The 112,647-nt window shown below is 63.4% G+C and carries 101 protein-coding genes and 9 tRNA genes (1 of these 110 cut by a window edge); 98 read left to right on the top strand and 12 right to left on the bottom strand.

What is annotated here, in order from left to right:
- Positions 1–229 precede the first annotated feature (229 nt).
- Complete coding sequence (locus QBK88_RS12830; protein ID WP_277962302.1) at positions 230–1,621, top strand: MFS transporter; 1,392 nt, start codon at positions 230–232, stop codon at positions 1,619–1,621.
- Between the two features lie 60 nt (positions 1,622–1,681).
- Here the strand turns inward: QBK88_RS12830 and QBK88_RS12825 are convergent, their stop codons facing one another.
- The 4 genes from QBK88_RS12825 to flgA form a co-directional block, all read right to left on the bottom strand.
- A complete protein-coding gene (locus QBK88_RS12825) occupies positions 1,682–2,428 on the bottom strand; it encodes a flagellar brake protein (RefSeq protein WP_277962301.1) in 747 nt (248 codons plus the stop codon).
- Positions 2,429–2,509: 81 nt separating this feature from the next.
- On the bottom strand, positions 2,510–2,977 hold the full coding sequence (locus QBK88_RS12820; protein ID WP_277962300.1) for a flagellar protein FlgN: 468 nt from the start codon (positions 2,975–2,977) through the stop codon (positions 2,510–2,512).
- Positions 2,978–3,028: 51 nt separating this feature from the next.
- Positions 3,029–3,355 carry a flagellar biosynthesis anti-sigma factor FlgM gene (gene flgM / locus QBK88_RS12815; RefSeq protein WP_268144591.1) on the bottom strand — a complete coding sequence of 109 codons (327 nt, stop codon included), beginning with the start codon at positions 3,353–3,355 and terminating at the stop codon, positions 3,029–3,031.
- Between the two features lie 149 nt (positions 3,356–3,504).
- Entirely contained in the window at positions 3,505–4,257 is a 753-nt protein-coding gene (gene flgA / locus QBK88_RS12810) for a flagellar basal body P-ring formation chaperone FlgA (protein ID WP_268144589.1), read from the bottom strand.
- A 75-nt stretch (positions 4,258–4,332) separates the two neighbouring features.
- On the opposite strand from flgA, the gene QBK88_RS12805 reads away from it, so the two are divergent.
- The 14 genes from QBK88_RS12805 to QBK88_RS12740 all read left to right on the top strand — a co-directional run bounded on the left by QBK88_RS12805 (position 4,333) and on the right by QBK88_RS12740 (position 21,729).
- Positions 4,333–5,262: a chemotaxis protein CheV gene (locus QBK88_RS12805; protein ID WP_268144588.1), complete on the top strand. Its 930-nt coding sequence runs from the start codon at positions 4,333–4,335 to the stop codon at positions 5,260–5,262.
- A gap of 53 nt (positions 5,263–5,315) precedes the next feature.
- On the top strand, positions 5,316–6,143 hold the full coding sequence (cheR, locus tag QBK88_RS12800) for a protein-glutamate O-methyltransferase CheR (protein ID WP_268144587.1): 828 nt from the start codon (positions 5,316–5,318) through the stop codon (positions 6,141–6,143).
- 252 nt (positions 6,144–6,395) lie between these two features.
- Positions 6,396–6,803, top strand: coding sequence for a flagellar basal body rod protein FlgB (gene flgB / locus QBK88_RS12795; protein WP_268144586.1), 408 nt, complete (start codon positions 6,396–6,398; stop codon positions 6,801–6,803).
- 3 nt (positions 6,804–6,806) lie between these two features.
- The gene (gene flgC / locus QBK88_RS12790; protein WP_268144585.1) at positions 6,807–7,253 is read left to right on the top strand and encodes a flagellar basal body rod protein FlgC; all 447 of its coding nucleotides are present in this window, start codon (positions 6,807–6,809) and stop codon (positions 7,251–7,253) included.
- A 15-nt stretch (positions 7,254–7,268) separates the two neighbouring features.
- Positions 7,269–7,970, top strand: coding sequence for a flagellar hook assembly protein FlgD (locus QBK88_RS12785; protein ID WP_268144583.1), 702 nt, complete (start codon positions 7,269–7,271; stop codon positions 7,968–7,970).
- 27 nt (positions 7,971–7,997) lie between these two features.
- On the top strand, positions 7,998–9,341 hold the full coding sequence (gene flgE / locus QBK88_RS12780) for a flagellar hook protein FlgE (RefSeq protein WP_277962299.1): 1,344 nt from the start codon (positions 7,998–8,000) through the stop codon (positions 9,339–9,341).
- 330 nt (positions 9,342–9,671) lie between these two features.
- A complete protein-coding gene (locus QBK88_RS12775) occupies positions 9,672–10,412 on the top strand; it encodes a flagellar basal body rod protein FlgF (protein WP_268144581.1) in 741 nt (246 codons plus the stop codon).
- Positions 10,413–10,460: 48 nt separating this feature from the next.
- A complete protein-coding gene (flgG, locus tag QBK88_RS12770; protein WP_268144580.1) occupies positions 10,461–11,246 on the top strand; it encodes a flagellar basal-body rod protein FlgG in 786 nt (261 codons plus the stop codon).
- A gap of 49 nt (positions 11,247–11,295) precedes the next feature.
- On the top strand, positions 11,296–11,991 hold the full coding sequence (gene flgH, locus QBK88_RS12765; protein WP_158154697.1) for a flagellar basal body L-ring protein FlgH: 696 nt from the start codon (positions 11,296–11,298) through the stop codon (positions 11,989–11,991).
- A 12-nt stretch (positions 11,992–12,003) separates the two neighbouring features.
- The gene (locus QBK88_RS12760) at positions 12,004–13,125 is read left to right on the top strand and encodes a flagellar basal body P-ring protein FlgI (protein WP_268144577.1); all 1,122 of its coding nucleotides are present in this window, start codon (positions 12,004–12,006) and stop codon (positions 13,123–13,125) included.
- Positions 13,126–13,136: 11 nt separating this feature from the next.
- Positions 13,137–14,411, top strand: a complete 1,275-nt coding sequence (gene flgJ / locus QBK88_RS12755) for a flagellar assembly peptidoglycan hydrolase FlgJ (protein WP_268144575.1) — start codon at positions 13,137–13,139, stop codon at positions 14,409–14,411.
- A gap of 10 nt (positions 14,412–14,421) precedes the next feature.
- Positions 14,422–16,467 carry a flagellar hook-associated protein FlgK gene (flgK, locus tag QBK88_RS12750; RefSeq protein ID WP_277962298.1) on the top strand — a complete coding sequence of 682 codons (2,046 nt, stop codon included), beginning with the start codon at positions 14,422–14,424 and terminating at the stop codon, positions 16,465–16,467.
- A gap of 13 nt (positions 16,468–16,480) precedes the next feature.
- Positions 16,481–18,040, top strand: coding sequence for a flagellar hook-associated protein 3 (locus tag QBK88_RS12745; protein ID WP_277962297.1), 1,560 nt, complete (start codon positions 16,481–16,483; stop codon positions 18,038–18,040).
- 116 nt (positions 18,041–18,156) lie between these two features.
- The gene (locus tag QBK88_RS12740; RefSeq protein ID WP_277962296.1) at positions 18,157–21,729 is read left to right on the top strand and encodes a glycosyltransferase; all 3,573 of its coding nucleotides are present in this window, start codon (positions 18,157–18,159) and stop codon (positions 21,727–21,729) included.
- Between the two features lie 353 nt (positions 21,730–22,082).
- On the opposite strand, the gene QBK88_RS12735 is transcribed toward QBK88_RS12740, so the two are convergent.
- From QBK88_RS12735 to vioA, 5 genes are read right to left on the bottom strand one after another with little or no spacing between them, the layout of a single operon-like run.
- Positions 22,083–25,109, bottom strand: coding sequence for a glycosyltransferase (locus QBK88_RS12735; protein WP_277962295.1), 3,027 nt, complete (start codon positions 25,107–25,109; stop codon positions 22,083–22,085).
- Positions 25,110–25,142: 33 nt separating this feature from the next.
- The gene (locus QBK88_RS12730) at positions 25,143–26,390 is read right to left on the bottom strand and encodes a CDP-glycerol glycerophosphotransferase family protein (protein WP_277962294.1); all 1,248 of its coding nucleotides are present in this window, start codon (positions 26,388–26,390) and stop codon (positions 25,143–25,145) included.
- Positions 26,391–26,423: 33 nt separating this feature from the next.
- Positions 26,424–26,888, bottom strand: a complete 465-nt coding sequence (locus tag QBK88_RS12725) for an adenylyltransferase/cytidyltransferase family protein (protein ID WP_277962293.1) — start codon at positions 26,886–26,888, stop codon at positions 26,424–26,426.
- 10 nt (positions 26,889–26,898) lie between these two features.
- The gene (locus QBK88_RS12720) at positions 26,899–28,182 is read right to left on the bottom strand and encodes an ATP-grasp domain-containing protein (RefSeq protein WP_268144561.1); all 1,284 of its coding nucleotides are present in this window, start codon (positions 28,180–28,182) and stop codon (positions 26,899–26,901) included.
- A complete protein-coding gene (gene vioA, locus QBK88_RS12715; protein ID WP_277962292.1) occupies positions 28,179–29,309 on the bottom strand; it encodes a dTDP-4-amino-4,6-dideoxy-D-glucose aminotransferase VioA in 1,131 nt (376 codons plus the stop codon). The genes QBK88_RS12720 and vioA overlap by 4 nt, the downstream gene beginning before the upstream one ends.
- Positions 29,310–29,633: 324 nt before the next feature.
- Between vioA and pseB the strand changes: the two genes are divergently transcribed.
- The 60 genes from pseB to QBK88_RS12415 all read left to right on the top strand — a co-directional run bounded on the left by pseB (position 29,634) and on the right by QBK88_RS12415 (position 83,061).
- Positions 29,634–30,635 (top strand): UDP-N-acetylglucosamine 4,6-dehydratase (inverting), encoded by a 1,002-nt coding sequence (pseB, locus tag QBK88_RS12710; protein ID WP_277962291.1) that lies wholly within the window; start codon positions 29,634–29,636, stop codon positions 30,633–30,635.
- Positions 30,632–31,792, top strand: a complete 1,161-nt coding sequence (gene pseC, locus QBK88_RS12705) for a UDP-4-amino-4,6-dideoxy-N-acetyl-beta-L-altrosamine transaminase (protein WP_277962290.1) — start codon at positions 30,632–30,634, stop codon at positions 31,790–31,792. Before pseB ends, pseC begins: the two co-directional genes overlap by 4 nt.
- Positions 31,789–32,490 carry a pseudaminic acid cytidylyltransferase gene (gene pseF / locus QBK88_RS12700; RefSeq protein ID WP_277962289.1) on the top strand — a complete coding sequence of 234 codons (702 nt, stop codon included), beginning with the start codon at positions 31,789–31,791 and terminating at the stop codon, positions 32,488–32,490. The genes pseC and pseF overlap by 4 nt, the downstream gene beginning before the upstream one ends.
- On the top strand, positions 32,487–33,533 hold the full coding sequence (gene pseG, locus QBK88_RS12695) for a UDP-2,4-diacetamido-2,4,6-trideoxy-beta-L-altropyranose hydrolase (RefSeq protein WP_277962288.1): 1,047 nt from the start codon (positions 32,487–32,489) through the stop codon (positions 33,531–33,533). The genes pseF and pseG overlap by 4 nt, the downstream gene beginning before the upstream one ends.
- Before the next feature lie 5 nt (positions 33,534–33,538).
- Entirely contained in the window at positions 33,539–34,591 is a 1,053-nt protein-coding gene (gene pseI, locus QBK88_RS12690; protein ID WP_277962287.1) for a pseudaminic acid synthase, read from the top strand.
- A gap of 238 nt (positions 34,592–34,829) precedes the next feature.
- Positions 34,830–35,753: a ketoacyl-ACP synthase III gene (locus QBK88_RS12685; protein WP_277962286.1), complete on the top strand. Its 924-nt coding sequence runs from the start codon at positions 34,830–34,832 to the stop codon at positions 35,751–35,753.
- Between the two features lie 69 nt (positions 35,754–35,822).
- A complete protein-coding gene (locus tag QBK88_RS12680) occupies positions 35,823–37,019 on the top strand; it encodes a glycosyltransferase family protein (protein ID WP_277962285.1) in 1,197 nt (398 codons plus the stop codon).
- A gap of 61 nt (positions 37,020–37,080) precedes the next feature.
- Entirely contained in the window at positions 37,081–38,373 is a 1,293-nt protein-coding gene (locus tag QBK88_RS12675) for a 6-hydroxymethylpterin diphosphokinase MptE-like protein (RefSeq protein WP_277962284.1), read from the top strand.
- Positions 38,370–38,636 (top strand): hypothetical protein, encoded by a 267-nt coding sequence (locus QBK88_RS12670; protein ID WP_277962283.1) that lies wholly within the window; start codon positions 38,370–38,372, stop codon positions 38,634–38,636. The genes QBK88_RS12675 and QBK88_RS12670 overlap by 4 nt, the downstream gene beginning before the upstream one ends.
- A 360-nt stretch (positions 38,637–38,996) precedes the next feature.
- Entirely contained in the window at positions 38,997–39,845 is an 849-nt protein-coding gene (locus QBK88_RS12665) for a flagellin domain-containing protein (RefSeq protein ID WP_268144534.1), read from the top strand.
- A gap of 74 nt (positions 39,846–39,919) precedes the next feature.
- Positions 39,920–40,291 (top strand): flagellar protein FlaG, encoded by a 372-nt coding sequence (locus tag QBK88_RS12660; RefSeq protein ID WP_268144533.1) that lies wholly within the window; start codon positions 39,920–39,922, stop codon positions 40,289–40,291.
- Between the two features lie 94 nt (positions 40,292–40,385).
- Positions 40,386–41,828 (top strand): flagellar filament capping protein FliD, encoded by a 1,443-nt coding sequence (gene fliD / locus QBK88_RS12655; protein ID WP_277962282.1) that lies wholly within the window; start codon positions 40,386–40,388, stop codon positions 41,826–41,828.
- A gap of 159 nt (positions 41,829–41,987) precedes the next feature.
- Positions 41,988–42,383 (top strand): flagellar export chaperone FliS, encoded by a 396-nt coding sequence (fliS, locus tag QBK88_RS12650; protein WP_277962281.1) that lies wholly within the window; start codon positions 41,988–41,990, stop codon positions 42,381–42,383.
- Between the two features lie 23 nt (positions 42,384–42,406).
- Entirely contained in the window at positions 42,407–42,700 is a 294-nt protein-coding gene (gene fliT, locus QBK88_RS12645; protein WP_268144528.1) for a flagellar protein FliT, read from the top strand.
- A gap of 167 nt (positions 42,701–42,867) precedes the next feature.
- Complete coding sequence (locus QBK88_RS12640; RefSeq protein WP_268144526.1) at positions 42,868–44,343, top strand: sigma-54 dependent transcriptional regulator; 1,476 nt, start codon at positions 42,868–42,870, stop codon at positions 44,341–44,343.
- A gap of 233 nt (positions 44,344–44,576) precedes the next feature.
- Positions 44,577–45,785, top strand: coding sequence for a sensor histidine kinase (locus QBK88_RS12635; RefSeq protein ID WP_445764928.1), 1,209 nt, complete (start codon positions 44,577–44,579; stop codon positions 45,783–45,785).
- Between the two features lie 5 nt (positions 45,786–45,790).
- Positions 45,791–47,200: a sigma-54-dependent transcriptional regulator gene (locus tag QBK88_RS12630; protein ID WP_277962280.1), complete on the top strand. Its 1,410-nt coding sequence runs from the start codon at positions 45,791–45,793 to the stop codon at positions 47,198–47,200.
- Positions 47,201–47,382: 182 nt separating this feature from the next.
- Positions 47,383–47,712: a flagellar hook-basal body complex protein FliE gene (gene fliE, locus QBK88_RS12625; protein ID WP_268144520.1), complete on the top strand. Its 330-nt coding sequence runs from the start codon at positions 47,383–47,385 to the stop codon at positions 47,710–47,712.
- A 15-nt stretch (positions 47,713–47,727) separates the two neighbouring features.
- The gene (gene fliF / locus QBK88_RS12620; protein WP_277962279.1) at positions 47,728–49,518 is read left to right on the top strand and encodes a flagellar basal-body MS-ring/collar protein FliF; all 1,791 of its coding nucleotides are present in this window, start codon (positions 47,728–47,730) and stop codon (positions 49,516–49,518) included.
- Positions 49,511–50,530, top strand: coding sequence for a flagellar motor switch protein FliG (gene fliG / locus QBK88_RS12615; protein WP_158154679.1), 1,020 nt, complete (start codon positions 49,511–49,513; stop codon positions 50,528–50,530). Before fliF ends, fliG begins: the two co-directional genes overlap by 8 nt.
- A gap of 112 nt (positions 50,531–50,642) precedes the next feature.
- Positions 50,643–51,407, top strand: coding sequence for a flagellar assembly protein FliH (fliH, locus tag QBK88_RS12610; RefSeq protein ID WP_277962278.1), 765 nt, complete (start codon positions 50,643–50,645; stop codon positions 51,405–51,407).
- Complete coding sequence (fliI, locus tag QBK88_RS12605) at positions 51,397–52,755, top strand: flagellar protein export ATPase FliI (protein WP_277962277.1); 1,359 nt, start codon at positions 51,397–51,399, stop codon at positions 52,753–52,755. The genes fliH and fliI overlap by 11 nt, the downstream gene beginning before the upstream one ends.
- Before the next feature lie 6 nt (positions 52,756–52,761).
- Positions 52,762–53,211: a flagellar export protein FliJ gene (gene fliJ, locus QBK88_RS12600; RefSeq protein ID WP_277962276.1), complete on the top strand. Its 450-nt coding sequence runs from the start codon at positions 52,762–52,764 to the stop codon at positions 53,209–53,211.
- A gap of 88 nt (positions 53,212–53,299) precedes the next feature.
- Positions 53,300–53,605, top strand: a complete 306-nt coding sequence (locus QBK88_RS12595) for an STAS domain-containing protein (protein ID WP_277962275.1) — start codon at positions 53,300–53,302, stop codon at positions 53,603–53,605.
- 2 nt (positions 53,606–53,607) lie between these two features.
- The gene (locus tag QBK88_RS12590) at positions 53,608–55,314 is read left to right on the top strand and encodes a fused response regulator/phosphatase (RefSeq protein ID WP_277962274.1); all 1,707 of its coding nucleotides are present in this window, start codon (positions 53,608–53,610) and stop codon (positions 55,312–55,314) included.
- A 26-nt stretch (positions 55,315–55,340) separates the two neighbouring features.
- Entirely contained in the window at positions 55,341–55,685 is a 345-nt protein-coding gene (locus QBK88_RS12585) for an Hpt domain-containing protein (protein ID WP_268144506.1), read from the top strand.
- 186 nt (positions 55,686–55,871) lie between these two features.
- Positions 55,872–57,341: a flagellar hook-length control protein FliK gene (locus QBK88_RS12580; RefSeq protein ID WP_277962273.1), complete on the top strand. Its 1,470-nt coding sequence runs from the start codon at positions 55,872–55,874 to the stop codon at positions 57,339–57,341.
- A gap of 127 nt (positions 57,342–57,468) precedes the next feature.
- Positions 57,469–57,966, top strand: a complete 498-nt coding sequence (gene fliL / locus QBK88_RS12575) for a flagellar basal body-associated protein FliL (protein ID WP_268144502.1) — start codon at positions 57,469–57,471, stop codon at positions 57,964–57,966.
- Positions 57,967–57,975: 9 nt separating this feature from the next.
- Entirely contained in the window at positions 57,976–58,944 is a 969-nt protein-coding gene (gene fliM, locus QBK88_RS12570; RefSeq protein WP_268144500.1) for a flagellar motor switch protein FliM, read from the top strand.
- 53 nt (positions 58,945–58,997) lie between these two features.
- Positions 58,998–59,465 carry a flagellar motor switch protein FliN gene (gene fliN, locus QBK88_RS12565; protein WP_268144498.1) on the top strand — a complete coding sequence of 156 codons (468 nt, stop codon included), beginning with the start codon at positions 58,998–59,000 and terminating at the stop codon, positions 59,463–59,465.
- A gap of 1 nt (position 59,466) precedes the next feature.
- Entirely contained in the window at positions 59,467–59,931 is a 465-nt protein-coding gene (gene fliO / locus QBK88_RS12560) for a flagellar biosynthetic protein FliO (protein ID WP_268144496.1), read from the top strand.
- A complete protein-coding gene (fliP, locus tag QBK88_RS12555) occupies positions 59,931–60,683 on the top strand; it encodes a flagellar type III secretion system pore protein FliP (RefSeq protein ID WP_158154667.1) in 753 nt (250 codons plus the stop codon). Before fliO ends, fliP begins: the two co-directional genes overlap by 1 nt.
- Before the next feature lie 20 nt (positions 60,684–60,703).
- On the top strand, positions 60,704–60,973 hold the full coding sequence (fliQ, locus tag QBK88_RS12550) for a flagellar biosynthesis protein FliQ (protein ID WP_008374857.1): 270 nt from the start codon (positions 60,704–60,706) through the stop codon (positions 60,971–60,973).
- Positions 60,970–61,755, top strand: coding sequence for a flagellar biosynthetic protein FliR (gene fliR, locus QBK88_RS12545; RefSeq protein WP_268144491.1), 786 nt, complete (start codon positions 60,970–60,972; stop codon positions 61,753–61,755). Before fliQ ends, fliR begins: the two co-directional genes overlap by 4 nt.
- A 1-nt stretch (position 61,756) precedes the next feature.
- Positions 61,757–62,893 (top strand): flagellar biosynthesis protein FlhB, encoded by a 1,137-nt coding sequence (flhB, locus tag QBK88_RS12540; RefSeq protein ID WP_277962272.1) that lies wholly within the window; start codon positions 61,757–61,759, stop codon positions 62,891–62,893.
- A gap of 155 nt (positions 62,894–63,048) precedes the next feature.
- Complete coding sequence (gene flhA / locus QBK88_RS12535; protein ID WP_268144485.1) at positions 63,049–65,178, top strand: flagellar biosynthesis protein FlhA; 2,130 nt, start codon at positions 63,049–63,051, stop codon at positions 65,176–65,178.
- Between the two features lie 11 nt (positions 65,179–65,189).
- Complete coding sequence (gene flhF, locus QBK88_RS12530) at positions 65,190–66,506, top strand: flagellar biosynthesis protein FlhF (protein WP_268144483.1); 1,317 nt, start codon at positions 65,190–65,192, stop codon at positions 66,504–66,506.
- A gap of 123 nt (positions 66,507–66,629) precedes the next feature.
- Positions 66,630–67,463 (top strand): flagellar synthesis regulator FleN, encoded by an 834-nt coding sequence (gene fleN, locus QBK88_RS12525; protein ID WP_008374846.1) that lies wholly within the window; start codon positions 66,630–66,632, stop codon positions 67,461–67,463.
- Positions 67,457–68,209 (top strand): RNA polymerase sigma factor FliA, encoded by a 753-nt coding sequence (gene fliA / locus QBK88_RS12520; protein ID WP_277962304.1) that lies wholly within the window; start codon positions 67,457–67,459, stop codon positions 68,207–68,209. Before fleN ends, fliA begins: the two co-directional genes overlap by 7 nt.
- Positions 68,210–68,429: 220 nt before the next feature.
- Positions 68,430–68,801, top strand: a complete 372-nt coding sequence (locus QBK88_RS12515; protein WP_176570124.1) for a chemotaxis response regulator CheY — start codon at positions 68,430–68,432, stop codon at positions 68,799–68,801.
- A gap of 22 nt (positions 68,802–68,823) precedes the next feature.
- On the top strand, positions 68,824–69,612 hold the full coding sequence (locus QBK88_RS12510) for a protein phosphatase CheZ (protein ID WP_268144480.1): 789 nt from the start codon (positions 68,824–68,826) through the stop codon (positions 69,610–69,612).
- A gap of 12 nt (positions 69,613–69,624) precedes the next feature.
- Positions 69,625–71,850 (top strand): chemotaxis protein CheA, encoded by a 2,226-nt coding sequence (locus QBK88_RS12505; protein ID WP_277962271.1) that lies wholly within the window; start codon positions 69,625–69,627, stop codon positions 71,848–71,850.
- A gap of 49 nt (positions 71,851–71,899) precedes the next feature.
- Positions 71,900–73,066 carry a protein-glutamate methylesterase/protein-glutamine glutaminase gene (locus tag QBK88_RS12500; protein ID WP_277962270.1) on the top strand — a complete coding sequence of 389 codons (1,167 nt, stop codon included), beginning with the start codon at positions 71,900–71,902 and terminating at the stop codon, positions 73,064–73,066.
- A complete protein-coding gene (locus QBK88_RS12495; protein ID WP_268144477.1) occupies positions 73,066–73,806 on the top strand; it encodes a flagellar motor protein in 741 nt (246 codons plus the stop codon). The genes QBK88_RS12500 and QBK88_RS12495 overlap by 1 nt, the downstream gene beginning before the upstream one ends.
- 11 nt (positions 73,807–73,817) lie before the next feature.
- Positions 73,818–74,705: a flagellar motor protein MotD gene (gene motD / locus QBK88_RS12490; RefSeq protein ID WP_268144476.1), complete on the top strand. Its 888-nt coding sequence runs from the start codon at positions 73,818–73,820 to the stop codon at positions 74,703–74,705.
- Positions 74,706–74,758: 53 nt separating this feature from the next.
- Positions 74,759–75,547 carry a ParA family protein gene (locus QBK88_RS12485; RefSeq protein ID WP_268144475.1) on the top strand — a complete coding sequence of 263 codons (789 nt, stop codon included), beginning with the start codon at positions 74,759–74,761 and terminating at the stop codon, positions 75,545–75,547.
- Positions 75,547–76,377 (top strand): CheW domain-containing protein, encoded by an 831-nt coding sequence (locus QBK88_RS12480; RefSeq protein WP_277962269.1) that lies wholly within the window; start codon positions 75,547–75,549, stop codon positions 76,375–76,377. Before QBK88_RS12485 ends, QBK88_RS12480 begins: the two co-directional genes overlap by 1 nt.
- 70 nt (positions 76,378–76,447) lie before the next feature.
- On the top strand, positions 76,448–76,927 hold the full coding sequence (locus QBK88_RS12475) for a chemotaxis protein CheW (protein WP_027981645.1): 480 nt from the start codon (positions 76,448–76,450) through the stop codon (positions 76,925–76,927).
- Between the two features lies 1 nt (position 76,928).
- Positions 76,929–77,324, top strand: coding sequence for a DUF2802 domain-containing protein (locus tag QBK88_RS12470; RefSeq protein ID WP_158157226.1), 396 nt, complete (start codon positions 76,929–76,931; stop codon positions 77,322–77,324).
- Positions 77,325–77,543: 219 nt separating this feature from the next.
- A complete protein-coding gene (gene gltX / locus QBK88_RS12465; protein ID WP_268144471.1) occupies positions 77,544–79,022 on the top strand; it encodes a glutamate--tRNA ligase in 1,479 nt (492 codons plus the stop codon).
- Between the two features lie 179 nt (positions 79,023–79,201).
- Positions 79,202–79,277, top strand: a tRNA-Ala gene (locus QBK88_RS12460).
- 71 nt (positions 79,278–79,348) lie between these two features.
- A tRNA-Glu gene (locus QBK88_RS12455) sits at positions 79,349–79,424 on the top strand.
- A 53-nt stretch (positions 79,425–79,477) separates the two neighbouring features.
- Positions 79,478–79,553: transfer RNA gene (locus QBK88_RS12450), tRNA-Ala, on the top strand.
- A 43-nt stretch (positions 79,554–79,596) separates the two neighbouring features.
- A tRNA-Glu gene (locus QBK88_RS12445) sits at positions 79,597–79,672 on the top strand.
- Between the two features lie 108 nt (positions 79,673–79,780).
- Positions 79,781–79,856, top strand: a tRNA-Ala gene (locus QBK88_RS12440).
- Between the two features lie 43 nt (positions 79,857–79,899).
- A tRNA-Glu gene (locus QBK88_RS12435) sits at positions 79,900–79,975 on the top strand.
- Positions 79,976–80,159: 184 nt separating this feature from the next.
- Positions 80,160–80,699 (top strand): TetR/AcrR family transcriptional regulator, encoded by a 540-nt coding sequence (locus QBK88_RS12430; protein ID WP_277962268.1) that lies wholly within the window; start codon positions 80,160–80,162, stop codon positions 80,697–80,699.
- Between the two features lie 16 nt (positions 80,700–80,715).
- On the top strand, positions 80,716–81,543 hold the full coding sequence (locus tag QBK88_RS12425) for an alpha/beta fold hydrolase (protein WP_277962267.1): 828 nt from the start codon (positions 80,716–80,718) through the stop codon (positions 81,541–81,543).
- Between the two features lie 48 nt (positions 81,544–81,591).
- A complete protein-coding gene (locus QBK88_RS12420; RefSeq protein WP_268144466.1) occupies positions 81,592–82,029 on the top strand; it encodes an acyl-CoA thioesterase in 438 nt (145 codons plus the stop codon).
- 72 nt (positions 82,030–82,101) lie between these two features.
- Positions 82,102–83,061, top strand: coding sequence for a tRNA dihydrouridine synthase (locus QBK88_RS12415; RefSeq protein ID WP_277962266.1), 960 nt, complete (start codon positions 82,102–82,104; stop codon positions 83,059–83,061).
- A 28-nt stretch (positions 83,062–83,089) separates the two neighbouring features.
- Here QBK88_RS12415 and QBK88_RS12410 read toward each other — a convergent pair whose 3' ends face one another.
- Both QBK88_RS12410 and QBK88_RS12405 read right to left on the bottom strand, forming a co-directional pair.
- On the bottom strand, positions 83,090–86,374 hold the full coding sequence (locus QBK88_RS12410; protein ID WP_277962265.1) for a PAS domain S-box protein: 3,285 nt from the start codon (positions 86,372–86,374) through the stop codon (positions 83,090–83,092).
- Positions 86,375–86,430: 56 nt separating this feature from the next.
- Positions 86,431–87,315: a LysR family transcriptional regulator gene (locus tag QBK88_RS12405; protein ID WP_277962264.1), complete on the bottom strand. Its 885-nt coding sequence runs from the start codon at positions 87,313–87,315 to the stop codon at positions 86,431–86,433.
- A 131-nt stretch (positions 87,316–87,446) separates the two neighbouring features.
- Between QBK88_RS12405 and leuC the strand changes: the two genes are divergently transcribed.
- The 18 genes from leuC to QBK88_RS12315 all read left to right on the top strand — a co-directional run bounded on the left by leuC (position 87,447) and on the right by QBK88_RS12315 (position 105,748).
- Entirely contained in the window at positions 87,447–88,880 is a 1,434-nt protein-coding gene (leuC, locus tag QBK88_RS12400; RefSeq protein WP_176570128.1) for a 3-isopropylmalate dehydratase large subunit, read from the top strand.
- A complete protein-coding gene (gene leuD / locus QBK88_RS12395; RefSeq protein ID WP_277962263.1) occupies positions 88,877–89,518 on the top strand; it encodes a 3-isopropylmalate dehydratase small subunit in 642 nt (213 codons plus the stop codon). Before leuC ends, leuD begins: the two co-directional genes overlap by 4 nt.
- A gap of 104 nt (positions 89,519–89,622) precedes the next feature.
- A complete protein-coding gene (leuB, locus tag QBK88_RS12390) occupies positions 89,623–90,705 on the top strand; it encodes a 3-isopropylmalate dehydrogenase (RefSeq protein WP_277962262.1) in 1,083 nt (360 codons plus the stop codon).
- Positions 90,706–90,762: 57 nt separating this feature from the next.
- Complete coding sequence (gene asd, locus QBK88_RS12385) at positions 90,763–91,875, top strand: aspartate-semialdehyde dehydrogenase (protein WP_158154325.1); 1,113 nt, start codon at positions 90,763–90,765, stop codon at positions 91,873–91,875.
- A 159-nt stretch (positions 91,876–92,034) separates the two neighbouring features.
- Positions 92,035–93,036 (top strand): aspartate-semialdehyde dehydrogenase, encoded by a 1,002-nt coding sequence (locus QBK88_RS12380; protein ID WP_277962261.1) that lies wholly within the window; start codon positions 92,035–92,037, stop codon positions 93,034–93,036.
- A gap of 196 nt (positions 93,037–93,232) precedes the next feature.
- The gene (locus QBK88_RS12375; RefSeq protein ID WP_277962260.1) at positions 93,233–96,013 is read left to right on the top strand and encodes a FimV/HubP family polar landmark protein; all 2,781 of its coding nucleotides are present in this window, start codon (positions 93,233–93,235) and stop codon (positions 96,011–96,013) included.
- A 132-nt stretch (positions 96,014–96,145) separates the two neighbouring features.
- Entirely contained in the window at positions 96,146–96,970 is an 825-nt protein-coding gene (gene truA / locus QBK88_RS12370; RefSeq protein WP_277962303.1) for a tRNA pseudouridine(38-40) synthase TruA, read from the top strand.
- A 61-nt stretch (positions 96,971–97,031) separates the two neighbouring features.
- Positions 97,032–97,655: a phosphoribosylanthranilate isomerase gene (locus QBK88_RS12365; RefSeq protein WP_277962259.1), complete on the top strand. Its 624-nt coding sequence runs from the start codon at positions 97,032–97,034 to the stop codon at positions 97,653–97,655.
- Positions 97,656–97,898: 243 nt separating this feature from the next.
- Positions 97,899–98,819, top strand: a complete 921-nt coding sequence (gene accD, locus QBK88_RS12360; RefSeq protein ID WP_268144448.1) for an acetyl-CoA carboxylase, carboxyltransferase subunit beta — start codon at positions 97,899–97,901, stop codon at positions 98,817–98,819.
- Positions 98,816–100,123 (top strand): bifunctional tetrahydrofolate synthase/dihydrofolate synthase, encoded by a 1,308-nt coding sequence (gene folC, locus QBK88_RS12355; RefSeq protein WP_277962258.1) that lies wholly within the window; start codon positions 98,816–98,818, stop codon positions 100,121–100,123. Before accD ends, folC begins: the two co-directional genes overlap by 4 nt.
- Positions 100,107–100,778: an SPOR domain-containing protein gene (locus QBK88_RS12350; protein WP_277962257.1), complete on the top strand. Its 672-nt coding sequence runs from the start codon at positions 100,107–100,109 to the stop codon at positions 100,776–100,778. Before folC ends, QBK88_RS12350 begins: the two co-directional genes overlap by 17 nt.
- A gap of 99 nt (positions 100,779–100,877) precedes the next feature.
- A complete protein-coding gene (locus tag QBK88_RS12345; protein ID WP_158159141.1) occupies positions 100,878–101,438 on the top strand; it encodes a CvpA family protein in 561 nt (186 codons plus the stop codon).
- 42 nt (positions 101,439–101,480) lie between these two features.
- Positions 101,481–102,986 (top strand): amidophosphoribosyltransferase, encoded by a 1,506-nt coding sequence (gene purF / locus QBK88_RS12340; RefSeq protein WP_277962256.1) that lies wholly within the window; start codon positions 101,481–101,483, stop codon positions 102,984–102,986.
- A 204-nt stretch (positions 102,987–103,190) separates the two neighbouring features.
- A complete protein-coding gene (locus tag QBK88_RS12335; protein WP_268144441.1) occupies positions 103,191–104,405 on the top strand; it encodes an O-succinylhomoserine sulfhydrylase in 1,215 nt (404 codons plus the stop codon).
- A complete protein-coding gene (locus tag QBK88_RS12330) occupies positions 104,402–105,178 on the top strand; it encodes an SDR family oxidoreductase (protein WP_277962255.1) in 777 nt (258 codons plus the stop codon). The genes QBK88_RS12335 and QBK88_RS12330 overlap by 4 nt, the downstream gene beginning before the upstream one ends.
- A 186-nt stretch (positions 105,179–105,364) precedes the next feature.
- Positions 105,365–105,440: transfer RNA gene (locus tag QBK88_RS12325), tRNA-Val, on the top strand.
- Between the two features lie 60 nt (positions 105,441–105,500).
- Positions 105,501–105,577: transfer RNA gene (locus QBK88_RS12320), tRNA-Asp, on the top strand.
- Positions 105,578–105,671: 94 nt separating this feature from the next.
- A tRNA-Asp gene (locus QBK88_RS12315) sits at positions 105,672–105,748 on the top strand.
- Positions 105,749–105,866: 118 nt separating this feature from the next.
- On the opposite strand, the gene QBK88_RS12310 is transcribed toward QBK88_RS12315, so the two are convergent.
- The gene (locus QBK88_RS12310; protein ID WP_277962254.1) at positions 105,867–107,279 is read right to left on the bottom strand and encodes an aminotransferase-like domain-containing protein; all 1,413 of its coding nucleotides are present in this window, start codon (positions 107,277–107,279) and stop codon (positions 105,867–105,869) included.
- Positions 107,280–107,583: 304 nt separating this feature from the next.
- Here QBK88_RS12310 and QBK88_RS12305 point away from each other — a divergent pair, with 304 nt between their 5' ends.
- The 5 genes from QBK88_RS12305 to glyA form a co-directional block, all read left to right on the top strand.
- Positions 107,584–108,792, top strand: a complete 1,209-nt coding sequence (locus QBK88_RS12305) for a benzoate/H(+) symporter BenE family transporter (RefSeq protein WP_277962253.1) — start codon at positions 107,584–107,586, stop codon at positions 108,790–108,792.
- Positions 108,789–109,961 carry an FAD-dependent oxidoreductase gene (locus QBK88_RS12300; RefSeq protein WP_277962252.1) on the top strand — a complete coding sequence of 391 codons (1,173 nt, stop codon included), beginning with the start codon at positions 108,789–108,791 and terminating at the stop codon, positions 109,959–109,961. Before QBK88_RS12305 ends, QBK88_RS12300 begins: the two co-directional genes overlap by 4 nt.
- A gap of 36 nt (positions 109,962–109,997) precedes the next feature.
- Entirely contained in the window at positions 109,998–110,429 is a 432-nt protein-coding gene (locus QBK88_RS12295) for a Rid family detoxifying hydrolase (protein ID WP_277962251.1), read from the top strand.
- 91 nt (positions 110,430–110,520) lie between these two features.
- Positions 110,521–111,768: a threonine synthase gene (gene thrC / locus QBK88_RS12290; RefSeq protein WP_277962250.1), complete on the top strand. Its 1,248-nt coding sequence runs from the start codon at positions 110,521–110,523 to the stop codon at positions 111,766–111,768.
- 10 nt (positions 111,769–111,778) lie between these two features.
- Positions 111,779–112,647: the 5' portion of a serine hydroxymethyltransferase gene (glyA, locus tag QBK88_RS12285; protein ID WP_277962249.1), read on the top strand. The gene runs 370 nt beyond the window's last position; the window shows 869 of its 1,239 coding nt (coding positions 1–869); its start codon is at positions 111,779–111,781; its stop codon lies beyond the right edge, outside the window.

Genomic DNA, 112,647 nt, shown 5'->3' with positions numbered 1-112,647 from the left:
CTGGCGTTCGGCAGGTTTACCACCGTGCCCCTGACGCGACCCGCAGCGAAAACGCCGCCGATGGGGAACGCTTCAAGCTGCCCTTCGTCGAAGCCTGTGTCATGGGTAACAATCCCCTGAAGGCACGCCCGACCTGCTCAGGCATAATGGCGCGGCTTGCTCATTCATCCTGCGGTACCTACCCTTCAACCGCTGTCCCACCTCACTCAAGGAGCCGCTCGGAACGCCGATGCGCCAGATCTGGAAACCCTTTCGAGCGCTGTATTTCGCCGCGTTGATGATGTTGATCGGCTCGGGCCTGTTAAGCACTTACCTGGCCCTGCGCCTGGCCGCCGAGCAGGTGGACGGCCTGTGGGTCGGTGCCCTGATGGCGGCCAACTACTTTGGCCTGGTGCTGGGTGGCAAGCTGGGCCACCGGTTGATTGGCAGGGTGGGTCACATCCGCGCCTACACCACCTGCGCCGGCATCGTCTGCGCCGCCGTTCTGGGCCATGGCCTGGTCGACTACCTGCCTGCGTGGCTGTTCCTGCGGATGATCGTTGGCCTGGGCATGATGTGCCAGTACATGGTCATCGAGAGCTGGCTCAACGAGCAGGCCGAGGCCAAGCAGCGCGGGGTGGTGTTCAGTGGCTACATGATTGCCTCCTACCTGGGGCTGGTGCTGGGCCAACTGATTCTGGTCATGCACCCGCAGTTGGGCCTGGAGCTGCTGATGCTGGTCGCCCTGTGCTTCGCCCTGTGCCTGGTGCCGGTGGCGATGACCCAGCGCATTCACCCGGCACCGCTCAAACCGGCCCCCATGGAGCCACGCTTCTTCCTCAAGCGCGTCCCGCAGTCTCTCAGCACGGTGCTGGGCTCGGGGCTGATCGTCGGTTCGTTCTATGGCCTGGCGCCGCTGTACGCCTCCCAGCAGGGCCTGAGCACCGAGCAGGTCGGTTTGTTCATGGGGTGCTGCATCTTCGCCGGGCTGCTGGTGCAATGGCCCCTGGGTTGGCTATCCGACCGCTACGACCGTGCCGTGCTGATCCGCAGTTTTGCCCTGTGCCTGGCGATTGCCGCGTTGCCGCTGGCGGTGTTCCCCAGCGTGCCCTTGGAGATGCTTTTCGGGGTGGGTTTCCTGGTGTCGCTGCTGCAGTTCTGCCTCTACCCACTGGCCAACGCTTTCGCCAATGACCACGTGGAGCCGGAGCGCCGGGTATCGCTGACCGCCATGCTGCTGGTCACCTACGGGATCGGCGCCAGTGTCGGGCCGTTGGCCGCCGGTGTGCTGATGAAGTTCTTCGGCAGCCAGAGCCTGTATGCCTTCTTCAGCTTCTTCGCCCTGATCCTGGTGTGGCGTATCCGGCCCAAGGCCGTCACCAACCTGCACCAGGTCGACGATGCCCCGCTGCATCATGTGGCCATGCCCGACAGCATGACCAGCTCGCCACTGGTGGCCGCGCTCGACCCGCGGGTCGACGAACAGTCGGTGCACGACCAGATGCACGTCATCCCGGACCCGGTGCACGATATGCCCCCGCCCCATGAAGGCGTCGAGCCTTTGGCCGATGAGGCCGACGAGGCCGCGGAAATGGGTGATGGTCGCAAGGTCGGCCGTAGCGTCAGCGAAGAAGAGCAGTAGTTTCCAGCAGCCACAAAAAAGCCCGCAGCGATGGGGGCTTTTTTCATGGCCAGGGAGGCCTCAGTAATCGTCCTTGTCGAAGCGTCGCGCCTCGCGCTGCAGGTCGAATACAAAGCGCTCTACCTGGCGCTGCACCAGTCCGCTCATGTTGTGAAAGCGGGTGCCGGCGAAGGTGGTGTTGATGCGCTCTTCGTAATGCAGGTAGCGCAGTTCCACCGGTGCGGTCATCTTGCCGAAGGGCAGGTTGGCGACGAAGCGGTCATACACCTGGCCCAGTTGCAGGCGTTCGGAGATGTCACCTTCAAAGCGCAGCTTGCAACCGGTGGCGGAGATGTCCAGCAGCTTGCCGGTGAACTCGCCCTTGAGCTTTTCACCTGCCAACGTGACGTCCACCAGGTGGGCCAACTTCAGCGCGGCGCGAAAGGCGTTGCGACGCTGGTGGTAGACCACTTCGTTCGGCAGGGTGCCGTGGTAGACGCGGCCGCCTTCATTTTCATCGATGCTCAGGGTTTCATTGACTTCCCAGGCGATGCGTACGCCATCATGAAAGCCTTCGACCTTGAAGGGTTCGCCTGCGGCGAGAAATTTTTCACCGTCGCGCGGGATCATCTCATCGAACGCCAGGACATTGCTGTCACGGTCCAGTTCGACCAGGTAGGTCTGGAAGCGCTGGCTGCGCTCGTGAAAAGTAATGATCAAAGGATCATGGCTCTGCAGCAGCGCGCGCAGGTTGGCGGCGATTTCCAGGGGCGTTGTCAGCACCTTGGGTGGCTGCGGAGCGTCTTCCGCGTTTGTGGCGTTGAACACGGTTCATCAATCTCCAGGCAAAAAACGACACACGCAGGTGCTGGCGTTATGGCAGCATGTTCCACGCCTTGGTGAGCAAAATCAAGCCTGACTGAGCGGGCGAGGCTTGGCCAGCTTGGACGTGGAGCCTCGGGCATCATAAAGCGAGGGGGTTTCACCGCCCATGAGTATACGCATCTGGTTGGCGGTGGTGAGTTGTTGCAGACGGATCAGCTTGCCGTTCTGTTCATTCACTGCCTGGCAATCGGCCAGCAGCCCCGTGAGCAGGTCGCCCCGGGCCAGCAGGTCGGCTCCCAGGTGCGAGTGTTGGGCAAGGATCTCGAGACCATTACGGTCGGGGGTCAACTTGAGAGTGAGCAGGATCTCGGTGCGTTTACGGCCATGCTGTTCCAGCAGAACGATCAACGACTGTTTTTGCGCCAGGATATTTTCCAGCAGCGGCATGTCGCGGCCGTGCAGCGCCAGCGACTCGTGCTGCAGCAAGGCAAGCAGTTGCTGGGCCGGGGCAATATCTTCTTCAATCAACAGCAGCAGGTTTCTGTCGTGCATGGCTGGCTCTGGTATTCAAGCGTCCAGAAGCCTCTGCGCAGGGCCGTGGCCCTAGCGCTGGGCTTCGAAATTTAGCAGTTTGCTGGCTACGCGGCTGCTGTCCACTTTATAGCTGCCATCGGCAACGGCCGCTTTCAACTGCGCCACGCGGGCGCTGTCGACGGTCGGCTGGTCGCGCAGCTTGTCAGTGACTTTCTGCAACTGCTGAGCCTCGGAACTCAGGTGTACGGATTCCCCGCCGCTGGTGCTGCCAGTGGACGTAGTGGTTGCGCTGGCATCGGTGTTCACCGACGTGTCGGTGGTGCCAGTGCTGCCGCTCGTACGTGTCGAGGTCGACACCTGCGAGGAATTGTTCAAACGACTGAAGTCGATAACCATAATGAAAACCTCTGGGTATTTGGACGCTTGCCTTGTTTTCGGCCAAACCCCGAATAACTTTAGGCACTTTGATACAAAGCGCCGATGCACCAAGGCTGGGGGCTGCAATGGCCTCCAGTCTAGGAAAATACGCCGCGAACCGCCAGCGTTTACATAGCCACTTCCACTTGGCCAGGCCCGGTGACACGGGCTTTGATCACACGGTTGGAGTTCAGGTTGCGCACCCGGATCTGCTCGCTCATGGCCCCTTTGGACAATGCCTCGCCAGGCATTTTCACCGCCAGGCTGCCGGTTGTGGCGGTGATGACCACGTTGTCGCCCTTCTTGATGGTGTCGGGGGCTTCCACGTGCGCGGGGCTCAATACCTGGTCATTTACCGTTGGTCGGAGAAGCTTCTGCCCCACGGCCTGGTCCAGGGCGGTCAGGTAGCCCTGGCTCAGCAGGCTTACGTCGCGCTCACGCATGGCCACGTCGCCATCCTCGATCACGCTGTCGCGCTTGAGTGGACGGGTGGTGGTGACCACATCGCGAAACAGTTTCACCTGGGCGGGGACGAACACCGTCCACGGCGAACTGCCTTCACAGCGCACCCGTACCGACACTCGGCCGATAGGAGTGGCAGGGCTTTGCAGGGCTGCTGTCAATTCCTTGTCGCATAGCCCCATGTGCAAGCGCGGGTCCAGCGTGTTGACCTGAATCTCATAACGGCCTTCGGTCTGGCTGGTTGCCAGATAATCTTCTACCGTGAACTCAAGAAAACCCTGGGTGGTACCGATAAGTTGCTCAGGAGTTGTGAATTCCTCGGCCTGGGAGGCACTGCCGAATCCAAAAATGCAGACCGCAGCAAGCCCGCAGAGTAACCTCTGTGCCATGCGTCGGGAAAATGTCGTTTTTGCGTTCATACACTATAAAAAGCAAGGGGCGTGCCGACTCAGTGGGCAGTTACGTTCCAAGCGAAGTTTTAAGGAGTCACAGGCATGGCTGGTGTAATGGATTCGGTGAACCAGCGCACTCAACTGGTAGGGCAGAACCGCCTGGAGCTTCTGTTGTTCCGTCTCAACGGGTCGCAGCTCTATGGCATCAACGTGTTCAAGGTACGGGAGGTGTTGCAGTGCCCGAACCTGACCATGATGCCCAGGTCCAGCCCGGTAGTGCGCGGTGTCGCGAATATTCGTGGGGCAACCATTCCGATCCTCGACCTGGCGTTGGCGACCGGTGGGCGCAGTTTGCAGCAGGACATCAAGAACACCTTCGTGATCATCACGGAGTACAACACCAAGATTCAGGGCTTCCTGGTGCACTCGGTGGAGCGCATCGTCAACATGAACTGGGAGGAGATCCATCCGCCACCCAAGGGCACCGGCCGTGATCACTACCTGACGGCCGTGACTCGCGTGGACAATCAGCTCGTCGAAATCATCGATGTGGAGAAAATCCTCGCCGAAGTGGCCCCCACCTCGGAGTCGATTTCCGCCGGTGTGGTGGACGTGGAGACCCAGAACAAAGCGGTTTCACTGCGCGTGCTGACCGTCGATGACTCCTCGGTGGCGCGCAAGCAGGTCACGCGCTGTTTGCAGACGGTGGGTGTGGAAGTGGTAGCCTTGAATGATGGGCGCCAGGCGCTGGATTACCTGCGCAAGCTGGTGGATGAAGGCAAACGTCCCGAGGAAGAATTCCTCATGATGATTTCCGACATCGAAATGCCCGAGATGGACGGCTATACCTTGACTGCGGAGATTCGCAGCGATCCACGCATGAAAAACCTGCACATCACCCTGCACACGTCCTTGTCGGGTGTGTTCAACCAGGCCATGGTCAAGAAGGTGGGGGCGGACGATTTTCTGGCCAAGTTCCGGCCCGATGATCTGGCACAACGGGTTGTAGACCGTATCAAGGCAGCAAGCTAACGACCGGGGCGCCTGCGCCCCGGACACGACAGACGATTTGAGAGGCGGCACCATTGTCTACGGGTAATTTGGATTTCGAACAGTTCCGGGTCTTCCTGGAAAAAGCCTGTGGCATTCTGTTGGGCGAGAACAAGCAATATCTTGTTTCCAGCCGTCTCAACAAGCTCATGGAACAGCAGGGCATCAAGTCCCTGGGCGAACTGGTGCAGCGCATCCAGACCCAGCCGCGCAGTGGCCTGCGCGAGCAGGTAGTGGACGCGATGACCACCAACGAGACCCTGTGGTTTCGCGATACCTACCCCTTCGAAGTCATGAAGAACAAGGTGCTGCCCGAGTTCGTCAAGAACTCGCCGGGCCAGCGGCTGCGCATCTGGTCGGCGGCATGCTCCTCGGGTCAGGAGCCGTACTCGCTGTCGATGACCATCGATGAGTTCGAGCGTACCAACCTGGGACAGCTCAAGGGCGGCGCGCAGATCGTTGCCACCGACCTGTCCGGTTCCATGCTGACCAACTGCAAAAGCGGCGAGTACGACAGCCTGGCCATTGGCCGTGGGCTATCGGCTGACCGCCTGCAACGCTACTTCGACACCAAGGCCCCCGGCCGCTGGGCAGTGAAGGCACCCATCCGCAGCCGTGTGGAATTCCGTTCCTTCAACCTGCTGGACAGCTACGCTGCCCTGGGCAAGTTCGACGTGGTGTTCTGCCGCAACGTGCTGATCTATTTCTCTGCACAGGTGAAGAAAGACATCCTGATGCGCATCCATGGCACCCTCAAACCTGGTGGGTACCTGTTCCTGGGAGCATCGGAAGCGCTCAACGGCCTGCCGGACCATTACCAGATGGTTCAGTGCAGCCCGGGCATCATCTACCAGGCGAAATAATGCAAAGGCCCTTCGGGGCCTTTGTTGTTCTTCCCCCCGTCATAGCAGCGGACCTGGCCGCGCCCCGGGCGCCGCGCGGCAACCCCACCTTGCCGCTTTGTTGGCACCCAGCGGAATTCCCTTGCCGCTTTTCTGGCAGCGCCGCTTGCCGCTTCCTGCCAAACCCAGCAAAACCGGGCTGTTTCCAATCTGGCACGGCCCTTGCTATCTCTCAGTCACCAACATCCGGTCCGCCGTTTACAGGTCTCCACCATGAGCATCAGTTTCGACAAAGCCCTAGGCATCCACGAACAGGCCCTGGCCTTTCGTGCCCAGCGCGCCGAAGTGCTGGCCAACAACCTGGCCAACGCCGACACGCCCAACTACAAGGCGCGTGACCTGGACTTCGCTGCCGTGCTGCAGGCCGAAAGCGACAAGCGCCAGAACGGCACCTTCGAACTGGAGCGGACCAACGCCAACCACATCGAAGCCGAAGGCGTGAACGTGGGTGACCAGCAATTGCTGTACCGCACCCCCAGCCAGCCGTCGCTGGACCAGAACACCGTGGACGCGCAGGTCGAACAGGCCAACTACGCGCAGAACTCGGTGAACTTCCAGGCCAGCTTCACCCTGCTAAACGCCAAATTCAAAGGGCTGGTCTCAGCCATCCGGGGAGAATGATTCATGTCTCTAGCCAGCGTCTTCAACATTGCCGGTACCGGCATGAGTGCCCAGACCACTCGCCTGAACACCGTCGCCAGTAACATCGCCAACGCCGAGACCGTCTCGTCGAGCATCGACCAGACCTACCGCGCACGTCACCCGGTGTTCGCTACCGTGTTCGACCAGACCCAGGCCACCGGCGACAGCGGTTCGCTGTTCCAGGATCAGGACGCCGCCGGTAGCGGTGTGCAGGTGTCGGGCGTGGTCGAGGACCAGAGCAATCTGGAAGCCCGTTACGAACCGAAGAACCCCGCCGCCAACAAAGACGGTTACGTGTACTACCCCAACGTCAACGTGGTGGAGGAGATGGCCGACATGATCTCCGCCAGCCGTTCGTTCCAGACCAACGCGGACATCATGAATACCGCGAAAACAATGATGCAGAAAGTCCTGACCCTGGGTCAGTGATAGGGGCGAAACAGCATGACCACGACTACCGACAGCACCTCGGCTTCATCCGTTCTGACCGCGCTGCAGAAGACCACCAGTACCACTGACAGCTCCACCGGTACCGCTGGCAGCGCCTTGGGCAAGGACGCGTTCCTGCAATTGCTGGTTACCCAGATGCAGAACCAGAACCCTCTGGACCCGCAGGACAACACCGCATTCGTTTCCCAGCTGGCCCAGTTCAGCAGCCTGGAAAGCATGCAGAGCCTCAATGACTCGGTGAGCACCATCCTCACTTCGTACCAGTCGTCCCAGGCCCTGCAGGCTTCCTCGCTGGTTGGCCACTCGGTGACCGTCACCGGCACTACCGCCGACGTCGACACCAGCAAAGGCCTGACGGGCTCGGTGAACCTCACCGACTCCAGCACCAGCAACACCGTGGGCGTCTACAGCAGTGACGGCACCCTGGTGCGTACCCTGGACATGGGTACCCAGTCGGCCGGCACCTACAACTTTACCTGGGATGGCAAGGATGGCGACGGTAACACCGCGGCCTCCGGCATCTACACCTTCAAGGCAGTGGCCACCGTCGACGGTACCTCGACCGTGATGACCACCAACCTGCCGACCACGGTCAACAGCGTGACCATGGCCACCACCAGCGGTGGCGCCATGACGCTGAACCTTGCAACGGGCTCCAGTGTTGCCCTGTCTGCTGTCCAAACCATCGGAATTTAATGCCGGCTACGGCGCAGGAGTGAAAACATGTCTTTCAACGTCGGCCTCAGTGGCCTGGCAGCAGCCAACAAAGCCCTGGACGTCACCGGCAACAACATTGCCAACGTCGCCACCACCGGTTTCAAATCGTCGCGCGCAGAATTCGCCGACCAGTACGCGGCCTCCATCCGTGGCACCTCGGGCAAGACCACGGTCGGTAGCGGTGTGACCACCGCCGCCGTATCGCAACAGTTCACCCAGGGCAACATCGAATCCACCGGCAACAGCCTGGACATGGCCATCAACGGCAACGGCTTCTTCGTGCTGAGCGACAACGGCTCGAAGCTGTATACCCGTGCCGGTGCGTTCTACAGCGACAAATCGGGCAACATCGTCGACTCCAGCGGTAACAACCTGCAGGGCTACACCACCGACACCACCGGCAAGCTGACCTCCGGCGTGCTGTCGAACCTGGCCATCGACACCTCGAACCTGGCGCCCAAAGCCACCAGCTCGATCTCGGAAACCGTCAACCTGAACTCCAGCGCGACCGCCCCGACCGTCACCCCGTTCAGTGCCAGCAACACCAGCAGCTACAACTACACCTTCAACACCGACGTGTACGACAGCCAGGGCAACGCCCACCAGCTGAACCAGTACTTCGTGAAGGATGACACGGCCAACACCTGGACCATGTACACCACCATCGACGGCCGCAACCCCGTGTCGCCGGCGACCAACGTCGACAGCACCACCAACGTTGATGCCGGTGCCACGCCGATGGCCAACACCATCACGTTCAACTCCGATGGCTCCTACAGCTACACCCAGACGGCCGGTACTTCCACCTCGCTGGGTGTCAACGCCGACGGTACCTTCGACCTGTCCAACTGGGTGCCGGCCGCCGAGGCCACTGATGGTACCTGGGCATCCAACGGTTCGACGGCTTCGACCTCGATCAACCTGGACATGACCAACCTGACCCAGTACAACGCCACTTCGGCCACTACTGCCAAGGACCAGGACGGCTACGCCACCGGCGAACTGTCGGCCCTGTCGGTCAGTGACACTGGCCAGCTGACCGCCACCTTCACCAACGGCAAGACCAACATCATCGGTCAGGTCGCGCTCGCCAACTTCGCCAACGTCCAGGGCCTGAGCCCGGCCGGTGGTACCGACTGGCGCGAAACCTATGCCTCGGGCGTGCCGGTGATCGGTACCCCAGGCACGGGCACCATGGGTGACCTGACCGCTTCCTCGCTGGAAGACTCCAACGTCGACCTGACCCAGGAGCTGGTGAACCTGATCAAGGCGCAGTCCAACTACCAGGCCAACGCCAAGACCATTTCCACCGAAAGCACCATCATGCAGACCACCATCCAGATGACCTGATGGTTGTGGCTGCAGCACAAGACCCGGGCTAGATGCCCGGGTTTTTCATGTCTGCAGAATCGAGGGCTGTGCGCCCTGCAAACACGGGCTTGCCCGCCAGCCCCACACCTGCGCCGCGGGCTGAATCAAGGTTTTCTGACGCGCCCTTGCCGCCAACCGGCAACCACGCGCCGTTTTTCCGTCTCTGCTGCCGGGCGGGGAAGGGCGCCCTGCATGCCGATGTGCCTGTAACACCGGGTGTACAAAGGCTTTTTCAACCTTGGCCCGCTTGTTGCTTTGTCCCTGCCAGTACAGTGCTGGGCGGCATTCGCCCGTCATGGGAGACATACCTTGGACAAAATGCTTTACGTGGCAATGACCGGCGCCAACCAGAACTCGTTGGCGATGAAGGCTCACGCCAACAACCTGGCCAACGTTTCCACCAACGGCTTTCAGCGCGACCTGGAACAGGCCCGCTCCATGCCGGTGTTTGGTGACGTATATGCGTCGCGTGCCTACGCCATGACCGAAAGCCCCGGCACCGATTTCACCCCCGGTGCCATGGTGGCGACCGGTCGTGACCTGGACGTGTCCGCTGACGGTGATAGCTACATCGCCGTGCAGGCCCCGGACGGCAGCGAAGGCTATGTGCGCATGGCCAGCATGAACGTCGACGCGCTGGGCGTGCTGCGCGACGGCAACGGTTTGCCGGTCATGGGCAACGGCGGCCCGATCGCCGTGCCGCCCGAGCAGCAGATCGAAGTGGGTAGCGACGGCACCATCAGCATCCGCTCCATGGGCGAAGGCCCGGAAGTGATGGCCCAGGTAGACCGCATCAAGCTGGTCAAGCCCGACCCGCGCAACCTGGTCAAGGGCACCGATGGCCTGCTGCACACCAAGGATGGCCAGCCAGCGGCGGCCGATGCCACCTCCAGCATCACCTCCGGGTTCCTGCAGGCCAGCAACGTCAATGCCGTGGAAGAGATGACCTCGGTGCTGGCCTTGTCCAAACAGTTCGAATTGCACATCAAGATGATGACTACCGCCAAGGAGGATGATGAATCCATGGCGCGGGTCTTGCAGAACACCTGATAAATGACTGGGCGCGGCGAAAAACAGGCGCGCACATAGGAGAACAGAATGCTTCCGGCACTTTACGTCAGCAAGACCGGCCTGGCTGCTCAGGACATGAACCTGACCACCATTTCCAACAACCTGGCCAACGTTTCGACCACCGGCTTCAAGGCCGACCGCGCCGAGTTCCAGGACCTGCTCTATCAGACCAAGCGTCAACCGGGTGCCAACTCCACCACGGACACCGAACTGCCGTCCGGCCTGCAACTGGGTACCGGTGTGCGCATCGTCGGCACCCAGAAGAACTTCACTGCCGGCAGCCTGGCCACCACTGACCAGCCGCTGGACATGGCCATCAACGGCCGTGGTTTCTTCCAGATCACCCAGGCCGACGGCACCACCGCGTACACCCGCGACGGTACCTTCCACCTGGACTCCAACGGCCAGATCGTGACCGCCAGCGGCAACGCCCTGAACCCGGCCATCGTGGTACCGACCAACGCCCAGACCTTCACCGTGGGTACCGACGGCACCGTCTCGATCACCACCGCCGCCAGCGCCACGTCCACCGTGATCGGCAACCTGCAGACCGCCGACTTCATCAACCCGGCCGGCCTGCAAGCCATCGGCAGCAACCTGTACCTGGAAACCGCTTCCAGCGGCGCGCCGCAAGTGGGTACCCCAGGCCTGAACGGTTTCGGCACCACCCTGCAGAACACCCTGGAAAACTCCAACGTCAGCACCGTTGAAGAGCTGGTGAACATGATCACCACTCAGCGGGCGTACGAGATGAACTCCAAAGTGATCTCGACGGCTGACCAGATGCTCCAGTACGTCACTCAGAATCTGTAATTCAGCCACACGGCGCCGTCGGCGCCAGCAACACCGTGAGGTCAGTGTCATGAGTCGTTTGTCCAGTGTTCTTGCCTTGAGTGGGATCGCTTTGTTGTCGGGTTGCATGTCGCCGCCGCCCAAGCCCAATGACCCGTACTACGCGCCGGTGCTTCCGCGCACCCCGCTGCCTGCGGCGTCGAACAACGGCTCCATCTACCAGTCCGGTTTCGACCAGAACCTGTACACCGACCGCAAGGCGTTCCGGGTGGGTGACATCATCACCGTGACCCTGGCCGAGAAAACCGCGGCCAGCAAGAGCGCTGACTCCAAGCTGACCAAGGACTCCAGCACCTCGCTGGGCCTGACTTCGCTGTTTGGCGGTGGCGTGTCCACCACCAACCCGGTCACTGGCGGCAAGTTGAGCCTGGACGCTGGCTACACCGGCACCCGCGCCACCGACGGCACCGCCAAGGCTGACCAGGCCAACAGCCTGACCGGCTCCATCACCGTGACCGTGGCCGACGTGCTGCCCAACGGCATCCTGTCGGTACGTGGCGAGAAGTGGCTGACGCTTAACACCGGTGAGGAACTGGTGCGCATCGCCGGCTTGATCCGCGCCGACGACATCGCCACCGACAACACCGTGTCGTCGACCCGTGTCGCCGATGCACGCATTACCTACTCGGGCACCGGTGCGTTCGCCGAGTCCAACCAGACCGGTTGGCTGGACCGTTTCTTCATGAGCCCCTACTGGCCTTTCTAGGTAACCACGACCATGCGTAAACTCAAGCACCTGATGGCCGTGACCCTGCTCGCCGCTTCGGCCCTGACCGCGGCAACCGCTGCCCAGGCCGAGCGGTTGAAGGACATCGCGAGCATTTCCGGCGTGCGTTCCAACCAACTGATCGGCTACGGCCTGGTCGTGGGCCTGGACGGCACGGGTGATCAGACCACCCAGACCCCGTTCACCCTGCAGACCTTCAACAACATGCTGGCGCAGTTCGGTATCAAGGTGCCCACCGGTACCGGCACCACCCAGCTGAAGAACGTCGCAGCGGTGTCCATCCACGCCGACCTGCCACCGTTCTCCAAGCCCGGGCAGACCATCGACGTCACCGTGTCGTCCATCGGTAACTCCAAGAGCCTGCGCGGCGGCAGCCTGCTGATGACCCCGCTCAAGGGTATCGACGGCAACGTCTACGCCATCGCCCAGGGCAACCTGGTGGTGGGCGGCTTCGACGCCGAAGGCAAGGACGGTTCCAAGATCACCGTCAACGTTCCGTCGGCCGGCCGCATTCCCGGCGGTGCCTCGGTGGAGCGTTCGGTGCCGAGCGGCTTCAACCAGGGCAACAGCCTGACCCTGAACCTCAACCGTTCGGACTTCACCACCGCCAAGCACATTGTCGACAAGATCAACAACATGCTCGGCCCAGGCGTGGCCCAGGCTATCGACGGTGGCTCGGTACGCGTCACCGCGCCTATCGACCCCAGCCAGCGCGTGGACTACATCTCGGTGCTGGAAAACCTGGAAGTGGACCCGGGCGCCGCGGCGGCCAAGGTCATCATCAACTCGCGTACCGGTACCATCGTCATCGGCCAGAACGTCAAGGTATCGCCTGCCGCGGTTACCCACGGCAGCCTGACCGTGACCATCACCGAAGACCCGATCGTCAGCCAGCCAGGCCCGCTGTCCAACGGCCAGACCGCCGTGGTGCCGCGTTCCCGGGTCAATGCCCAGCAGGAAGCCAAGCCGATGTTCAAATTCGGCCCCGGCACCACGCTGGATGAGATTGTGCGCGCGGTCAACCAGGTGGGCGCGGCCCCCAGTGACCTGATGGCCATCCTCGAAGCATTGAAACAGGCCGGCGCCTTGCAGGCCGACCTGATCGTGATTTGAGGTAGCGGACCATGGATATGCCTAAAGGTGGTGTCAGCACGCCGGCCGACTCGGGGGCCTACACGGACCTCAATCGCCTGAACGCGCTGAAGACCGGTGACCGCGACAGTGACGCCAACCTGAAGAAGGTAGCGCAGGAGTTCGAGTCGCTGTTCGTCGGTGAAATGCTCAAGTCCATGCGTTCGGCCAACGATGTGTTGGGCAAGGACGACCCGATGAACACCGAGACCACCAAGCAATACCAGTCCATGTATGACCAGCAGCTGGCCGTTACCCTGTCCAAGCAGGGTAACGGCATCGGCCTGCAGGACGTGCTGATGCGTCAGCTATCCAAGAACAAGGGTGTGGAGCACACCGGCACCAACCCGTTCGCCCATGACGCCCCGGCACTGTCCACGCTCAATGGTGGGCGCAACACCGCGGCCGACATCAAGCATGCCCTGAACAACAACGCCGCCAGCGCCCACAGCAATGACATGGCGATGATGAACCAGCGCCGTCTGTCGCTGCCCAGCAAGCTGGCCGACCGGGTCATGGCCGGTATTACCCCGTCCACCGACGCCAGCAGCACGGCGACGGCGGCCGCGACCCAAGCCCTGGCGCGCAACGGTATCAAGGTCACCAATGCCGTCAGCGCCGCGCAAACGGCGGCCACCGGCACCGACAGTGATGACAGCAACGAAGCGGCCGGCGAATGGCAATCGGCCCAGGCGGCCATTGCCAGCGGTGACGTACGCATCATCGGCCGCAGCGTGGCCCAGCCACCGCTGGCGCCCGCGAAGAAAGCCTTCAGCACGGCCGACGACTTCGTCGCCACCATGCTGCCCCTGGCCAAGGACGCCGCGGCGCGCATCGGCGTCGACCCCAGCGTGCTGGTGGCGCAGGCGGCGCTGGAAACCGGCTGGGGGCGCTCAGTCATGCGTGACGAGAGCGGCAAGAGCAGCCATAACCTGTTCGGCATCAAGGCCAGCGGCAACTGGCAGGGCGACCAGGCGCGCGCCATCACCAGCGAGTTCCGCAACGGCAAGATGGTCAAGGAGACGGCGCAGTTCCGTTCCTATGATTCCTACGCCGACAGTTTCCACGACCTGGTCAGCCTGTTGCAGAACAACGATCGCTATCAAGCTGTGGTGAAGTCGGCCGATAACCCAGAACAGTTCGTAAAAGAGTTGCAGAAGGCCGGGTACGCGACTGACCCGGACTATGCCAGCAAGATTTCGCAGATAGCCAGGCAGATGAAGGGCTACCAGAACTATGCGCTGGGCAGTACCTCCACCCACTTATAAGGTTTGAACCATGTCACTGATTTCAATCGGGCTTTCCGGGCTTAACGCCAGCCAGACGGCTTTGACGGTCACCAGTAACAACATCACCAACGTTTCGACCGCCGGCTATTCGCGCGAGTCGACGACGTCCGTGGCCGCGGCCATGCAGAACGTCGGCGTGGGCTTTGTCGGCACGGGCACGACCATTTCCGACGTGCGCCGTGTCTACAACAGCTACATGGACTCGCAGTTGCAGACCACCACGGCCCTGAGCGCCGATGCCGCTACCTACAGCGACAACGTCGCCAGCCTGGACAGCCTGCTGTCCGACAGCGCCACGGGCATCAGCGCCACGTTGACCAGTTTCTTCTCGGCGCTGCAGACCGCGTCCAGCAACCCCACCGACACCTCGTCGCGCCAGTTGCTGTTGACCTCTGCCCAGAGCCTGAGCAACCGCTTCAACTCCATTTCGTCGCAGATCACTTCGCAAAACGCGGGCATCAACTCGCAGCTCACCACCCTGAGCGGCCAGGTCAACGACATCACCAAGCAGATCGCCTCGCTGAACCAGCAGATCACCACAGCCTCTGCTTCGGGCAACACCCCCAACAGCCTGCTGGATGCGCGCAACGAAGCCGTGCGGTCGCTCAACGAACTGGTGGGCGTCACCGTTCAGACCAACAGCAGCGGCGCTTACGACGTGTACCTGGGTACCGGCCAGGCGCTGGTCAGCGGCAACACCTCCAACACCCTGACCGCCGCACCGAGCAGCACCGACAAGTCCCAGTACGCCCTGACCGTCAACTACGGCAACTACAGCACCGACGTGACCTCGGTGGTCAGCGGCGGCTCCATCGGTGGCCTGCTGCGCTACCGCAGTGACGTGCTGAACCCGGCGCAGAACAGCCTGGGGCAGATCGCCCTGACCGTGTCCGATGCCATCAACACCCAGTTGTCCCAAGGTGTCGACAGCAACGGCAACCTGGGCTCCAACCTGTTCTCCAGCATCAACAGCGCCACGGCCATCAGCCAGCGCAGCCAGGCGTCGTCGAACAACAGCGCAGGCTCGGGCAACCTCAACGTGACCATCGCCGATACCGGCGCGCTGACCACCAGTGATTACCAGGTGACCTTCACCAGCGCCACCGCCTACAGCGTGACGCGGTCGGACGGCACCAACATGGGCAGCTACGACCTGAGCACCACACCAGCGCCGCAGATCGACGGTTTCACCCTGGCCTTGAGCGGCAATGCCGTGGCCGCCGGTGACAGCTTCAAGATCACCCCGACGCGCAACGCTGCCAGCGAAATCAGCACCACCATGACGGACTCCAGCACCCTGGCGTTCGCAGGGCCGCTCAGTGGTACCGCCAGTGCCAGCAACTCGGGCACAGCCACCTTCACCCAGCCGTCGCTGACCACTACCGTCGATGGTGATGACAGCACCGCCAAGGCCGCCTTGCAGACCGGCCTGGACAATTCCACGCCCGTGAAGCTGGTGTTCGGCACCGCGTCGAGCGGTACCCAGGCCTACACCGTCTACGACGCCAAGGGCAACACCATCGGCAACGGCACCATCGTCCCCGGCTCGGACAACAACCTGAGCATCAGCGTACCCATCGTTGATAGCAGCGGCAACCCGGTCAACGACGCCGATGGCAACCCTACCAGCTTCAGTTTCTCCACCACCGTCAGTGGTACGCCGTCGGCCAACGACAGTTACAGCGTGAGCCTCAACACCAGCGGCACGTCTGACAACCGCAACGCCACCGCGCTGCTGGGCTTGCAGACGTCGGCCACCGTCGGTACCGGTTCGGCCACTGGCGGCATCAGCTTCACCGCCGCCTATGCCGCCCTGGTTTCCGGTGTCGGCGCCCAGGCATCGCAGGCTTCCACCGATGCCAGCGCGACGTCGACGGTGCTGGCCACCGCCAAGTCCAACCGCGACTCGGTGTCGGGCGTCAACCTCGATGACGAGGCCGCTGCCCTGGTCAAATACCAGCAGTACTACACCGCCGCCTCGCAAATCATCAAGACGGCCCAAGACACCTTTTCCACGTTGCTCAACGCTCTCTGAGGATTAGTCGACCATGCGTATTTCCACCTCTCAATACTTCGAGACCAGCGCGTCGAACTATTCCTCGGCGTTCGCGGCCACCGCCAAGACCCAGGAGCAGATCAGCTCCGGTGTGCGCATCCAGACGGCTGGCGATGACCCGGTGGGTGCCGCCAAGCTGCTGCAACTGCAACAGCAGAGCTCGCTGCTGACGCAGTACAGCAGCAACATGACCACCGCCACCAACTCGCTGAACAATCAGGAAAGCGTGTTGAACGCCATCAACAACTCCCTGGTACGGGCCCAGGAGCTGGCGGTGAATGCCGGTGACGGCTCGCTCACCGATGCCGACCGCCAGTCCATCGGTGCCGAGATCGGCCAGTTGCAGGACACGGTGCTGGGCCTGCTCAACACCAAGGACGCCTCCGGCTACTACATGTTCTCCGGGTCCAAGAGCACCACGCCGCCGTACGTGAAGAACACTGATGGTACCTATACCTACCAGGGCGACCAGAACGCCCTGAGCGTGCAGGTGTCCGACACCCTGAGCCTGGCCACCGGCGTCACCGGCTACAGCGCTTTCGACCAGGCCACCAACACCAGCCGTACCACTTCCACCGTGACGTCGCCAGCGGTCAACGACAACAAGGTGTCGATCTCCCCGGGCCAGATGGACTCCGAGTCCACCTACAACAAGTCGTTCACCACCGGTGAGCCGTACACAGTCAACTTCACCAGCGACACCACCTACAGCATCACCGATGCTTCGGGTAACGACATCACGTCGGAAGTGTCCGGCAACGGCACCTTCAACCCCAGCACCGAGGGTGGCACCACCCTGAGCCTGCGTGGTGTGGACTTCACCCTGAAGGTGGACACCGCCAACACCGGCACCACCGCTGGCCACAGCATCACCCTGCAAAGCACGCCGGACACCCTGAGCCCGTCGCGCAGTGCCGGCAACACCTCGACTGCACAGTTGACCAGCGGCACCATCAGCAACCAGAACACCTACAACACCACCTTCCCCAGCGCCGGTGCGGTGGTGAAGTTCACCAGCGGTACCGATTACGCGGTGTACGCCCAACCCTACACCACCGACAGCAAAGCCATCGCCACCGGCACCATGGCCAGCGGTGACACCACCATTACCGCGGCCGGCGCTACCTTTGGCGTCAGTGGCACGCCAGCGGCGGGCGACACCTTCCAGGTCTCGGTCGATGCACACAAGACCCAGAACGTGCTCAACACCTTGTCCAAGCTGGCCACTGCGTTGAACACCCCGGTGGACGGTGACAACACCAAGCTGCTAGCGCTGCAGGCCTCGGTGACATCGGCCATCGCCAACCTGGACTCCGCCAGCACCCAGGTGGGCACCGCACGTGGTCAGATCGGTGCCATCGGCAACGCCATCACCGTGCAGACCACCGAGAACACCTCGATCAGCCTGGCCAACAAAACCACGCAATCGAGCATTGGTGACACTGACATGGCCACCGCGTCCATCAATCTGACCCTGCAGCAGACCATGCTGGAGGCGTCCCAGGCTGCCTTCGCGAAGATCTCCCAGTTGAGCCTGTTCAACAAGATCTGAGCCTTGAGCCATTTTTTCGCGGCGCCATTCGCGGCCCTTCACGGGGACGCGCCTGGCGCCGCATTTTTTTCCGTACCCTGGCTGTTTCACCGCAGCCGCCTGTTGAGTCCTGAGGCATGAACACCACCCCTGTTGTCAGCATCGTCATTCCCGCCCTCGACCCGCAAAACTTCGCCCGAGCCTTGAACAGTGCCGTGGGGCAGAATTACCCCCGCCTCGACGTGGTGGTGTGCGACGACAGCCAGGGCGACGCGATCCGCCAGGCCGTGGAAGCCGCGCGCGCGCGGCTGGCGCCAGGTGTCACCCTGCGCTACGTGGCCCAGCCCGAACCGCTGGGGCTCAATGCCACCCTCAACGAGTGCGTGCGCCTCGCCCAGGGCGAGTTCATCAAGGTGTTGTTCGACGAAGACTGGCTGATGCCCGAGCACACGCCACTGCTGGTGGAGGTGCTGGTGCGCCATCCGGACATCAGCATCGCGGCCAGCCAGCGCTACCTGTCCGACCCCAGCAACCGCATCATGCCCAACCGCATGGAGAACTCGGGGTTCATCGCCGGGGACACGCGCTTGAAGGGCTCCGACCTGCTGAGCATGTTCGAGGTGTGGCCGGTGAATTTCATCGGTGGCCTGAGCAGCACCCTGCTGCGCCGTGCTGATGTGGCCCGGCTGATGCCAGCACTGACGCTCAGCGAAGCGCCGTTCGAGGCCTTCCTGGACCTGATGCTCTACAACTGCCTGTTGTGCCAGGGCGACCTGGGCGTGGTCGACAAATACCTGGCGGTGGAGCGCCTCAAGCCATTGCGCCTGGCCGGCATTCCTGATCTGGAAGCCGCGCGCCAGGTGGAGTACCAGGCCATGGTGCAGTTCCTCACTGGCCGCGAGGGCGAGCGTGCCGAGAAGATCGGCGGCGTGCGCCACCGCAGCCTGGCCACTGAAACCGGGGAATGGGAAGAAGTGGGCCTGGGGCGCATGTTCGGCGTACAGGCCGACACCATGTTCGACCATGTGGGCGTCAACTGCGACGATTACGACGCGGTGTACGAGCAATGGCTGCAATGCCGCGACTTCTCGCCGGTGCAGTTGCAGCAACTGCCGGCGCGGGTCGAGGCGTGGCCACGGCAGGCGAAGATCATCCCGGTGATCATCGACCACCGCGCCGATGGCAGCCTGCAGGCTACCCTCGACAGCCTGGCAGCGCAGAGCTGGTCCGCCGAAGCAATTCTGGTGCTGTCGGCCACCGCCAGCGAGCCAACCATCGTCGGGAACGTGCTGAGCATGCCCCTGGACAAAGACTGGCCGTTGCAGCTCAACAGCATGCTGCGAGAGCTGGATGGCTATGACTGGTTCTGCCTGCTGCGCGCCGGCGATGAACTGAGCCAGCACGCCTTGCTGCTGTTGGCCGAGCGTATCGCCGAGCGCGATGCCATGCAGGCCTGCTACTGGGATGAAGACGCCCTGGAGGCCGACGGCCACCGAGCCCCGGTGTTCCGCCCGGACTTCAACCTCGACCTGCTGCGCAGCTACCCCTATGTGGGCCGTGGCCTGGCTTTCAGTCGCGAAGCCTTCATCGAGCACGGTGGCTTCGCTGCCGGCCTGATTGAACTGAGCCCCCATGACCTGATTTTCCGGCTGGTGGAAACCCGTGGCCCCCACGCCATCGAGCACATCGGTGAAGTGCTGTTGCACGCGCGCCAGCACTTCCCGGCCTGGCTGGGGGAAGCCAGCGTGCGCGACGGCAACGCTGCCATGGTGGCGCGCCACCTGCAGCGTCTGGGCCTGGGTTTCGATATCGCCCCTGGGGTGATCCGTCTCATCAACCGTATCAACTACAGGCACGCAGGGCAGCCGCTGGTCTCGGTCGTCATCGCCAGCCAGGGTCGCCTGGGCGGCCTGCAAGCCTGCCTGGAGAGCCTGCTGGAGCGCACCGCTTACAGCCAGTTCGAAGTCTTGATCGTCAGCGCCGAGGATGACCCGGCCGACACTCGTGACTGGCTGCGTGCCATGGCCGAGATCGGTGGCGCCAAGCTGCGGGTCATCGACGCGCCAGCCGCCAGCAACTTGTCGGCGCTGCTCAACCTGGGCGCGGCACAGTCCCGTGGCGAATACTTGCTGACCCTGAGCCAGGATTGCGTGGTGCTGGATGGGGGCTGGCTGGAGGAAATGCTGGGCCACGCCCGCCGCCATGAAGTCGGCGTGGTCGGCGCCCGCCTTCAGGGCCCGGACGGCAGTGTTGAACACGCCGGCCTGGTGCTGGGGCTGCGCGGTGCAGTCGGTTCGGTGTTCGTCGGCGAGCCTGCCGGCGCCGCGGGTTATCTGCACCGCTTGCAGGTGGTGCAGAACTACAGCGCCGTCAGCCAGCAATGCCTGCTGATCGAAAAGGCCCTGTACGAGCAACTCAACGGCCTGGAGGAGGGTGAGCTGGCCAATGGTTTTGCCGACGTCGACCTGTGCCTGCGTGCGGCCCAGCAGGGCTACCTGGTAGTGTGGACCCCCTATGCGGCATTGATGGTCCGCCGCCATGAACACACCCCCGACCGCGAAGCCCTGCAGGACTGGCGCCAGACCCAGCGTGCGGCGTTCAACCGCTGGCTGCCGAAGCTGGCGCGTGACCCTGCCTACAACAAGAACCTCAGCCTGATGGGCGCCAGCTTCACCATGAACGTGGGCCTGCGCCACGGCTGGCAACCGTTCGCCCGCCATGCGCTGCCGTTCGTGCTGGGCTTGCCGATCAACAAGGGTGCGGTGGGCCATTACCGCTTGATCCAGCCGCTGGTGGAGCTGGAACGCGCGGGCCTGGCGTCGCATCAGATCAACTTCGGCACGCCGTCGATTCTCGAGATCGAGCGCATCGCCCCCGACACCATCGTCTTCCAGGGCCGCTACAGCGCCGGGCCGGTGGAGGGCATTGCCCAGGTCAAGGAGTTTTCCAAGGCCTTCCGTATCTTCGAGCTGGATGACTACCTGCTCGACGTGCCGGCGCAGAACGAGCACCGCCGCTACCTGTCCCGCGACATCCGCCAGACCCTGGCGCGTGGGGTGGGGCTGTGCGATCGTCTGGTGGTGTCAACCGACTCACTGGCCGATGCCATGTCAGGCATGCACAACGACATCGTCGTGGTGCCGAACATGCTGCCGCCGGAGCGCTGGCGCCACCTGACCAGCCAGCGCCGTGTCGGCAAGAAGCCGCGCATTGGCTGGGGTGGCGGCACCAGCCACACCGGCGACCTGTTGCTGATCAAGGACGTGGTCAAGGCCTTGGCCAACGAGGTGGAATGGGTATTCCTTGGCATGTGCCCGGACGAATTGCGCCCCTACGTGCACGAGTATCACGCGGCCGTGCCGCTGGAGCTCTACCCGCAGAAAATGGCCAGCCTGAACCTTGACCTTGCGCTGGCGCCGTTGGAACAGCACATCTTCAACGACTGCAAGAGCAACCTGCGCCTGCTCGAGTACGGTGCCTGCGGCTATCCGGTGGTGTGCACCGACACCCGCAGCTACCGGGGCGACTTCCCGGTCACCCGCGTATTGAGCAACAGCAGCCATGAGTGGCTGGAAGCCATCCGCATGCACCTCTCGGACCTGGATGCCAGCGCGCGGATGGGTGATGAATTGAAAGCGGCGGTGCAGCGCGACTTCATGTTCCAGGGTAATGCGCTGGAACGCTGGCTGAAGGCCTGGATGCCGCGGTAGAACCCGACGCGCACGCCCGCCTTTCCAGCACCGGGAAGCGTGCGGCGCGGATTATCTGGAAGTGCGCGGTGAGGCCTTCCCGAGCTTCGCCCGGTCCCACAGGGTCCGTGGCCGATTCACCGCATCCTCCTTGTGGGACCGGGCGCAGCTCGGGAAGCGTGCGGCGCGGATTATCTGGAAGTACGCGGTGAGGCCTTCCCGAGCTTCGCCCGGTCCTACAGGGTCCGTGGCCGATTCACCGCATCCTCCTTGTGGGACCGGGCGCAGCTCGGGAAGCGTGCGGCGCGGATTATCTGGAAGTACGCGGTGAGGCTTTCCCGAGCTTCGCCCGATCCTGCAGGGCCCCCGGCGTTTTACTTCACCAACCAATGCCGCGCGATGTTCTGCAAGTCCGGCGTATGCCATTGCCGTACATCCCCATGCACACCCTGCAATGCCGACGCCGCTTCGGCATCCGGTACCACCACACGGTCTACCAGCGGTGCGATCGCTTTCAGCTGGGGCGTCACCGCTGCCAGGTAGCCATTGAGGTCCAGGCCTTGGTCCAGGGCCTGGGCGATGCTGTGGCTGAGGTCGACCACGCGCAAGGCGGGAACCAGGCGGTGCTCTTCCACGCGCTCTGGCGCAATTTCCTCGGTCAGCGACAGCGAATACACGATGCTATCAGGCGCGAAACGTTGCAGTTCGATGGCGCTGAGCAGCGCCTGGCAGACCACACCTTCCAGGCGCTGGTGCTCCAGCAAGGCTTTGAACACCTGGGCCGTGACCTGGCTGTCATCGCCGTTGCCCACGGTCTGGCACAGCACGCGCGGGAGAAGCGCGGGGCCGATACGGCGCCATTCGCGGCTGAACCGGTAGTCGGGGCGGTAGCCGCCGCGGTCCAGGCGCAGATTCTGGTTGTAGGCAGGGTCGTCGGCCAGCAATGGCAACCAGCGCTGTTGCAGGGTGCGACGCTGTTGCAGCACGGCCGCTTCACCCGCCGCTGAGGGCAGGGCCTGTACGGTGTCGAGCAGGGTGACCTGGGCGAAGGGGGTCCACACCACCAGGCAGCCGGCTTGGGTGGCACGCAGGCACAGGTCCAGGCTGGCGCCGCTGAGGTCCAGGCCCTGGGCGTCCAGGCCGCCCAATTGGCTGAACACCTCGCGGCGCACCATCAGGCAGTCGGCGCTGACCGCGCTGTAGTTCTGGTCCACCAGCAGGCGGTCCATGTAGCCGCGCGCGCCCGTGGGTTCGTTGACGAAGGCGGGGCCGGCGATGTCGTTCAGGCCCAGTACCAGGCCGGCACTGCGGCAGCGGCCATGACTGTCCACCAGTTTGGGCCCCACTACCGCGACTTCGCCACGCACGGCGTGGTTGATCAGGTTGTCCAGCCACTGTGGTTGTTCGATCAGTGCGTTGCCCGCCAGCACCACCAGGTAATCGTTGCTCAAGCCCGCCGCCGTGGCATTGAGCGCCGCCACGTCGCTATCCAGGTGCGCGTGGGCAGCCACCGATACCCGGGCGCCCACTTCGCGCCCCAGGCTGGCCAGCCAACTGCGCGTGGCAGCCGGGGTGTCGGCGACCTCGATCATGACCACGTCGAAGTCCGGGTTGGCGGTTACCTCCAGCACGCTGGCCAGGCAGCGTTGCAGCAACGCCAGTGGCTGGTTGGCCAGGATCATCACGGTGCTGCGCGGTCGGTGCGGCAGGTTGTAGAGGATACGGTAGTGCCCCTCGGCCAAGGCCGCTACCCGCGCCTGGTCGTAGCCGCGTGCTTGCAGGTGGCGGTGCAACTCGGCTTCCACCTGTGGGTCTGCGGCACTGGAAGGGCTGTCGGCCACCAGCAACGGTTCGTTGACATGGCCCAAGCCCGTCAGGCCTTCGGTTTCCACCATGCGCAGGATCATCGCCAATTCGCTGGCGCTGCCGCTGGCAGGGTCGAACCCGCCCATGCGCTGCACGCAGGCCTTGTTCCACAACCAGTGGCGGCTCATGTGGGCGGGTGCGCTGAGCAGGAAGTCCAGGTTGAAGCCGGGGCGGTAGGCGCTGTTCATGTCGCTGGTACCCACGCGGTAGAACTCGTCCCCGTAGATGGCGCGGCAGCCGGGCGCGGCCAGCAGTTCCAGGGCCATGGTCTGCAGACCTGCCGGAAGGAAGCGCACGCCGGCTTCCACGCGCATGAACCAGGCGCAATCGAAGTCGATGAGCTGAGCGTTGAGGGTCTGTTCCAGCTGCCCCGGCACATAGGTGACAAAGCGCAGATCGGCGTTTGAATGCTCCGGGTCCAGGCTCAGCGGGGTCAGTACCAGCACGCCCAGGTTGTCATAGTGAGCGGTGTCGCTGTCCAGGCTCTGCAGGGTCTCGATCACCGGGCCCAGGTGGCCTTCGCGGTCGATCACGACAATACCCAGGCGGCCGTCCTCACGGTGGTCCTGCACGTACTGATCAATCAGGGCGCTGTGGCTCCTGGCGGGCGCGCGGCTGGCGAGCCACTCGGTGATCGAGCCGCTGTCCCGGCTGTTCTCGGCGCTGGCGCGGGCCTGGGTCAGGCTGACAAATTCTCCCAACTGCTCCCAGAACTGGTCTTCGATACCCAACTGATAGGCGCGCATGGCCGGCAGTTCAGCACGTGCCTGTTCCAGGCTGGCCTCGCTGTCGTCCCAGGCGAAACCGCCGCCCAGGTCATCAGCGGTTTTCTGCGTGGCGGCCAGTGCTTCGTGGCCGGGCGCGCGCAGGGCCACTACCGGGCAGCCGCTCAGCAGCGCCTTGGTGCAGGTGGAACCGGCTTCATAGGTGTACAGCGCCTTGGCGCCCTTGAAGGCGTGGGCCAGCTGCTGCAGGGTCAGCGGGTTGTCCATGGACAGCAGCTGAATGTCGTCCGGCAGTTCGGCATGGTTCACTGCCTCCGCTGGCAGCCGGTGCAGGAACAGGTAGTTGCTGGTGCGCACACGGCTATCGTCGGGGGCGAACAGGCTCATGTCGGTGGAGGGCAGGGTCAGCACATTGATCGGCTGATCCACAGGCCCGAACTCGGGGCGGAAATAGAAAAACAGATCATCCGGCCCGGCATTCACGCCGTCCTGGGTCAGCGCGCCTTCGCGGTTGAGCATGTAGCGCACGCACACTGGCGTGTTGAGCATATTGCCCGGGTACACCTCGGCGTATACGCCAATGGCCGTGCGGCCCTGGCGCTGGTGTTCCTGGCGGATGCCTTCGGTGAGGATCGGCGTCTTCAGGTCGGGGTTGACCACGCTGCACCCTGTGACCCAGGCGTCATGGCCCTGCAGGTTCAGGGCGTGGCACAGGTAGTGCAGCACCTGGATGCCGGCCGAGGTCTCACGATAGTTGGGGGCAGTGATGTAGTACGGGAACCCGGGTTTGCGATGCAGCCGACCGGCCATGAGTTATCCACCGTGTAAGAAAATTGTCTGGGGTCAAGCCAGTTGTTTGATGCGGTCCACCACGCGCTGGCAATTGCCCGCGTCGGTGTGGGCGAAAAATACCTTGCGGGCCATGCGGTAGCGGTCGCTATCGACCTGGCGCGGGCTGTTCAACTCCTGGTCCAGGGCCTCGACGAGCGCCTGCGGGGTGCCCACCACCGGGCCTGGGAACACCAGGTCCAGGTCATAGAGCACGCCATCCTGTTGTTGCTGATAGTGCTCCAGGTCATAGGCGAAGCTGAACACGGGCTTGTTCAGGTACAGCGCGTCGATGTACACGCTGGAGTAGTCGGTCACCACCAGGTCGGCGCCGCGCAGCACGCAGGCGATGTCGGGGAATTGCTGGTGGTCCAGTTCGACGATGCTATGGCCGTCGATCAGTTGCTCGATGTTGAACACTTCATCGGCGTTCCTGAAGTAATGCAGGCGAATGCCGAGCACAGCGTTGTGGCGCACCAGCAGGGCGCGCAGGGCCTGGGCGTCGGCCTCGCTGAACTGGTAATAACCGGCGCCGGCGACGGTCACCTGGCGGTACGTGGGCGCGTAGACGATCAGGGTCTTGTCGCCCTTGATGCGTTCGATCCGTGCCAGCCCTTCGCGCAGGTAGTCGGGCAGTTGCGGGCGCGGCATCACCAGGAAATCGCTGCGCGGCAGACCCGTGACCCACACTCGGTCGTAGGTAATGGGGTGGAACATGGTCGCCATGGCGTGGCTGTCGATGGCTGACGAAGTGATCAACCCGGCGTAATGGGAGCGTTCCAGCCGGCGAAAGGCCACGCGGTCGGTGTGCTTGCGCACTTCGTCATTGGCCAGCGCCAGCAGTTTTTTCAGCGGGATGCCGTGCCACAGGTTGATGATGGTGCGCGGCTTGAGCGCCGGGCGAACCACGCTGAAGCGCCGCACCGGCCAGCGCATGGAAAGGTCCATGGACACCGAATGGGTTACCAGCAGTACCTTGCAGCGCCACAGGGCGAACAGCCCGGGCAGGCTCTGCAGGTCGAGCACACGGGTATTCACCGCGCCTTCCAGGGTGAAGGTCACCGGCACGCCGCGGGTAAAGACGATCTTTTCCAGGCTGGGGTCGGCCTTCACGGCCTCGAATACCGCCCGGGCATTCTCCACGAACTGATCGGATTTCAAGTGGTGCACACAGAAGCCCCAGCGCTGCGGGTTCTTGCTTGCACAGCGGTCGATCAGGCGCCACAGCGGAAGTACCACCAGGTCCGCAACCAGTTTACGCATTCAACGCTCCATTGCCGGGTATTGCCTGTGGGGTTATCGGGATTGCAGTTGGTCCACGACCCGTTGCAGCTGGTCCACGGCCCGTTGCAGCTCCAGCATCTGGTCTGCGTGCAGGGCCTGCGCCAGGCGGCGGATTTCGGTCGAGGAGATGTCCCGGGTGCGGGGCAGGTACACCACCTGGCAGATGTCGCTGAGGTCGTCGAACTTGCCCGCCCAGTCATCGCCGATGGCGAAGATCTGCGCGCCCTCGCGCAGGATGTCGCTGCGCTTCTGGTCCCAGTGGGTTTCCGGGATCACGTGGTCGACGTAGCGCACCGACTTGAGAATCTCCACCCGCTGGGCATAAGGGGCGATGGATTTCTTGCCTTTCTGATGGTTGAACTCGTCGGTGGAGCAGCCCACCACCAGGCGGTCGCCCAAGCCTTTGAGGCGGCGCAGCAAGTGCACGTGGCCGACATGGAACAGGTCGAAGGTGCCGTAGGTGATCACCGTGGTCATGGCGCCGTCCTCACTGGTCTGGGCTGCTGAGCAGCATGTCGATCATGCTGCAGTCGAACGTGTGGATACCGCGGCTGCGGGATACTTCCAGGCGCTCGGCGTAGCTGTCGTCCACCAGGATGGCGTCGCTTTCGCGAATGAACGCCGACTTCGGCGTGCCGTCGGTGATGTGGATGATTTCGTCGAACAGGCCGGCCAGGCGGTGGCGCGCCAGCGTGGCGTCCAGGTCATGACGGTGGCGGGTGATCAGCTTGACCTTGCGCTTGAGGTTCAGCGCCCGGTACACCAGGCTCACCACCTGGGTGTTGACCTGGTCGCGGAAAATCAGGGTGTCGTCCAGGTCCACGTACAGCGTGGCGTATTGCACGTCGTGGCGGTAGCGGTTGCCCAGGGCGCGGTCCACTTCCACACAGCCCTCGTAAGCGAGAATACCCAGCGGCGCGCGTTCCTGTTCGTACAGGCTCAGCAGCGGGAAATTCACGCCACGCACACGGTTGGTGGACATGCTGCCGGCAATCCGCGGGGCCACTTCCAGCAGGGTCAGGGCGCCGTCGGCGGCGCGCTTGACCTGGAAAAACCAGGCGCCGCGCATGTTCAGTTCGTCACTGATGCGCGCGGCCATGGCCTGGGCCTGTGGCAGTTCCTCGGTGACGCTGTTCACCGCGATGCCATTGCGAATGCGCAGGCGGCGGCGAGCGGAGGCGTACAGAAGGCCGCGTTCGCGGTCGGAGAAACAGTCGACAGTGAATTCTTCGCCCGGCAGGTACTGGCAGATCAGTGGGTCGGGCAGCGCCGCGCACGCCCGATGCAGGGCACCAGCGTCATCGCAGCGGGCCACGCCCTGGCTGCCTTGCCCGCGGTCGGGCTTGACGAACACCGGGAAGCCGGTGACCTCATCGGCGTGCCGGAACACGCGGGGTACCGCCACGGTATCGCGCAGGCGTGCGTAGGTGCTGGACTTGAGCCGGGTCAGGCTGCACACCTCGGCGCTGGCGCCGACGATCACCGCCGGCAGTTGCTCGGCCACTTCGTGCAGGGCAATGATGGCGTCATCGTAGGCCGGGAAGATGTAGTCGATCTTCAACTGCTTGCACAATGTCACCAGCCTGGGCAGCCAGTCCGCCTCGTGGATGCTGGGCAGCGGGTGGTAGTCCGGGTAAACCAGTTGCGCCGGGTTGCTGATGGGCTGGCCGGCGCCGTGCAACTGGATTTCCTTGCAGTACTGCAAAGCGTGGAAAATTTCCAGGCCGATTTCGGTACCGGCCGGGAACACCAGAACCTGACGAACGTTCATCGCTGCACTCCCGTTGGCTGTGCGTGATGGCGCAGCAAGCGGCAAATGGTGCTCACCACTTCCTGGGCCAGATCAGGATATATCGGCAGGCACAGCACTTGACGTGAGGTTTTTTCGGCGACCGGCAGCAATTCGTTCGCCGCCGAGGCCAGGCCGCGGTACATGGGGAACTCGCTGATCAAGGGGTAGAAATAGCGACGCGCCAGAATCTCGTGGTCGCGCATCAGGTCATAGACCTGGTCGCGGGACAGCGGGTAGCTGCTGTCGATGAAAATCGGGAAGTACGAATAGTTGGCGGTCAGGCCTGGGGCGCGGTGCATCAGGCGAATACCCGGCACGCCTTCGAGTTGCTGGCGGTAGTCCTGGTCGATCAGCTTGCGGCGGGCCAGGGCGTCGTCGATGTGGCGCAACTGCAGCATGCCGAAGGCAGCGTTGATCTCGCTCATCTTGCCGTTGATACCGGGGGCGACTACGGTCACCTCGTCGGCGAAACCGAAGTTCTTCAGGTAGTCGATGCGCTTTTTGGTCTTGGCATCGGGGCACACGATAGCGCCGCCTTCGAAGGTGTTGAATACTTTGGTGGCGTGGAAACTGAGAATCGACAGGTCGCCGTGGCGCAGCACGCTGGTGCCTTCCTGGCGCACGCCAAAGCAGTGGGCCGCGTCGTAGATGACCTTCAGGCCGTAGTTGTCGGCGAGGGTCTGGATGGCGTCCACATCACAGGGCGTGCCATAGCAATGCACCGGCAGGATGGCGCTGGTGGACGGCGTGATGGCTTTCTCGATGCTGGCCGGGTCGAGGTTGCAGGACACCGGGTCGATGTCGACGAACACCGGCTTGAGGTCGTTCCATAGCAGCGAGTGGGCGGTGGCCACGAACGAATAGGGCGTGGTGATGACCTCGCCGGTGATACGCAGCGCCTGCAATGCCGTGACCAGCGCCAGGGTGCCGTTGGCGAAGAGGCACAAATGTTCCACCCCCAGGTAGTCGGCCAAGGCCTTTTCCAGTTGCTGGTGGAAAGGGCCGGCGTTGGTCAACCGGCGTGTGGCCCAGATTTCTTCCAGGTACGGCAGGAACTCCTCCAGCGGAGGCAGCAGTGGGCTGGTAACGGGAATGACTTTGGACATGATTGTGCTGGGCGCTCCACGGAAGGTCCTGCGCGCATGGGCGGCCGTCAATAAACGGGCGTCAGGCGTCGACACCGGGGGTACAGCAATTTCTCTGCCAAATAATGATGTGTCGTTGAACAATGCGATGTGGTGTCCGTTTTTAGGGGAGCTGGCTTGCCAGCAAGCATTGCGGTGGTTTGAGCGCTGGCTGGCAAGGCGGCTACCGCAGGCGGGAATGTCGCCGCTATCGACATGGCCTGCATTTTGCTCGGCATCATGGAAACCGTGGCCCGGGTCAGAATTTTGTCCTCGCCGGCCGCCTCGATCTAAGGAACCCAGTGCATGTTCAACGGCAAATCCCTCTTCATCACCGGCGGTACCGGTTCCTTCGGTCGCACCTTCATCCGCCGTTTGCTGGAGCAGTACCAGCCCCGGCGTGTGGTGGTGTTTTCACGCGACGAGCTCAAGCAGTACGAAATGCAGCAGAGCTTCAACGCGCCCTGCATGCGCTATTTCCTCGGTGACGTGCGCGACGCCGAACGCCTGCGCGTGGCCATGCGCGGCATCGATTACGTGATTCATGCGGCGGCACTCAAGCAAGTGCCCGCGGCGGAGTACAACCCCACCGAATGCATCCGTACCAACGTCAATGGCGCCGAGAACGTCATCGCCGCGGCCATCGACAACGGTGTGAAGAAAGTCATCGCCCTGTCCACCGACAAGGCCGCCAGCCCGATCAACCTGTATGGCGCCACCAAGCTGCTGTCCGACAAGCTGTTCGTGGCCGCCAACAACATCGCCGGTGACCAGCAGACCCGCTTCGCCGTGGTCCGTTACGGCAACGTGGCGGGCTCGCGGGGCTCTGTGGTGCCGTTCTTCAGCAAGCTGATCAGCGAACAGGCTGCCGAACTGCCGATCACCGACCCGCGCATGACCCGTTTCTGGATCACCCTGGACCACGGCGTGCAGTTCGTGCTGGACAACTTCGCACGCATGCACGGCGGCGAAATCTTCGTGCCCAAGATTCCTTCGATCCGCATTGTCGACCTGGCCACGGCCATGGCGCCTGACTTGCCGCAGACCCTGGTAGGCATTCGTCCGGGTGAAAAGCTGCACGAGCTGATGGTGCCGCTGGACGACGCGCGCATGACCCTGGAATTCGACGACCACTACACCATTCAGCCGTCGATCCGCTTCACCCACACCGACGTCGACTACGCCGTCGATGGCCTGGGCGAGCAGGGCAGGGCAGTGAACGAGGACTTCGAATACCGTTCCGACATCAACCCGCAGTTCCTCGACGTGGCACAGATCGCTGGCCTGCACGCGGAACTGCAGCCGTGATTCCCTACGGCCGGCAGAGCATTGACAGCGCGGACATCGATGCCGTGGTGCAGGTGCTGCAATCCGACTGGCTGACCCAGGGGCCGACCCTGGCGCGCTTCGAGGCGGCCATGGCCCACTACTGCCACGCTGGGCACGGTGTGGCGGTGTGCAATGCCACCGCCGCCCTGCACATCGCCTGCCTGGCCGCCGGCCTGGGCGAGGGCGATTGGTTGTGGACGTCGCCCAACACCTTCCTGGCTTCAGCCAACTGCGGTCGCTATTGCGGTGCCCAGGTGGACTTCGTCGACATCGACCCGCATACCCTGAACCTGGACGCCGGCAAACTGGCGGCCAAGCTGGCCGAGGCCGAGCTGCAAGGGCGGCTGCCCAAGGTGGTGGTCGCCGTTGCGTTCGCCGGGCAAAGCTGTGACCTGCGTGCCATCGCCGAATTGGCCAGTCAGTACAACTTCTGCTTGATCGAGGACGCCGCTCACGCCGTGGGCGCCCGCTATGCCGGGCGCCCGGTGGGCTGTGGCGAGTTCGCGCAGATGACGGTGTTCAGTTTCCACCCGGTGAAAATCATCACCACCGGCGAAGGTGGCATGGTCATGACCAACAGCCCGGAACTGGCGGCCCGCCTTCAGCGCCTGCGCAGCCACGGCATGACGCGCGAGCCGGTGGACATGGACGAGCCCAGCCACGGCCCCTGGTATTACCAGCAGGTGGAGCTGGGCTTCAACTACCGCATGACGGACCTGCAAGCGGCCCTGGGTCTGTCGCAGTTGCAGCGCCTGGACGCCTTTGTCGGCCGCCGCCGGGAACTGGCCGCACGCTATGAGCGCCTGCTGGGGGAGTTGCCGCTGACCTTGCCAACGGCTCAGGTCGATGCCGAATCGGCCTGGCACCTGTACGTGGTGCGCCTGAACCTGGGCCATATCGCCATGGACCACCTCCAGGTGTTCGAAGCGCTGCGTGAGGCGGGCGTTGGCGTGCAGGTGCACTACATTCCGGTGCATCTGCAGCCGTACTATCGCCAGTTGGGCTTCGCCGCCGGTGACTTCCCCGAAGCCGAGCAGTATTACGGCGAAGCCCTGAGCCTGCCGTTGTTTGCCGCCATGACCGACGGCGAACAGGACCGGGTGGTCGCTACCCTGCAGCAGGTGCTCTGCCCGTGACGGCAGTGGCGATCATTCCGGCGCGCGGCGGCAGCCAACGTATCCCGCGCAAGAACCTCAAGCCGTTCGGGGGCGTGCCGATCATTGCCTGGTCGATCCGCGCGGCGCTGGCCAGCGGGCTGTTCGATGAGGTGGTGGTCAGCACCGACGACGACGAAATCGCCGAGGTAGCCCGTGCCCACGGCGCCCTGGTTCCCTTTCGCCGCCCGGCGAACCTGGCCGATCATCACACCGGCACCATGGCGGTGATCCAGCATGCCTTGCAGGCCCTGGCCACGCCCCATGAGCTGGCCTGCTGCATCTACGCCACCGCCCCCATGCTCCAGGCAACTGACCTCCATCAGGGCCTGGCGGCGTTGCAGGCCGATGCCCAGCGCTGTTTCGCTTTCTCGGTGTGCAGCTACGCTTTCCCGGTGCAGCGCGCGTTGCGCCTTGACGGGCAGGGCGGGTTGGCGGCGCTTTACCCTGAATTCGCCCCGGTGCGTTCCCAGGACCTGACACCGGCCTGGCATGACGCTGGCCAGTTCTACTGGGGCCGCCGCGAGGCCTGGCTGCAGGGGCTGCCGATGTTCGCCGGGCACAGCCTGCCGATACCGTTGCCGCGTCACCGGGTGCAGGACATCGACACCCCGGAAGACTGGCAGCGCGCCGAATACCTGTTCGCCGCCCTGAAGGCGGCTGGGGAGTTGAACCTGTGAAGGTGCTGATCCGTGCCGACGCATCGCAGACCATCGGCAGTGGCCATGTGGCCCGCTGCCTGACCCTGGCCCACTGCCTGCGCAAGCAGGGGGCCCAGGTGACCTTCGCCAGCCTGACCTTGCCAGGCCACCGGCTGGTCAACCTGGCGGCCCAGGGCCTGAACACCTTCGCCATGAAACCGGGTGCCAGCAGTGATGACATCGAAGCCCTGTTGCCGTGGCAGGCGGACATTGATGCGCTGAAGGGCGCCGGCCATTACGACTGGGTGATCGTCGACCACTATGGCCTGGATGCCCGCTGGGAAACCGCCGCGCGGGCCATCGCCCCTCGGGTCATGGCCATCGATGACCTGGCCAACCGCGAGCACAGCGCCGACCTGCTGCTGGATCAGAACCTCACGGCCAGCGCCGACGCTTATGCCGGCCTGCTGGCGCCGGGCTGCGAGACGTTTTTCGGGCCCCGCTACGCGCTGCTGGCGCCCGCCTTCGAGGCCTTGCGGGTGTCCATCCGCCCGCGTGCCCAGCGGGTGCTGGTCAACTTCGGCGGTTTCGACGTCAACGGCCATACCCTCAAGGCGATGGCCGCCCTGGACGGCGTGCCGGGTATCGAGGTGGATTTCATCGCCGGCCACGGCAACCCCGATTGGGCGCACTTGCAGGCTTATGTCGCCAAGCGCCCGAATTGGACCCTGCATGCGTTCGTCGAGGACTTCCCGGCGCTGATGGCCACCGCCGACCTGTTCATCGGTGCCGGTGGCGGTACCACCTGGGAACGCGCGGCCATGGGCATGCCCACCCTGTGCCTGGCCGTGGCCCACAACCAGCAGGCCAATGCCGAGCGCATGGCCATGGCCGGCGCCCATGTGTACCTGGGGGAAGCCGCCGACGTCAGTTCCCAGGCGCTGCGCCAGTCGGTGGTGGCGTTGCTTGACGACGCCGAGCGCCGCCAGGGGCTGGCCAACCATTCTCGTCAGCTGGTGGATGGCCTGGGCGCGCTGCGCGTCGCCTGGGCCCTGTTCGCCGCCGCTCCGTCCCAAGGATAACCGTCATGCCCAGCTTCAAGATCGGCCACCGCGCCATCGGCCTCGATTCACCGCCCTTCGTCATCGCCGAGATGAGCGGCAACCACAACCAGTCGCTTGAGCGTGCCCTGGCGATCGTCGACGCCGCGGCCAAGGCCGGTGCCCACGCGCTGAAGTTGCAGACCTACACCGCCGACACCATGACCCTGGACATCAATGACGGCGAGTTCCGCATCAGCGACCCTGACAGCCTGTGGGCCGATACCTCGCTGTATGCCCTGTACGAGCAGGCCCACACCCCCTGGGAGTGGCATGCGCCGATTTTCGAGCGGGCGAAAAGCCACGGCATGCTGGCGTTTTCCTCGCCCTTCGATGAAACCGCCGTGGACTTCCTGGAAGGGCTCGACGTGCCGGCTTACAAGATCGCCAGTTTCGAGAACACCGACCTGCCGCTGATCCGCAAGGCGGCAGCCACCGGCAAACCGCTGATCATTTCCACCGGCATGGCCAGCGTCGCCGAGCTGGATGAAAGTGTACGCGCTGCCCGCGCCGCAGGCTGTCGCGACCTGATCCTGCTCAAATGCACCAGCACCTACCCGGCGCTGCCGCTCAACACTCACCTGCGCACCATCGCCCACATGCGTGAACTGTTCGGCTGCGAGGTCGGCTTGTCAGACCACACCATGGGCGTGGGCGCGGCGGTAGCGGCGGTGGCCCTGGGCGCCAGTGTGGTGGAAAAACACTTCACCCTCGACCGCGGGGCCGGCGGCGTCGACGCCAGCTTCTCGCTGGAGCCAGCGGAACTGGCCAGCCTGGTCACCGAGACCGAGCGCGCGTGGCAGGCCCTGGGCCAGGTGCATTATGGCGCCACCACGGCCGAGCAGAAGTCTCTGGTGTACCGCCGCTCGCTGTATGTGGTGCGCGACGTCGCCCCGGGGGAGGTGCTGAGCAAGGACAATGTACGTGCCATTCGTCCGGGCCTTGGGCTGGCGCCCCGGCACCTGGACGCGGTGCTGGGCCGTGTGGCTCGCCGCCCTCTGGCCCGCGGCATGGCACTGGATTGGTCGATGTTTGACTGATCAGCCATCGGCAGCATGGCCAAAAAACGCGATTTCATGTTGAATCAACGTGACCTATGAGTCATAACGCGCATCTTCATTGTAACCTGTTGTTGGGCAATGACCGCGCACGGCCTCCGTTCGGGGCCCCGGCATTGCCTGTTTTCGCCCCTGCGCGGGCGATGCGAATCCCGGTTTTGTTGGCGCCCCTCGATCATGCGAGCGGTGATATTTAGCTCTTTATTATTGGGAAGCCATAATGATTGGCATAAAAAGCATAGCGAGTTACGTGCCTGCCGAAGGCCTGGATAACTACGCCCAGGGTGCCAAGTTTGCCAAGGACGAAGACTTCATCCTGGGCAAGATCGGCTCCGCTTTCCTGCCGCGCAAAGCCGCTGGCCAGGAAACCTCCGACCTGTGCGTCGAAGCGGTCAATGCTCTGTTTGCGAATAACCCCGAACTCAAGCGCGAGTCCATCGATGCGGTAATCGTCGTCACCCAGAACGGTGACGAAGAGGGCCTGCCCCACACGGCGGCCATCGTCCAGGACAAACTCGGCCTGCCTACGCACGTGGCGGCGTTCGATATTTCCCTGGGCTGTTCCGGTTACGTCTATGGCATCTACGCGATGAAGGGCTTCATGGAAGCCGCGGGCCTGAAGAACGGCCTGCTGATCACCGCCGACCCGTATTCGAAGATCGTCGACCCTGAAGACCGCAACACCACCATGCTGTTCGGCGACGCCGCCACCGCCACCTGGATGGGTGAAGACGCGGTGTGGCAACTGGGCAAGGCCAAGTTCGGTACCGACGGCTCCGGCGCGCCGCACCTGAAGGTCACCGACGGCGTGTTCTTCATGAACGGCCGCCAGGTGTTCAACTTCGCCCTGCTGAAAGTGCCGGCCCACCTGCACGAGCTGCTCGACGAATCAGGCCTGAAGTCTGCCGACATCGATGCGTTCTGCATCCACCAGGGCAGCGCCGCCATCGTCGATGCCGTGGCGCGTCGTTTCGAGGAAGAGCCCGAGAAGTTCATCAAGGACATGGTCGAGACCGGCAACACCGTCTCCTCCAGCGTGCCCTTGCTGCTGGAAAAGCACGTGATGGACGCCAACTGGAAGCGTGTGGCCATCAGCGGTTTCGGTGTGGGGCTGTCCTGGGGCTCGGGGATTCTCTATCGCTGATTCCAGCCGCCAGAGAGTGGCCGCTGCCTGACGCCAGCGGCCAACGCGTGATTTCGCAGGGAGCTTGCCGTGGACACCGAAAACACCCCAGCGACAGATTCGGCCGCCGCCCACGTCGTGGTGTTCGACTCTCCCGTGGTGTCGCAGGACTGCGCTGAGGCCTTGCGCGGTCTCGGCTTTCGCGTCACCTGCCTGCCCATGAACGAAGACACCGTGATGGGGTTGATGGGCAGCCGGCCAGACTATGTGCTGACCATCAACTTCAACCGCTACCTCTCAGAAGTGTGCGAGCTACTGAAAGTCCCCTACCTGGCGTGGGTGATCGATACGCCTTGCTACCCGATGTACGACGGTGCCATCAACCACGCACACAGCTTCACCTTCGCCTACGACGCGGCGATCGCCGCCAGGCTCCGGGCGCGGGGTGTGAAGCAGATCTATCACCTGCCGGTGGCTGCCAACCTGTCGCGTATCGAGCGGCTTTCCCGGCAGGACAGCGACGAAGGGCTGGCCCACGACATCAGTTTTGTCGCCAACCTGACGCGCACGGAATACAACTCGCTGATCCAGCCAAAACTGACGCAACAGACCCGTGCGCGCTGCGACGCACTGATCCAGTCCCTGGAACAACCCAGCGAGCTCTTCACCCTGGCTGACCGGATCGACGGCGGGTTGATCGGCGATATCCATCAGCAATCGGGTTACCCACTGGCAGGCGAAACCTACCTCGGCACCTCTGAAAAGCTGGCGTACCTGCTGGGCCGCGAGCACTCCTGGCGTGAGCGGATCGAGGTGGTGCGCCGGCTCGAAGCACGTTTCGCCTTGCGGGTGTATGGCAATAGCGAATGGCAAGGCGAGATCGACTGCCATGCCGGGCACGCCGACCATTTCGAGCAGATGCCGAAAATATTCCAGCGCTCGCGCATCAACCTCAACCTCAGCCGTTCGTTCGTGGAATACGGCTTGCCCATGCGCGTGTTCGACGTGCTCAGCTGTGGCGGTTTCCTCGTCACCAATGACAAAGCCGACCTGGGCAAACTGTTCGTCGACGGCAAGGACCTGGTGGTGTTTCGTGACACCCAGGACCTGCTGGACATCTGCGCCTACTACCTCGAGCACGAGGACGAGCGGCAAGCCATCGCCCGCCAGGGGTTGGCAACGGTGCGCGAAAAGCACACCTACGAACTGCGCATGATCGACCTGTTTACCACCGTGCAGACGGTGCTGCGCGGCCAGTCGGCACCGATGAGTCGCTGGTATTCATGACCGCCCTTGCAGGGCGTTCTGATAGGCTTAGTGGCTACACGTACATCAGGGCACGCTATCCATGACCGACATCTCCCAGCGTAACGCGCAGCTTCTGCTGGCGCGCTGGCCGCAGCTATTCGACCGCCTGCAGCTGGAAAACCCAGAGTCGGTGCCCGCGCAACTCGTCGAAGGGTTGAGCGCGACCCTGAGCATCAATGGCGTGCAGCTCACCAGCCGTCATGACCGGCATGCCGAGGCTCAGCTGCAAGCCGCGACTCTGCCCGAAGCTGCCACTCATGTACATGTTTACGGCGCAGGCCTGGGAGACTTGCAGTTGGCCCTGCTGCAGCGCCCGGCCCTGCAGCGGTTGACCGTGCATATTCTCAATAGCGCGATCTTTGCACTGGTGGTGCAGATACTCGACCAGGCGGACTGGCTCAAGGACCCTCGTGTAGAGCTGGTAATGGCCGGTGACCTTCAGGAAATCCACCTGCCGTTCTTTGCCCTGCCTTCCGAGCTGGTATTGGCCGATGATCACGCCGCCAAGATTCGTGACCGCTTGATCAGTGAAGTGCACCTGGCCTTCAATAACCGCGAGTTCAGTGCCCAGGACCCGGTGATCGTCGAGCGCCTGGCCGACACGTTGCCGCGGGTACGGCGCGACCCGGACGTTGCGCAGCTATTCGCCACGGAGCCTGGCCGTGACTTCTTCGTCATCGCCACCGGCCCCAGCCTCGAACAGCATTTTGCCGCACTCAAACGCGTGCGCGACCAGGCGCGGCGGCCGTTCTTCGTCTGCGTCGACACGGCCTACCGGCCGCTGTTGGCTCACGGTATTGTCCCGGACCTGGTGGTCAGCATCGATCAGCGCATCAGTAGCCGCCACCTGCCCAGCGAAGGCTCGGACGGGGTAGGGCTGGTGTACCTGCCGCTGCTGGAGCGCGCCCTGCTGGAAAGCTGGCGCGGGCCGCGCCACGTCGGGTACTCGGCCAGCCCTGTGTACGCCCAGCTGCGCGAGCAGGTGCCCAGGGCCAGCCTTTATGTGGGGGGCAGTGTCATTCACCCGGCCGTCGACCTGGCGGTGAAGATGGGCGCGGGGCGCGTGACCCTGTTCGGCGCCGACTTCGCCTTTCCGGGCGACAAGACTCACGCCGGCTGGGCCGACGGTGACCTGGGGCCGCAGTTGCAGGCGGCGAAGCATTGGGTGCTCGATGGCCATGGGCAGCGGGTGCGCACCCAGTTGAATTTCCGCAGTTACCTGATTGAGCTGGAGCGTTTTATCGCCGGGCATCCTCAGGTACCGTTCTTCAATACCAGCCGGGCCGGGGCGATGATCGCCGGCACGCATCTGGACCCGGAGTGGTGCCAATGAGCGGTTTCGAGCAATACCGAACGCCAGCGGTTGAGTGCGCACATCTGTTCCGCCTGGGGCGGGAGGTGGAAGCGGCGTTGGTGATGGTGGAATTGTCTGGCGCGCTGATGCCGCTGTTCGATCGTGCCCCGGCCGCGCTGCAACAGCAGTGGTCGGCAGTGCTCACGCAGATGCTCGCGTGCCAGGAAGGGCAGGACTGGTTGGGGTTGGCGGATTACCTGGAATACGAGTTGCTGGAGCTGATGCGCCAAGCGGGCACCTGACCTTTTGGTTCCTGTGGCGTAAACACCACCAGTGGGGCCGGGGATCTGTGACCGGCTTCTCAGGTGCGGTGGATGGCCGGATGAATTTTTCCGGCGCGGCTACGCTATAGCCGCGGGTGCAGGCCTGTTGAAATGTGATCTGTGTCACAGCCGATACGAGGCTGGGTGAAGGTGGTGGAATCGTCGGCCGGGCTGAAAGCCCCGGTTTACAAGGGGTGGCGTACTGATGGCGTTTTTTTTCGAAAAAAGCCCTCAAGCAACTTCCCATCACGACGATAACTATTACGAAGGTTCTCTAGGCCACACCCGGCGGTTGCCAGGGCCGGAAGCCGCTGCACCCACCCATCGAGGAATTTCGTCATGGCTTTGACTGTAAACACTAACATCGCTTCGCTGACCGTTCAGAACAACCTGAACAACGCCGCCAGCTCGCTGTCCACCGCAATGACTCGCCTGTCTTCCGGCCTGAAAATCAACAGCGCCAAAGACGACGCTGCCGGTCTGCAAATCGCCAGCCGTCTGACCACTCAGATCAACGGCCTGACCATGGCGACCAAAAACGCCAACGACGGTATCTCGATCGCCCAGACCGCTGAAGGCGCTCTGCAAGAGTCTACCAACATCCTGCAGCGTATGCGTGAACTGGCCGTTCAGTCGCGAAACGACTCCAACAGCACCGCTGACCGTACCTCGCTGAACGCTGAATACGCTCAGATGAGCCAGGAACTGACTCGTATCTCGACGTCGACCACTTTCGGCACCGGCATGAAACTGCTGGACGGTTCGGCTTCGACCCTGGAATTCCAAGTTGGCGCGATGACTGGTTCCGACCAGCACATCACCCTGTCCCTGACCGGTAACTTCTCCGCCAGCGGCCTGGGCCTGTCGTCCACCACCATTTCGGGTACCAGCAACGACGCAGCGCACAGCGCAGTCGACGCCTCGATCTCCGCGATCGACGCCGCACTGGCCACCATCAACAGCGCTCGTGCTGACCTGGGTGCCAAGCAAAACCGTTTCTCCAGCACCATCTCCAACCTGAACAACATCGTTTCGAACGCCACCGCTTCGCGTTCGACCATTCAGGATGCTGACTTCGCTGCTGAAACCGCTGAACTGACCAAGCAACAAACCCTGCAGTCGGCTTCCACCGCGATCCTGGCCCAGGCTAACCAACTGCCATCCGCTGTACTGAAACTGCTTCAGTAATAGCACTGGCTAGTTGAACGGAAGGGTGCTCACGAGTGCCCTTTCGTTTTTTCTCATTTGCGAGGTGACGGACCATGGACATGAGCGTCAAGCTGAACGCGTCTTACCCCCAGGTTGCGGCGCAGACGGCGGCAAGCAGCGCAGCCGCGCCGGCCACCGCAGCGGCGACCACCGCCACCGCGACCGATGGCAAGACCAGCACCGACACCGGCAAAAAGCCGGAACGGGCAGAATTGGATAAAGCAGTGAAGGACATGCAGGACTTCGTCGACTCGACGCAGCGCAACCTGCAGTTCTCCATTGACGATACAACCCACCAGGTGGTGGTCAAGGTCATCGCCACCGAGAGTGGCGAGGTTGTCCGGCAGATTCCGTCGGAAACCGCCTTGAAATTGGCGCAGAGCCTCAAGGAAGGCAACAGTGTGCTGTTCGATACGCAAGTCTGAGCAGTTGGCACGAGACTTGTTTAATTCTGTAGAAATCAGCTTACGATAGGCGTTTTGTCAAAAAGCCGACAGCCGCCGGAACGGGAGTTCAACCATGACCACTACTACCAGCACCACCTCGGTCAGCAGTTCTGGCGGTATCACCGTCAGCGGCGTGGGTTCGGGTATCGATACCTCGAGCATCGTCACGGCTCTGGTCAACGCGCAGAAAGCGCCGAAGCAGGACCAGATCACCGCGCAACTGTCGACTGTCGGAGCCCAGAAGTCGGCTGTCGAAACCGTACAATCTGCATTGGAGGCGTTTACCACGTCGCTAGCCGCGCTGAATGACACCAACTCATTCATTGGTCTGGCGGCCACCTCGTCCAACGAAGGCTATGTGACGGCCACCTCCAGTAACACTGCGGCTGCGGGTAGCTATGACGTTAAAGTCACCAAGCTGGCTACCAGCTCGAAAGTGACGACGGCGGCAGTCAGCGGCGGTGCAAGCACCGTCATGAACACTGCTGCGACGACGCTGAGCATTACCCAGGCCAACGGAAAGTCCCTCAGCGTTTCGCTCGCGGCCAATACCACGCTGTCGGGTGTTCGCGACGCGATCAATACCCAGCTGCAGTCCAGCGGCGTTACTGCCAACCTGGTAACCGACTCGTCAGGCGCTTCGCGCCTGGTGTTGTCTTCGACGACCACGGGTGCCAACACCGGAATGTCCGTCAGCGGTATCGACGCCCTCGCCGTGGATGGGACTGTCCAAGGCTCCAGCAGTCAGGCGGGCTACCTGGGCAGCCTGCCGCAGGACGCCGTGTACTCGATCGATGGTCTGGATGACATGACCAGCTCGAGCAACACGCTGACCTCGGCGATCAGTGGTGTGAGCCTGACCCTGACAGGCGTGGGCTCGTCAACCGTTACCGTGGCATCGAGCACCGACGATATGAAAACGTCAGTGCAGTCTTTCGTGACGGCCTACAATACGCTCATCACGGCAATCAATGCGCAGACGGCGGTTTCCCCGACGGGCGCCACGGCCAGTACCAGTACCTCTGCGACCACCACGGCCGGTGCGTTGACCGGGGATGCCGGTATTCGTTCGCTGATGGCTTCCATCCAGACTCAGTTGACCAAGTCGAGCACCACCAGTGGCAACTTGAGCATCCTTTCGCAGCTGGGCGTCAGCACCGGCGAGGATGGCCAGCTGACCTTGGATGACACCAAGTGGACCGCGGCAATGACCACCAACGCGGGCAACGTGGCCAACCTCTTTGTTGGTACTGATGGCCTGCTGAGCCGCATGACATCGGTCATTGATCCGTACACCCAGACAGGCGGCATTCTGGACACACGCATCAAGGGGTATGCGGCCACGGTAACGGACCTGGACAATCAACAGACCGACCTGGACTCGCGCATGGATGCCCTGACCACCACCCTGACCGCCAAGTACAGCGCGATGGACACGTTGGTCGCTCAGCTTACCGCGACCAGTACCAGCGTCATGACCACCCTGAACGCCCTGAACACCAAGTCCTCCAGCTAAACCTGCGGCGGCGTTCAACCGGGCCCGGGCCCGTCGCTTGCGACGGCTCGGGCCTTGTCGTTTCAGCGCCCAGGCAAGGCGCGCTAAAGTTTTTTGCGGGCCAGTCGACACAATGGTCATGCAAAACACATCACTGTTGACGTGTAACGAGGAAGCAACATGAATCCCATGAAAGCCCTTCGCCAATACCAGAAGGTCAGTTCTGTGGCGCAGACCTCCGAGGCGAGCCCGCACCGCCTGGTGCAAATGCTCATGGAAGGCGGGCTCGATCGCCTGGCGCAAGCCAAGGGCGCATTGAGCCGCGGCCAGATTGCGCAGAAGGGCCTCATGCTGAGCAAGGCCATCGAGATCATCGGCGGCCTGCGCACCGGTCTGGACCCCGAGAAGAGCGGTGGCGACCCTGCCTCCCTGCAGGACCTGGATGCGCTGTATGCCTACATGATGCAGCGCCTGGGTGAAGCCAACCGAAAAAATGATCCGGAAATGATCGATGAGGTTGCCAGGCTGCTGATTACCGTCAAGAGTGGCTGGGATGCCATTGCCAACGTCGAGTAAGGCCAATGTCCGAGGAAGTCGACATGAGCGCACTGCAAAGAATTGAACACACCAGTCACGCCCTGACGGACGCCCTGGCTGCCCGGGACTGGGAAGCCATCCGCGAACTGGACCGCCAGTGCCGCGCCTGCGTCGATGCCCTGGCCGCTGAAGAGCAGGTGGACGAAGGGCAGGTTCGGGCGAAGCTGGAAGGGTTGCTGGCGGTGTATCGGCAGTTGCTGGACGCCAGCCAGGGTGAGCGCGCAGCAATAGTCGACGAGATGTCACAACTGAAACATGCGCACAAGGCTGCAAAGGTTTACCATCTGTTCCGTTAATTTGCTCGGTTGATCAGAAGTAATGCGCCATAAATTTGACTGTATTCGCTTTTTTGACTTAACTAGTAGCTGTTTACTTTCTTCAGGCGTCTAACAGCCATACCAGGCCGAAATACGTCTAGCTTGCCCTGAAAGGGCATCGAGTTGACTAGGGAAGTTGCTATTGCATGTGGCGTGAAACCAAAATTCTGCTAATCGATGACGATAGCGTTCGCCGCCGGGACCTGGCGGTGATCTTAAATTTTCTCGGCGAAGAAAATTTGCCCTGCACCAGCGGTGACTGGCAGCAGGTGGTCGATTCGTTGTCGTCGAATCGGGAAGTGCTTTGCGTCCTTGTCGGGACGGTCGAGGCCCCCGGTACCCTTCAGGGCTTGCTTAAGACCATCGCTGGGTGGGATGAGTTCCTTCCGGTGCTGCTTTTAGGTGACACGGCCACCGGCGACCTGCCGGAAGATTTGCGCCGGCGCGTGCTTTCCAGCCTGGAAATGCCGCCCAGCTACAGCAAGTTGCTGGATTCGCTGCACCGCGCCCAGGTCTATCGCGAGATGTATGACCAGGCCCGCGAGCGCGGCCGCCAGCGTGAGCCGAATCTGTTCCGCAGCCTGGTGGGCACCAGCCGTGCCATCCAGCACGTGCGCCAGATGATGCAGCAGGTGGCCGACACCGACGCCAGCGTCCTCATCCTCGGCGAGTCGGGCACTGGCAAGGAAGTGGTGGCGCGCAACCTGCATTACCATTCCAAGCGCCGCGACGCGCCGTTCGTGCCGGTCAACTGCGGGGCCATTCCCGCCGAGTTGCTGGAAAGCGAACTGTTCGGCCATGAGAAGGGTGCCTTTACCGGTGCCATCACCAGCCGTGCCGGGCGTTTCGAACTGGCCAACGGCGGTACCCTGTTCCTCGACGAAATCGGCGACATGCCGCTGCCGATGCAGGTCAAGTTGCTGCGCGTGTTGCAGGAACGCACCTTCGAGCGCGTGGGCAGCAACAAGACCCAGAGCATCGATGTGCGCATCATTGCCGCCACCCACAAGAACCTGGAAAGCATGATCGAGGTCGGCACTTTCCGTGAAGACCTGTATTACCGCTTGAATGTGTTCCCCATTGAAATGGCGCCGTTGCGTGAGCGGGTGGAAGATATTCCGCTGCTGATGAATGAATTGATCTCGCGCATGGAACATGAAAAGCGCGGCTCCATTCGTTTCAATTCCGCGGCCATCATGTCGCTGTGCCGTCACGGCTGGCCGGGCAACGTCCGTGAACTGGCCAACCTGGTGGAGCGCATGGCAATCATGCACCCCTATGGGGTTATCGGCGTGGCCGAGCTGCCGAAGAAGTTTCGCTACGTCGACGACGAAGACGAACAACTGGTCGACAGCCTGCGCAGTGACCTGGAAGAACGCGTGGCCATCAACGGTCATACGCCGGACTTCACCACGGGCGCCATGCTGCCGCCCGAGGGCCTGGACCTCAAGGACTACCTCGGTGGCCTGGAGCAGGGCTTGATCCAGCAGGCGCTGGATGACGCCAACGGCATCGTGGCCCGTGCCGCCGAGCGTTTGCGTATTCGCCGTACCACCCTGGTGGAGAAAATGCGCAAATACGGCATGAGCCGTCGTGAAGGCGATGACCAGACAGATGATTGACGCTTGAGTTCCCGAGGCCGGCGCATTCAGGCGCCGGCCACCCGCCTTTGTAGCTTTTTTCTCGCTTTTCCCCTCCGCGTAAACCCTTGCCTGTGTTGCCTTTCCTTGATTTGTATCAAGGATGATTCCAATAATCGCCCTGGTGATGGCCCGCACATTTTGTTCCGGCACGACGATTGCTATATCTCCCGTACGATACCCATTTATGACGGTATGCCACGCGAGAGATCACGATGCCACAGGCCGCCCCCATGACCACTGACCCTGAACTCGAGGGCCAGCCCTCCGTTGAACAGGCCAGCCGGCTTGGCCTTGAGCAGGCGTTTGCGCTGTTCAACCAGATGTCCACCCAGCTGAGCGACTCCTACAGCATGCTTGAAGCGCGTGTCGCCGAGCTGAAGGGGGAGCTGGCGGTCGTCAGCGCCCAGCGCATGGCCGAACTGGCGGAGAAAGAGCGCCTGGCCAACCGCCTGCAACACCTGCTGGACCTGCTGCCCGGTGGCGTCATCGTCATCGACGCCCACGGCGTGGTGCGCGAGGCCAATCCGGCTGCCTGCCAATTGCTCGGTGAGCCGCTGGAAGGGGTGTTGTGGCGCCAGGTCATCGCACGCTGCTTCGCGCCGCGCCGCGATGACGGTCACGAAATCTCCCTGAAGGATGGCCGTCGGCTGTCCATCGCTACCCGTTCACTGGACGCCGAGCCTGGGCAATTGGTGCTGCTCAACGACCTGACGGAAACCCGTCGTCTGCAAGACCAGCTGGCGCGCCACGAGCGGCTGTCGTCGCTGGGGCGCATGGTTGCCTCGCTGGCCCATCAAATTCGTACGCCGCTGTCGGCCGCGTTGCTCTACGCCAGCCATTTGACAGAGCAGGCACTGCCGGTGGAAACCCAGCAGCGCTTTGCCGGGCGCCTGAAGGAACGCTTGCACGAGCTGGAACACCAGGTGCGAGACATGCTGGTGTTCGCCCGTGGCGAACTGCCGCTGAGCGACCGGCTGACCCCCCAGGCACTGTTCCAGGCCTTGAAGGCGGCGGCCCATACCCATGTGCAGGACGTGGCGGTGCGCTGGCAATTGGATTGCCCCACGGGCGAGCTGCTGTGCAACCGCGACACCCTGGTGGGTGCGGTGCTGAACCTGATCGAGAATTCGCTGCAGGCCACCCAGGGCCAGGCCCGGGTCAAGGTTCACCTGTACGCCCGCGACCATCAATTGCGCCTGGCGATCAGTGACAACGGCAGCGGCATCGAGCCCGCCGTGCTGGCGCGCCTGGGCGAACCATTCTTTACCACCAAGACCACCGGCACCGGCCTGGGCCTGGCCGTGGTCAAGGCTGTGTCCCGCGCCCATCAGGGCGAGCTGGCGATTCGTTCGCGGCCGGGGCGCGGTACCTGTGCGCTGGTGACGCTGCCATTGATCCATACCCGTGCGGTGCAGGAGTAACGCTGATGGCCATCAAGGTCTTGCTGGTCGAAGATGATCGCGCGCTGCGTGAAGCGCTGGGCGATACCCTGGAGCTGGGCGGCTACGCCTACCATGCGGTGGGCAGCGCCGAGGACGCGCTGCTGGCAGTGGCTAGCGAGCCCTTTGGCCTGGTCATCAGCGACGTGAACATGCCAGGCATGGATGGCCACCAGTTGCTGTGCCAGTTGCGCAGCCGCCAGCCGCAATTGCCGGTGCTGCTCATGACTGCCCACGCGGCGGTGGACCGCGCCGTGGAGGCCATGCGCGCCGGTGCCGCCGACTACCTGGTCAAGCCGTTTTTGCCCAAGGCCTTGCTGGACCTGGTGGCGCGTCACGCCCTGGGTTGCCTGACCAGCGCGGACACCGAAGGGCCGATTGCCGTGGAGCCGGCCAGTGCGCGTTTGCTGGAACTGGCTGCGCGTGTGGCGCGCAGCGATTCCACCGTGCTGATCTCTGGCGAGTCGGGCACCGGCAAGGAAGTGCTGGCGCGCTACATTCACCAGCAGTCCCACCGGGCCAGTCAGCCATTCATTGCCATCAACTGCGCGGCCATTCCGGACAACATGCTCGAAGCCACGTTGTTCGGCCATGAAAAGGGCTCGTTCACCGGCGCCATCGCCGCCCAGCCGGGCAAGTTCGAACAGGCCGATGGCGGCACGTTGCTGCTCGACGAGATTTCCGAAATGCCCCTGGGCCTGCAAGCCAAGCTGTTGCGCGTGCTGCAGGAACGGGAAGTGGAGCGGGTAGGGGCGCGTAAACCCATTGCCCTGGACATTCGCGTGGTAGCCACTACCAACCGCGACCTGGCCGGCGAAGTGGCGGCGGGGCGCTTTCGCGAGGACCTGTACTATCGCCTGTCGGTGTTCCCGCTGGCCTGGCGGCCGTTGCGCGAACGCACCGCCGATATTCTGCCGCTGGCCGAGCGCTTGCTGGCCAATCACGTCAATAAAATGAAGCACACCGCCGTGCGCCTGGCACCTGGCGCCCAGGCCTGCCTGGTGAGTTACCCCTGGCCGGGCAACGTGCGCGAACTGGACAACGCCATTCAGCGTGCGCTGATTCTGCAGCAGGGCGGCGTGATCCAGGCCGAGGACTTCTGCCTGGCGGGCCCGGTGGGGGCAGCGCCCATGCCGGCCCTGTCCATCGTGCGTTCGGTGCCGGCACCGGTGCCCGTCGAATCATTGACGGCCCTTGCGCCTGAAGCCGCTGGGGGGCTGGGTGATGATCTGCGCCGGCGTGAATTCCAGCTGATCATCGACACCTTGCGCACCGAGCGCGGGCGCCGCAAGGAGGCCGCCGAACGGCTGGGCATCAGCCCGCGTACCTTGCGCTACAAGCTGGCGCAGATGCGCGACGCCGGCATGGACGTCGAGGCCAGCCTGTACGCTAGCTGACAGATACACCACCTCCATTGCTTTGCAGGACCGAGCCTCGCCCGGCCCTGCAGGACTCTGCGTGGATCTATGAATTGTAAGGATTTCGTGATGCAAGTCAGGAGCTGGCACCCTTGTTGCTACCTCCTTTGTATCCGTTGTTACAGTGTCAAAAAATTGCGGGCCGTCGGAGAGAGTGATCCATGAGCCAAGGTATTGAATTCAACCGTCTGATGATGGACATGCGCACCATGCAGGCTGACGCCATGGGTGCCAGCAAGACTGCCGTGGCGCCGGAAGTGGCGGGTACCAGCAGCTTTGCCGACCTGCTGGGCCAGGCCGTCAACAAGGTCAGCGACACCCAGCAGGCGTCCGATCAGTTGGCCAACGCCTTTGAAATCGGCAAGAGCGGTGTCGACATCACCGACGTGATGGTGGCGTCGCAGAAAGCCAGCGTGTCGTTTCAGGCACTGACCCAGGTACGCAACAAGCTGGTTCAGGCGTACCAAGACATCATGCAGATGCCGGTATAAGGGCGAGATTGAGACATGGCAGACGCAGTCGTGGATAACGTACCAGCCAAGAACGGCGCAGCCGGCGGCAAGCCGCCGCTGTTTGGCCTGTCCTTCCTGGAAAATCTTTCCAAGATGACCATGTTGCGTCAGGTCGGCCTGTTGGTCGGCCTGGCCGCCAGCGTGGCGATTGGTTTTGCCGTGGTGCTGTGGTCGCAGCAGCCCGATTACCGTCCGTTGTACGGCAGCCTCGCCGGCATGGACACCAAGCAGGTGATGGAAACCCTCAACGCTGCCGACATTCCCTACACCGTGGAGCCCAACTCCGGCGCGCTGCTGGTCAAGGCCGATGACATCGGCCGTGCGCGCATGAAACTCGCCGCCGCAGGCGTCGCACCCAGCGACGGCAACGTGGGTTACGAGATCATGGACAAGGAACAGGCGCTGGGCACCAGCCAGTTCATGGAAACCGCACGCTATCGCCAGGGCCTGGAAGGCGAGCTGGCCCGCACCATCTCCAGCCTGAACAACGTCAAGGGTGCCCGCGTGCACCTGGCCATTCCGAAAAGCTCGGTGTTCGTGCGCGACGAGCGCAAGCCCACCGCCTCGGTGCTGGTGGAAATGTACCCGGGCCGTACCCTTGATGCCGGGCAGGTGCTGGCCATCGTCAACCTGGTCGCTACCAGCGTGCCGGAAATGGACAAGTCCGGCGTCGCCGTGGTCGACCAGAAGGGCAACCTGCTCTCCGAACAGCTGCAAGACTCCGAGCTGACCATGGCCGGCAAGCAGTTCGACTACAGCCGCAAGATGGAAAGCATGCTGACCCAGCGCGTGCACAACATCCTTGAGCCAGTGCTGGGCAACGACCGCTACAAGGCCGAAGTCTCCGCCGACGTCGATTTCAGCGCGGTGGAATCCACCTCTGAACAATTCAACCCTGACCAGCCTGCCCTGCGCAGCGAGCAGTCGGTGACCGAGCAGCGTTCCAGTGGCAGCGGCCCTTCGGGCGTACCGGGTGCCCTGACCAACCAGCCGCCGTCGCCGGCCAGCGCCCCGCAGAAGACCGGTGGCGCCGCTGCGCCCGCCGCGCCTGCGGCGATCCCGCCAGGCCAGCCGCTGCTGGACGCCAATGGTCAGCAGATCATGGACCCGGCCACCGGCCAACCGATGTTGGCGCCGTACCCGGCCGACAAGCGTAACCAGTCGACCAAGAATTTCGAGCTGGACCGCTCCATCAGCCACACCAAGCAGCAGCAGGGTCGCCTGACCCGCCTGTCGGTGGCCGTGGTGGTGGACGACCAGGTCAAGGCCGGCGCCAATGGCGAAGTCACCCACAACCCGTGGAGTGCCGACGACCTGGCGCGCTTCACCCGCCTGGTGCAGGATGCGGTCGGTTTCGACGCCAGCCGTGGCGACAGCGTGACCGTGATCAACGCGCCGTTCTCGCCGGACCGTGGCGAAGTGGTGCCGGAAATCGCCTTCTACCAGCAACCCTGGTTCTGGGACGTGGTCAAGCAGGTGCTGGGCGTGCTGTTCATCCTGGTGCTGGTATTCGGTGTGCTGCGCCCGGTGCTGAACAACATCACCGGCAACGGCAAAGGCAAGCAACTGGTCGGCGCCGATGGCGACGTGGAACTGGGTGGCATGGGCGGTCTGGACGGCGAACTGGCCAACGACCGTGTCTCCCTGGGCGGCCCGCAGAGTATTCTGCTGCCTAGCCCGAGCGAGGGATATGACGCTCAGCTGAACGCAATCAAGAGTCTGGTGGCCGAAGACCCGGGCCGCGTGGCCCAGGTCGTGAAAGAGTGGATTAACGCCGATGAGTAACAATCAAGCGCTTGCCGCCAAACTGACCAAAGTCGACAAGGCGGCCATCCTTCTGCTGTCCCTGGGCGAAACTGACGCCGCCCAGGTACTGCGGCACATGGGCCCCAAGGAAGTGCAGCGCGTGGGCGTGGCGATGGCGCAGATGCGCAACGTGCACCGCGAGCAGGTCCAGCAGGTGATGAGCGAGTTCGTCGAGATCGTCGGCGACCAGACCAGCCTGGGCGTGGGTTCGGACACCTACATCCGCAAGATGCTGACGTCGGCCCTGGGCGAAGACAAGGCCAACGGCCTGATCGACCGCATCCTGCTGGGTGGCAACACCAGCGGCCTGGACAGCCTGAAGTGGATGGAGCCGCGCGCCGTGGCCGACGTGATCCGGTATGAGCACCCGCAGATCCAGGCGATCGTGGTGGCTTACCTGGACGCGGACCAGGCGGGTGAAGTACTGGGCCACTTTGACCATAAAGTGCGCCTGGACATCATCCTGCGGGTATCGTCGCTCAACACCGTGCAACCCGCGGCACTGAAGGAACTGAACCTGATTCTGGAGAAACAGTTCTCCGGCAACTCCAACGCGGCGCGCACCACCCTGGGGGGTATCAAGCGGGCGGCGGACATCATGAACTTCCTCGACAGTTCGGTGGAAGGCGCCCTCATGGATTCGATCCGCGAGGTCGACGAAGACCTGTCCAGCCAGATCGAAGACCTCATGTTCGTGTTCAACAACCTGGCCGACGTGGACGACCGCGGTATCCAGGCACTGTTGCGCGAAGTGTCCTCGGACGTGCTGGTGCTGGCCCTCAAGGGCTCGGACGAGAACGTCAAGGAAAAGATCTTCAAGAACATGTCCAAGCGTGCCGCCGAACTGCTGCGCGACGACCTCGAAGCCAAGGGCCCGGTACGGGTCAGCGACGTGGAGACGGCGCAGAAGGAAATCCTCACCATCGCGCGCCGCATGGCCGAGGCCGGGGAGATCGTGCTGGGTGGCAAGGGCGGCGAGGAAATGATCTGACCCTGCCCCTTGTGGTCCATTATTGTGGGATCTGGGTGCAGGGCCGAGCTACGCCCGGTCCTGCAGGGCCCATACCCCTTCAGAATCATTTTGGCGCCATCAGGAATAATCAATGTCCCGCCCTTCCGAACAACACCCCAGTGACCTGATCCGCGCCGAGGACCTGCGAGGCGTCGACCTGTGGGCTATCCCCAGCTTCGACCCCCAGGAGCCGGAACCCGAGCCCGAGCCGGAACCACTGGTCGAGGAAATCGAGGAAGTGCCGCTGGAAGAAGTCCAGCCGCTGACCCTTGAAGAGCTGGAAAGCATCCGCCAGGAAGCCTACAACGAAGGCTTCGCCACCGGCGAGAAAGAAGGCTTTCACAGCACCACCCTGAAGGTGCGTCAGGAAGCCGAAGTCGCCCTGGCCGCCAAACTGCAAAGCCTTGAACAGTTGATGGGCCACCTGATGGCGCCCATCGCCGAACAGGACAGCCAGATCGAAAAATCCCTGGTGGAATTGGTGGGCCACATCGCCCGCGAAGTCATCCAGCGCGAACTGCGCACCGACTCCAGCCAGATCGAACGCGTGTTGCGCGAAGCCCTGAAGCTGCTGCCCATGGGCGCTGGCAACGTGCGGATCTTCATCAACCCGCAGGACTTCGAGCAGGTCAAGGCCCTGCGCGAGCGCCATGAGGAAACCTGGCGCATCCTCGAGGACGAAGACCTGCAGCCAGGCGGCTGCCGCGTCGAGTCCGAGCACAGCCGCATCGACGCCAGCATCGAAACCCGCATCACCCAAGCCCTCGCGCAGCTGTTCGACCAGTTGCACGAACAGGCCCTGCACCCGGCCGAGGCCGACCTGAGCGTCGAGCTGGATGGCACCGATGCGCCTTGACCGCACCAGTTTCGCCAAGCGCCTGGGCAGTTATGCCCCGGTCATCAGCCTGCCCAGCCAGCCGGTGCTGGAAGGCCGCCTGCTGCGCATGGTGGGCCTGACCCTGGAAGCCGAGGGGTTGCGCGCGGCCATGGGCGCGCGCTGCGTGGTGATCAACGGTGACGGTCACCACCCGGTGCAGGTCGAGGCCGAGGTCATGGGCTTTTCCGGCAGCAAAGTCTTTCTGATGCCGGTGGGCAGCGTCGCCGGTATCGCCCCGGGTGCCCGCGTGGTTCCCTTGGCTGACACGGGGCGCCTGCCCATGGGCATGAGCATGCTGGGGCGGATTCTTGACGGTGCCGGCCGTGCGCTGGACGGCAAGGGCGGCATGAAGGCCGAGGACTGGGTGCCCATGGACGGCCCCACCATCAACCCGCTCAAGCGCGACCCCATCAGCCAGCCGCTGGACGTGGGTATTCGCAGCATCAACGGTTTGTTGACGGTGGGCCGTGGCCAGCGCCTCGGGCTGTTCGCCGGTACCGGCGTGGGCAAGAGTGTGTTGCTGGGCATGATGACCCGCTTCACCGAAGCCGACATCATCGTCGTAGGCCTGATCGGCGAGCGGGGCCGCGAGGTGAAGGAGTTCATCGAGCACATCCTGGGCGAAGAAGGCCTCAAGCGTTCCGTGGTGGTGGCTTCGCCCGCCGACGAAGCGCCGCTGATGCGCCTGCGCGCCGCCATGTACTGTACCCGTATCGCCGAATACTTCCGCGACAAGGGCAAGAACGTCCTGTTGCTGATGGACTCGCTGACCCGTTTCGCCCAGGCCCAGCGGGAAATCGCCCTGGCCATCGGCGAGCCGCCCGCCACCAAGGGCTACCCGCCCTCGGTGTTCGCCAAACTGCCGAAACTGGTGGAGCGTGCCGGCAACGCCGAGGCAGGCGGTGGCTCCATCACCGCGTTCTACACCGTGCTGTCCGAAGGCGATGATCAGCAAGACCCCATCGCCGACTCCGCCCGTGGCGTGCTTGACGGCCACATTGTGCTGTCCCGGCGCCTGGCGGAGGAGGGGCACTATCCGGCCATCGACATCGAGGCGTCCATCAGCCGGGTCATGCCCAGCGTGGTCAGCCCCCAGCACATGGGGCAGGCCCAGCACTTCAAACAGTTGTGGTCACGCTACCAGCAGAGCCGCGACCTGATCAGCGTGGGCGCCTATGTGCCCGGCGGTGACCGCGAGACTGACCTGGCGATCAACCTGCACCCAACGCTGGTGCGCTACCTGCGCCAAGGCCTGGACGACAACGAAAGCCTGGCCGCCAGCAGCGAGCGCCTGGCCGCCGTGTTCAAGCCCGTGGCGCCGAGCTGATAGGCCATGGCCGCCAGCCGCGCCGCGCGCCTGACCCCTGTCGTCGACATGGCCGAAAAGGCCGAGCGTACTGCTGCCCAGCGTTTGGGGCATTTCCAGGGTCAGGTGCGGCTGTCGGAAACCAAGCTGGCCGAACTTGACCGCTACCGCGAAGATTACCAGGCCCAGTGGCATACCTATGGCAGCAAGGGTGTGTCTGGCCAGTGGCTGATGAACTACCAGCGCTTTTTGAACCAATTGGAAACCGCCGTTGCCCAACAGAAGCAGAGCCTGGCATGGCACCAGAAGAATCTGGACAATGCCCGGGTGACCTGGCAACAGGCTTATGCCCGCGTTGAAGGCCTGCGCAAACTGGTGCAGCGCTATATCGACGAGGCCCGGCAACTGGAAGACAAGCGCGAGCAGAAGTTGCTCGACGAATTGTCCCAGCGCTTGCCTCGCCAGAGCAGCTTTTAGCCAACTATTTGTAAAGGCGCAGGTTGCCGGAGGCCGTGCACGATGCTACACCTTGTACGGAGCTGGCTCATTTAAAGGAATTTCGTCCATGGCCGTAAACGCTGACTACTCCGCTGAAGGGAAAGAGCTCACTATCAGCATTCAGGGGCGCTTCGACTTCGGCTCCCACCAGGATTTTCGCAACGCCTACGAGCGCGTCAACGAAAGGCCCGAGGCATACCGCATCGACCTCAAGCAAACCACCTACCTGGACAGCTCGGCGCTGGGCATGCTGCTGCTGTTGCGTGACCATGCCGGCGGTGAGTCCGCCAAGGTCCGGCTGGTGAACAGCAACAGTGACGTGAAGAAAATCCTCGCGATTTCCAATTTCGACAAACTGTTCGAGATTCAATAAACATGCTGGCGGCCAGTGAACCGCTGACCGTTCTGATCGCCGATGACAACATGACCGACCGCATGTTGTTGTCCAGCATCGTGCGGCGCCAGGGCCATCGGGTGTTGACGGCCAGCGATGGCCAGGAGGCCATCGAGGTGTTCCAGGCCCGCCGCCCGCAACTGGTGCTGCTGGACGCCATGATGCCGGTGATCGACGGCTTCGAGGCGGCCCGGCAGATCAAGGAGCTGGCGGGTGACGCGCTGGTGCCGATCATTTTCCTCACGTCCATGACCGAAGAGCAGGCGCTGGTGCGTTGCCTGGAGGCCGGGGGCGACGATTTTCTGGCCAAGCCCTATAACCAGGTGATCCTGGCCGCCAAGATCAAGGCCATGGACCGCTTGCGTCGCTTGCAGGCCACGGTGCTGGACCAGCGGGACCAGATCACCCGCCACCACGGCTACCTGCTCAACGAGCAGCGCGTGGCCAAGGCGGTGTTCGACCAGGTGGCCCACTCCGGCTGCCTCAGTTCCCCGAACATTCGCTACCTGCAATCGCCCTACGCGCTGTTCAACGGTGACCTGTTGCTGGCCGCCTTTACCCCTTCGGGCGGTATGCACCTGCTGTTGGGCGACTTCACCGGCCACGGCTTGCCGGCGGCGGTGGGCGCCATGCCCCTGGCGGAAGTGTTCTATGGCATGACCGCCAAGGGCTACGGGATGGCGGAAATCCTGCGGGAAATGAATGCCAAGCTCAAACGCATCCTGCCGGTGGACATGTTCTGCTGCGCCACATTGCTGTACCTGAACTTTCAGCGCCAGGTAGTGGAGGTGTGGAACGGCGGTATGCCTGACGGCTACCTGCGGCGCATGGCGAGCGACGAGCATATACCGCTACGTTCGCGCCACCTGCCGTTGGGCGTGCTGTCGCGTGCCAGTTTTCAGGAAAAGACCGAGGTTTTTTCCATGGTGCCCGGTGACCGGCTGTTCCTGTGCTCCGACGGCGTGATCGACACCGCCGACAGCGATGAGGAGCTGTTCGGCGTGGACCGCCTGCAGCGGGTATTCGAACTCAACCGCAACCCCGACCTGCTGTTCGAGGACATCCATGCCGCGCTCAAGGCCTTCCGTGGCGAGTCGCGCGACGATGTCAGCATGGTCCAGGTGGAGATGGTCGAGCCCGATTCGCTGGAACAGCCCGCCACCATCTATTCCGACAGCGGTGCGTCGAGCCCGCTGAACTGGTCCATGAGCCTGGAGCTGCGGGCCGACACCCTCAAACGCTTCAACCCTTTGCCCTACCTGTTGCAACTGCTGCAGGAAATCCACGGCCTGCGGGCCCAGAGCGGGGCGCTGTACAGCGTCCTCTCGGAGCTCTACTCCAATGCGCTGGAACACGGCGTGCTGGGGCTGGACTCCAGCCTCAAGCGTGACGCCGAAGGGTTTGCGCAATACTATGACCAACGCAATACCCGTCTGAACCAGTTGAAGGACGGTTATGTGCGCATGCACTTTCTGGTGCAACCGGAAGGTACGGGCGGGCGCCTGACCATCGATGTCGAAGACAGCGGCCATGGCTTCGACGCGCGCCAGGTGATCGCCCGCGACGCCGAGGAGACGGGGCTTTCCGGCCGGGGCCTCAAGCTGATCAGGCAATTGAGCCGCAGCGCGCAGTGGTCCGAGGACGGTCGCAGCGCCTGCGTGGAATTTACCTGGGAGGCTCTGGCATAATTCAGGCTTGATCAAGGAGCGAACAAGTGTCCAACCAGCATCTCGACTACGACGTGCTCAGCGCGCTGCAGGAAGTCATGGAAGAAGAGTATCCCTTGTTGCTGGATACCTTCCTGACCGATTCGGAAGTGCGCCTGAACGAACTGCACCGCGCCACTGACCCGCAGCAACTGGGCCAGGCGGCTCACAGCTTCAAGGGCAGCAGCAGCAACATGGGAGCCACGCAGTTGGCGGATCTGTGTCGCCAGCTGGAGGAGCGCGTCAAGCATCCGCCGCTCAATGACATCGAAGACCTGGTCAACCGCATCGATCATGAATTCGCCGAAGTGCGCCGCCTCTACCGCGACGAGCGTCAGCGTTTTCCCTGCTGAGACCGGTGTATGGTCGCATCTGCGCTATGCGCGGTGTGCCTGATACTGCGCGGCGACTGTGACGCGGCCGGGTCCGCTGCTACGGGCCGGCAGTGTTGTATGTCGGCGTTCTTACAAACCTGGCCCGACTCTTGCTGTAGCCACTGCACCTGTACCCCCCGATTTCAGTGCAGCGGAGACCTGTCAATGTCAGTCGCGTCAAACCCTCTCTTGCAGATCACCAGCACGGCGAGCACTCAAGCCAGCACGCTGGCCAGCTTGAGCAAGGCCGCCGAGCCCGCCAAGGACACGTCCGCAGACTTTGCCAAGGTCTATGCCAAGCAGTCCCAGGCCACCACGACCAAGGTCGCCGGGGTAGACCACCAGCAGGCCAGCAAGCAGCAGGACCAGGTGGCCACGGTCGGCAAGAGCAAGGCCGCCAGCGACAAGGATACTGCCGCCAGCAAACCGGCCGTTGCCGATAGCGGCAAGAACTTGCCTGCCCACAAGGCAGCCCAGGCTGACAAGGGTGCCAAGGCTGATCCTTCCGGCAAGGCTGACCAGAGCGCCAAGGCGGACAAAGGCGGCAAAGCGGACAAGGCTGACAAGAGCAAGGATGACGATCAGGCCGACGACGTCACCGACACCGACAGCGCCACCCCTGACGCCACCGCCCAGGCGGCCCCCGTGGTCACACCGGACCCGACCGTGGCGGTGGCGGCCGTGCCTGACCCGGCGCTGACCCAGGCCCAGCAACCGGTGGTCACACCGGACCCGGCTCAGGCCGCGGCATTGGCCCAGGTGCCCGCGCCGGCGCAGGACACTACTGCCAGCACGTCGGACACTGACAGCTTCGACCCGTCCAAGGACGACCCCCTGGCCAATATGCCTACCCTGCGCCTGGCACTGGAGCAGAACGCCAAGGCCCAGGGCACGACCTCGGCCCATGCCCAGACCAACGACAAGAACGCGCCCCAGGATGCGATCAGCTCCGACGCCGACCAGAGCTTCGCCTCGGGTCTGGCCAGCATGGTGGTGCAACAGAAATCGTCGGGCGAAAGCGAGCTCAGCGACAAGGCCTTTGGCAGCCAGATCGATGATGGCCTCAAAGACATCAAGGGCGCCTCGGCCGACACCCGCATGGACAACTTCGCCAATCGCCTGGCGGCCATGACCGACACCAGTGCTACCACCGCCAAGACTGCGGCTGCCACGCCGGTGCAGGCGCCCACCACCCAGTTGGCGATGAACCAGAGCGGCTGGACCGAAGGCGTGGTCAACCGAGTGATGTACCTGTCCAGCCAGAACCTCAAGTCGGCCGACATCCAGCTGACGCCGGCTGAGCTCGGGCGCCTGAACATTCGCGTGGACATGACGCCCGATCAGCAGACCGTGACCTTCACCAGCGCCCACGTGCACGTGCGCGAAGCGCTGGAAAGCCAGCAGGGCCGCCTCAAGGACATGTTCGCCGAGCAGGGCATGGGCCAGCTTGACGTCAACGTCTCCGACCAGTCGCGCCAGTCGTCTCAGGACCAGGCTCGGCAGAGCCAGCGCACCGCGCGCGGCACTGGCGGCGGTGACAGCCTGGACGGCATCGACGCTGCCTCCCCCCTGGCCTCGGAACCCACCGTGCAGCAGGTCGTGGTTGGCACCAGCGCCATCGACTACTACGCCTGAATCACGGATTCCCAGGCTTGCCTGGGAATCCTTGGCGGCAAAACCGCCCTCCCTCGCAATCTGGCATAACACTTGCTCAACCCTGTGCAGGCAAGCGTTAACCCCCGATTAGTGACGGATTATTGGCATGGCAAAGACCGAAGCAGAGAAAGAACCCGCAGGCAAAGGCAAACTCAAGATGATTCTGCTTTTTGTCATTGTGCTGCTGGTAGTGGTAGGGGCGTCGGTGGGCGCTACCTGGTTCTTCCTGCACAAGGGGGCCGAGGCCAAGCCGGCCGAGGCGCCAGCTGCCGCGGCAGGCAAGCAGCCGGCCATCTACGAGCCGATGACGCCGGCCTTCGTGGTCAACTTCAAGCAGGACGGCCGTGACCGCTACATGCAGGTCAGCCTGACCATGCAGGGGCGTGACAAGGCCGACCTGGACGCCCTGATGGTGCACATGCCCGTGATCCGCAACAACCTGGTGATGATGTTCTCCGGTGAGAACTTCACCACCCTGGCCACCCCGGTCGGCGTGGAAATGCTGCGTCAGAAGGCCACTGCCGCCGTGCAGGCCGTGGCGCAGAAAGAAGTCGGCAAGCCGGTCATCGACCAGCTGCTTTTCACTAACTTCGTATTGCAGTAGGAACACGACATGGCCGTGCAAGACCTGCTGTCCCAGGATGAGATCGACGCGCTGCTGCACGGCGTCGACGATGGGCTGGTGCAGACCGAAAGCATCGGGGAGCCGGGCAGCGTCAAGAGTTACGACCTGACCAGCCAGGACCGTATCGTCCGTGGGCGCATGCCGACTCTGGAAATGATCAACGAGCGTTTCGCCCGCTACACCCGCATCAGCATGTTCAACCTGCTGCGCCGCTCCGCGGACGTGGCGGTGGGCGGCGTGCAGGTGATGAAGTTCGGTGAGTACGTGCATTCGCTGTACGTGCCTACCAGCCTCAACCTGGTGAAGATCAAGCCGTTGCGCGGCACCGGGCTGTTCATCCTCGACGCCAAGCTGGTGTTCAAGCTGGTGGACAACTTCTTCGGCGGCGACGGCCGCCACGCCAAGATCGAGGGGCGGGAATTCACCCCCACCGAGCTGCGCGTGGTACGCATGGTGCTGGACCAGGCCTTCATCGACCTGAAGGAAGCCTGGCAGGCCATCATGGAAGTCAACTTCGAGTACATCAACTCCGAAGTGAACCCGGCCATGGCCAACATCGTCGGCCCGAGCGAAGCGGTGGTGGTGTCTACCTTCCACATCGAACTCGATGGCGGTGGCGGCGACCTGCACGTGACCATGCCGTACTCGATGATCGAGCCGGTGCGCGAAATGCTCGACGCCGGCTTCCAGTCCGACCTGGACGACCAGGACGAGCGCTGGAGCAAGGCCCTGCGCGAAGACCTGCTGGACGTTAGCGTACCGATCGGGGCGACGGTGGCGCGGCGCCAGCTGCGTTTGCGCGACATCCTGCACATGCAGCCGGGCGATGTGATTCCGGTGGAATTGCCGGAAGAGCTGGTTATGCGCGCCAACGGCGTTCCTTCGTTCAAAGCCAAGCTCGGTTCCCACAAGGGTAACCTGGCGTTGCAAGTGATCGAGCCGATCGAGCGCCGTTGAGGCGCTGTCGATAAGGTTCCAACCCTGAATTCAATGACCGTCGAGGACCTCTGATGGCTGACGAACACGAAATGACTTCCCCGGAAGACCAGGCCCTGGCCGATGAGTGGGCTGCGGCCCTGGGTGAGTCCGGCGACGCCGGGCAGAACGACATTGATGCACTGCTGGCCGCCGACGCCGGTCACTCGGCCTCGGGTTCGCGCCTGCCGATGGAAGAGTTCGGCAGCTCGCCCAAGCACACCGGCCCGGTGAACCTGGAAGGCCCGAACCTGGACGTGATCCTGGACATCCCCGTGACCATCTCCATGGAAGTGGGCGCCACCGACATCAACATCCGTAACCTGCTGCAGCTCAACCAGGGGTCGGTGATCGAGCTCGACCGCCTGGCCGGTGAGCCGCTGGACGTGCTGGTCAATGGCACGCTGATCGCCCACGGCGAAGTGGTGGTGGTCAACGAAAAGTTCGGCATTCGCCTGACCGACGTGATCAGCCCCAGCGAACGCATCAAGAAGCTGCGCTGACATGGGCCGCCTGCTGACGCTGCTGCTGGCCCTGCCGTTGCCAGCCTTCGCGGCGCAGACCCTGGCGCCGGCCGCCGCGGACCCTGCGCCCGCGCCGGTGGCCGTGGGCTCGGCCCTGGGGGGCGGCATGGCCGCCCAGTTGACTCAACTGATGCTCGGCCTGCTGCTGGTGATCGGGGTGATATTCGCCCTGGCCTGGGTGCTGCGTCGGGTTCAGCAGGCCACGCCCCATGGCGGCCAGGTGATCGAACTGCTGGGCTCCCGGGCCCTGGGCCCGCGGGACCGCCTGGTGCTGGTGCAGGTGGGTTCCGAACAGATCCTGCTGGGCCTCAGCCCAGGCCGTATCGCGCCGCTGCACGTGCTGCAGCACCCCATCGAAAAACCGGCCAAGGCCACCACGGCCACCCCGGAATTCGCCCAGCGCCTGATGGAGCTGTTGGGCAAGGATCATAAGGATAAGCACTGATGGGCGCGCTGCGCTTTTTCTTGACCCTGGCCTTGGTAATGGCTGCGCCACTGGCGCTGGCCGCCGACCCGTTGTCGATCCCGGCGATCACCCTGGGCACCGGCGCCAACGGCCAGCAGGAGTATTCGGTCAGCCTGCAGATTCTGCTGATCATGACCGCGCTGAGCTTCATCCCGGCGTTCGTCATGCTGATGACCAGCTTTACCCGCATCATCATCGTCTTCTCCATCCTGCGCCAGGCCCTGGGCCTGCAGCAGACGCCGTCCAACCAGCTGCTGACGGGCATGGCGCTGTTCCTGACCATGTTCATCATGGCGCCGGTGTTCGACAAGGTGAACCAGCAGGCCCTGCAGCCCTACCTGGCGGAGAAGCTCAGCGCCCAGGACGCAGTGCTCAAGGCCGAGGGGCCGGTGAAGGATTTCATGCTGGCACAGACGCGCCAGAGTGACCTGGACCTGTTCATGCGCCTGTCCCACCGCACCGACATCGCCAGCCCCGACCAGGCGCCGCTGACCATCGTGGTGCCGGCCTTCGTCACCTCGGAGTTGAAGACGGCGTTCCAGATCGGCTTCATGATCTTCATTCCGTTTCTGATCATCGACCTGGTAGTGGCGAGCGTGCTGATGGCGATGGGTATGATGATGCTCTCGCCGCTGATCATCTCGCTGCCGTTCAAGATCATGCTGTTCGTGCTGGTGGATGGCTGGGCACTGATCATCGGTACCCTGGCCAGCAGTTTTGGCGGCGTCTGAGACCCGCACGGAGATTCGTCATGACCCCTGAAGTGGCTGTGGACCTGTTTCGCAATGCGCTGTGGCTGACCACCATGATGGTCGGCATCCTGGTGGTGCCCAGTCTGGTGGTGGGCCTGATCGTGGCGATGTTCCAGGCCGCGACGCAGATCAACGAACAGACGCTCAGCTTCCTGCCGCGTCTGCTGGTGATGCTCATCACCCTGATCATTGTCGGGCCCTGGCTGGTGCGTACGTTCATGGAGTACATCACCAACCTGTACACCAGCATTCCGCAGTTGATTGGATGAACCCGCTCCTGCACTTGACCGACGCGCAGATCGGCGCCTGGGTCGCCAGCTTCATGCTGCCGCTGTTTCGCGTGGGCTCCATGCTGATGGCCATGCCGGTGTTCGGGACCACCATGGTGCCCAAGCGCATCCGCCTGTACCTGGCTTTGGCCATTACCGTGGTGATCTCGCCGACCCTGCCACCCATGCCGGTGGTGGACGCCCTGAGCCTGCAAGGGCTGATGCTGGCGGGTGAGCAGATCATCATCGGGTCCTTGCTGGGCTTTTCCCTGCAAATGCTGTTTCAGGCGTTCCTGATCGCCGGTCAGATCCTGGCCATTCAGATGGGCATGGGCTTTGCGTCCATGAACGACCCGGTCAACGGCGTGCAGACGGCCGTGGTAGGGCAGTTTTTCACCATGTTGGTGACGTTGCTGTTCCTGGCCATGAACGGCCACCTGGTGGTGTTCGAGGTGCTGGTGGAGAGCTTCACCACCTTGCCCGTGGGCGGTGGCCTGCTGGTCAACCAGTTCTGGGAAGTGATCATGCACATGAGCTGGGTGCTGGCGGCCTCAGTGATTCTCGTGCTGCCGGCCATCACCGCGCTGCTGGTGGTCAACATTGCCTTTGGCGTGATGACCCGCGCCGCGCCGCAGTTGAACATCTTCTCCATCGGCTTCCCGCTGACGCTGGTCATGGGCATGTTGATCCTGTGGCTGACCCTGGGGGATATTCTCAACCAATACCAGCCCATGGCCACCGAGGCCTTGCAGTGGCTGCGCGAACTGGCACGGGCCCGCTGAAATGGCAGAGAGTGAGAGTGGTCAGGACAAGACAGAAGACCCCACGGACAAAAAGCGCCGTGAGGCACGGGAGCGCGGCGAGGTCACCCGCTCCAAGGAACTCAACACCCTGGCGGTGATGATCGGCGGCTGCGGTGCCTTGCTGGCCTATGGCGGCCATTTGGCGCAGACGATGATGGACCTGATGCGCATGAACTTCAGCCTCAGCCGCGAGGTGCTCACCGACGAGCGCCAGATGGGCCTGTTCCTGATGGCCTCGGGCAAGCTGGCCATCGCCGCGGTGCAGCCGATCCTGCTGGTGTTGCTGGTGGTGTCGATCATCGGTCCCATCTCCTTGGGCGGGTGGCTGTTCGCCCCCGGCTCCATGGCGCCGAAATTCAGTCGCATGAACCCGCTCAGCGGTATCAAGCGCATGTTCTCCATGCACGCGCTGACCGAGTTGCTCAAAGCCCTGGCGAAATTTTTCGTGGTGCTGCTGGTGGCGCTGTTCGTGCTCAACAAGGACCGTGGCGACCTGCTGAGCATTGGTCATGAACCGTTGGAAATGGCCATCATCCACTGTGTGCAGCTGGTGGGCTGGAACGCCTTGTGGATGTCCCTGGGGTTGCTGATCATCGCGGCGGTGGACGTGCCGATCCAGTTGTACCAAGGGCGTCAGAAACTGCTGATGACCAAGCAGGAAGTGCGCGACGAGCACAAGGACAGCGAAGGGCGGCCGGAGGTCAAGCAACGCATTCGCCAGTTGCAGCGCGAAATGTCACAGCGGCGCATGATGTCGGCCATTCCCACGGCTGACGTGATCATCACCAACCCCACCCACTACGCCGTGGCGCTCAAGTACGACCCGGAGAAGGGCAGTGCGCCGATGCTGCTGGCCAAGGGTACCGACTTCATTGCGTTGAAGATCCGCGAGATCGCCAACGAGCACAACATCCAGATCCTTGAATCACCGGCGCTGGCGCGCTCGATCTACTATTCCACCGAGCTTGAGCAGCAGATCCCGGCCGGTCTCTACCTGGCCGTGGCCCAGGTCCTGGCCTACGTCTACCAGATACGCCAATACCGCGCCGGGCGCGGCAAACGTCCCAACCCCCTCAAAGACCTGCCCATCCCCCCGGACCTGCGCCGCGACAGCTGACGGGCAACACGCTTCAAGCAGCAAGCCGGGGTGCGTCTGACCTTGGCTTGCAGTTTAAAACGTGCCGCTGCTGCAAAGTTGGAAAGGTTCTTGCAAAGGCATACCCACAACGCCATCAGGCGTCAAAAGTTTGCTTGAGATCACGGGGACTATCGGTGGATCGCACTCAGTTACTCAACACCGCGCGCAGCAACCTGGTCGGCCTTGGCCGGGGCAGTCTGGGTGTGCCGCTGCTGCTGTTGATCATGCTGGCAATGATGATGTTGCCGGTGCCGCCGTTCCTGCTCGACGTGTTCTTCACGTTCAACATCGCCTTGTCCATCGTGGTGCTGCTGGTGTGCGTGTACGCCCTGCGGCCGCTGGACTTCGCCGTGTTCCCCACCATCCTGCTGGTGGCCACGCTGCTGCGCCTGGCGCTGAACGTGGCGTCCACCCGCGTGGTCATGTTGCACGGCCACGATGGCCATCAGGCCGCGGGCAAGGTGATCCAGGCCTTCGGTGAAGTGGTGATCGGCGGTAACTACGTGGTCGGTGCGGTGGTGTTCGCCATCCTCATGATCATCAACTTCGTGGTGGTTACCAAGGGTGCCGGGCGTATCTCCGAGGTGAGCGCCCGTTTTACCCTGGACGCCATGCCAGGCAAGCAGATGGCCATCGATGCCGACCTCAACGCTGGCCTCATCGACCAGGCCCAGGCCAAGCTGCGCCGCCTGGAAGTGGCCCAGGAAGCCGAGTTCTACGGTTCCATGGACGGTGCCAGCAAGTTCGTGCGTGGTGACGCCATCGCCGGCCTGCTGATTCTGTTCATCAACCTGCTGGGCGGCATGGCCATCGGTATTTTCCAGCACGGCCTGAGCTTCTCCGAAGCCGGCAAGGTGTACGCCTTGCTGACCATTGGTGACGGTTTAGTGGCACAGTTGCCATCACTGCTGCTGTCGACCGCCGCGGCCATCATGGTGACCCGTGCTTCCGGTTCGGAAGACATGGGCAAGCAGATCAACCGGCAGATGTTCGCCTCGCCCAAGGCCCTGGCCGTGTCGGCTGGCCTGATGACCATCATGGGCGCCGTGCCGGGCATGCCCCATGTGTCTTTCCTGTTCCTGGCCATGCTGGCCGGTGGCGCCGCGTACCTGGTGTGGAAAAAGCAGAACGAGGCCAAGGTCGCCGCCGCGGCCGAAGTGCAGCGCCAGCAGGACCTGCTGCCGTCGCCTACCCGCGCCCAGGACACCAAGGAGCTGGGCTGGGACGACGTGACCCCCATCGACATGATCGGCCTGGAAGTGGGCTACCGCCTTATTCCGCTGGTGGACCGCAACCAGGGCGGGCAACTGCTGGCGCGGATCAAGGGCGTGCGCAAGAAGCTGTCCCAGGACCTGGGCTTCCTGATGCCTACGGTACACATTCGCGACAACCTGGACCTGGCGCCCAGCGCCTATCGCCTGACGCTGATGGGGGTGATCCTGGCCGAAGCCGAGATTTACCCCGACCGCGAGTTGGCGATCAACCCGGGCCAGGTGTTTGGCACCCTCAACGGCATCACCGCCAAGGATCCGGCTTTTGGCCTGGACGCGGTATGGATCGAGTTGAGCAACCGCCCGCAGGCGCAATCGCTGGGTTATACCGTGGTGGACGCCAGTACCGTGGTGGCCACGCATTTGAACCAGATTCTGTCCAAGCACGCTCACGAGCTGATCGGGCACGAGGAAGTCCAGCAATTGCTGGCCGTACTGGCAAAAGGCTCACCAAAACTGGCCGAGGAACTGGTGCCCGGCGTGCTGTCGCTGTCGTCGCTGCTCAAGGTGTTGCAGGCGTTGTTGGCCGAGCAGGTGCCGGTGCGCGACATTCGCAGCATCGCCGAGGCCATCGCCAACAATGCCGTGAAGAGTCAAGATACCGCCGCGCTGGTCCAGGCCGTGCGGGTCGGCCTGAGCCGCGCTATCGTGCAAAGCATTGTAGGGCTTGACTCCGAGCTGCCTGTCATCACCTTGGAACCAAGGTTGGAACAGATATTGCTCAATAGTTTGCAGAAGGCCGGTCAGGGTCAGGAAGAAGGCGTTTTGCTGGAGCCGAGCATGGCCGAGAAGTTGCAACGTTCCCTGATAGACGCCGCACAGCGCCAGGAAATGGCCGGGCAACCGGTGATCCTTCTGGTGGCGGGCCCGATCCGCGCGATGCTCTCGCGCTTCGGGCGCCTGGCAGTACCGAATTTACACGTCTTGGCGTATCAGGAAATTCCTGACAACAAGCAAGTGACCATCGTAGCGACAGTAGGGCCCAACGGCTGAGGTAGTGGGTTATGCAAGTTAAGCGTTTTTTCGCCGCCGATATGCGTCAGGCCATGAAACTGGTCCGCGACGAGCTGGGCGCCGATGCCGCGATCATCGGTAACCGTCGGATTGCCGGCGGCGTCGAGCTCACGGCCGCGCTGGACTACAAACTGTCCGCGCTGGCACCCCGTGTGCCGAACATGGAGCTTGAAGACGAGCTGCGCAAGACCCAGTCGCGCATCGTCAACGCCCAGGCTGAACTGAGCACCCGTGGCGAGAGCGACGCGGTCACCAACCGGCAGCTGTTTGCCGGGCTGCCGCTGACCGCCGCCGAGCCACTGGTGGAACCGACCTTCGAAGAGCCGCCGCGCCCCCAGGCCCCACCTGCCGCCGCGCCGGTGGACCAGCGCCTGTTCGAATCCATGCGCAGCGAACTCAATGGCCTGCGCGAGCTGCTGGAAGTGCAGCTTGGCTCCCTGGCCTGGACCCAGCTGCAAGGCAGCAAGCCGCAGCAGGCCAATCTCTGGCGTCGCCTGCAGCGCATCGGTCTGTCGGGCCCGCTGTCGCGTGAACTGTTGGAAATGGTTGGTGAGATCAACGAACCCCGTCAGGCCTGGCGCATGCTGCTGGCACACCTGGCGCGCATGATCGTCACCCCGGACGTGGAGCCCCTGGAAGAGGGTGGTGTGATCGCCATGGTCGGCCCGGCCGGCATGGGCAAGACCACCACCCTGGCCAAGCTGGCCGCCCGCTACGTACTCAAGTACGGCGCGCAGAACATTGCCCTGGTGAGCATGGACAGCTTCCGCATTGGCGCCCAGGAGCAGCTCAAGACCCTGGGCCGCATCCTCAATGTGCCGGTGACCCACGTCGACCCGGGCCAGTCCCTGGCCCAGGCGCTGGAGCCACTGCTGCGCAAGCGGGTGGTGCTGATCGATACCGCCGGCCTGCAGGCCAGCGATCCGGCCCTGCGCCTGCAACTGGAAAGCCTGGCCGGACGTGGCATCAAGGCGCGCAATTATCTGGTGCTGGCCACCACCAGCCAGAAGCAAGTGTTGACTGCCGCTTACCATAGTTACAAGCGTTGTGGGCTGGCAGGTTGTATCCTGACGAAACTGGACGAATCGGCCAGCCTCGGCGAAGTGCTCAGCCTGGCGATCAGTCACGAATTACCAGTGGCCTATCTTACCGATGGGCCACGCATTCCGGACGATTTGCACCTGCCGCGGCGGCACCAGTTGGTCAGCCGTGCGGTGAACGTGCAAATGCAGGATGAGCCCAGCGAAGAGGCCATGGCCGATATGTTCGCTGATCTCTACCACAGCCCGAGCAAACGTGTTGGCTGAGGTGAATGTTATGAAGTTGTTGCAATCTACCTACATTGTTGGTCTGCCGGGCATTCTTCAAGTTGTTGAAAGCGCAGCCAGTCATGTGGCCTCGGTCTAAGCAAGACAAGGTAAAGAACTAACATGGGCAGCATGCATCCCGTACAGGTGATCGCGGTGACCGGCGGCAAGGGTGGCGTCGGCAAGACTAATGTGTCAGTGAACTTGTCGCTGGCCCTGGCCGAGCTCGGGCGTCGCGTCATGTTGCTGGACGCCGACCTGGGGTTGGCGAACGTCGACGTCCTGCTGGGCCTGACACCAAAACGAACCCTGGCCGATGTCATCGAAGGGCGCTGTGAGCTGCGTGATGTATTGCTCCAGGGCCCGGGCGGCATCCGCATCGTACCGGCCGCCTCCGGTACCCAGAGCATGGTGCACCTGACACCGGCTCAACACGCGGGCCTGATCCAGGCCTTCAGCGACATCGGCGACAACCTCGATGTGCTGGTGATCGACACTGCGGCCGGTATCGGCGATTCAGTGGTCAGCTTCGTGCGCGCGGCGCAGGAAGTGCTGCTGGTGGTGTGCGACGAGCCCACCTCGATCACCGACGCCTACGCGCTGATCAAACTGCTCAACCGCGACTACGGCATGAACCGCTTCCGGGTACTGGCCAACATGGCCCAGAGCCCTCAGGAAGGGCGCAACCTGTTCGCCAAGCTGACCAAGGTAACCGACCGCTTCCTCGACGTGGCCCTGCAATACGTGGGCGCCGTGCCTTATGACGAGTGCGTGCGCAAGGCCGTGCAGAAGCAACGCGCCGTGTACGAAGCGTTCCCGCGCTCCAAGTGCGCCCTGGCCTTCAAGGCGATCGCGCAGAAAGTCGACACCTGGCCGTTGCCAGCCAACCCGCGCGGGCACCTGGAGTTCTTCGTCGAACGTCTGGTGCAGCAGACCAGTGCAGGGCCCGTATCATGAGTGCCAGCGGCTACCGGATGTACAGCAAGGCGTCGCGCGAGTCCCAGCAATATGAGCTGATCGAGCGCTACGCCCCCCTGGTCAAGCGCATCGCCTACCACTTGCTGGCGCGCTTGCCAGCCAGTGTGCAGGTGGAAGACCTGATCCAGGCCGGCATGATCGGCCTGCTGGAAGTGTCGACCAAATACGACTCCACCAAAGGCGCGAGTTTCGAGACCTACGCCGGCATCCGCATCCGCGGCGCCATGCTGGACGAAGTGCGCAAGGGGGACTGGGCGCCACGCTCGGTGCACCGCAATACGCGCATGGTCAGTGACGCGATTCGCGCTATCGAGGCAAAAACCGGCCGCGACGCTAAAGATCACGAGGTTGCGGCCGAACTCCAATTGAGTCTCGATGATTACTACTCGATTCTGAACGACACCCTGGGCAGCCGCCTGTTCAGCTTCGACGACCTGTTGCAGGACGGCGGAGAGCACGAAGGGTTGCACGAGGATGGCGCCAGCGCGGGCCTGGAGCCCTCGCGCGACCTGGAAGACGAGCGCTTCCAGGCGGCCCTGGCCGATGCCATCGCCAACTTGCCGGAGCGTGAGCGCCTGGTTCTGGCTCTCTATTACGATGAGGAGCTGAACCTCAAGGAGATCGGCGAAGTGCTGGGGGTCAGCGAGTCGCGGGTCAGTCAGTTGCACAGCCAATGCGCGGCCCGCCTGCGCAGCCGGCTGGGCGAGTGGCGCGCACGGGCGTAAGGGTTTTCAAGGTTCGGGTAGCACCCTGTTTCCGGTATGGCTGATCCCCCTGTGGGACCGGGCGAAACCAGGCAATGGGTGATGCCGGGCTGGATTTGGGGATGCGGCATGGGTATTTTCCTTGCCGCACGTCATGTAGTGCACTAGCCAGATTTGATTGAATGCGCGTCCAGGTGCTGGGCGCGTTTAAGACTGCTTGGAGGTCTAATTGGACAAGAACATGAAAATCCTCATCGTTGACGACTTCTCGACGATGCGGCGGATCATCAAGAACCTGTTGCGTGATCTGGGGTTCACCAACACCGTTGAAGCCGACGATGGCACCACTGCCATTCCGGTGCTCAACAGCGGCAGCATCGACTTCCTGGTAACGGACTGGAACATGCCCGGGATGACCGGCATCGACCTGCTGCGCCATGTGCGCGCCGACGAGAAGCTCAAGCACCTGCCGGTGCTGATGGTGACTGCCGAGGCCAAGCGCGAGCAGATCATCGAAGCGGCCCAGGCCGGTGTCAACGGCTATGTGGTCAAACCCTTCACAGCCGTGGCGTTGAAAGAAAAGATCGAGAAGATTTTCGAACGTATCGGTTGAAGCATTGCGCCACGGGAGAGCTATGGAGCGTAAAGAGTCTTCACTGGGTGACTTCGAGTCGACCCTGAAAAAACACGCCCAGCAGTTGGTCGAAAGCCTTGAAAGAGGCAAGTTTGGCGACGCTGTGCAACTGATCCATGAGCTCAACCAGACCCGTGATCGCGGCCTGTACCAGGAGGTTGGCAAGCTCACGCGCGAGCTGCACAGTGCAATCGTCAACTTCCAGATTGACCCGCACATGCCGCAAGCCGAGGAAGTCTCACAGATCACGGACGCCACCGAACGGCTGTCCTATGTGGTTCGGCTGACCGAAAACGCCGCCAACCGCACCATGGACCTGGTGGAGCAGAGTACCCCTGTGCTCAACGAGCTCAGCACTGAGGCCAAAAGCCTCAGCGCCGACTGGCAGCGCTTCATGCGCAAGGAAGTCGGCGCCGCCGAGTTCCGCGAGCTGGTGAAGCGGGTCGACAGTTTTCTGACGCAAAGCGAGCACGGTACCGGCAAGGTTTCCGGCGCGCTGAACGACATTCTGCTGGCGCAGGATTACCAGGACCTTACCGGCCAAGTGATCAAGCGCGTGACCCAACTGGTCACTGAAGTCGAGAGCAACCTGCTCAAACTGGTGCTCATGGCCAGCCAGGTAGACCGCTTCGCAGGCATCGAACACGACCGCGAACAGCTTCGCGCGGAAAAAGATCAAGAAAAACATCCAACTCGGGGTGAAGGTCCGCAGATTCATGCCGATAAGCGTGAAGACGTTGTGTCCAGTCAGGACGATGTCGACGATCTGCTATCCAGTCTTGGTTTTTAAGGGGCACGTTAAATGAGCTTCGGCGCCGACGAAGAAATCCTCCAGGATTTCCTGGTAGAAGCCGGTGAAATTCTTGAGCAACTCTCCGAACAATTGGTCGAGCTGGAAAGCCGGCCCGATGACGGTGATTTGCTCAATGCAATTTTTCGCGGTTTTCACACTGTAAAAGGGGGCGCCGGCTTCCTCCAGCTCAACGAGCTGGTGGAGTGCTGCCACATCGCCGAAAACGTGTTCGACATCCTGCGCAAGGGTGAGCGTCGCGTTGACTCGGAACTGATGGACGTGGTGCTCGAAGCCCTGGATGCGGTGAACGCCATGTTCACCCAGGTCCGTGAACGAACCGAGATTACCCCGGCCACACCGGAACTGCTGGCGGCGTTGTCGCGCCTGGCGGAGCCGGCTGGTGCCGACGAAGTACCTGCCGCGGTGGAACAAGCCCCGGCGCCGGTGGTTGACGAAGTGGCTGACTCGGGTGACATCACCGACAGCGAATTCGAGCAACTGCTGGACTCGCTGAACGCGGTCAAGGCCCAGGCCGAAGAGCCTGCGGCCACAGCCTCGGCTGCCGACAGCGATGAGATCACCGACGATGAGTTCGAATCGCTGCTGGACCAGTTGCACGGCAAGGGCCAGTTTGCCCCCGACGCCGTTGCACCGGCCAGCCCGCCGGCCAGCACTGGCGCGGCGAGCGACGAGATCACCGACGACGAATTCGAAGCGCTGCTGGACCAGTTGCATGGCAAGGGCGCGTTCGTGCCTGATGCGCTGGGCAGCGACGCCAAGCCTGACGCCCCCGCCGCGGCCACGCCGGCAGCGGGTGGCGGCGACCTGATCACCGACGACGAGTTCGAGTCGCTGCTGGATCAGTTGCATGGCAAGGGCAAGTTCACCGAGACCCCGGCCGCCGCACCTGCGGCCAGCGCCGCCAGCGCTGCCGTGGCCACCCCGCCCGCGGCCAAGCCGGCGGCAAAACCTGCCGCCAAGCCGGAGCCGGCCAAGGCTGCTGCGGCCGCCCCAGCACCAGCCCGCGCCGCCGCGCCTGCGCCAGAGAAACACGCGGCCAGTGAGGCGGAAACCACCGTGCGGGTCGACACCGCGCGGCTGGACGAAATCATGAACATGGTTGGCGAACTGGTGCTGGTGCGCAACCGCCTGGTACGCCTGGGTGCCAACAGTGGCGACGAGGCCATGCAGAAGGCCGTGTCCAACCTGGACGTGGTCACCGCCGACCTGCAGACCGCGGTCATGAAGACCCGCATGCAGCCGATCAAGAAGGTCTTCGGGCGCTTCCCGCGCCAGGTTCGCGACCTGGCCCGCCAGCTCAAGAAAGAGATCAACCTGGAGCTGATCGGCGAAGAGACCGACCTGGACAAGAACCTGGTCGAGGCCCTGGCCGACCCGTTGGTGCACTTGGTGCGCAACGCCGTGGACCACGGCGTCGAAACCCCGGAGGAGCGCGAAGCCGCCGGCAAGTCCCGCAACGGCAAGGTGGTGCTGTCCGCCGAGCAGGAAGGTGACCATATTCTCTTGTCCATCAGCGATGACGGCAAGGGCATGGACCCTGGCGTATTGCGTGCCAAGGCCGTGGAAAAGGGCCTGATGGACAAGGACGCGGCCGACCGCCTGAGCGAATCGGACTGCTACAACCTGATCTTCGCCCCGGGCTTCTCCACCAAGACCGAGATTTCCGACGTGTCCGGCCGCGGCGTGGGCATGGACGTGGTGAAAACCAAGATCTCCCAGCTCAACGGCTCGATCAATATCTACTCGGCCAAGGGCCAGGGTTCGAAGATCGTCATCAAGGTGCCGTTGACCCTGGCGATCATGCCGACACTGATGGTGATGCTGGGCAACCAGGCCTTTGCCTTCCCGCTGGTCAACGTCAACGAGATCTTCCACCTGGACCTGTCGCGCACCAACGTGGTCGACGGCCAGGAAGTGGTGATCGTGCGGGACAAGGCACTGCCCCTGTTCTACCTCAAGCGCTGGCTGGTGAGTTCGGCCGCGCACGAGGAGCAGCGCGAGGGTCACGTGGTGATCCTGTCGGTAGGCACCCAGCGCATCGGCTTCGTGGTCGATCAACTGGTGGGCCAGGAAGAGGTTGTGATCAAGCCGCTGGGCAAGATGCTCCAGGGTACGCCGGGCATGTCGGGCGCCACCATTACCGGTGACGGTCGCATTGCCCTGATCCTCGATGTTCCGAGCATGCTCAAGCGCTACGCAGCGCGGCGTATCTGATTCTTGAGGGCGGCGCGCCATGAGGCGCCCGCTCTCCAATGGAGTGTTTATGGCAGTCAAGGTCCTGGTGGTGGATGATTCCGGTTTCTTCCGCCGCCGCGTCTCGGAAATTCTTTCGTCGGACCCCGCCATCCAGGTGGTGGGCACGGCGACCAATGGCAAGGAAGCGATCGAGCTGGCCCAGTCGCTCAAGCCCGACGTCATCACCATGGACTACGAGATGCCCATGATGGATGGCATCACCGCCGTGCGGCATATCATGCAGCGCTGCCCCACGCCGGTGTTGATGTTCTCCTCGCTGACCCACGAAGGCGCCCGGGTGACCCTGGACGCGCTCGATGCAGGCGCGGTGGATTACCTGCCCAAGAATTTCGAAGACATCTCGCGCAACCCCGAGAAGGTCAAGCAGATGCTGTGCGAGAAGGTGCATACCATTTCGCGCAGCAACCGCCGTTTCAGCAGCTACAGCAGCCCGGCGCCCACCGCAGCACCGGCGCCCGCGCCGGCAGTGGCACCGACCAGCAGCTACGCCCCTCCGGCACGCCCGGCGCCCGCACGCCAGCCGGTAGCCAGCCATGCGCCAGCGCACGGCCCTGCTCATGCTCATGGCCACGCGCCGGCGCCGGCACCGTCTTCGCCGGCGCCCAAGCGCAAGAACTACAAGCTGGTGGCCATCGGTACTTCTACCGGCGGCCCCGTGGCCCTGCAGCGGGTGTTGACCCAGTTGCCGGCCGGCTTCCCGGCGCCCATCGTGCTGATCCAGCACATGCCGGCAGCCTTCACCAAGGCATTCGCCGAGCGCCTGGACAAGCTGTGCCGCATCAGCGTCAAGGAAGCCGAGGACGGTGACGTGCTGCGCCCCGGCCTGGCCCTGCTGGCCCCGGGTGGCAAGCAGATGATGGTCGACGGCCGCGGCACGGTGAAGATCCTGCCGGGCGATGAGCGCTTGAACTACAAGCCCTGTGTGGACATCACCTTCGGTTCGGCGGCCAAGTCCTACGGCGACAAGGTGCTGGCGGTGGTACTCACCGGCATGGGCGCCGACGGTCGCGAGGGCGCGCGCCTGCTCAAGCAGGGCGGCAGTCATGTGTGGGCCCAGGATGAGGCCAGTTGCGTGATCTATGGCATGCCCATGGCCATCGTCAAAGCCAACCTCGCCGATGCCGTTTACGGCCTCGACGATATCGGTCGGCACCTGGTCGAGGCCTGTGTCTGATGGACGTTCTGAGCTTACTGGGCCTATTGCTGGCGTTCATCGCCATCATCGGCGGCAACTTTCTGGAAGGTGGTCATCTGTCGGCGCTGCTCAACGGCCCCGCGGCATTGATCGTCATCGGCGGCACGCTGGCAGCGTGCCTGTTGCAGTCGCCCATGAGCGCTTTCAAGCGCGCCATGCAGATCGTCGTGTGGATTCTGTTCCCGCCACGCATCGACCTGGCCGGTGGCATCGACCGGGTGGTCAACTGGAGCCTCACCGCGCGCAAGGAAGGCCTGCTGGGCCTGGAGTCGGTGGCTGACAGCGAGCCAGACAGCTATTCGCGCAAGGGGCTGCAACTGCTGGTGGACGGTGCCGAGCCCGCGGCCATTCGCAGTATCCTGGAGGTAGACTTCCTGACCCAGGAAGCCCGCGATATCCAGGCGGCGAAAGTGTTCGAGAGCATGGGGGGCTATGCGCCCACCATCGGTATCATCGGTGCCGTGATGGGCCTGATCCACGTGATGGGCAACCTGGCCGATCCTTCGCAATTGGGCAATGGCATCGCCGTGGCCTTCGTCGCCACCATCTACGGGGTAGCGACCGCCAACCTGGTGCTGCTGCCCATTGCCAGCAAGCTCAAGGCCATTGCCATCCGCCAGTCGCGCTACCGGGAGATGCTGCTCGAAGGCATTCTGTCGATTGCCGAAGGCGAGAACCCGCGGTCCATCGAGCTCAAGCTGCAAGGCTTCATGGAGTGAGGGGTTAAGCCATGGCACGCCGTCGTCATACCGAAGAGCACGAAAACCACGAGCGCTGGCTGGTGTCCTACGCTGACTTCATCACCCTGCTGTTTGCCTTTTTCGTGGTGATGTATTCGATCTCCTCGATCAACGAAGGCAAGTACAAGGTGCTGTCCCAGGCGCTGGTCGGGGTGTTCAACGACCCCCAGCGCAGCCTCAAGCCTATCCCCATCGGTGATGAGCGGCCGCTGACGGTCAAGCCGTCCGAGCCGTTGGTCAGTGACAGCGAGCAGACCGATGCCGGCATCGCCAGCGCCGCCGACGACCCGCTCAAAAGCATCGCCGACCAGGTGCGCGATGGCTTCGGCGACCTGATCAAATCCAACCAGTTGACCGTGCGCGGCAACGAACTGTGGATCGAGATCGAGCTCAAGTCCGGCCTGCTGTTCGGCAGCGGCGATGCCATTCCCAGTGACAAGGCGTTCTCGATCATCGAGAAAGTGGCCAACATCATCAAGCCGTTCGGCAACCCCATTCACGTGGAAGGGTTCACCGATGATCAACCTATCCGCACCGCCCAGTACCCCACCAACTGGGAGCTGTCCTCGGCGCGGGCGTCGAGTATCGTGCGCATGCTGGCGATGGAAGGCATCAACCCCGGGCGCATGGCCTCGGTGGGTTACGGCGAGTTCCAGCCTATCGACACCAACACCACGGCGGACGGGCGTGCTCACAACCGTCGGGTGGTGCTGGTGATCTCGCGCAACCTGGACGTTCGCCGCAGCATCACGGGTACTGGCAGTGCGAATGTCACCCCGGACGCAGCTTTGCGCCGTGCTGGCACACAAACTGCACCGCAGCCCGTAACGCAGTCGGTGGGGGCCAGCGGTGTCAATTCCCCGTCACCGGCCTTATAACTTGAGTCGAATGTCTCGGTAGGCAACCTGCCGCGCCGGGAGGAAAACACCCCATGAGAGTCTGGGCAGTAGCCAACCAAAAAGGTGGAGTCGGCAAGACCACCACCTCCATCGCCCTGGCCGGCCTGCTGGCCGAGGCGGGCAAGCGCGTGGTCGTGGTCGACCTCGACCCCCACGGTTCCATGACCAGTTACTTCGGGCACAATCCCGATGCGCTGGAGCACAGCTGTTACGACCTGTTCCTGCACAAGGGGCAGGTTCCCCAGGGCCTGCCTGGGCAATTGCTGTTGCCCACCAGTGACGAAAAAGTGGCGCTGCTGCCGTCCAGCACTGCCTTGGCGACCCTGGAACGTCAATCCCCCGGCCAGAGTGGCCTGGGGCTGGTGATCGCCAAGAGCCTGGCGCAACTGTGGCAGGATTTCGACTATGCGATCATCGACAGCCCGCCGTTGCTGGGCGTGCTGATGGTCAACGCCCTGGCCGCCAGCCAGCAGTTGGTGATCCCGGTGCAGACCGAGTACCTGGCCGTGAAAGGCCTGGAGCGCATGGTCAACACCCTGGCCATGATCAACCGCTCGCGCAAGCAGCCCTTGCCGTTCAGCATCGTGCCGACCCTGTTCGACCGCCGCACCCAGGCCTCCATGGGCACCCTGCGGGTGCTCAAGGACGCTTATCCGGAGCAGATCTGGCAGGGCTACATTCCCGTGGACACGCGCCTGCGTGACGCCAGCCGCGCCGGCCAGACGCCGTCGCAGTTCGACGCCAAAAGCCGTGGCGTGGTGGCGTACCGGGCCCTGCTCAAGCACCTGCTGGCCCAGCAACTCGTCGCGCAGGTGGCTTGATGACACGTCCCGTCAGCCTCGCCACAAAACCGCAGGTAGCGTTGCAGTCCTACCTGGACGGCCTGCTGCAGGACGCCACCGAGGAGCTGGAAGCCAGCCCCGAGGTGCTGGACGACTTCCAGGCCGCGGTGCTGGAAGAACAGATTCGTGATGCGCGGCCCGAGCCCAAGCCGGTGGTGGCCCCTGCGCCAGCGGTAGCGCCCGTGCCGCGGCCTGTGCCCGCGCCGGTGGTTATCGAGCCCCCGGCGCAAGTTTCCGCGCCGGCTGCCGACATAGGGGTTGTGGCACCGGTGGAGCCGGTAGTCGAGGTGCATCGTCCGGTACCGCCGGGCGCCGTGCCGCCTGCGGAGGTGGATGGCCGCCCAAGCTGGGCCGCGGAACCCTTCGAGTGCCTGTTGTTCGATGTCGCCGGGTTGACCCTGGCGGTACCGCTGGTGTGCCTGGGCTCGATCTACTCCCTGGCTGGCCACGAGCTGACACCGCTGTTCGGCCAGCCCAACTGGTTCCTGGGCATTTTGCCCAGCCAGGCCGGCAACCTGAAAGTCCTCGACACGGCGCGCTGGGTGATGCCCGACCGCTACCGCGATGACTTCCAGCAGGGCTTGCAGTACGTGATTTCGGTGCAGGGCTACGAGTGGGGACTGGCGGTGCATCAGGTCAGCCGCTCGTTGCGCCTGGACCCCAGCGAGATCAAGTGGCGCAGCCAGCGCGGCCAGCGGCCATGGCTGGCCGGCACGGTGATCGAACACATGTGCGCATTGCTGGACGTCTCGGCCCTGGCCGAACTGATCGCCAGCGGTGCGGTGAAACAGATGCAACACCTTAAATGATCAGCGGCGCCGCGCCGGCGCCACTGTACTGCACACACACCGTCATCACGGTTTTCGAGAGGTTAGGGGTATGAAGAAGTCGTCTGCACAAGGTTCCGAAGATCCTATTCTGCAGTGGGTAACCTTTCGCCTGGATAATGAGTCGTATGGCATCAACGTGATGCAGGTACAGGAAGTACTGCGCTATACCGAAATCGCCCCGGTACCGGGTGCGCCAAGCTACGTGCTGGGTATCATCAACCTGCGCGGCAACGTGGTCACCGTGATCGACACCCGCCAGCGCTTCGGCCTGATGCCGGCTGACGTCAGCGACAACACCCGTATCGTCATCATCGAGGCCGACAAGCAAGTGGTCGGCATCCTGGTCGACAGCGTGGCCGAAGTGGTCTATCTGCGCCAGTCCGAAGTCGAGACCGCGCCGAACGTGGGTAACGAGGAATCGGCCAAGTTCATCCAGGGCGTGTGCAACAAGAACGGCGAGTTGCTGATTCTGGTCGAGCTGGACAAGATGATGACCGAGGAAGAGTGGTCCGAGCTGGAGAGCATCTGAGTTGATTTTCGAGGTAGGCGTCATCGTGCTGGCCATCCTCTGGGTGGCCACGCTCGCGGTCTTGCTGGCCAACATCCGTGGCCAGCGGGAAATCGCTGCCCAGCAGGCGGCCGGCGATGCCATTCGCGACCAGCGCATCAAGGACCTGGCGCGTCGCGTCGAGGATTACCAGAACGGCACCGTGCGCATGGGTGAAGACCTGCACGAATTGCGCGCTGTGGTCGCGCCGCTGCCCGACAAGCTGGCCATGCTGGAGCAGCGTGACCCATCGAGCCTGTCGTTTGCCCAGGCCGCGCGTCTGGTGGGCATGGGGGCCAGCGTGGATGAATTGACCCAGTCCTGTGGGTTGACCCAGGCTGAGGCGGAGCTGATGAGCAAGTTGCATCGGGGCGGCTGAGACCCCGGGGGCATGGCTTTGCGTTTGTAGCGCCCTTGATCGAGCACCGCCCGCACGGCGCTCGATCAAGGGCGCATCAAGTATCAAGCCACGCCCCTGGCCGCCCCAACACCTTCTCCGGCCAATCCCCCCAACCAGCAAAAACCACCCCCTCACTAGAGCCAACCGCATCGGGCCTGCTAACATCGACCCTTTGATTCACTCTGCTCGAGACCTTTCATGACCGTTCGTACGCGTATCGCGCCATCGCCCACCGGCGACCCCCATGTCGGCACGGCCTACATTGCCCTGTTCAACTATTGCTTTGCCAAGCAGCATGGCGGCGAGTTCATCCTGCGCATCGAGGACACCGACCAGTTGCGTTCGACCCGCGAGTCCGAACAGCAGATCTTCGATGCCCTGCGCTGGCTGGGCATCGAGTGGAGCGAAGGCCCGGACGTGGGCGGCCCCCACGGTCCGTACCGCCAGAGCGAGCGGGGCGATATCTACAAGCAGTACGCCCAGCAACTGGTCGACCTGGGCCACGCCTTCCCGTGCTTCTGCACCGCCGAAGAACTGGACCAGATGCGCGCCGAGCAACAGGCGCGGGGTGAAACCCCACGCTACGACGGCCGTGCACTGCTGTTGTCGCCCGAAGAAGTTGCCCGACGCCTGGCGGCCGGCGAGCCCCACGTGATCCGCATGAAGGTGCCCACCGAGGGCGTCTGCGTGGTGCCGGACATGCTGCGCGGCGATGTCGAGATCCCGTGGGACCGCATGGACATGCAGGTACTGATGAAGACCGACGGCCTGCCGACGTACTTCCTGGCCAACGTCGTCGACGACCACCTGATGGGCATCACCCACGTGCTGCGCGGCGAAGAATGGCTGCCCTCGGCGCCCAAGCTGATGAAGCTCTACGAGTACTTCGGTTGGGAACAGCCCAAGCTGTGCTACATGCCGCTGCTGCGCAACCCCGACAAGAGCAAGCTCTCCAAGCGCAAGAACCCGACGTCGGTGACCTTCTACGAGCGCATGGGCTTCATGCCGGAAGCCATGCTCAACTACCTGGGCCGCATGGGCTGGTCGATGCCGGATGAGCGCGAGAAGTTCTCCCTGGCCGAGATGGTCGAGCATTTCGACCTGTCGCGCGTGTCCCTGGGCGGGCCGATCTTCGACATCGAAAAACTGTCCTGGCTCAATGGCCAGTGGTTGCGTGAACTGCCGGTTGAAGAATTCGCCACCCGCGTGCAGAAGTGGGCCTTCAACGCCGACTACATGATGAAAATCGCACCGCACGTGCAGGGCAGGGTAGAGACCTTCAGCCAGATCGCTCCGCTGGGCGGCTTCTTCTTCGCCGGTGGCCTGCAACTGGACGCCAAGCTGTTCGAGCACAAGAAGCTCTCGCCCGAGCAGGTGCGCCAGGTGATGCAACTGATCCTGTGGAAGCTCGAATCCCTGCGCACCTGGGAAAAGGACCGCATCACCGCCACCATCCAGGCCGTTGTCGAAGCCTTGGAACTGAAGCTGCGTGACGCCATGCCGCTGATGTTCGCCGCCATCACCGGCCAGGCCAGCTCGGTCTCGGTGCTCGACGCCATGGAAATCCTCGGCCCGGACCTGACCCGCTTCCGCCTGCGCCAGGCCCTGGACCTGCTGGGTGGCGTGTCGAAGAAGGAAAACAAGGAATGGGAAAAGCTGCTGGCCGCAATCGCCTGATTTGACGGTTTCTGTCCAGCAAATGTGGGGCAGGGCGCTCGGTTCGTCGGTAAGTGGTTGTATTGCTGGAAAAAATTTTTGAAAATTTTCAAAAATAAGTTTGACAGCCCTTCGATCCGGTCTTAATATGCGCCCCGTCCACACAGCAACACGCAGAACTGCGAAGCGCTGAAGATTGTGGGGCTATAGCTCAGCTGGGAGAGCGCTTGCATGGCATGCAAGAGGTCAACGGTTCGATCCCGTTTAGCTCCACCACATTCCAGGCCTGAAGTCGTTGTTTGACTTCGGTCAGATCAGATCCAGACTGATCTTGGTAAGAAGGTTTTGTCCCCTTCGTCTAGTGGCCTAGGACACCGCCCTTTCACGGCGGTAACAGGGGTTCGAGTCCCCTAGGGGACGCCAGTTTCACAGAAGCTTCGCTGGTACAGGCAGCTCCGTCGCAAGACGAAAAATTTGGGGCTATAGCTCAGCTGGGAGAGCGCTTGCATGGCATGCAAGAGGTCAACGGTTCGATCCCGTTTAGCTCCACCAATTTGCCAGGGTTCGTGAAAACGGACTTGCTCGAAGGTTTTGCGTCCCCTTCGTCTAGTGGCCTAGGACACCGCCCTTTCACGGCGGTAACAGGGGTTCGAGTCCCCTAGGGGACGCCACGATTTACCCGCTCTGCGGGATTTGAGGCTCATTCGCATATTGGATGAGCCTTTTGTTTTTAAGTGGCGACGCCTGTATCGGTTGCTCCGTCGCAAGACGCTAAATTTGGGGCTATAGCTCAGCTGGGAGAGCGCTTGCATGGCATGCAAGAGGTCAACGGTTCGATCCCGTTTAGCTCCACCAATTTGCCAGGGTTCGTGAAAACGGACTTGCTCGAAGGTTTTGCGTCCCCTTCGTCTAGTGGCCTAGGACACCGCCCTTTCACGGCGGTAACAGGGGTTCGAGTCCCCTAGGGGACGCCACGATTACCCGCTCTGCGGGATTTTTAAGGCTCATTCACTGGTTGAATGGGCCTTTTGTTTGTCTGGCGTTTCACTTTTCCCACGCTCCTGTTCCTGAACACCCTGACCAGCGGTCAGCGGCATCGCTTGCGTAAAAATATTACAAGCATAATATTACCTCCATCATATTCGGAGGTGCCCGGTGATGCTCGACAAGAAAGCTCAGAGCCGTGAACGCATTCTGGAAGCGGCGCGCAAGGCCATGATCCAGCGTGGCGTCGCCGACCCCAGTGTCAGTGAAGTGATGGGGGCAGCCGGCATGACCGTGGGTGGCTTCTATGCGCATTTCGACAGCAAGGACGCCTTGATGCTGGAAGCCTTCAGCCAGTTGCTGGGTGAGCGCCGCGCCCTGTTCGACCAGGTTGACCCCAGCCTGTCGGCACCGGAGCGTCGAGCCTTGATGGCGACGTATTACCTGTCTCGCAAGCACCGCGATGCCGAAGACCGCGCCTGCCCGCTGCCGACTGCGCTGGCGGAAATGGGCCGCCTGCCCGAGGCGTTTCGCAGCGTGCTGACCGAGCACGTGGAACTGCTGGTGGCGCAACTCGCCGACCGCCCCGAAGACACCGATACCGCCCTGGCTGACCTTGCCTTGATGATCGGCGGCCTGGCCCTGGGCCGAGCCTTGGGCCCCGGTGATTTGTCCGACCGTATTCTGCGCGCCGCCAAGGCCGCTGTGCGCTGAGCCCAGGAGTGCTGCCATGACCACCCTCAACTGGATTCGCGGCGTCAACCGTACCCTCGGGCACCTGGCCCCCCAGCACGCGGCCGCGCGCATGCGACTGGCGTTCATGCAGCCACGTACAGTGCCGCCCCGTGACTGGGAGTTGCCGTTGCTGGCCCGTGCCGAGCGCATCACCTTGCGCTTCGGGCTCTCGGTGCTGCGCTGGGGCCAGGGCCCCACGGTGCTGCTGATGCACGGATGGGAAGGGCGGCCTACCCAGTTCGCCGCCCTGACCGAGGCGTTGTTGCTGGCGGGCTACAGCGTGGTGGCCCTGGAAGGCCCTGGGCATGGGCGGTCGCGTGGCAGCCAGGCCCATGTGGTGCTGTTCGCCCACGCGCTGCTGGAGGCTGCCGCGGAGCTGCCGCCATTGCGCGCGGTGGTGGGCCACTCCATGGGTGGCGCCGCCGCGTTGCTGGCCAGCCAGTGGGGTTTGAAGGCCGAGGCACTGGTGACGGTCGCGGCGCCGGCGCGGATTCTCGGCATGCTGCGCAATTTCGCCGCCCATGTCGGCTTGCCGGCCCGTGCCCGCTCGGCGTTCATTCGCCAGGTGGAAGGCATTGTCGGCCTGCCGGCCGCGCACCTGGACGTCAGCCGCTATCAGCTGGAAATGCCTGGGCTGGTGGTGCACGCCGAAAACGATCCGCTGGTGCCGGTGGCCGAGGCGCGCGCCATTCACCAAGCCTGGTTCGACAGCCGCCTGCTGGTGCTACCCGAAGGCGGGCACCAGCGGTTGCTGGCCGATCCAGGCCTTATCCAGGGCGTGCTGGGCCTGCTCAGCGGGCAGTGGGTGCGCCAATCGGCGTGAGGGTGCGCTAGACTGGCCCCTGCCTATCAAGCAGGAGCGAGAACGCGCATGAACTGGGACCTGGCTACGCCCTTTGTGATCGACCTGAGTGTCGGTGCCGACGATATCGATGGACTCGGGCATGCCAACAATGCCGTCTACGTGACGTGGCTGGAACGGTGCGCCTGGCGCCATTCCCAGCGCCTGGGCCTGGACCTGAGCGAATACCGGCGCCTGGACCGTGCCATGGCCGTGGTGCGCCACGAGATCGACTACCTGGCAGCGGCCTATGAAAGCGATGAGCTGCAGTTGGGCACCTGGATTGTCGAGTCGGATCAGAAATTGAAGATGACCCGGCGCTTCCAGCTGATTCGCCCGCGTGATGGGGTGACGTTGCTGCGTGCCCACACCACGTTCTGCTGTATCGAGTTGTCCAGCGGCAAGCCCAAGCGCATGCCACCCGAGTTCATCGACGGCTATGGGCCGGCGGTGCTGCGCCAGGCGTGAGAGCATGAAGCGGGCAGCGCCGATCTCCGCTACAATGGCGCTCTTTTTTCATCCCTCCCCCCGAGATTCCCCATGCACATTGCCCTGGCCCCCATGGAAGGCCTGGTCGACAACATCCTGCGTGACGTGCTGACCCGTGTCGGCGGTATCGACTGGTGTGTCACCGAGTTCATTCGCGTCAACGATATGCTCCTGCCACCTGCGGTCTTCCACAAGATGGCCCCGGAACTGGCCGACGGCTGCGTGACGCCGGCAGGCACCCAGATGCGCGTGCAGTTGCTGGGTTCGGACCCTGCGTGCCTGGCCGACAACGCTGCGCTGGCCGTCAGCCTGGGGGCGCCGGTGATCGACCTGAACTTCGGTTGCCCGGCCAAGACCGTGAACAAGTCCCGGGGCGGGGCGGTATTGCTCAAGGAACCCGAGCTGCTGCACAGCATCCTGTGCGAAGTACGCCGGGCCGTGCCAGCGCACATTCCGGTGACCGCCAAGATGCGCCTGGGCTTCGACAGCCCCGACGGCGCCCTGGTGTGCGCCGAAGCACTGGCCGAGGGCGGCGCCGAGGTGCTGGTGGTGCATGCGCGCACCAAGGTCGACGGCTACAAGCCGCCGGCCCACTGGGAGTGGGTGGCGCGGGTGCGAGATGTGGTCAAGGTGCCGGTCTATGCCAACGGTGAAGTCTGGACCGTCGACGACTGGCGCCGTTGCCGCGAGATCAGCGGTGTGCCCGACATCATGCTCGGCCGGGGCCTGGTCTCGCGCCCGGACCTGGCCCGGCAGATCGCCGCCGCCCAGGCTGGTATCGAGCTGGCGCCCATGACCTGGGCAGAACTGATGCCGCTGTTGCAGGAATTCTGGCGCCAGGCAGTTCGCGACCTGACCCCCCGCCAGGCGCCTGGGCGATTGAAGCAGTGGCTGGCCATGCTCACCCGCACCTTCCCCGAGGCCGTGGAGCTGTTCACCCTGGTGCGGCGCGAAACCGATTGCGACCGGGTAGGGCAATTGCTGGGCGTGCAGGCGCTGGAAGCCGCCTGAACAAGGCTGGCGAGAAGGCTGCGCAGCATCACCCATCAATCAACATCTGTCGAAACTCCGCCACCGGCAACGGCCGGCTGTGCAGGTAGCCCTGGTACAGATGGCACCCCAGGCGTTCCAGGAACTCCAACTGCTCCGACAGCTCCACGCCCTCGGCGATCACGCTCAGTTCCAGGCTGCGGGCCATGGCGACGATGGCGCGCACGATCTCCGCGTCATTGGGGTCCTGGGGGGCGTCGCGGACGAATGACTGGTCGATCTTCAAGGCGTCCACCGGCAGGCGCTTGAGGTAGGTCAGCGATGAGTAGCCGGTGCCGAAGTCGTCCATGGCAAAACTGACCCCCAGTTTCTTCAGGCTGCGCATCTTGTTGATGGTGTCTTCCAGGTTCTGGATGACAATGCCCTCGGTGATCTCCAGGGTCAGCAGCGAGCAGGGCAGGTGGTGCTGGTTCAGGCTGCGCTCTACACGCTGGACGAAGTCGTTCTGGCGGAATTGGCGTGGGCTGATGTTCACGCACAGGGCAAACTCCGCAGGGTCGATCAGGCCCTCGTGCAGCAATTGCGCACACGTGCGGCAGGCTTCGTCGAGAATCCAGCTGCCCACCTCCAGGATCAGGCCGCTTTCTTCCAGTACCCGGATGAACTGGGCCGGTGATTGCTGGCCCAGCAGCGGGTGATGCCAGCGCAACAGCACCTCGGCGCCGACGATACGGTCCTCACGGGCGTCCACCTGGGGCTGGAAGTTCAGGCTCAGTTCGCCCCGGGCCAGGGCCATGCGCAGGTCGTTCTCCATTTGCAGGCGTTCGCTGGCGGCCTTCTGCATGCTGTTGTGAAACAACTGGGTGGTGTTGCGGCCCGAGTCCTTGGCGCGGTAGAGGGCGATATCGGCGCGCTTGAGCAGGTCGGCCGGGGTGCTGCCATGGTCCGGGATCAGCGCCACGCCGATGCTGGGCGTGACCTGCAGGCGCTGACCGTCCAGGGACATGGGTTCGGCGAGCAGTTCGCGCAAGGTGTCGGCCAGTTCGCGCACCTGGGCAGTGACTTCGGCACGGTTGCCCTCCAGGCCGGTCAGCAGTACCACGAACTCGTCGCCGCCCAGCCGCGCCACGGTGTCTTCCAGGCGCACGCTGGCCTCCAGGCGTGCGGTTATGATCTTCAGCACGGTGTCGCCCACCGGGTGGCCCAGGGAGTCGTTGATGTGCTTGAAGTGGTCCAGGTCCAGGAACAGCAGGGCACCGCGCAGGTTGTGGCGCTTGAGCAGGGCTATCTGCTGGCTCAACCGGTCCATCAGCAACGCGCGGTTGGGCAGGTTGGTCAGGGGGTCGTGGTAGGCCAGGTGGCGGATCTGGGCCTGGGCGTTCTTGAGCTGGCTGACGTCGCGGGCGTTGAGCAACAGGCAGGGGGTTTCATTGAGGGTGATGGGCTCGATGGACACTTCCAGGGTCAAGGCCTCGCCCTGTTTGTTGCGCCCGATCAGCTCGCGGTGGTGCACCCGGCCATGGTCTTCCAGCTCGTCCAGCAGCAGTGCATGCTGGCGCGGATCGGCCCAGAACCCGATATCGTCCACACTGCGCCCCAGCACTTCGTCGACGCTGTAGCCGGTCAGACGGCAGAAGCCATCGTTTACCTCCAGGTAGCGGCCGCTGTCGCGCTCGGCGATGGTGATGGCGTCCGGGCTTGAGTGAAAGGCCTTGGCGAATTTCTCCTCGCTGCTCTTGAGCGCCGCTTCAGCCCGTTGCTGCTGGGTGATATCGCGCAGCGTGGTCACCACGCAGGGTTGGTTGTCGACCCTGATCAGGCGGCTGGAGATCAGGCACGTCAGCAGTTGGCCGTTCTTGTGCATCACCTGCACGGCCACATTGTTCAGTGCCCGCTCGCGTATCACCTCCTCGATGCGCAGCAGGCGTTCGGCACTGTCCACCCAGAAGCCCAGTTCATCGGGCCCGGCGCTCATCAGTTCGTCGGCGGTCCAGCCGAAGGTCTGGGTGAAGCTGGGGTTGATCTCGATGAACTGGCCGCTGTCCTGCAGCGTCACGCAGATGGGGTCGGTACTGGCCTGGAACAGGCTGGCGAATTTCTCTTCGGAACTGGCCAGGCGCTGTTCCCGTTCCACCTGTTCGGTGATGTCCAGCAGGGTGCCGGCCATGCGCAGGGGTTGGCCGTTTTCGTCGCGGTACAGGCGCGCACGGCTTTCCAGGTAGCGCGAACCGCCATTGTCCAGCGCGATACGGTAGGTGATCTGATAATTGCCCGCCGGGCCCTCGCGCAGGCTGCGGTAGGCCTGGCGCATGCTGTTGCGTTCGTCGTCCGGCACCCCTTCGAAAAAAGCCTCGAAAGACTCATGGAAGGGCTCCGCCGGCAGGCCGTGCAACTGCGCGGCGCGGGCCGAGCCATAGAGCATGCCGCTGGGAATGTGCCAGTCCCAGGTGCCCAGTTGCGCAGAGTCCAGGGCCAGGTCCAGGCGTTCCTGGCTGTCCTTGAGGGCCTGTTCGGCGCGTTTGCTGTCACTGGTATCGATAAAGGTGCTGAGCAGGTAGCTGACGCCGTCCAGCTCGATGTTCTGGGTGCACAGGATGCCGTCGTGCACCTGGCCGGAGCTGGCGCACAGTTGCACTTCCATGTTCACCGGCTCGAAGGTATGGCGCGAGATCTCCAGCAAACGCCGCCGTTGGTCGGGGTTCGCCCACAGCCCCAGCTCCACGGTGGTCTTGTTGATGATCTGGGCCGCTGACCAGCCCAGGATTTTTTCGAAGTGCTGGTTCACCTCATGAATCAGCCCGTCGTTTCGGCGGGTCAGCAGCACCACGTTGGGGCTGAGGTGAAAGAGAGTGGCGAAGCGTTTTTCCGAGTTGATCAGCGCGGTTTCCCGGTCGCGCTGGCGGGTGATCTCGCGGATCACCCCGACCATGCGTGCATGCCCGTCCTTGCCGGTCACGAGGCTGCCGTTTATCTCCAGCCAGTGCAGGCTGCCGTCCGACCAGCGGATGCGGTGGCGCATGGCCTGCTCGATGGGCTCGCCGCGCAATACGGCCTGAAAGGCCTGCACCGTGCGGTTGCGGTCTTCCTCGGGCAGCAGGTCCAGGTAGTCCATGTCGTTGGGCAGCGGCTGGTGCGGGTCGAACCCGAACAGCGCCTGGGTGCCCCGCGACCAGCTGACCTGGCCGGTTTCGATGTCCCAGAACCAGGCACCCAGGTGCGCGCCGTTGAGGGCGGCCAGCAATTGCGGGGCGCTTTCCCAGGTCTGCTCGGATTCCTGAGGGTCGGCCGCATGGATACGCGGCAAGCGCGGAAAGCGTGATGCTGACTTGGGCATGGACCAGACCTTTGGCGAATAAGGCTTCCTTAAGGTAGACCTTTTGCGCGCACCCGCTAGCCGCTGACGGCGCTGCCCTGTGCATCAAGCAGTGCCATGAAGGCCCGTGCGGCATTGGACAGCGTTCTTTCGGTGTGCACGATGTAGCCTAGCTGGCGACTGAGCTGTATGCCCGCCAATGGAATACTGCGTACCTGGTCATCGAGCATGGTGCGCGGCAGCACGCTCCAGGCCAGGCCGATGGACACCATCATCTTGATGGTTTCCATGTAGTTGGTGCTCATGGCGATGTTGGCCGTCAGGCCCCGGGCCTCGAACAGGCGCTGAACGATATGGTGGGTAAAGGTGTTGCCGCCGGGGAATACCGCCGGGTGGTGAGCGATGTCGGCCAGGGTGACCGCGCCGTTGAGGGCCAGGGGGTGCTCGGGGGCCACCACGAAGTCCAGCGGGTCGTCCCATACCGGCGCAGCGCGCACCAGGTGGTGGGGTTCCGGAGCCAGGGTGATGACCGCCAGCTCGGCCCGGCCATGGAGGATTTCTTCGTAGGCCACCTCCGAGTCCAGAAACTGGATGTCCAGTGCCACCGCGGGGTACTGGCGGGTGAACGCCCTCAGTACCGGCGGCAGGCGGTGCAGGCCGATGTGGTGGCTGGTCGCCAGGGTCAGGCGGCCGCTGACCTCGCCCGTCAGGTTGGTCAGCGCCCGGCGGGTATCGTCCAGCACGTTGAGAATCTGGTATGCGCGTGGCAGCAGGGCGCGCCCGGCCTCCGTCAGGCTGACTTCCCGCCCCAGGCGGTCGAACAGGCGTACATTGAGTTGTTGCTCAAGCCCTGCGATGCGTTTGCTGATGGCCGGCTGGGTCAGGTGAAGGCGTTCGCCGGCCCCGGAAAAGCTGCCGGTTTCGGCGATGGCGAGGAAAGCATTGAGGTTGGCCAGGTCCATCCAGTCGGATTCCTATTGGTTATCCAAAGCATGAAAATTATGAATTTGAGTAATCCAATGTAACCCCTTAGCATTCGCCCTACAAGCCAAGCGGTTATTGGCATAGAAAAGATACTGATGAGGAAAGTCTGATGGCCGGCAAAACGCTCTACGACAAGCTCTGGGACTCGCATTTGGTCAAGCAGCGCGACGACGGTTCGGCGCTGATCTACATTGATCGTCACATCATCCATGAAGTGACCTCGCCCCAGGCTTTCGAAGGTCTGCGCCTGGCCGGTCGCAAGCCATGGCGCATTGACGCCAACATCGCCACCCCTGACCACAACGTCCCGACCACGCCAGAGCGCAAGGGCGGCATCGACGCCATCGTTGACCAGGTGTCGCGCCTGCAGGTGCAGACCCTGGACGACAACTGCGACGAGTACGGCATCACCGAGTTCAAGATGAACGACGTGCGCCAGGGCATCGTCCACGTCATCAGCCCGGAGCAGGGCGCGACCTTGCCGGGCATGACCGTGGTCTGCGGTGACTCGCACACCTCCACCCACGGCGCCTTCGGGGCCTTGGCCCACGGTATCGGCACCTCGGAAGTGGAGCACGTGCTGGCCACCCAGTGCCTGGTGGCCAAAAAGATGAAGAACATGCTGGTGCGTGTCGAAGGCAAGCTGCCGTTCGGCGTCACCGCCAAGGACATCGTGCTGGCCGTGATCGGCAAGATCGGTACCGCCGGCGGCAATGGCCACGCCATGGAGTTCGCGGGCAGCGCCATCCGCGACCTGTCGGTGGAAGGCCGCATGACCATCTGCAACATGTCCATCGAGGCGGGCGCCCGCGTGGGCCTGGTGGCGGCGGACGAGAAGACCATCGCCTATGTCGAAGGCCGCCCGTTCGCGCCAAAAGGCGAGAACTGGGCCAAGGCGGTTGAAGCCTGGAAAGACCTGGTCTCCGATGCCGACGCCGTGTTCGACACCGTGGTGGAACTGGATGCCGCGCAGATCAAGCCGCAAGTGAGCTGGGGCACCTCGCCGGAAATGGTATTGGCCGTTGACCAGAACGTGCCTGACCCGGCCCAGGAAGCCGACCTGGTCAAGCGTGGCTCCATCGAGCGCGCTTTGAAGTACATGGGTCTGAGCGCCAACCAGGCGATCACTGATATCCAGCTGGACCGCGTGTTCATTGGTTCGTGCACCAACTCGCGCATCGAAGACCTGCGTTCGGCCGCCGAAATCGCCAAGGGCCGCAAGGTGGCCGCGACCATCAAGCAGGCCATCGTGGTCCCGGGCTCGGGCCTGGTCAAAGAGCAGGCCGAGAAGGAAGGCCTGGACAAGATCTTCATCGAAGCGGGCTTCGAATGGCGTGAACCGGGCTGCTCCATGTGCCTGGCCATGAACCCCGACCGCCTGGAGTCGGGCGAGCATTGCGCGTCCACCTCCAACCGCAACTTCGAAGGCCGTCAGGGCGCCGGTGGCCGTACCCACCTGGTCAGCCCGGCCATGGCTGCCGCTGCCGCGGTGACCGGCCGTTTCATCGATGTCCGTGAATTGATCCAAGGGAGCGCAGCATGAAAGCCTTTACCCAGCACACTGGCCTCGTAGCGCCATTGGACCGTGCCAACGTCGACACCGACCAGATCATTCCCAAGCAATTCCTGAAGTCGATCAAACGCACCGGTTTCGGCCCCAACCTGTTCGACGAGTGGCGTTACCTGGACGTGGGCCAACCGTACCAGGACAACTCCAAGCGCCCGCTGAACAAGGAGTTCGTGCTCAACCACGACCGTTATCAAGGCGCCAGCGTGCTGCTGGCCCGGGAGAACTTCGGCTGCGGTTCCAGCCGCGAGCACGCGCCGTGGGCGTTGGAAGAATACGGCTTTCGCACCATCATCGCGCCAAGCTACGCTGACATCTTCTTCAACAACAGCTTCAAGAACGGCCTGTTGCCGATCATCCTCGACGATGCCGACGTGGATGAGCTGTTCAAGCAAGTGGAAGCCAACCCTGGCTACCAGTTGACCATCGACCTGCAAGCCCAGACCGTCACCCGCGCTGACGGCAAGGTGCTGAGCTTCGAGATCGACGAATTCCGCAAGCACTGCTTGCTCAACGGCCTGGACGACATCGGCCTGACCCTGCAGGATGGCGACGCCATCGCGGCGTTCGAAAGCAAGCACCGCGCCAGCCAGCCCTGGTTGTTCCGCGGCTGAGTCGAGATTGGTAGGGGGCATTTGCGATCCCTGTGGGACCGGGCGAAGCTCGGGAAAGGCCCCCCGCAGCACTTACTGAATACACACAGCATCCCGAGGAAAGCATGAGCAAGCAGATTCTGATTCTCCCAGGCGACGGTATTGGCCCAGAAATCATGACCGAGGCGGTCAAGGTCCTGAACCTGGCCAACGACAAGTTCAACCTGGGCTTCGAACTGCAGCACGACGTGATCGGTGGCGCCGCCATCGACAAGCACGGCGTGCCCCTGGCCGACGAGACGCTGGAACTGGCGCGCAAGGCCGATGCCGTGCTGCTGGGTGCCGTGGGTGGCCCGAAATGGGACAAGATCGAGCGCGACATTCGCCCGGAGCGCGGCCTGCTGAAGATCCGCGCGCAACTGGGCCTGTTCGGCAACCTGCGCCCGGCCATTCTGTACCCGCAACTGGCCGACGCTTCCAGCCTGAAGCCGGAAATCGTCGCGGGCCTGGACATCCTCATCGTGCGTGAGCTGACCGGCGGTATCTACTTCGGCGCCCCGCGTGGCAGCCGCGAGCTGGAAAATGGCGAGCGCCAGGCGTATGACACCCTGCCGTACAGCGAGAGCGAAATTCGCCGCATTGCCCGCGTCGGTTTCGACATGGCTCGTGTGCGCGGCAAGAAGCTGTGCTCCGTGGACAAGGCCAACGTGCTGGCTTCCAGCCAACTGTGGCGCGAAGTGGTCGAGGAAGTGGCCAAGGACTACCCGGACATCGAGCTGAGCCACATGTACGTGGACAACGCCGCCATGCAACTGGTGCGCGCGCCCAAGCAGTTCGACGTGATCGTCACCGACAACATGTTCGGTGACATCCTGTCGGACGAGGCTTCCATGCTCACCGGCTCCATCGGCATGCTGCCGTCGGCGTCGCTGGATGCCAACAACAAGGGCATGTACGAGCCATGCCACGGTTCCGCCCCGGACATCGCCGGGCAGGGCATCGCCAACCCGTTGGCGACCATCCTGTCGGTTTCCATGATGCTGCGTTACAGCTTCAACCAGCAGGCTGCCGCCGACGCCATCGAGAAGGGCGTCAGCCTGGTTCTGGACCAGGGCCTGCGCACCGGCGACATCTGGTCGGCCGGCTGTGCCAAGGTCGGTACACAGGAAATGGGCGATGCAGTAGTCGCCGCGCTGCGGAATCTGTAATCTCTTGGGCCCGCTACAGCAGTAGCGGCCCACTTTTTTGTCAAAGGTGTAGTTGCGATGAAACGTGTAGGTCTGATCGGTTGGCGCGGTATGGTCGGTTCCGTGCTCATGCAGCGGATGCTGGAAGAGCAGGACTTCGATCTTATCGAGCCGGTGTTTTTCACCACTTCCAATGTCGGCGGCCAAGGCCCGGCGGTAGGCAAGGATATTGCCCCGCTCAAGGACGCCTATAGCATTGAAGAGTTGAAAACCCTCGACGTCATTCTGACCTGCCAGGGCGGCGACTACACCAGCGAGGTTTTCCCCAAGCTGCGTGAAGCCGGCTGGCAGGGCTACTGGATCGACGCCGCTTCCAGCCTGCGCATGCAGGATGACGCGGTCATCGTTCTGGACCCGGTCAACCGCAAGGTCATCGACCAACAGCTGGACGCCGGCACCAAGAACTACATCGGTGGCAACTGCACCGTCAGCCTGATGCTGATGGGCCTGGGCGGCCTGTTCGAAGCCGGCCTGGTGGAGTGGATGAGTGCCATGACCTACCAGGCGGCCTCGGGTGCCGGCGCGCAGAACATGCGTGAACTGATCAAGCAGATGGGCGCTACCCACGCCGCCGTCGCCGATGACCTGGCCAACCCGGCCAGCGCCATTCTGGACATCGACCGCAAGGTGGCCGAGGCCATGCGCAGCGAAGCCTACCCCACCGAAAACTTCGGTGTGCCGCTGGCTGGCAGCCTGATCCCGTGGATCGACAAGGAATTGCCCAACGGCCAGAGCCGCGAAGAGTGGAAGGCCCAGGCCGAGACCAACAAGATCCTGGGCCGCTTCAAGAGCCCGATCCCGGTCGACGGCATCTGCGTGCGCATCGGCGCCATGCGTTGCCACAGCCAGGCGCTGACCATCAAGCTGAACAAGGACGTGCCGCTGGCCGACATCGAAGGTCTGATCAGCCAGCACAACCCCTGGGTCAAGCTGGTGCCGAACCAGCGTGAGATCAGCATGCAGGAGCTGAGCCCGACGAAAGTCACCGGCACCCTCAACATCCCGGTCGGCCGCCTGCGCAAGCTGAACATGGGTTCCCAGTACCTGGGCGCGTTCACCGTGGGTGACCAGCTGCTGTGGGGCGCCGCGGAGCCGCTGCGTCGCATGTTGCGGATTCTGCTGGAACGGTGAGGTTTGGTCTGATGTGACAGGAAACCCGTGCCTTGGCGCGGGTTTTCTGGTTTTTGGGGGTTGTGCCTGGGCTTGAAGCCCAACCCACGATACCCAAGACAACCACCCCGATTCCCTATAAAGTCGCGCCCCCCTGCCCAATACCTCGAGGATCCCACCATGCCCCAGCCTTTCGATATCGCCATCATCGGCGCCACCGGTACCGTCGGCGAAACCCTGGTACAGGTACTCGAGGAACGCGATTTCCCCATCAAGGCCCTGCACCTGCTGGCCAGCATCGAATCCGCCGGTGCGTCGGTGCCTTACCGCGGCAAGAACGTGCGGGTGCGTGAAGTGGAACAATTCGACTTCAGCCAGGCGCGCATTGTCTTCTTCGCGGCGAGCCCAGCCGTGACGCGCAGCTTCGCGCCCCGCGCCACTGCCGCCGGTTGCACCGTCATCGACCTGTCCGGTGACCTGGCCGTGCCCCATGTGGTGCCAGAGGCCAACGCTCAGGTGCTGGCGACCCTCAAAGCTCCTGTGCAGGTAGCCAGCCCCAGCAGCAGCGCGGTGGCCCTGGCGCTGGTATTGGCGCCATTGCGTGAACAGCTGGGCCTGGTGCGGGTCAATGTCACCGTGGCCATGGCCGTGTCGGCGTTGGGCCGCGAGGCCGTCAGCGAACTGGCGCGCCAGACCGCCGAATTGCTCAACGCCAGGCCGCTGGAGCCGCGCTTCTTCGACCGCCAGGTGGCGTTCAACCTGCTGCCCCAGGTGGGCAAGGTGGACGCGCAGGGCCATGGGGCGCTGGAGCGGCGCCTGGTCAGCGAGCTGCGCGAGCTGCTTGAGCTGCCTTTGTTAAAGATTTCCGTGACTTGCGTTCAAGCTCCGGTGTTTTTTGGCGATAGCCTCACTGTGTCCGTGCAGACTGAAAAGCCGGTAGACCTGGTGGCGGTCAACGCCGCGCTGGACGGTGCCGAGGGCATCGAACTGGTGGAGGAGGGTGACTACCCGACGCCGGTGGGGGACGCAGTGGGCCAGGATGTGGTCTATGTTGGTCGCGTACGCGGTGGTATTGATGACCCCTGTGAACTCAACCTTTGGGCTACGCTCGATAACGTGCGCAAGGGCGCGGCGCTGAACGCCGTGCAATTGGCGGAGTTGTTGATAAAAGACCTGCTGTAAAAGATACTTGGCAACACTTTGCATAATGATTCAAGGCCCGGTGCCAGACGCCGTGGCCGATTGCTTGAGGTGAGCTGCCGTCGGGGGCTTGCTGGGGCAGATTCAAAGGTGACCGCGTGGTCACCGTGGTATGCCTCAAGGCAGCTTTTCACTTCTCCTCGTTTGCCGGGGAAAATGTTCAAACAAGGATTAGGTCATGGTTCAAGTTCGCAAACTGGTGTTAGCAATAGCCGCCGCCTCGGCGCTGTCATCCGGTATGGCGCGTGCACTGGATCTGGGCGAAGTCACCCTGAAGTCGGCGGCCAACCAGCCGCTGGTGGCCGAGATCGAACTGCTCGATGTGCGCGACCTGGCGCCGGCCGACATCAAGGCCAGCCTGGCCGCACCCGAAGAATTCCAGAAAGCCGGCGTGAATCGCGAGGCTTTCCTCAATGACCTGACCTTTACCCCGGTGATCAACAGCGGCGGGCGCAGCGTCATCCGCGTCACTTCCCGGCAACCGGTCAGCGAACCGATGCTCAAGTTCCTGGTGCAGGTGCTGTGGCCCAGCGGCCGCCTGATGCGCGACTACAGCGTGATGGTCGACGCCTCCCGATTCGCCCCGCAGGGTGCCGCGCCCGTGCAGCCCGCCACCACGCCCGCGGTCACCAGCCAGACCCAGGGGCGTGAGGGCGGCTACACCACCAACCGCCGTGACACTTTGTGGGAGATTGCCCAGCAGAACCCGGTGCCAGGCGCGTCGGTGCAACAGACCATGCTGGCCATCCAGGCGTTGAACCCCGATGCCTTCGTGGCGGGCAATATCAACCGGCTGAAGACCGGCGAAGTGCTGCGCATGCCTTCTACCCAACAGGCCACGGCCCTGGGCCAGGGGCCGGCCATCGCCGAGGTGGCGCGGCAGAACGCGGCCTGGCGTGAAGGCCGTCGCCTCGGGCCCCGTGCCCAGCAGCTGGACGCTACCCGTCGCACCGGTACCGGTAACGCCCCGGCGCAGACCGAAGCGGGCGACAAGCTCAGCCTGGTGGCCGCCGATGGCAACAATGGCAAGGGCAAGGCGGGTGATCGCCAGGCACGCCTGGCTCAGGCCCAGGAAAACCTGGACGCTACCCGTCGCGACAATGCCGAGCTGAAAAGCCGCATGACCGACCTGCAGAGCCAGCTGGACAAGCTGCAGAAGCTGATCCAGCTCAAGAATGATCAGTTGGCCAAGCTGGAGGCGGCCGGTGCCGCAGCGCCTGCTAGCCCGGCAGCGGCCGACGCCAACCCGGCGGCGCCCGGCAGCGAAACGCCGGCGCCAGCGGTCAATGCCCAACTGACGCCACCGCCTGCCACCGAGGCGCCAGCGGCCCCCGCCGCTGCTACCCCGGTCCCGGAGGCCACGCCCGCGCCGACCGCCCCAGTGGCGGCCGAGCCTGCGCCAGCGCAAGAGAAGCCTGGCTTGTTCTCGCGCCTGCTCACCAGCCCGATCATGCTGGGCCTGATCGCCGGGGCCGCGGTCTTGATCCTGCTGCTGGCGGCGCTGCTGCTGGCGCGCCGCCGCAAGGCCCAGCTGGAAGCGGAAAAGCACATGCGCATGGCCCGTGCCCTGGCCGAAGAAAATACCTTCAGCGAAGACATTGACCTGCCCGACAGCAGTTTCGAGGGCCTGGAGACGCCGCCCCCCAGCGTAAAGCTGGCGCCGGCCATGGTCGCAGCCTCCGCGGCAGCGGCGGTAGCGGCCGCTGAGCCGGCCCCGGTGGTCGCGCACCCGCATTCGGATGTCATTCCCACGCCGCCGCTGCGCCCGGCCGCCGAGCCGGTAGTACCGGCACCGGTGGTAGAGCCGCTGGTGGCCTCGGTGATCGAACCGCCCGTGGCCGCCGCGCCAGCCCATGATGTGTTGGCCGAGGCCGAACAGTTGATCGCCGAAGGGCATTACAACCAGGCCGAAGCCCTGCTGGAGCCTGCCGTCAGCGCCGAACCCGAGCGCAGCGACCTGCGCCTGAAGCTGATGGAAGCCTACGCCCATCAGGGTGACCGCGATGCTTTCATCGCCGAGGAGCGCAAGCTGGTGGCCAACGGCCAGAACCATGCCGCGGTCGAAGGCCTGAAGGCGCGGTTCCCGGCCATGCTCGGCATCGCGATTGCCGCTGCCAGTGCTGCGGCCGTGGCGGCCGAACTGGACGCCCAGTACGTCAAGGACCTGCTGATGGACGAACCCGGTGCCGCCGACCCTATCGACGACACTTTCGATAGCGATTTCGACCTGGACCTGGACGAGGACCTCAACGCACCTGCCGAGCCGGACCTGGACATCGCCGATTTCGACGACGACCTGCTGCTGGATGAGCCGCAGCCGCTGGACCCACCGGTGACCGAGCCCGTGACGCCAGCCCCGTCGGCTTTGGATGAGGATGACCTGGACTTCGAAGCGCTGCTGGCCGAACACGCCAAGCCAGTGGAAGAAACGCCGGTGGGTGACCTGGCGGACTTCGACCTGGACGTGGCGGACGACGAGCCCGCCGCACCGGCCCCGGACCCGGAACTGGATGCGCAACTGGCCGACTTCGAACAGGAACTGAACCTGGACGCGCCCGAGGTGCCGCCAGCCCCGGTCGACGACCTGGAATTGCCGGAAGACTTCGACCTGTCCCTGGCCGAGGAGATGGACAGCGCTGCTGACCAGCACGAAGCCAAGCTCGGCGACGTCAGCGCCGAGCTGGACAAACTGTCGGCCAGCCTGGAAAAGCCGCCCATCGCCGAACCGTTCAAGGCGCCACCGGCAGAGCTCGATAGCCTCGACGACCTGCCACCGTTCGAAGATGACTTCGATTACCTGTCGGGCACCGACGAGGCCGCCACCAAGCTCGACCTGGCCCGCGCCTATATCGAAATGGGTGACCACGACGGTGCACGCGACATCCTCGACGAAGTGGTCAAGGAAGGCACCGAAGGCCAGCAGGGCGAAGCCCGCGAGATGCTTTCGCGACTGGTATGACGGCAGCTGCACGTGGCAAGCTGCAAGCACTGCGCGTTGCCCCACTCGCTTTTAACCTGCAGCTTCAAGCTTTGGGCTTGAAGCTGCCTCTAAGGGAACAACGTGGACATTCTTCAAGAGTCGGCCAGTGAAATCGCTGCCGATGGCTTCACCCGCATCGCCCTGGGCGTGGAATACAAGGGTTCGCGCTACCGCGGCTGGCAGCGCCAGGCCTCGGGCGTGCTGACCGTGCAGGAAACCCTGGAGAAGGCCCTGTCGACCGTCGCCGACTCGCCGGTGGACCTGATGTGCGCCGGGCGTACCGACGCCGGCGTGCACGCCTGCGGTCAAGTGGTGCACTTCGACACCCGCGCCGTGCGCTCCATGAAGGCCTGGACCATGGGGGCCAACATCAACCTGCCCCATGACATCAGCGTCACATGGGCCCAGGAAATGCCGTCCAACTTCCATGCCCGCTTCAAGGCCATTGCCCGTCGCTACCGCTACGTGATCTACAACGACCAGATTCGCCCGGCGCATCTGGGTGAGGAAATCACCTGGAACCATCGCCCGCTGGATGTGGAGCGCATGGCCCTGGCCGCGGAGTACCTGGTGGGCACCCATGATTTCAGTGCCTTCCGTGCTGGCCAGTGCCAGGCCAAGTCGCCGATCAAGCAAATGCACCACGTGCGCGTCAGCCGCCATGGCAAGATGATCGTGCTGGATATCCGTGCCAATGCCTTCCTTCACCACATGGTGCGCAACATCGCCGGGGTGCTCATGACCATTGGCGCCGGCGAGCGCCCGGTGGAATGGATGCGTGAAGTACTGGAAAGCCGCGAGCGCCGCAGCGGTGGCGTTACCGCACACCCGTATGGCCTGTACCTGGTGCAGGTCGAATACCGCGACGAATTCCCGCTGCCGGAGCGTTACATCGGCCCGCACTTCCTGACAGGCTTCGATACATTGCCGGGCTGACGGGCTGGAATGCATTTGCTAACATCCAAGGCTTTGGCGACTTTCCGAGGTTTTTCCGCATATGCCAGCCGTTCGCAGCAAAATCTGCGGTATTACTCGCATCGAAGACGCGCTGGCGGCGGCTGAGGCAGGCGCCGACGCCATCGGCCTGGTGTTCTACGCCAAAAGCCCCCGCGCGGTCACGGCCGAGCAGGCACGGGCCATCGTCGCCGCGCTGCCACCGTTCGTGACCACCGTGGGGCTGTTCGTCAATGCCAGCCGCTGTGAGTTGGCTGAAATCCTCGAAGTGGTACCGCTCGACCTGCTGCAGTTTCACGGTGACGAGACCCCGGCTGACTGCGAGGGCTACCACCGGCCCTACATCAAGGCCGTGCGGGTGCGCCCGGGTGAAGACCTGGAGGCCATTTGCAAGCAGTACGCCAATGCGCGGGGCATTTTGCTGGATACCTATGTGGCCGGCGTACCGGGTGGCACTGGCGAGGCGTTCGACTGGGGCCTGGTGCCCGAGCGTCTGAGCAAACCGATCATCCTGGCCGGTGGCCTGTCGGCGGCCAACGTCGCCGAGGCCATCGCCCAGGTCAAACCCTACGCCGTGGATGTCAGCGGTGGGGTGGAGGTGGCCAAGGGCATCAAGGACGCGGACAAGATCGAAGCGTTCATGCATGCCGTTCGCAGCGCCGGGTAATGCAATTGCCTGCCCACAGGGAATATGGAATGACTTCAGGGGATGTGACGGTTGCCAATCTGCCACCGTCCATACCTCTGGCAAGGCGATGGCGACCCATGGGTCGGCCGTCCTGAATTTGAAGATGGCGCGAGCGCACACGTGCAGTTCCCCATCCTTTACACGAATTAAATTGAGCTCAAGGGCATGCGCGGGACCTGTCACTGCTTGCGCAGGCAGTCCCCGGTACTGGAGAAAGAAAGCATGAGCAACTGGTTGGTAGACAAACTGATCCCTTCGATCATGCGTTCCGAGGTGAAGAAAAGCTCGGTCCCTGAAGGCCTGTGGCACAAATGCCCGTCCTGCGAGGCGGTACTGTACCGTCCGGAACTGGAAAAGACCCTGGACGTTTGCCCCAAGTGCAACCACCACATGCGCATCGGCGCACGTGCCCGCCTGGATATCTTCCTGGACGCCGAAGGCCGCAACGAACTGGGTGCTGACCTGGAGCCGGTCGACCGTCTGAAATTCCGTGACGGCAAGAAGTACAAGGACCGCCTGGTCGCGGCCCAGAAGCAGACGGGCGAGAAAGACGCGCTGATCTCCATCAGTGGCACCCTGCTGGGCATGCCGGTGGTGTGCAGCGCCTTCGAATTCTCCTTCATGGGCGGTTCCATGGGTGCCATCGTCGGCGAGCGCTTCGTGCGCGCGGCCAACTACGCGCTGGAAAACCGTTGCCCGATGGTCTGCTTCGCTGCTTCCGGCGGTGCGCGCATGCAGGAAGCGCTGATCTCGCTGATGCAGATGGCCAAGACCTCGGCCGTGCTCGCGCGCCTGCGTGAAGAAGGCCTGCCGTTCATCTCCGTGCTGACCGACCCGGTGTACGGCGGTGTTTCCGCGTCCCTGGCCATGCTGGGTGACGTGATCGTCGCCGAGCCCAAAGCCCTGGTCGGCTTCGCCGGCCCGCGCGTGATCGAACAGACCGTGCGCGAAAAACTGCCGGAAGGCTTCCAGCGCAGTGAGTTCCTGCTGGAACACGGCGCCATCGACATGATCATTTCCCGTCAGGAACTGCGCCCACGCCTGGGCAGCCTGCTGGCACAGATGATGGGCCTGCCGACGCCAACCTTCGTCGCCGCCCCAATCGAACCGATGGTCGTGCCACCGGCGCCTGCCACTGTATGACCGAACGTACCCTGGGCGAGTGGCTCGCTTATCTTGAGCAGTTGCACCCGGCGGCCATCGACATGGGCCTGGACCGCTGCCAGCAGGTGCTGGCGCGGCTCGGCCTGGGTCGCCTGGCGCCTCGGGTCATTACCGTAACCGGTACCAATGGCAAGGGCTCCACCTGCGCCTTCATCGCCTCGCTGCTCAAGGCCCAGGGCCTGAACGTCGGTGTCTACGCTTCGCCGCACCTGCTGCGTTACAACGAGCGGGTGCTGATCGATGGCGTGGAAGTCGACGACGCCCGACTATGCGAGGCCTTCGCTGCGCTCGAAGCGGCCCGCGGCGAGATTTCCCTCACCTACTTTGAAATGGGCACCCTGGCGGCGTTCTGGCTGTTCAAGCAGGCCGGGCTCGACGCCGTGGTGCTGGAAGTAGGCCTCGGCGGGCGGCTGGACGCGGTCAACCTGATCGACGCCGACCTGTCGCTGATCACCAGCGTGGGCCTGGACCACGCCGATTACCTGGGCAATACCCGTGAATCGGTGGGTTTCGAAAAGGCGGGCATTCTGCGTGCCGGTCGCCCGGCGCTGTGCGGTGACCTCGAGCCGCCGCACACGGTGCTCGACAAGGTGGCCGAGCTGGCCTGCCCGTTCTTCCTGCGTGGCCAGGACTATGACCTGGTCATTGGCGACAGCCAGTGGCAGTGGCGCGGCCGCGACCTGGATGGTCAGGGGGTGGTGCTCGATGGCCTGCCGTTGCTGGACCTGCCCATGGAAAACGCCGCCCTGGCCCTGCAGGCCTACCGCCTGACCGGTTTGCCCTGGGAGGCGTCGCAATTGACCGCGGCATTGCTCGCCACCCGCGTCACCGGGCGCCTGGACCGGCGCCAGGTGGTATGGCAGGGCAAGCGCCTGAACCTGTTGCTGGACGTGGGTCACAACCCCCATGCTGCCGAATACCTGGCCCGGCGCCTGGCCAGCCGACCGCCGGTTGGCCGCCGCCTGGCGGTGTTCGGGCTGCTGGCCGACAAGGATCTGCAAGGTGTGCTTGCCCCCCTGGCGGGCAGCGTCGGCCACTGGGCGGTCACGCCGCTGCCGACCTCGCGCACGCGCCCGGCCGCCGAGCTTGAACAGGCCCTGGCGAACCTTGGGGCGTCGGTGACGTCCTATGCCAGCGTCGCCGAAGCCATCGAGGCACAGTGCGCGCAGGCGACGGGCGAGGATGAAATCCTGCTGTTCGGGTCTTTTTATTGTGTCGGCGAGGCCCTGGAATGGCTGGCGCGGCATGCCACGGAGGAAGTTGCGGATGGCTTTGCTGGATAACGTGTTCAAGCAGCGGATGGTCGGCGCCCTGGTGCTGATCGCGCTGGCGGTGATCTTCCTGCCGATGCTGTTTTCCCGACAGGACGAGCAGCGTCAGGTGCGTGTCGACGCTCCCGAGGCGCCCCAGGCGCCGGTGGTCCAGCAGGTGAAGGTCGAACCGGTGCCTGTGCCCGAACAGCAGAGCCTGCCCCAGGACGCCGAGTCGGTTGAGGCCCAGGCGGCCCCCACTGCGCCACCGCCCTCCATGCCGGTGGCCCCGGCACCGCCTGCGCCACCTTCCCAGCGCGTTCCCGTGCAGGTCCAGGCCCAGGCTCCTGCGCCGGCACCCAAGCCTGCGCCTGTTGCCAAGCCCACTCCAGCCCCGGCGCCGGTGGCCAAGGCCGACCCTGCCGCCAGCAAGATCGACGCCAACGGCCTGCCCGTCAGCTGGGCCGTGCAACTGGCCAGCCTGTCCAACCGCGCCAGCGCCGACAGCCTGCAGAAAAGCCTGCGCAGCCAGGGCTATAATGCCTATGTACGTTCGGCCGATGGCATGAACCGGGTCTTCGTCGGGCCGCTGATCGAGCGCGCCGAGGCCGAGCGCCTGCGCGACCTGATCAGCCGTCAGCAGAACGTCAAGGGCTTCGTGGTGCGTTTCCAGCCCGAGCGCAACTGACGGGCAGGGCGTTTTAGCGCATCACCCCGACAATCATTGCTTACCCATAAGGCGGCGCTCTGCTAAAATGCGCCGCCTTATCCGTTTGCAGGCTGCACCGTGGCATTTACCTGGGTTGACTGGGCGATACTCGCGATTATCGCCATCTCCGCTTTGATCAGCTTGAAGCGCGGCTTCGTCAAGGAAGCCCTGTCTCTGCTCACCTGGATCATTGCCGGTGCGGTCGCCTGGATGTTCGGAGGCGCTTTGTCCCAGTACCTGGAAGGCTACATTCAGACGCCTTCGGCCCGTGTCATCGCCGGCTGCGCCATCCTGTTCGTCGCCACGCTGCTGGTCGGCGCCATGGTCAATTTTCTCATTGGTGAACTGATCCGCGTGACCGGCCTGTCCGGCACGGATCGGTTCCTGGGCACCGCCTTCGGCGCGGCGCGTGGCGGCCTGCTGGTGGTCGTCGGCGTCGGGCTGCTGAGCCTGGGCCCGTTTCAACAAGACACCTGGTGGCAGCAGTCTCGGCTGGTGCCCCAATTTCTATTGGTCGCCGACTGGTCGAAAAACCTCGTTCTGGGGATGACCAGCCAGTGGCTCGCCAGCGGGATCAGCTCACCCGTTGATCTTCCGTTCAAGGACCAGCTTTTTCCTGCCGCCGCCAAGGGGCAGTGAAGGGTTGTTCAGTTCAGATTCATTAAGTAGGGGTTGCGTCGCATGTGTGGCATCGTCGGTATCGTCGGTAAGTCGAACGTCAATCAGGCGCTGTATGACGCGCTAACCGTCCTCCAGCACCGCGGCCAGGACGCTGCCGGTATTGTGACCAGCCATGATGGCCGGTTATTCCTGCGCAAGGACAACGGGTTGGTGCGTGACGTCTTCCAGCAGCGCCATATGCAGCGGCTGGTAGGCAGCATGGGGATCGGCCACGTCCGTTACCCGACCGCGGGTAGCTCGACCTCTGCCGAGGCGCAGCCGTTCTACGTCAACTCGCCGTATGGCATCACCCTGGCGCACAACGGTAACCTGACCAACGTTGAGCAGTTGGCCAAGGAAATCTACGAATCGGACCTGCGCCACGTCAACACCAGCTCCGACTCCGAAGTGCTGCTCAACGTGTTCGCCCACGAGCTGGCCGTGCGTGGCAAGCTGCAGCCCACCGAGGAAGACGTGTTCGCCGCCGTCGCCGACGTGCACAAGCGCTGCCGTGGCGGCTACGCCGTGGTCGCCATGATCACCGGCTACGGCATCGTCGGTTTCCGTGACCCGAACGCCATCCGCCCGATCGTCTTCGGCCAGCGCCACACCGACGAAGGCGTCGAGTACATGATCGCCTCCGAAAGCGTGTCCCTGGACGTGCTGGGCTTCACCCTGATCCGTGACCTGGCCCCGGGCGAAGCGGTGTACATCACCGAAGACGGCAAGCTGCACACCCGTCAGTGCGCGCCGAACCCGCAATACGCGCCGTGCATCTTCGAGCACGTGTACCTGGCTCGCCCGGACTCGATCATCGACGGTATCTCGGTGTACAAGGCGCGCCTGCGCATGGGCGAGAAGCTGGCCGAGAAGATCCTGCGCGAGCGTCCCGAGCACGACATCGACGTGGTCATCCCGATCCCGGACACCAGCCGCACCGCGGCGCTGGAGCTGGCCAACCACCTGGGCGTGAAATTCCGCGAAGGCTTCGTCAAGAACCGCTACATCGGCCGTACCTTCATCATGCCCGGCCAGGCCGCGCGCAAGAAATCGGTACGCCAGAAGCTCAACGCCATCGAACTGGAATTCCGCGGCAAGAACGTGATGCTGGTGGACGACTCGATCGTGCGCGGCACCACCTGCAAGCAGATCATCCAGATGGCCCGTGAAGCCGGCGCCAAGAATGTCTACTTCTGCTCCGCCGCGCCGGCCGTTCGCTACCCGAACGTCTACGGCATCGACATGCCAAGCGCCCACGAGCTGATCGCCCACAACCGCAGCACCCAGGAAGTGGCCGACCTGATCGGCGCCGACTGGCTGATCTACCAGGACCTTCCGGACCTGATCGATGCAGTGGGCGGTGGCAAGGTCAAGATCGAGCAATTCGACTGCGCAGTGTTCGACGGCAAGTACGTGACCGGCGACATCGACGACAAGTACCTGAACAAGATCGAACAGGCGCGTAACGATGCGTCCAAGTTCAAGACTCAGGCGGTCAGCGCGATCATTGATCTGTACAACAACTGATCGATAGCCTTCGCTCAAGCGCCCGGGCCTCTGCAAAGAGCCCGGGCGTTTTTGCTTGTTCTACCGGGCAAAGCACGGGAGCGCCGCATCGCGGTGCAACAGGCCCCCCCCCTCTGGCCTTTTCCCGAGCTTCGCCCGGTCCCACATGAATTTGGTAGACTCTTCAGCCTGCGTTTTCTATCTATCAGCTTTAGGAGTAGCGGCATGACACAGGAATGGGACGCCGGGCGTCTGGACAGTGACCTGGAGGGTGTCGCCTTCGATACCCTGGCCGTACGCGCTGGGCAGCACCGCACGCCGGAAGGTGAGCACAGTGACCCGCTGTTCTTTACCTCCAGCTATGTTTTCCGTACCGCTGCGGATGCCGCGGCGCGTTTTGCCGGGGAAGTGCCAGGCAACGTCTATTCGCGCTACACCAACCCGACCGTGCGTTCCTTCGAAGAGCGCATCGCTGCCCTGGAAGGCGCAGAGCAGGCCGTGGGCTTCGCCACCGGCATGGCGGCGATCACTGCCGTGGCCATGGGCCTGTGCAGCGCGGGCGACCACGTGCTGATCTCCCAGAGCGTGTTCGGCTCCACCATCAGCCTGTTCGACAAGTACTTCAAGCGCTTCGGCATCGAAGTGGAGTACGTGCCCCTGGCCGACCTGAAGGGCTGGGAAGCGGCCATCAAGCCCAACACCAAGCTGCTGTTCGTCGAGTCGCCGTCCAACCCGCTGGCTGAACTGGTAGACATCACCGCGCTGGCCGAGATCGCTCACGCCAAGGGCACCCTGCTGGTGGTGGACAACTGCTTCAGCACCCCGGCGCTGCAACAGCCGTTGAAACTGGGCGCCGACATTGTCGTGCACTCGGCCACCAAGTTCATCGATGGCCAGGGCCGTTGCATGGGCGGTGTCGTCGCCGGCCGCGCCGAGCACATGAAGGAAATGGTCGGCGTGGTGCGTACTGCCGGCGCTTCCCTGAGCCCGTTCAACGCCTGGATCTTCCTCAAGGGGCTCGAAACCCTGAACTTGCGCATGCGTGCCCATTGCGCCAGTGCCCAGGCCCTGGCCGAGTGGCTGGAACAGCAGGATGGCATCGAGAAGGTTCACTACGCCGGCCTGCCCAGCCACCCGCAGCACGAACTCGCCAAGCGCCAGATGCGTGGCGGCTTCGGCGGTGTGGTCAGCTTCGAGGTCAAAGGGGGCAAGGAGGGCGCCTGGCGCTTCATCGATGCCACGCGTCTGATCTCCATCACCGCCAACCTGGGTGACAGCAAGACCACCATCACCCACCCCGGCACCACGTCCCACGGTCGCCTGTCGCCCGCCGAGCGCGAAGCGGCCGGTATCCGTGACAGCCTGATCCGCGTCGCGGTAGGCCTGGAAGACGTGGCCGATCTGCAAGCCGACCTCGCGCGCGGCCTGGCGGCATTGTGATCGACTGGTCCACGAAAAGCGCCAGCCACAACGGGCGGGTGGCGCTGGTCACCGGCGCGGCGCGGGGCATTGGCCTGGGCATCGCAGCCTGGCTGATCGCCGAGGGCTGGCAGGTGGTGCTGACCGACCTTGACCGTGTGCGCGGGCCGAAGGTAGCCGGCGCCCTGGGCGAGAACGCAGTGTTCATCGCCATGGACGTGGCCGACGAGGCGCAGGTGAAGGCCGGCGTGGCCCAGGTGTTGGGCCAGTTCGGCCGGCTGGACGCGCTGGTCTGCAATGCAGCCATCACTGACCCGCACAATTCCACGCTGGAGACGCTGGCGCTGGAGAAGTGGAACCGGGTACTGGCGGTGAACCTGGGCGGGCCGATGTTGCTGGCCAAGCATTGCGCACCCTACCTGCGCGCCCACTGTGGGGCCATCGTCAACCTGGCCTCGACACGGGCGCGTCAGTCCGAAGCCGACACCGAGGCCTACGCGGCCAGCAAGGGCGGCCTGGTGGCCCTGACCCACGCCCTGGCCATCAGCCTTGGCCCGGAGATCCGGGTCAACGCCGTGAGCCCTGGCTGGATCGATGCCCGAGACCCCTCCGAGCGCCGCAACGCCCCGCTGAGCGACGCCGACCATGCCCAGCACCCCACCGGGCGCGTGGGTACGGTAGAGGACGTTGCTGCGTTGGTGGCGTGGCTGCTGTCGCGCAATGCCGGGTTTGTCACCGGTCAGGAGTTCGTGGTGGACGGCGGCATGACCCGCAAGATGATCTACCAGGAATAACAGGGCCAGGCCGCGTCCGTGGTACACGCGGTGTATGGGGCACGGCCAGGTCTGCTGCACGGGCCATGGGGGCGTGGCAGAAAAGGGTGGTGGCGTCGCACAACTGACTTTTTTGAAAAAACTTCAATAAAGTTATTGACTTACCTTCGATGGCTGCGTAAAGTTCGCGTCATTGGAGAGGCAAGAGGGTGATTAGCTCAGCCGGGAGAGCATCTGCCTTACAAGCAGAGGGTCGGCGGTTCGATCCCGTCATCACCCACCACTCTGATCCTCTTCTTCCCAAGAGGGGAAGCCTTGTTACTGAGAAGGCATCCAGCACTGCGCAGCGGTAGTTCAGTCGGTTAGAATACCGGCCTGTCACGCCGGGGGTCGCGGGTTCGAGTCCCGTCCGCTGCGCCATTTTCACCTGATTCGGCCATGCCGTGTCAGAGATCGAGAAGCTCGAAAGTTCTCGGTCAGACCAGTTTCAACTGCACGCAAGTGCATGCGATACGCAGCGGTAGTTCAGTCGGTTAGAATACCGGCCTGTCACGCCGGGGGTCGCGGGTTCGAGTCCCGTCCGCTGCGCCATACAAAGCTTCGAGGCCCTTGAACTCCTTGAAGCACAGAGAAAGCGACCTCAGGGTCGCTTTTTTTGTGCCTGCGATTTGGCTCCGGTAGAGGGCAGCCGCGCAGGCTGCCCCTTGCCTCAATAAAACCGGCGCGGGTCGCCGGACTCGATCAGGCTGGCCAGTTTGGTCAGCGCAAAGTGAAGCTCTTCCCGGCTGGTAGGCGACATCAGCACAATCCGCACCCCGCGGGTGCTGCCGGAGCGCTCCGCCTGGAACTGCGAGCCGCTGCTCACCGTCACGCCATTGCTGCGCGCCAGTTGAGTGAATTCATCGCTGCTCCATGGCTCGGGCAGGGTCAGCCACAGGTGGTAACTATGGGGCTGGCTACGAATCTGCAAGCCTCGGAAAATCTCGGCCGCCATCGCTTGCCGTGCGGCTGCCTCGGCACGCTGGATGCGGATGAGTTTGTTGTCCAGGCCTTCGCTGATGACGTTGGTAGCCAATTGCGCGGTCAGCGGCGAGGACATCCACACGCTGCTGCGCACCATGGAGCTGAGGCGTGACAGCATCTTCGGCGGGCTGTACAGGTAACCCACGCGCAATGCGGGTAATACCGCCTTGGACAGGCTGCTCAGGTACACCGAGCGGTCAGGGGCGAAAGACGCCAGTGGGCGGGTAGCGGGGTCGGTGGCCAGAAAGCCATAGATGTCGTCATCAAGCAGAATGAAGTCGAACTCTTCGGCGATGGCGGCGATTTGCTCGCGGCGGGCGTTGGACATGATTGCCGTGGTCGGGTTCTGACAGGTGGCCACGCACACCAGCATTGCCGGACGCTCGCGCTGGCAGATCTCGCGCAGCGCCTCGGGAATGATGCCTTCGTCATCCATCGGTATGCCGCGCAAACGGCGCTGCAGGCTATGGGCGACCGAAATGATCCCCGGGTAGCACAACGATTCACAGAGGATCAGGTCGTTGCTCTGGGTCAGTGCACTGATCGCGACCATCAGCCCATGCTGCGCGCCACTGGTGATGACCACTTGCTGCCACTGGGCCCCAGGCAGCCAATGGCGCAGCCACTGGGCGCCGGCTTCCCGGTGCGCGGGGTGGCCGCCGTCGGGAGCATAGTCCAGGGCCCGCTCGAAGTCGGTGCTGCGAGCCAGGTTCACCAACGCCCCGCGCAGCCAGAACTCCAGGGTTTCCCCGTGGGGTTTGATGATCGACAGGTCCAGGGTTTCCCGTGAGGGGCTCGACACTGCTGCAGGCATGACAATCTGCGAGTCGGCAATGCTGCGCACCAGGGCGCGGTCGGGTGCCTGGTCCAATACGTAGGTACCACGGCCTACTTCGCCCTGCACAAGGCCGCGGCGCTGGGCTTCGCTGTACGCGCGGCTGATGGTTCCGGGCGTGACGTCCAGGGCAGTGGCCAGTTCCCGCAGCGTCGGCAGCCGATCACCACGTTTCAGTGCACCGCCGTGAATATCGCGTTTCAGCGCATCGGCGATCGAAAGGTACATCGGTTGATTGGCATCATCGAGCTGTGGAACCCACATTTTTGGTTACCGATCGTAGTAATGGTAGCTTTCGAGCATATCACATCGCATCAAACCCACTGATCAATCGGATCAATTTGTGAATAACGCGCATTGGACGAAAAAGACAGATTTTTGCGTTAGTGAATTTAATTCATATAAATCAATGGGTTGATTTTTGGTAAAGGCCAGATGATGGCCCTTCATCATGAAAATGCTTCGAAATGTAAATTTGCCCTATTGAGTCGGTTCAATTTGTTCGAATACACTGAAGATGATCGACTCAATCGAGTCATTAAATCAACCAGTGGACGTTGCGCACACCATGGACAGACTCAAGCGAGACCTCTCGATATCGGCCGTCATCGCCGGCTTCATCGCGGTGATCATTTCTTACGCAGGCCCCCTGATCATCGTGTTTCAGGCCGCTCGGGAGGCTCACCTGAGCAATGCCGAAGTGTCCTCATGGATCTGGGCAATCTCCATCGGCAGTGGCCTGACAGGCCTGCTGCTGAGCTGGCGCCTGCGCACCCCGGTCATTACCGCCTGGTCCACCCCGGGCGCCGCGTTACTGGTGTCCATGCTACCCACGGTATCGCTGCCGCAAGCCATTGGTGCCTACGTCGTGGCCTCGGTGATCATTGCCGTGGTGGGCCTCAGCGGGGCGTTTGACAAGCTCATGAGCCGTCTGCCCAAAGCCATTGCTGCTGCCATGCTGGCGGGCATCCTGTTCCGCTTCGGCGCCGACCTGTTCACTTCAGTGCGTGTCCAGCCTTGGCTGGTCCTGTCGATGCTGGCGGCCTACCTGGTGTCCAAGCGCTTGTCGCCGCGCTACGCGATTCTTTCGGTATTGATCGTCGGCTGCGCGGTGGCGGCTTCCATGGGGTCGCTGAACAGCGGTTCGATCGTGATCGAACTGGCGCAACCCATCTTCATCGCGCCGCAGTGGAGCTGGCACGCCATTATCAATATCGGCCTGCCCCTGGCCCTGGTCACGCTGACCGGTCAGTACGTGCCGGGCATGGCTGTGCTGCGTACTTCCGGGTACCAGACGCCCGCGCGTTCGATCATCTCGGTGACGGCCATCGGCTCGGTGCTGCTTGCACCGTTCGGGTCCCACGGTTTCAACCTGGCTGCCATCACCGCCGCCATCTGTACCGGCCGCGAAGCCCACGAAGACAAGGACAAGCGGTACATGGCCGGGGTCGCCTGCGGGATGTTCTACTTGGTGATGGGGACCTTCGGCGCCACCTTGGCCTCCGTGTTCTCCGCCTTGCCCAAGGAGTTGATCGCCGCATTGGCCGGCCTGGCCCTGTTCGGTGCCATTGCTACGGGCCTGGCGGGTGCCATGGCGGATGACAAGCAGCGTGAATCAGCACTGATCACTTTCCTGGTGACCGCGTCGGGCATGAGTTTCCTGGGCCTGGCGGCAGCGTTCTGGGGGCTGATCTTTGGCCTGGTGGCACACTTCGTCCTCACCTGGACCCGCAAGCCCAAAGTGACGGGCAGCGTCGCGGCGGGGGTGGCGCAATGAGCCAGTGCTTCGATTTCATCGTGGTGGGGGGCGGTATCGCCGGGGTAAGCGCAGCCTATGAGCTGGCGGCCCATGGCAGTGTCTGCCTGCTGGAGCGTGAACATCAATTGGCCTTTCACACCACCGGACGTTCGGCCGCCATTTCCATGGAAAGCTACGGCAACCAGCAGATCCGCGCGCTGACGTGCGCATCGCGGGCCTTCTATGAAACCCCTCCCGAAGGGCTGGCCGAACACCCGTTGTGGGCACCCCGCGGGGCATTGATCGTTGCCAGCCAGGACCGCGAGGCGCAACTGCGCAGCCGATATGACGTGGTGCTGCAGCAGGTGCCCCAGGCGCGGCTGCTCGACGCCCGTGAAGTACTCGAGTTGGTGCCGTACCTGGCCGAGGGCCGCTGGCATGCGGGCATTTACGAAGCCAGCGCCTTCGACCTGGACGTGCATGGCATTCACGCGGGCTACCTGGCCGGCATGCGCCAGCGCGCCGCCGTGGTGCGGCGTGAAGCCGAGGTAGTGGAGGCTGTGCGCAGCCAGGGCCAGTGGCGCTTGCGCAGCCGGGACGGCGATGTGTTGCAGGCACCTGTGGTCGTCAACGCGGCAGGGGCCTGGGCCGATGAGCTGGCCGCCCTGTGCGGCGTGCCCACTGTGGGCGTGCGTGCCCTGCGGCGCACGGTGCTGGCGGTCGATCCGCACTGCGATGTCCATCACACCCCTTACCTGGGCACGCTCGACGAAGACATTTTCATCAAGCCGGAGGCCGGCCGACTCATCGTCTCGCCTTGCGACGAAACCCCGAGCGTACCTTGCGATGCGCAGCCCGAGGAGCTTGACCTGGCTATCACCATGGACCGCCTGGAGAGCACGACCCGTCTGCGGCCGCGGGCCATCGTCAACAAATGGGCGGGGCTGCGCACCTTCGTCGCCGACCGCTCGCCAGTGCTGGGCAGTGATGACCAGGCACCAGGGTTTGTCTGGCTGGCGGCCGTCGGCGGTTATGGCATTCAGGCAGCGCCTGCCATTGCCCGCCTGTGTGCCGCGGCGGCGATGGGCCATGCCATGCCTGTCGACCTGCAGGGCCTGGGCCTGAAGTACGAGCATTTCGCCCCCGCGCGTTGCCGCGACGGTGAGTTTCTAAAGCGCCAGGTCACCCGTGTCGCCCACCTGCATTGATTCAACCGACCCCACCACCCCACAAGGAATGTACCCATGCACAGCAATGCTCAACGTCAGGCCACTGAAACCTTCGAAACCGTCCTGGGCAGCGACAACGTTATCTTCACCGACCAGGCGCCCCTGCCGCTGGGCACTTACTCCCAGGGCATCAAGGTAGGCCAGACCGTCTACCTGTCGGCGCAGACGCCGGTCAACCCCAAAGACAACGAAGTCTGGGCCAGTGATTTCGAGGGGCAACTGCGCCAGACCCTGGAAAACCTCAAGGTCATGGCCCAGGCCAGTGGTGGCTCCCTGGCCAACGTGGTGAAGGTCACCGCATTCATCACTGACCTGAGCGAGTTCCCGACGCTGAACCGTGTCATGGAAGAGTTTTTCACCCGGCCGTATCCGGCACGTACCACCGCCGGTGCCAGTGCCCTGGCGCGCGGTACCCTGGTGGCAATCGACGCCATCATGGTGGTCTGACCCGCCGGGTTTCGTCTCGGGCCGGGCAGGCACCGATCAGCGATCGCCATGCCGCCCGGCTACCCGCCAGTTGTCGATAACAGGGTTGCCAATGAAAGGTTCGTACAGGGAATTCGTACTGCAATGCCTGCGTTGCGGGGGCCGCTACAGCCCCCATGAGGTTCACACCTGGTGCCCGGCATGCCGGGTCGATGGTGCGCTCGACGCCCTTTACGATTACGACACGCTGCGGCGCGATTGGTCCCGGGCCAGCCTGGCCGGGCAGCACGAGCGGGGCATGTGGCGGTATGACCGGTTGATGCCGCTGGCATCCTCCCGCTTCGCGCCGAGCCTGATGGTGGGCAACACGCCCCTGTATGCCAAACCGGAGTTGCTGGGGCCGGGCTCGCCGCTGAAGGTCTGGATCAAGGACGAGTCACGCCAGCCCACGGGGTCGCTGAAAGATCGCGCCAGTGCCTTGGCCGTTGCCCATGCGCTGGAATGCGGGGCCACCACGGTGGCGGTGGCCAGTACCGGCAACGCCGCCTCGGCGCTGGCAGGCATGAGCGCGAGCCGCGGCCTGCGCAACGTGATTTTCCTGCCACGCACGGCGCCGCGGGAAAAGATGGCCCAGATGATCGGCTACGGCGCCGAGATCGTGCTGGTGGACGGCCACTATGACGAGGCCTTCGACCAGTGCCTGCAGGCGTGCGAGCAGAACGGATGGTACAACCGCACCACCGGCATCAATTCATACATGAGTGAAGGCAAGAAAACCGTGGCCTTCGAGATTTGCGAGCAGATGGACTGGCAAACACCTGACCTGATGTTCGTGCCTGTTGGCAACGGCTGCATTCTGGGCTCGGTGTACAAGGGGTTTGCCGACCTGCTGCAACTGGGCTGGATCGAGCGCATCCCCCGCCTGATCGGGGTGCAGGCACAGAACAGCGATTTCATGCATCGCGCCTGGCACAGCGGCCAGTCCATGGACATCGTGGAGCGGCGCACGCCCAGCAGTCTGGCCAGCAGCATCAACGTGGCGTTGCCCCGTGACCGCCTCAAGGCCATGCGCGCGGTCACCGCCAGTGGTGGCGAATTCCTCTGCGTGGACGACCACAGCATCGTGCGCGCGGCCAGCGAACTGGCGGCGCGTACCGGTGTGTTCGCCGAGGCCGGTGCTGCCAGTGCCTACGCCGGCTTGTGCAAGTACGCCGAGCTGCACCCGCATACGCCGCAGACCGCGGTCATCCTGATCACCGGCAGTGGCCTCAAGGACACTTCCATCTATTTGCCCAACACGGCCACCAGCGTTGCCGCGGCCGCAACCCGAGCCGCGCGCCCCACGGCCGCCCTACTTTGAGGACACACCCATGAGTCTGCACAACCAGGACCCGCTGATCGCCCGCTTGATCAGCCGTGAAGAAAACCGCCAGGAAACCCACCTGGAATTGATCGCTTCGGAAAACTACGTGAGCCAAGCGGTGTTGGAAGCACAGGGGTCGGTGCTCACCAACAAGTACGCCGAAGGCTACCCGGGGCGCCGTTACTATGGCGGCTGCGCAGTGGTGGATGAGGTCGAGAACCTGGCCATCGAGCGGCTGAAAAAAGTGTTCGGTGCCGAGTATGCCAATGTCCAGCCCCACTCAGGCTCACAGGCCAACCAGGCGGTGCTGCTGGCGGTGCTCAATCCTGGTGATGTGATTCTGGGCATGTCCCTGGCCGATGGCGGCCACCTGACCCATGGCGCCAAGGTCAATTTTTCCGGCAAGCTGTTCCAGGCACACACCTATGGCCTGGACCCCGAAACCGAAACCCTGGATTACCAGCAGGTCGAGCACCTGGCCCGCCAGCATCGCCCCAGGTTGATCATCGCCGGCGCCTCGGCCTACGCCCGGCAAATCGACTTCAAGCGCTTCCGTGCGATCTGCGATGAGGTAGGCGCCTACCTGATGGTGGATATGGCGCACTATGCCGGCCTGATCGCGGCTGGCCTTTACCCGTCGCCGGTGCCCTATGCCGACTTCGTCACCTCTACCACCCACAAGACCCTTCGCGGGCCGCGGGGCGGTCTGATTCTGGCGCGCGAGCAATACGCCGCGCTGCTCGACAAGACCATTTTCCCGATGTACCAGGGTGGGCCGCTGATGCACGTGATCGCGGCCAAGGCCGTGGCGTTCAATGAAGCCCTGGGCGACGACTTCAAGCACTACCAGCAGTGTGTGATCGACAATGCCCAGGC

Origin of the sequence: Pseudomonas sp. RIT-To-2, from assembly GCF_029623465.1 — a bacterium.
In the GTDB taxonomy this organism is placed as follows: Bacteria; Pseudomonadota; Gammaproteobacteria; order Pseudomonadales; family Pseudomonadaceae; genus Aquipseudomonas; species Aquipseudomonas silvicola.
The sequence above is the reverse complement of the archived record's forward strand: the minus strand, read 5'-3'. Positions and strand labels throughout refer to the sequence as shown.

Excerpts from the sequence above, each read along its gene's own strand:
- QBK88_RS12830 (WP_277962302.1), top strand. The coding sequence starts at position 230 with ATGCGCCAGATCTGGAAACCCTTTCGAGCGCTGTATTTCGCCGCGTTG.
- QBK88_RS12820 (WP_277962300.1), bottom strand. The coding sequence starts at position 2,977 with ATGCACGACAGAAACCTGCTGCTGTTGATTGAAGAAGATATTGCCCCG.
- flgM (WP_268144591.1), bottom strand. The coding sequence starts at position 3,355 with ATGGTTATCGACTTCAGTCGTTTGAACAATTCCTCGCAGGTGTCGACC.
- flgA (WP_268144589.1), bottom strand. The coding sequence starts at position 4,257 with ATGAACGCAAAAACGACATTTTCCCGACGCATGGCACAGAGGTTACTC.
- QBK88_RS12805 (WP_268144588.1), top strand. The coding sequence starts at position 4,333 with ATGGCTGGTGTAATGGATTCGGTGAACCAGCGCACTCAACTGGTAGGG.
- flgB (WP_268144586.1), top strand. The coding sequence starts at position 6,396 with ATGAGCATCAGTTTCGACAAAGCCCTAGGCATCCACGAACAGGCCCTG.
- flgC (WP_268144585.1), top strand. The coding sequence starts at position 6,807 with ATGTCTCTAGCCAGCGTCTTCAACATTGCCGGTACCGGCATGAGTGCC.
- QBK88_RS12785 (WP_268144583.1), top strand. The coding sequence starts at position 7,269 with ATGACCACGACTACCGACAGCACCTCGGCTTCATCCGTTCTGACCGCG.
- flgE (WP_277962299.1), top strand. The coding sequence starts at position 7,998 with ATGTCTTTCAACGTCGGCCTCAGTGGCCTGGCAGCAGCCAACAAAGCC.
- flgG (WP_268144580.1), top strand. The coding sequence starts at position 10,461 with ATGCTTCCGGCACTTTACGTCAGCAAGACCGGCCTGGCTGCTCAGGAC.
- flgH (WP_158154697.1), top strand. The coding sequence starts at position 11,296 with ATGAGTCGTTTGTCCAGTGTTCTTGCCTTGAGTGGGATCGCTTTGTTG.
- QBK88_RS12760 (WP_268144577.1), top strand. The coding sequence starts at position 12,004 with ATGCGTAAACTCAAGCACCTGATGGCCGTGACCCTGCTCGCCGCTTCG.
- flgJ (WP_268144575.1), top strand. The coding sequence starts at position 13,137 with ATGGATATGCCTAAAGGTGGTGTCAGCACGCCGGCCGACTCGGGGGCC.
- flgK (WP_277962298.1), top strand. The coding sequence starts at position 14,422 with ATGTCACTGATTTCAATCGGGCTTTCCGGGCTTAACGCCAGCCAGACG.
- QBK88_RS12745 (WP_277962297.1), top strand. The coding sequence starts at position 16,481 with ATGCGTATTTCCACCTCTCAATACTTCGAGACCAGCGCGTCGAACTAT.
- QBK88_RS12740 (WP_277962296.1), top strand. The coding sequence starts at position 18,157 with ATGAACACCACCCCTGTTGTCAGCATCGTCATTCCCGCCCTCGACCCG.
- QBK88_RS12735 (WP_277962295.1), bottom strand. The coding sequence starts at position 25,109 with ATGGCCGGTCGGCTGCATCGCAAACCCGGGTTCCCGTACTACATCACT.
- QBK88_RS12730 (WP_277962294.1), bottom strand. The coding sequence starts at position 26,390 with ATGCGTAAACTGGTTGCGGACCTGGTGGTACTTCCGCTGTGGCGCCTG.
- QBK88_RS12725 (WP_277962293.1), bottom strand. The coding sequence starts at position 26,888 with ATGACCACGGTGATCACCTACGGCACCTTCGACCTGTTCCATGTCGGC.
- QBK88_RS12720 (WP_268144561.1), bottom strand. The coding sequence starts at position 28,182 with ATGAACGTTCGTCAGGTTCTGGTGTTCCCGGCCGGTACCGAAATCGGC.
- vioA (WP_277962292.1), bottom strand. The coding sequence starts at position 29,309 with ATGTCCAAAGTCATTCCCGTTACCAGCCCACTGCTGCCTCCGCTGGAG.
- pseB (WP_277962291.1), top strand. The coding sequence starts at position 29,634 with ATGTTCAACGGCAAATCCCTCTTCATCACCGGCGGTACCGGTTCCTTC.
- pseI (WP_277962287.1), top strand. The coding sequence starts at position 33,539 with ATGCCCAGCTTCAAGATCGGCCACCGCGCCATCGGCCTCGATTCACCG.
- QBK88_RS12685 (WP_277962286.1), top strand. The coding sequence starts at position 34,830 with ATGATTGGCATAAAAAGCATAGCGAGTTACGTGCCTGCCGAAGGCCTG.
- QBK88_RS12675 (WP_277962284.1), top strand. The coding sequence starts at position 37,081 with ATGACCGACATCTCCCAGCGTAACGCGCAGCTTCTGCTGGCGCGCTGG.
- QBK88_RS12670 (WP_277962283.1), top strand. The coding sequence starts at position 38,370 with ATGAGCGGTTTCGAGCAATACCGAACGCCAGCGGTTGAGTGCGCACAT.
- QBK88_RS12665 (WP_268144534.1), top strand. The coding sequence starts at position 38,997 with ATGGCTTTGACTGTAAACACTAACATCGCTTCGCTGACCGTTCAGAAC.
- QBK88_RS12660 (WP_268144533.1), top strand. The coding sequence starts at position 39,920 with ATGGACATGAGCGTCAAGCTGAACGCGTCTTACCCCCAGGTTGCGGCG.
- fliD (WP_277962282.1), top strand. The coding sequence starts at position 40,386 with ATGACCACTACTACCAGCACCACCTCGGTCAGCAGTTCTGGCGGTATC.
- fliS (WP_277962281.1), top strand. The coding sequence starts at position 41,988 with ATGAATCCCATGAAAGCCCTTCGCCAATACCAGAAGGTCAGTTCTGTG.
- fliT (WP_268144528.1), top strand. The coding sequence starts at position 42,407 with ATGAGCGCACTGCAAAGAATTGAACACACCAGTCACGCCCTGACGGAC.
- QBK88_RS12640 (WP_268144526.1), top strand. The coding sequence starts at position 42,868 with ATGTGGCGTGAAACCAAAATTCTGCTAATCGATGACGATAGCGTTCGC.
- QBK88_RS12635 (WP_445764928.1), top strand. The coding sequence starts at position 44,577 with ATGCCACAGGCCGCCCCCATGACCACTGACCCTGAACTCGAGGGCCAG.
- QBK88_RS12630 (WP_277962280.1), top strand. The coding sequence starts at position 45,791 with ATGGCCATCAAGGTCTTGCTGGTCGAAGATGATCGCGCGCTGCGTGAA.
- fliE (WP_268144520.1), top strand. The coding sequence starts at position 47,383 with ATGAGCCAAGGTATTGAATTCAACCGTCTGATGATGGACATGCGCACC.
- fliF (WP_277962279.1), top strand. The coding sequence starts at position 47,728 with ATGGCAGACGCAGTCGTGGATAACGTACCAGCCAAGAACGGCGCAGCC.
- fliG (WP_158154679.1), top strand. The coding sequence starts at position 49,511 with ATGAGTAACAATCAAGCGCTTGCCGCCAAACTGACCAAAGTCGACAAG.
- fliH (WP_277962278.1), top strand. The coding sequence starts at position 50,643 with ATGTCCCGCCCTTCCGAACAACACCCCAGTGACCTGATCCGCGCCGAG.
- fliI (WP_277962277.1), top strand. The coding sequence starts at position 51,397 with ATGCGCCTTGACCGCACCAGTTTCGCCAAGCGCCTGGGCAGTTATGCC.
- fliJ (WP_277962276.1), top strand. The coding sequence starts at position 52,762 with ATGGCCGCCAGCCGCGCCGCGCGCCTGACCCCTGTCGTCGACATGGCC.
- QBK88_RS12595 (WP_277962275.1), top strand. The coding sequence starts at position 53,300 with ATGGCCGTAAACGCTGACTACTCCGCTGAAGGGAAAGAGCTCACTATC.
- QBK88_RS12590 (WP_277962274.1), top strand. The coding sequence starts at position 53,608 with ATGCTGGCGGCCAGTGAACCGCTGACCGTTCTGATCGCCGATGACAAC.
- QBK88_RS12580 (WP_277962273.1), top strand. The coding sequence starts at position 55,872 with ATGTCAGTCGCGTCAAACCCTCTCTTGCAGATCACCAGCACGGCGAGC.
- fliL (WP_268144502.1), top strand. The coding sequence starts at position 57,469 with ATGGCAAAGACCGAAGCAGAGAAAGAACCCGCAGGCAAAGGCAAACTC.
- fliM (WP_268144500.1), top strand. The coding sequence starts at position 57,976 with ATGGCCGTGCAAGACCTGCTGTCCCAGGATGAGATCGACGCGCTGCTG.
- fliN (WP_268144498.1), top strand. The coding sequence starts at position 58,998 with ATGGCTGACGAACACGAAATGACTTCCCCGGAAGACCAGGCCCTGGCC.
- fliO (WP_268144496.1), top strand. The coding sequence starts at position 59,467 with ATGGGCCGCCTGCTGACGCTGCTGCTGGCCCTGCCGTTGCCAGCCTTC.
- fliP (WP_158154667.1), top strand. The coding sequence starts at position 59,931 with ATGGGCGCGCTGCGCTTTTTCTTGACCCTGGCCTTGGTAATGGCTGCG.
- fliQ (WP_008374857.1), top strand. The coding sequence starts at position 60,704 with ATGACCCCTGAAGTGGCTGTGGACCTGTTTCGCAATGCGCTGTGGCTG.
- fliR (WP_268144491.1), top strand. The coding sequence starts at position 60,970 with ATGAACCCGCTCCTGCACTTGACCGACGCGCAGATCGGCGCCTGGGTC.
- flhB (WP_277962272.1), top strand. The coding sequence starts at position 61,757 with ATGGCAGAGAGTGAGAGTGGTCAGGACAAGACAGAAGACCCCACGGAC.
- flhF (WP_268144483.1), top strand. The coding sequence starts at position 65,190 with ATGCAAGTTAAGCGTTTTTTCGCCGCCGATATGCGTCAGGCCATGAAA.
- fleN (WP_008374846.1), top strand. The coding sequence starts at position 66,630 with ATGGGCAGCATGCATCCCGTACAGGTGATCGCGGTGACCGGCGGCAAG.
- QBK88_RS12515 (WP_176570124.1), top strand. The coding sequence starts at position 68,430 with ATGAAAATCCTCATCGTTGACGACTTCTCGACGATGCGGCGGATCATC.
- QBK88_RS12510 (WP_268144480.1), top strand. The coding sequence starts at position 68,824 with ATGGAGCGTAAAGAGTCTTCACTGGGTGACTTCGAGTCGACCCTGAAA.
- QBK88_RS12505 (WP_277962271.1), top strand. The coding sequence starts at position 69,625 with ATGAGCTTCGGCGCCGACGAAGAAATCCTCCAGGATTTCCTGGTAGAA.
- QBK88_RS12500 (WP_277962270.1), top strand. The coding sequence starts at position 71,900 with ATGGCAGTCAAGGTCCTGGTGGTGGATGATTCCGGTTTCTTCCGCCGC.
- QBK88_RS12495 (WP_268144477.1), top strand. The coding sequence starts at position 73,066 with ATGGACGTTCTGAGCTTACTGGGCCTATTGCTGGCGTTCATCGCCATC.
- motD (WP_268144476.1), top strand. The coding sequence starts at position 73,818 with ATGGCACGCCGTCGTCATACCGAAGAGCACGAAAACCACGAGCGCTGG.
- QBK88_RS12485 (WP_268144475.1), top strand. The coding sequence starts at position 74,759 with ATGAGAGTCTGGGCAGTAGCCAACCAAAAAGGTGGAGTCGGCAAGACC.
- QBK88_RS12480 (WP_277962269.1), top strand. The coding sequence starts at position 75,547 with ATGACACGTCCCGTCAGCCTCGCCACAAAACCGCAGGTAGCGTTGCAG.
- QBK88_RS12475 (WP_027981645.1), top strand. The coding sequence starts at position 76,448 with ATGAAGAAGTCGTCTGCACAAGGTTCCGAAGATCCTATTCTGCAGTGG.
- gltX (WP_268144471.1), top strand. The coding sequence starts at position 77,544 with ATGACCGTTCGTACGCGTATCGCGCCATCGCCCACCGGCGACCCCCAT.
- QBK88_RS12430 (WP_277962268.1), top strand. The coding sequence starts at position 80,160 with ATGCTCGACAAGAAAGCTCAGAGCCGTGAACGCATTCTGGAAGCGGCG.
- QBK88_RS12425 (WP_277962267.1), top strand. The coding sequence starts at position 80,716 with ATGACCACCCTCAACTGGATTCGCGGCGTCAACCGTACCCTCGGGCAC.
- QBK88_RS12420 (WP_268144466.1), top strand. The coding sequence starts at position 81,592 with ATGAACTGGGACCTGGCTACGCCCTTTGTGATCGACCTGAGTGTCGGT.
- QBK88_RS12415 (WP_277962266.1), top strand. The coding sequence starts at position 82,102 with ATGCACATTGCCCTGGCCCCCATGGAAGGCCTGGTCGACAACATCCTG.
- QBK88_RS12410 (WP_277962265.1), bottom strand. The coding sequence starts at position 86,374 with ATGCCCAAGTCAGCATCACGCTTTCCGCGCTTGCCGCGTATCCATGCG.
- QBK88_RS12405 (WP_277962264.1), bottom strand. The coding sequence starts at position 87,315 with ATGGACCTGGCCAACCTCAATGCTTTCCTCGCCATCGCCGAAACCGGC.
- leuC (WP_176570128.1), top strand. The coding sequence starts at position 87,447 with ATGGCCGGCAAAACGCTCTACGACAAGCTCTGGGACTCGCATTTGGTC.
- leuD (WP_277962263.1), top strand. The coding sequence starts at position 88,877 with ATGAAAGCCTTTACCCAGCACACTGGCCTCGTAGCGCCATTGGACCGT.
- leuB (WP_277962262.1), top strand. The coding sequence starts at position 89,623 with ATGAGCAAGCAGATTCTGATTCTCCCAGGCGACGGTATTGGCCCAGAA.
- asd (WP_158154325.1), top strand. The coding sequence starts at position 90,763 with ATGAAACGTGTAGGTCTGATCGGTTGGCGCGGTATGGTCGGTTCCGTG.
- QBK88_RS12380 (WP_277962261.1), top strand. The coding sequence starts at position 92,035 with ATGCCCCAGCCTTTCGATATCGCCATCATCGGCGCCACCGGTACCGTC.
- QBK88_RS12375 (WP_277962260.1), top strand. The coding sequence starts at position 93,233 with ATGGTTCAAGTTCGCAAACTGGTGTTAGCAATAGCCGCCGCCTCGGCG.
- QBK88_RS12365 (WP_277962259.1), top strand. The coding sequence starts at position 97,032 with ATGCCAGCCGTTCGCAGCAAAATCTGCGGTATTACTCGCATCGAAGAC.
- accD (WP_268144448.1), top strand. The coding sequence starts at position 97,899 with ATGAGCAACTGGTTGGTAGACAAACTGATCCCTTCGATCATGCGTTCC.
- folC (WP_277962258.1), top strand. The coding sequence starts at position 98,816 with ATGACCGAACGTACCCTGGGCGAGTGGCTCGCTTATCTTGAGCAGTTG.
- QBK88_RS12350 (WP_277962257.1), top strand. The coding sequence starts at position 100,107 with ATGGCTTTGCTGGATAACGTGTTCAAGCAGCGGATGGTCGGCGCCCTG.
- purF (WP_277962256.1), top strand. The coding sequence starts at position 101,481 with ATGTGTGGCATCGTCGGTATCGTCGGTAAGTCGAACGTCAATCAGGCG.
- QBK88_RS12335 (WP_268144441.1), top strand. The coding sequence starts at position 103,191 with ATGACACAGGAATGGGACGCCGGGCGTCTGGACAGTGACCTGGAGGGT.
- QBK88_RS12310 (WP_277962254.1), bottom strand. The coding sequence starts at position 107,279 with ATGTGGGTTCCACAGCTCGATGATGCCAATCAACCGATGTACCTTTCG.
- QBK88_RS12305 (WP_277962253.1), top strand. The coding sequence starts at position 107,584 with ATGGACAGACTCAAGCGAGACCTCTCGATATCGGCCGTCATCGCCGGC.
- QBK88_RS12300 (WP_277962252.1), top strand. The coding sequence starts at position 108,789 with ATGAGCCAGTGCTTCGATTTCATCGTGGTGGGGGGCGGTATCGCCGGG.
- QBK88_RS12295 (WP_277962251.1), top strand. The coding sequence starts at position 109,998 with ATGCACAGCAATGCTCAACGTCAGGCCACTGAAACCTTCGAAACCGTC.
- thrC (WP_277962250.1), top strand. The coding sequence starts at position 110,521 with ATGAAAGGTTCGTACAGGGAATTCGTACTGCAATGCCTGCGTTGCGGG.